Origin of the sequence: Vibrio sp. Vb1026 (assembly GCF_033338745.1) — a bacterium.
Lineage (GTDB): Bacteria > Pseudomonadota > Gammaproteobacteria > Enterobacterales > Vibrionaceae > Vibrio > Vibrio alginolyticus.
In genome coordinates, this window is the sequence record NZ_JAWOTH010000016.1 from 1 (window position 1) to 99,379 (window position 99,379).

Genomic DNA, 99,379 nt, shown 5'->3' on the forward strand with positions numbered 1-99,379 from the left:
TCCGAAGAAACTATTTGGATTATCATCAACGAGTGCCCACACAGATTGATAGGTCTATATTGTTAAAGAGCTTGCTTTGCGAGAAGTTTTTATCTCAAAGCGGAGGTGCATTCTAGCGATTTAGTCGTTAGTGTCAAACACTTTTTTAAACTAATTTTTTGTAGAAGCTTTTTACCTCTTCGACCCTGCTAAAGCCTTGTGGCGTCTGCCGTGTCGATGGATGCGCATTATAGGGAGAAGATTTTCTTTGGCAATACTAAAAGTGCATTTTTTCTAAAAAAACATGCCAAATGGATACTTTCCATCCAACCCTAAAATTACCCAGAAATAACACTCAGGATTTATACAATTTACCCACAAAAAGCTGTGGATAACTACTCATCACTATCAAAGAAATAAGAAATACGCGAACGCGGATTTAGATACTCTTTTACTTTATCCGGTAATTTTGACGGATGAATCGCGTTAACTATCTTTATATCTTTTGAGGCAAGATCAATGATTGGCGCTTGCGTCCTTGGTACTGATGGATCGTAAACCAAGACATTCGGGAATAATAGATGCGATGCATTCACTGAGATAACCAGGCCGACCATATTATTAGAAAGCTGAACTACGGTACCCGGAGGAAACACGCCCATAAACTTAATTAGGATGTTCAGGTTCTCTTCTTTATATAGGTGTTTACAGTTCTTATATAAATGAGAGAGTGCGGTATAAGGAATCTTTTGATCTGAGACTATCGGTGTATGACACAAGTTATCAAACGCATTGGCTACAGCAATAATTTGAGCAAACTCGTTGATCTCATCTCCTTTCAGGCCTTTAGGATAACCAGACCCATCTCTTAGCTCATGGTGCTGCGCAATCACAATTCTCGCGACTTCGGGAAAAGCCTCGATTTGACTCGCAAGATCGACGCCATATTTAGTGTGCAACTTTAAGTAGTTGGTTTCTGGCTCTGTTAGAGGTAGTTGCTTTCTTAATATTGCAGTCGGGATTTTTATTTTCCCGATATCATGGAATAGTGCGGAGAAGGAAAGCTCTTTCAACTGTGCTGCTGAGTACCCTTTAGCACGGCCAATCATCATCGAGATAACAGCCACGTTCAATGAGTGGAAATAAATATCTTCAAACTCATTTTTTCCGTTCATCAGGTGTAACGTAACATTATCATCGCACATTAACTTCTCGACGATATCTTCAATAAGAAGCTTTGCTTCATCAACTGCTGCTGTCGGACGGTTACGGATTTTAGTCATGACTGAACGCATACGTGCCAGAGAGCGCTCAAACTCTTTTTCACACTGAATCACGCGTCGACGGTATGCACTTAACTTTTCTATGCGGTTCTGTTTTTCTTGCCACATTTTTTGAGTTTCATGATCTAACGACGCTTCATTTGTTACTCTGTCAGCTTGTCTTTGATCAACAGGGAGTGGAACGGCATCGCTTTGCTCTGGATTAAAGTAAACGAACTTTACGCCGAGGTGGCGGATCATCTCGACTTGCTCTTGGTCTTTAATCTTAAAGCTATTGAGTAGAAAGGGGTGATCGTTCCACTTTAGCGGAAGACGGATATGTAATCCGGGTTGAATACGATCGACCGTTAGTTTAATGGCTGCCACTTATTCACTACTGATTTATATTTCTTAAGAGAGTTAGAATACTAGTAAATTTTGTGAATAAATTCATCAGTAACTATCAAAACATCAAACCGTTATTTCTAAGCGACTCACTTAATTAGATAGAAGTAAGCTACTTTAAGGAGCGATCTGCTTTGCGTATTTTAAGCTTGGCCTCGAACACTGGCTTGTCTATTACTTCTTGATCTTTGACTAGCCCCATTAACGTTTGTACCGCTACACGGGCCATGTCACTGATAGGAAAGTGCACTGCTGATACTGTAGGGTAAAGACTTTCACAAAGATCAACACTGTCAAAGCTAGTTAATGAGATTTGCTCTGGTACAGAAATACTGTGCTCGTGTAAGTACTGCATTGCGCCAACCGTCATTTCTTCACTGCACGAAAAGACAGCCGTCACATCAGGGTGTCGTTGTAAAATTGCAGCCATTGCATCATAACCACTTTGCCGACCATAATTCCCTTCTTCACACCAGCTTTCATCAATATCTATACCAGCATCCTTCATTGCATCAATATACCCAAGCTTTCTCAATACACTGTTATGACGTTGGGATGGACCGGCAATACAAGCAATCTTTCGATGACCACCAGCTAAAAGGTGCTCAACGGCAATACGGCTTGCATGATGATGGTTAAAGGTAACACAACGCTCTTCTATTCCTTCCACGTAGCGATCCAGGAGAACGAAAGGTGTAGGCTGTTTAGCTAGTTCACGTAAGTCATCATCTGACAAATAACGACTATGAAGTACATAGCCGTCACAACGTAAATCATTAAAACGCTGAATTGCCTCTTTTTCACCTTGTGCAGAATGATGGCCTTGAGCTGTAATCAAAAACTTCTTATGAATATCCAGCTCGGTCTGAACCTGCTCCATCATCTCGCCAAAGAAGCCCCCCGTATAGTAAGTCACCAATAACCCAACCATATTACTGGATGAGGTTGCGAGTGAACGAGCAATTGCACTGGGACGATAATTCAATTGCGCCATAGCTTGCTCTACTTTTTTTCGAGTTTCCTCGCGAAATTTCCCCTCTCCATTAATAATTCGAGAAACGGTAGAGCGATTTACACCGGCGAGTTCGGCTACATCTTTAATCCTTGCCATAATGCTATTGGGTCCAACTGCAATTGTTATTAAATATTCGTTTGTGTAGAACGGCTGCCAGCAATTCGTAAGGTGCTATAGGGGGCGAAGCTGGCAGCCTTTAATCATACACCGACCATTTGATTGGTAGAAACAAGCTCAGAGTAATCCGTGACAGTTATACCATGATGAGCTAACTGTTCTTTTAAAATGGGAGAGGTAAGAACTTGTAACTCTAGCTCTCGCTGAAGCGCATAACCACTCTTTAAGATAAGCGCCTGATCGGCCTCTGCCGGGTGGCACATCACCTCAACCAAGTCATAGTCAGCTTTTAAGCTCAATAGATGTGCCATTAAGCCATCCAAGCTCACTTTTTGATCATAAAACTCATCAGTAAAGATATACCTGATTGTCATCGATTCTTGACACAAGCCAGTGCCCCGCAGTGGCACTCGGTATTCATTCGCTACTTCTTTAATAACGGGCAAAATTTGAGGGTGAGTATGCGCGTGATGATGGCTATCTAAGTGGCTTAGCTCTAACCCAAGCGATAAAAAATGTTCCACCTGAGCTTTTGCTTCATCATAAACGACCTGAGTTTCGAAGTCCTGCTTACTCCAAAGTTCGTCATAGTTGATAAAGTGCGCTCGGCCGTTGGTCAAGTTAGGATGCTTCGTTATAGGCACACCTGCTGTAAACCTGAGATGAACGCCAATTTTCAAGTCTGGATTATGGCGAGCTAGTTCTAAGGCATGTTGCTCAGCATCCATACCCACCATCATGGTGGTTGAATGAACCACACCTTGCTGATGAGCTTTAACGATGCCGTTATTTACACCTCTCGTTAAACCAAAATCATCAGCATTAAAAATGACTTTCATTGGCGTCCTTCCTTAGTACTACAACGTCGTTAGTTTAAATTGAGGTAAATACGGAGCGTTCACCGCTAGGATATCATCCAGGATTGACTTGGCGCGGCCAATGTCAGGCACCAATGGGTTATTGGTTAATGCCATAAGCGCCTTGTCATAATTACCTTCGACAGCAGCTTCTATTGTTAGCTGCTCATACGCTTTAACTTGATGGAGTAATCCTTTGATATTGTTTGACAACTCGCCAACCGCAAGAGGTTTCGCCCCCCAGCTACCAATCACGGCACTACATTCAATCACAGCATCGTCAGGTAGGCCGTTGATCGCTCCATTATTTAAAACGTTAACAACATGAATACTATTACGATTGTTATAAATTGAATCAACTAGGTTCAGTGATGCATCAGAATAATAAGCACCACCCCGCTCCTCTAACTCTTTCGGCTGATGATCGAGGGTAGGATCTTGATAGAGCTTAAATAGCGCATTTTCTGTTTCCATTACCTGCTCAGCACGAGTGCCTTTTTCATCGGCACTTTGTTTCTCTTCAGCAAGCATGGCATCAGTTTGGTAGAAGTAACGATGATAAGGACATGGTATCGCCCCCAGTGCTTTTAGAAATGCCGGATCCCACGGCTCTTCCCAGATATTCTTCATACTGAAGTTGGCACCATCACCAACTTTCTCTAATACCGTTTGAGTAATATCTTCCCCATTGAGCCATGCTTTGTGTACCCACACGAGATGGTTTAACCCAGCAAACTCAAGTTGTAGCTCTTTTGGCTCGCACTCCATCATTTCTGCAATCATCATTTCCATTGAAACGGGCACATTGCATAAACCAATACTTTTTACTTTGGTGTACTTACTGACCGCTTCGGAAACTAAACCCGCTGGGTTGGTGAAATTGAGCATCCATGCGTTTGGAGCCAACTCTTCAATGTCTTTACAGATATCAAGAATGACCGGAATGGTTCGCAGTGCTTTAGCAAAACCACCAGGGCCCGTTGTTTCTTGGCCGATGACGTCGTACTTGATTGGGATTCGCTCATCATTAGCGCGAGCAGCAAGGCCACCAACACGAAACTGCGTCATCACAAAATCCGCATCTTTTATCGCAGCACGGCGATCGAAACCGGCTTTTATCTCAATTTTTGCTCCGGCTTTATCGACCATTCGCTGAGCCAATCCTTTGATGATCTCAAGCTTCTCAGCTCCTGACTCAATGTCCACAAAATGGATTTTCTTAACGGGTAAATATTCTAAGCGCTTAATAACCCCTTCAACCAATTCCGGGGTATAGCTACTACCACCGCCAATAATGGCAAGTTTGATCGCCTCTCTAGACATTTTCATCCCCCTTTACTTGTTCGAGATTTTTTTGTTCAGTGCGACGATTTCTACAGCCATCTCTTGAGCCAAAATCGTAGTCATCAGGTGATCTTGAGCATGCACCATCACTAACGTCATCGGGACTTTCCCTTCTCCCTGATCTTCTTCAATAAGCTGAGTCTGTATTAAGTGGGCTTTATTAATGCACTCTCTTGCTTGAGAGAGCTTCTCGTCAGCCGCTTCAAAATCTTGCTCTCGAGATAAACGTAATGCCTCGTAGCTTAAACTTCTGGCTTCACCAGCATTGCAAATGATCTCCATTACAACCAATTCTTGTTCCATCATTTTCTCTCCGAAAATCGGGCCGCGGTAATTGCGGCCCATTAAGCACAGTTAAGCAGTAACGCCTTCGCCTGACGGGTGCGTGTCACCTTTAGTTTCCTTCGTCGTTGGTAGTTCTTGCTCCAACATTTGCTTCTCAAACATTTTGAAGAATGGGAAGTAGATGATTAGATCAAGAATTAATAAGCCAATGACGAGCAATACTGGCGCAAAGGTCCAACCGCTACCCCACGAAGCACCTATCAGTGCCGGTGTTGTCCAAGGTGTTGTAGCGACACCCATACCCACAAAGCCGACATGCACAGCAAAATACGCAATCGTAGCGTTGATGACTGGAGCGAAGACGAACGGGATAAACAAGGTCGGGTTCATCACAACTGGGCTACCGAAGATCACAGGTTCGTTGATTTGGAAAAAGCCAGGCACCGCACTCATTCGACCAATGCTCTTAAGGTGAACAGAACGGCTAAACGACATCAGCATAACAAGAGCAAGTGTTGCACCAGAGCCGCCAATAAAGATGTAAAAATCCCAGAACGGTTGAGTAAATACGTTTGGAATCGGTTCACCTGCAACAAAGGCTTCAATGTTGGCACCAATGTTGGTCAAAAAGATTGGAGAAAGCAGTCCAACAACAATTGCAGCACCATGAATACCCGCAAACCAAAGTAGCTGGCAAAGCAATAAAGCGCCAATAATGGCAGGCAATGAGTTAGACGCACTAATTAGCGGTTTAAAGATAGCCATAACAGCATCTGGAATCAGCATGTCGTACTGGGTTTGTACGAAAAGGCTAAGTGGATATAAGGTAATGAATATCGCTAAGACTGGTAGCAATACTTCAAATGATCGCGCAATCGCCGGTGGCACCTGCTCTGGCATGCGAATCGTAATATTGTGCTTTTTCATAAAACGGTAGAGCTCCACCGAGAAAAATGCACACATCACTGCGGTGAAGATCCCGGTTCCGCCCATGTGAGACATAGACAACGCGCCATCTTTAGCTGGGGCCGCAATGAGTAAAAAAGACATTAGTGACAATACAGCACTCGTGATCCCATCCATCTTGTAAGCCTTCGCTAAACTATAAGCAACGCCCAGCGAAACAAAAATGGTCATGATCCCCATCGACATGTTGTAGGGCATCATTATGGTATCAAAATGTGTAGTGGCGAAATCGAGCCAAATTCGACCAAAAGTAAAGGTTGTATCTTCGGCAAATGGGGGGAATGCAAAAATCAAAATGAAACTACCGACAATAATAAACGGCATTGCGACAATAAAACCGTCTCTCATTGCGCGAACATGGGGCTGATTCCCCACTTTAGCTGCTATAGGGGCTATATGCTTTTCGACTGCGCCTATAATTGCGTCATAAAGCTTCATAGAGTCCATCCTTATTTTAGGCAAAAGAATCCCGCATCAAATATTTATATTTGATGTACAGTTATCTTTTTAATTTAAAACTATAGTTTAGTTAATTAATTCTAATGCTTGCTCTAGTACTTCTTCTCCCTTCATCATTCCATAATGCTGAGGAGAAATAGCATCAATGTTTTTACCATGCTCTTGCGCCGTTTTTCTTAGCTCTTCTAGCTGAAAACGTACTTGAGGCCCGAGAAGACAAACATCGTACTCTTTAATTGCATCTTCAAACGCATTCACTGACATTGCATCAATTTTGCACTCAATTCCTTTATTTTCAGCAGCTTGCTCCATTTTCTTAACAAGCATACTGGTGGACATCCCTGCGCTACAGCATAAAAGGATCTTTTTCATAGCCTTACTCCCGTTGTGTAAATTTCAACCTGTAAAAACTGTAGCAAAAATAACCAAGACAAAAAAGCGCAACCGGTTGCATTATTCGTGAACACAATCCCAATTTAGAAAATACCACCTATTTTTTTGTAATTATTTAGGTCTAGGATAAAAGTCATAAAATAATTTAAGACATCACATTAAGTTTCAAATTATCAATATTTTACTACTGACAACGTCGTTATTAATTTCTTAAAAGGAATAGAGAATGAAATTTAATAAATTGGCTATTGCAACGCTTGTAAGTGCCGCACTATCACAACACTCATTTGCTCAAACCGACTCTAAAGGCACCATTTATCTAACGTTTGATGATGGACCAATCAATGCATCTATTGACGTTATTCAAGTACTTAACCAGGAAGATATCAAAGCGACGTTTTACTTTAATGCTTGGCATTTAGATGGAATTGGTGATGAGAATGAAGACCGTTCCCTAGAAGCCTTAAAGCTCGCATTAGACACTGGTCATATTGTTGCGAACCACAGTTACGATCACATGGTGCACAACTGCGTGGATGAATTTGGACCGAACAGTGCTGCGGAGTGTAATGCGACCGGGGACCACCAGCTTAACTCGTATCAAGACCCTGTTTACGATGCCTCAATGTTTACGGAAAACTTATCTGTGTTAGCAAAGTATTTGCCGAACATTACAAGCTACCCGAACTACAAGGCAACAGAGTTTGCTAGACTGCCCTACACCAACGGTTGGCGCGTGACGAAAGACTTCAAAGCAGATGGGTTATGTGCCACGTCTGATGACCTGAAACCTTGGGAACCAGGATATGTATGCGATACATCCAACCCATCCAACAGTGTAAAAGCAGCTATCGAGGTTCAAAATATCCTAGCGAATAACGGCTATCAAACTCACGGTTGGGATGTGGACTGGGCACCTGAAAATTGGGGCATTGAAATGCCAGCAAACAGCCTTACAGAAGCAGAAGCATTTCTTGGATATGTGGATTCCGCGTTAAACACTTGTGCACCAACAACGATTAACCCGATCAACTCCAAAGCTCAAGAGTTCCCATGTGGTACACCTTTACACGCCGATAAAGTTATCGTTTTAACTCACGAGTTCCTATTTGAAGATGGTAAGCGTGGCATGGGGGCAACGCAAAACTTACCTAAGCTCGCTAAGTTTATACAGTTAGCAAAACAAGCGGGTTATGACTTCGACACAATGGATAACTACACACCGAACTGGCAAGTTGGTCATAACTACGACGCTGGCGATTACGTCTTACACCTAGGTACTGTATACCAGGCTGTAACAAACCATACTGCACAACAAGATTGGGCACCGTCTCCAACCTCTAGCCTCTGGACAAATGCAGACCCAGCCACTAACTGGACTCAGAATGTTTCCTATAAACAAGGTGATGTGGTGACTTATCAAGGTTTGCGTTATCTAGTTGATGTACCGCACGTGTCCCAAGCAGACTGGACTCCGAACACTCAAAATACCTTGTTCACAGCTCTATAGGCTGTTCCTACTATCACCATGTAGTAGTTTGCGCGAGGCATACCCCTCGCGCTTTTTTGTTTTGAAGATCCAGATACAACAAAGCCCCGACTTTCATCGAGGCTCTGTCTTAAAATATGGTACCGGTGGACGGAGTTGATTGGACTGGCATTCCTGCCGTCACCGCGAAGGCAACGCTAACTTCCTTTTGATATTTACGAGCACCTAAAACGACGAAAGGCCGCTATAAAAGCGACCTTTCTGATATGGTACCGGTGGGCGGACTTGAACCGCCACGCCCGAAGGCAACGGATTTTGAATCCGTCGTGTATACCAATTTCACCACACCGGCATCTTTGGGCTATTGCCCTTTGATGGTTGGCATTATACGTAAGCTTTTGACCTGCGCAAGCAGAAATACCTTAAATAACTATCGTTTGCTGATAATTTCGCCACAAAGTGTGACAAAGCTGTACTCATAAGAAACGTACGCTCCATTTTCTACTACTCTTCCAGATGAAAATGAGTATACGAAACTCTTTTTAAGTTCTATTCACTGTAATATCAGAAACATAACCATTCCCAATGCTCGACAACGCATTATGTAGCATCTCTGCGGCATCTTCTGCTTGCATGAAGTGACTCGTGTCTATCGTGTTGCCGCTTGTTTTCCAGAATTCCGTATCCATTCCACCAGGATAAACCGCGATAATTTTCATAGGTTTTCCTTTTAGCTCCAAACGAACCGACTCAATTAATCCTTTGACGGCCCATTTCACTGCACAATACGTAGACTCTTGCGCTTTAGGTTGTTGCGCGGCTGTGGACATGATCATGACCACTTTTATTGGATGATCTTTGTAACGCTTTACTAACTCTCTTAACACATGAATCGCAGAATTCAGGTTGTTATCAATCAACTTTTGAATCTCTTCCGGCTCCTGCTCTTCCAGTAAGCCAAAATAACCACTTCCCGCACTATGAATGACCATTTCAGGGGACTGTTTCACCCCATCAAAGAGCTGTTTGACATTTTGGTGCAATGATAGGTTGCAAGCTTGATAACCAACGTTATGAGAGAGTTGTTTTGCTAGTGCGGATAGTTTTTCTGTATTTCTTCCTATTACATACGTCTCTTTGCCTTCCGCATCATAACGCTTTGCTAGTTCCGCCCCTAAACCGCTACTTGCACCTGTAATTACAATCATGCGCTACCTCTTTTCAACCACATACTTTTAATTCATCTATCAATTAAGGTAACAGAATCGTGGTAATTCACACCTCAAGAACACCATTCTTTGAAGCAAGCGGCTTTCTTACTTTCGTGATGCATGAAATATCAAGCAGAACGACGGGCATTTAACCTATGCTTAAGCAAGAATAACTTTCTGAATTTTCTATCGACTTTCTAGTGAGAACTGAATAGGAGCAAAGAATGACTGGGTCAAAATGGCAGTGGTTACTGAAACAGATGACGCGAAAACTGTGGGTCCGGACGTCACTCTACGCATTACTTGCTGTTGCTACCGCCTTAATGTCGATTGTTTTAAACCAGTTCATTACTCTGCCCCCTGCCATCAACGTCAGCAAGGATTTGTTGAACAACATATTAAATATCCTCGCAACCTCCATGCTTGCAGTGACTACATTCTCTCTCAATATTATGGTCTCAGCGTACAGTGCCGCTAGTGCAGGGGTAACGCCGCGAGCGACAAAACTGTTGATGGAAGACAGCACAACACAAAATGCCTTAGCAACCTTTCTTGGCTCTTTTCTATTTAGTTTGGTAGGAATTATCGCGCTAGGTATTGGGGCCTATCATCAACAAGCACAAATTTATCTGTTCATCGTGACTATCGCCGTAATCGTGATGATCATACTCACTCTGCTACGTTGGATTCAGCACCTTTCCGTACTAGGAAGGGTCAGTGAAACCACTTCATACGTGGAGCAAGCCTTGTTAGATGCTATTAGAAAACGGGGCAAAGAGCGTTGGCTAGGTGCTCACCCGTGGAGCCACCCAGAACATAAACCCAGAGGAAGTAAACCTATTTTGAGCCAAGAAATTGGCTACTTACAGCATGTTGATATGCATCATCTCGATAGTATTGCTGAAGCAAACCAATGCACCATCTATCTTGAGCGACAACCGGGAAGTTTTGTGTACGTAGGTCAACCATTGGCTTGGGTTTGTGGAGAGTTGCCAGACGAAAGCGAAGTAACGGCAGCCTTCACGATTCGAACGGAGCGTTCATATGATCAGGACCCTCGCTTTGGTTTAGTCGTTATGGCGGAAATCGCCTCACGAGCACTATCTCCGGCTGTAAATGATAATGGCACCGCGATTGACGTTCTTGGGCGTTCTGTACGAGCACTTTCATTATGGGGAGACCTACTCAGTGAGCCGCCTACCAAAACTCGATATCCTAGACTATTTGTGCCCGCATTGAGCTGCCAGGATTTGTTTGATGATGTTTTTTTGCCGATAGCACACGATGGTGCAGCGCAACTCCAAATACAGATTCGCCTACAAAAGGCCTTGCTAGCTCTCTCTAGTATGCACCCTAAGTTATTTTTGTCACCAGCAATCAAGCTGTCAGAAAAAGCTTTAGAGCTTTCGTTAAGCCAACATTATACCGAAGATGAGAAACACCAACTCTCTCAGCTATCTAATCTGGTCACAGACCAAAGAGCCAATGGTTAAGAGAGTCGAATTCAGTTGAAACATATTGCTGCACGGCCTCGTGTATCATGACATGTGCTGATAACGTAGGGCAGAAAAGTCACTTAGTTTATACACAATTAAAGACTCTGTGCGTTAGGTCTCTTTTCTCTTGGTGAGGGAATCTATATTCTGACGCACAATTTTTAAGGTAAGTGATGGAATAATGGCAACGTCTACAACTCTTCCACCTGCTGGTCTCTTTCGTCGACTTGCAGCGTTGATTTACGACACATTGATTATTATCGCAATTGAAATGATGGCCGCTGGTATTGTTATGGCCGTTGTGTTTGCACTAAATGCAGCAGGATTGTTGAGCTATGGCGAGTACGCAGATGCCGCAGATATGCTCGGAAAGCACCCTGTATTGAGCCCTCTATTTACACTTTATCTTGCGGGTGTGTGGATATATTTCTTTGTGTTCTTCTGGACGCGAGCAGGACAAACTCTAGGGATGCGCGCTTGGAAGCTTCGAGTTCGCAATGCCAAAGACGGTGCACCAATTACGGTAACTCAAGCTCTGATTCGTATTTCGACATCTGGCTTTGGCTTGGCAAATCTGACTGTACCGATTGATCCGAAGAAACGTGGTTTCCACGACATTTGGGCCAAAACAGAGGTAGTTGTATTACCCAAGGCAAACTAACTTGTCTAGGAACACAAAAAAGGAAGGCGTAATGCCTTCCTTTTACATTTGGTTCGGTAAAACTTGGTTTATTCGATGATGCTTCAGTTATAGCTTTCTTCGTAGCAGTGCAATCGCAATAGCTAAGAACACCAAACTCGGGGCCAAAGCACCAAACACTGGGGATATGCCATACACCAAGCTTAATGGGCCAAAGAACTCACTGGATATGTAAAAAGTAAACCCGGCAACCACGCCCGACAATACCCTTGCCCCCATGGTCACGCTTCTGAGTGGACCGAAAACAAAAGATAGCGCCATTAACATCATCACAGCAATTGAAAGCGGCTGAGTCAACTTACGCCAAAACGCCAACTCATAGCGAGATGCATCTTGTTCCGATGCTTTTAGGTAAGTCACATAATCATACAAACCGCTCAGTGACAGTTCTTCTGGCTTCACGGTCACCACAGCTAGCTTATCTGGTGCCAAAGAGGTGTGCCACTCCATCTGTTCGATGTCTTGCTTTGAAATTACGTTTTCATTTTCCATGTCCGTAATTTGTACGTAGCGCATCAGCCAGTTGTTATCTTGTTGGTAGTCGACTTCTTCGGCGAAAATAACTTTTTGTAGATTCTTATCATCATCAAAACGCCACATATTTAAAGCATAAAGCTTGTCGTCTTCGACTTTACCTATAAAGATAAAGTCGTTTGCGTCACGAGCCCACACACCTGAGCGCACAGACACAATGCTACCACCTGATATCGCAAACGCACGTAAGTCACGGGCCATCTTCTGGGCCTCAGGAGCGCCCCATTGACCTAACGCCATAACGACAATCATGAGCGGGACGGCCGTTTTTAGTACCGATAACCCGATATCCAGCTTAGAGAAACCAGCAGCTTGCATCACCACCAGCTCAGAGCTTGAAGCCAACATACCTAAGCCGATCAGGGCACCGAGTAATGCCGCCATTGGAAAGAACATTTCGATATCACGCGGCACACTGAGTAACACAAAGTACAACGCATGAGTGAGGTCGTACACACCTCGCCCTACTTTACGTAGCTGTTCTACATATTTGATGATGCCCGATAAGCCAACAAACGTCGCTAAAACCAAGGCAGTGGTAGAGATGATGGTTCTACCGATGTAAAGGTCTAAGATTTTGAACACAGCTTACGCGAGCCTCTTCTTGCGGAATTTGTCTTTTATTCGTCTAGCAGCAACGCTGTCCATCATATTCGCCATGATAGCAACAATCAGCAACATCGCATTGATTGGCCACATACCAATAGCAGCCGGGATGTCACCATCTTCTAATGCAGATTTGGTTGCACTGATCGCCAAGAAATACGCTAGATAGATCAGAATCGCAGGCCCCATTTTGGCAAACCGTCCCTGACGCGGATTCACCGCAGACAAAGGAATAACGAGCATTGTTAAGAGTGGAATACACACAAATAACGAAATTCGCCATTGTAGCTCCGCTTGCGCCTCTGGATCTGGGTGACCTATCAAGTCAACCGTTGGGTATGCTTCCCAGTCTCGCCCTTTCTTTTTGACCTCACGTTGGCCGATAACACCTTCGTATTCATCGAATTTCGTGATCATATATTCAACGCGAGTAGGCACACCTTCATAACGCGTACCTTCTTTCATGGTGATGACCTGACGGCCGTCCGAAAGCTCTTTTACTTCACCAGAAGATGAGAACATCACACTCGGTAACACTGAATCTCGAGGGCGCATCTGCGCAACAAAAACGTTGCTCAAGGTATTGTCTTTAATGTCATCGATGAACACAACCGATGAACCGTCTGGTGTACCTTGGAACTGACCTTTTTTAAGTAGGTCAACGCTGTTTTCTGACGCTACCTGCTCATAAAGCTGCTCAACGCGGTCTTGAGACCACGGCGATAGCCACAACGCATTGAAAGCCGCCACCGCTGAAGTAATCAACGCTAGGTATAAGGCCGCTTGAACCAAGAATTTATTACCAATACCTGTCGCGTTCATTACGACAATTTCGCTCTCTGCATACAGACGACCAAATGTGATCAATATGCCGATATACAGACTTAAAGGCAGCATTAACAGACCCATTGCTGGCATGTTCAAACCAACAATAGAGAAAATCAATCCAGCAGGAATATCCCCATCAGAAGCATCAGCAAGAACACTTATGAATTTCTGGCTTACAAACACCAAAAAAAGCACGAAAAAAATCGCAAATTGGCTCTTGAGTGTTTCGCGGATCAAATATCTAACAATAATCACGCTGAAATTACCTATACAAAACTTGTTTTTTTGGTCGAATCACTATAGTTTCCCGTTGAACCATTTATTTTTTTAAAAATTATAAACTAGATGTTAGTCGCTTAATCAGCTCTGCATGTAAGCTTGGAGCTAAAATTCAACAAGTAAGCGATCATTATCTAACATTTAGAGCAATTTGTCTTCAGGATGTAGGAGTACGCATGGAGTTCAGTGTAAAAAGTGGCAGTCCAGAGAAACAACGTAGCGCATGTATCGTTGTTGGTGTGTTTGAACCACGTCGCCTTTCTCCAGTAGCCGAACAACTTGATAAAATCAGTGACGGTTACATCAGTTCACTACTTCGCCGTGGTGATCTAGAGGGTAAACCTGGTCAGATGCTGCTACTGCATCAAGTACCAGGTGTTTTGTCAGAGCGCGTTTTACTTGTCGGTTGCGGCAAAGAGCGTGAACTTGGCGAGCGCCAGTACAAGGAAATCATTCAAAAGACGATCAGCACACTTAACGAGACAGGCTCAATGGAAGCAGTATGTTTCCTAACTGAACTGCATGTTAAGGGTCGTGATACATACTGGAAAGTGCGCCAGGCTGTAGAAGCGACTAAAGATGGTCTATACACATTTAATCAATTCAAGAGCGTGAAACCTGAGACTCGCCGCCCACTGCGCAAGCTTGTTTTCAACGTACCAACGCGTCGTGAATTGAACTTGGGTGAAAAAGCAATCACTCATGGTCTTGCTATCGCATCAGGTGTCAAAGCCTCAAAAGACCTTGGCAACATGCCGCCAAACGTAGCTAATCCAGCTTACCTTGCTTCTCAAGCTCGTCGTCTAGCGGACGATTACGAAACCGTAACCACCAAAATCATTGGTGAGCAAGAGATGGAAAAACTGGGTATGACCTCTTACCTAGCAGTAGGCCGTGGTTCTAAAAACGAATCTATGATGTCTATCATCGAGTACAAAGGTAACCCTGACTCGGATGCAAAACCGATTGTGCTCGTAGGTAAAGGTCTAACCTTCGACTCAGGCGGTATCTCTCTAAAGCCGGGCGAAGGTATGGATGAGATGAAGTACGACATGTGTGGTGCGGCATCGGTATTCGGTACAATGAAAGCGCTAGCGAAGCTAAACCTACCAATCAACGTTATTGGTGTTCTAGCGGGCTGTGAAAACATGCCTGGCAGCAACGCTTACCGTCCAGGTGACATCCTAACGACCATGTCTGGTCAAACTGTAGAAGTTCTGAACACGGATGCTGAAGGCCGTCTTGTTCTTTGTGACGCACTGACTTACGTAGAGCGTTTCGAACCAGACTGCGTGGTTGACGTTGCAACGCTAACTGGTGCTTGTGTTATCGCACTAGGCCACCATATCAGCGGCGTAATCTCTAACCACAACCCTCTTTCTCATGAGCTAGTAAACGCTTCTGAGCAAGCGAGTGACCGTGCATGGCGTCTACCAATGGCAGACGAGTACCACGAACAGTTGAAGAGCCCGTTTGCGGATATGGCAAACATTGGTGGTCGCCCTGGTGGCACAATTACTGCGGGTTGCTTCTTATCTAAGTTCGCGAAGAAGTACAACTGGGCACACGTCGATATCGCAGGTACCGCGTGGAAATCAGGCGCAGCGAAAGGCTCAACGGGCCGTCCTGTCTCAATGCTTGTCCAATTCCTTTTGAACCGCAGCGGCCAAGAGACAGAAGAGTAATTTCTGAACAGAATCTAAAAGGGCCGCAAGGCCCTTTTTTATTATCCTAATTTTCTAAAATGAAAGTGGGACTTAAGATGGTCTTAGGAAGAGACCCAAGGCAAGTGAGAGAATGATGCAAACTGCAACCTTCTACATCATTAACGAAGAGAGCCCGCAAGCAACGGTGGCTGGCTTTGAAGAATACATCGTGTTTTTGGCTCAGCACTTTGCTCGCCAAGGCGCTAAAGTGTATTTAAACTGCCAAGACAAACCACACGCCGAGCAGCTCGCTGAAGCCTTTTGGCAAGTTGATGCAGACAAGTTCATGGCACATAACCTCGTAGGCGAGGGACCGAAATACGCCACCAATATTGAAATCGGCCATGAAGGTGTAAAACCTAATTGGAACCGTCAGCTGGTAATTAATTTGGCGGAAAATGAGACAACCTTTGCGAACAAGTTTGCTCAAGTGGTAGACTTCGTGCCCTGCGAAGAAAAAGCTAAACAACTCGCAAGAGAAAGATATAAAATTTACCGTCAAGCAGGTTACCAGCTGCAAACGATCGAAATTCAATATCCTTAACGGTCAATCCTTATAGTTAAGGCGATCTTGTTAAGATCCCTCACTTATAAAGATTGACTAAGATTCAACCATCAACGTATCCATTAAAAGAGCGCTATGGAAAAGACATACAACCCAACTTCAATCGAACAAGCTCTGTATCAGACTTGGGAAGAGAAAGGCTACTTTAAGCCACACGGTGACACTACTAAAGAATCATACAGCATCATGATCCCGCCACCGAACGTCACTGGTAGCCTACACATGGGCCACGCGTTCCAAGATACGATCATGGATACGCTTATCCGTTGTGAACGTATGAAGGGTAAAAACACCCTTTGGCAAGTAGGTACTGACCACGCTGGTATCGCAACTCAGATGGTTGTTGAGCGTAAGATCGCTGCAGAAGAAGGCAAAACAAAACACGATTACGGTCGTGAAGCTTTCATCGACAAAATCTGGGAATGGAAAGGCGAATCTGGCGGCACTATCACTAAGCAGCTTCGTCGTCTTGGCGCATCTGTAGACTGGGATCGTGAACGCTTTACGATGGACGATGGTCTATCTAACGCCGTTCAAGAAGTCTTCGTACGTCTATACGAAGACGATCTAATCTACCGCGGTAAGCGTCTGGTTAACTGGGATCCAAAGCTACACACAGCGATTTCAGATCTAGAAGTAGAGAACAAAGACACTAAAGGCCACATGTGGCACTTCCGCTACCCACTAGCAGATGGCGCTAGAACAGCCGATGGCAAAGACTACATCGTTGTTGCAACGACTCGTCCAGAGACCGTGCTAGGCGATACGGGTGTTGCAGTTAACCCAGAAGATCCACGTTACAAAGATCTTATCGGTAAAGAAATCATCCTTCCTATCGTTGATCGTCGCATCCCAATCGTGGGCGATGAGCACGCAGATATGGAAAAAGGTACTGGCTGTGTGAAAATCACACCTGCGCACGACTTCAACGACTACGAAGTAGGTAAGCGCCACCAGCTACCAATGATCAACATTCTGACTTTCGACGCAAACATCCGTGATGCTTCTGAAGTATTCAACACCAACGGCGAAGCAAGCGACGCTTACAGCACTGAGCTACCAGCTAAATACCACGGTATGGAGCGTTTTGCCGCTCGTAAAGCTATCGTTGCTGAATTCGACGAGCTAGGCCTACTTGAAGAAGTGAAAGATCACGATCTACAAGTTCCTTACGGCGACCGTGGTGGCGTGGTTATCGAACCAATGCTAACTGACCAATGGTACGTACGTACTGCGCCTCTAGCGAAAACTGCAGTTGAAGCAGTAGAAAACGGCGACATCCAATTTGTTCCTAAGCAGTACGAAAACATGTACTTCTCTTGGATGCGTGACGTTCAAGACTGGTGTATCTCTCGTCAGCTATGGTGGGGTCACCGCATCCCAGCTTGGTACGACAACCAAGGTAATGTTTACGTAGGTCGCACTGAAGAAGAAGTTCGTAAGAACAACAACCTAGAGTCAGTCATTGAACTGCACCAAGACGAAGACGTACTGGATACGTGGTTCTCTTCTGCACTATGGACATTCGGTACTCAAGGTTGGCCAGAGCAAACTGACGACCTGAAAGTATTCCACCCTTCAGACGTTCTAGTAACTGGTTTCGACATCATCTTCTTCTGGGTTGCGCGCATGATCATGATGACCATGCACTTCGTGAAAGACGAAAACGGCAAACCACAAGTACCATTTAAGACGGTTTACGTTACTGGTCTAATCCGTGATGAAAACGGCGACAAGATGTCTAAGTCGAAAGGTAACGTACTTGACCCAATCGACATGATCGATGGTATCGACCTAGAGTCTCTAGTAGAGAAGCGTTGTGGCAACATGATGCAACCTCAGCTAGCGAAGAAGATCGAGAAGAACACTCGTAAGACGTTTGAAAACGGTATCGAAGCATACGGTACAGACGCACTACGTTTCACTCTTGCAGCAATGGCATCAACAGGTCGTGATATCAACTGGGATATGAAGCGTCTTGAGGGTTACCGTAACTTCTGTAACAAACTATGGAACGCAAGCCGTTACGTAATGATGAACACAGAAGAGCAAGATTGTGGCTTCAACGGTGGTGAGATTGAATACTCACTAGCAGACAAATGGATCGAGTCTCAGTTTGAACTTGCAGCGAAAGCGTTCAACAACCATATCGACAACTTCCGTCTAGATATGGCTGCGAACACGCTTTACGAATTCATCTGGAACCAATTCTGTGACTGGTACCTAGAGCTAACTAAACCCGTTCTATGGAAAGGTACTGAAGCGCAACAGCGTGGTACTCGCCGTACACTAATCACGGTACTTGAGAAGACTCTACGTCTGGCTCATCCTGTGATTCCTTACATCACTGAAACTATCTGGCAAAGCATCAAGCCACTAGTTGAAGGTGTAGAAGGTGAGACAATCATGCTTCAAGCACTGCCTCAATTCGACGAAGCAAACTTCAACCAAGAAGCGCTAGATGATATCGAATGGGTGAAGGCGTTCATTACCAGCATCCGTAACCTACGTGCTGAATACGACATCAACCCTGGTAAGCCGCTTGACGTTATGCTGAAAGCAGCAAATGCAGAAGATGCCTCTCGTCTAGAAGCAAGCAAGCAAGTACTGATGTCACTAGCGAAGCTAGAAGCAGTACGCGTGCTTGAAGCTGGCGAACAAACTCCTGCATGTGCGACAGCACTGGTTGGTAAGTCTGAGCTGATGATCCCAATGGCAGGTCTGATCGACAAAGATGCTGAGCTTGCTCGTCTAGATGGCGAAATCAAGAAGACTCACGGCGAAATCAAGCGTATCGAAGGCAAACTAGGTAACGAAGGCTTCGTAGCGAAAGCACCTGAAGCAGTTGTTGCTAAAGAGCGTGAGAAGCTTGAAGGCTACAAAGAAACGCTAGCTAAGCTAGAAGAGCAGAAGACAACGATCGCTGCGCTTTAAGCCTCAGTGAAAGAGAAGAATTAGCACTTCTCACTTTTTGGTTCAAAAGGTTGGTCATCATGGCCAACCTTTTTTGTATACATTTCACCAAAACCATCATCAATAGCTTCCCCCTATCACAACAATACTCATTACCCATTAGCATTAATGAGAATTATTATCGATAATAAGCTCATCGAAACAAACACGATTGAGTAATTATCATGAAAAAGACACTAACTTTCGCAGCACTGCATTTTACTATCGCATTTAGTGTCGCTTACGTACTCACAGGCGACATTCTAATTGGTAGTTTAATTGCCATGATTGAGCCTTCAGTGAACACCGTAGCCTTCTACTTTCATGAAAAGGCATGGGCAAAAGTCCCAGCACTTAAAGCTCGTCAGTGGATGACCAAATTAAAAACCGCAAGCTTTGCGATCGTGCACTTCAGCGTCGCTTTTACCGTGGTTTACTTACTAACAGGTGATGCATTTGTCGGCGGCGTAATGGCGATGTTAGAGCCAAGTTTGAACACGGTGGCTTACTACTTCCACGAGAAAGTATGGATGCGTAAATCATCAGAAAAAACTCCAGCACCGCAGTTTTGTTTACATCACCACGCTTAAACATTGAGGCTCACTACGTCTCCTAACGAGCAAAATGACATTTACCATTGACAAGGTTGCGCACCGCAATTAATTTAATTGCGGTACGCAACTTTATTTTTAGAGGTAAGTGATAATGAACGCTCGTCAACTTCGACACTACTCCCGTCAAGCCGTCCGATTGCTTGGTATGCTTGATAAACAATGCGGCGATGTCGCTCTCACTCCAGTGCAAGCGCACGCATTGGGTGAAATCCAATTGCAGCCATTGACCATCAATCAGCTGGCACAGCAGCTTAATGTCGACAAGTCCAACGCGAGCCGAACCGTTACTGGTTTGATTAAATTAGGTTTGGTCGAGAGCATCGAAAACCCAAAAGACAAACGTAGTCAACTCGTCGCGATTACAGAGCAAGGCCAACTGGCGTTATCGCAACTGGACCAACAGCAAAACTACTTCTTTGAACAACTGCTTACCCAACTCGATGACAGCGAGCAAGAGCAACTCAAACTTGGTCTAGAGACTTACCTAAAAGGGCTAACAAAAGTGTGTCAGTCTGAGGAATACGTTCTTCGACCTCTTACTAAAGCAGACAACCCGCAAGTCGCAGATGTGATTCGTAAAGTCTCTGCTGAATACGGCTTAACCGCAGACAAAGGTTATGGTGTGGCCGATCCAACGCTTGATGATATGTATTCGGTGTACAATCAAAACAGGGCCGCCTATTGGGTCATTGAACATCGCGGAGAGATCGTTGGTGGCGGTGGCTTTGCCCCTTTAGCTGGCGAGCCAAATGTGTGTGAACTACAAAAGATGTACTTCTTACCTCAAACACGAGGACACGGTTTAGCCAAACGCATCGTCGCATTGAGCTTACAATTGGCGAAACAATTTGGGTATCAGCAGTGCTATTTAGAGACAACTGAATGTCTGAGAGAAGCGGTAAGCTTGTATGAAAAGCTAGGCTTTGAGCATCTCGATGCCCCGCTTGGACAAACAGGGCATGATGCATGTGAAGTCGTAATGCTTAAGATGCTGTAATAGATAATATTATTAGACGTTAAAGCACAACATGGGTAACACAAAGCTCCTGGCTCAAGGCAACAGTGAAGTTTTGGTGCTGCCCATCCAACTCAACAGACAACTGGTAGAGATCACTTGGATCAGGACCAGTAAGATCGGCATACTTTGGCGCTTCGATCTGGAATAAAGCGCTCGCATGCTCCGCTCGGACATCAATAGGAATATGGTAAGTCATACCATTAAACTTAACCGATGCAGAGACCAGACCCGGCGCAAAAGTTTGATAGTACAAGTCTACTTTAAACTCGCAACCACCACCGTGGTGCCAAATCTGCTCGGTTGCCACGCGGTCTAAACGTACATTGCGAATGAACTGCAGATACGGCTCTTGCCATACCCCTAAGCGCTCGTCACTCTTTTGGTATTCATGATCTGCAAGTGAACACAACTCCGGTTTATCCTCATCCAACAGAAGATCTTCTTCTTCCTCAAGGAATAGGATCTCAAAACGGTTGCGCCCCATCTGCATGAACGGGCGAATGTCTTTCTTGTAGACATTTTGAGAACCGTCACAGTCAAACAATGCTACTCCGTTCAAACGCACTTCTGCATGGTAATCCACACCACCCAACACCATTTCTACCGCTGGGAATGCCATCATGGATTCGTCCACTTCAATGTCATGCATCAGGTGCCACTCTTGCTGACGAATTGCTTCTTCTGTCAGTTCAGCTGGCAATACCTGACTCAAAGGAGCAGGGAAAGTAATGTCATCCTGTGGGATAGAAAGGTCCGTCAGTGGAGAGACTTGCCATAAACCGGCGAGTGAGAGTTGCATATACACCTTGAGCTAGATCAATTTTCACGCATTATAGGGAGAAACCCCCTATAAACTCAATGTGAATTATTTATCGCCTCCACATTCGTCAGTTTTTCAAGGTATAAAAAAACCAGCGTTAAACGCTGGTTTTTCCAAAAGTAGTGAGCTTTGATTACTCGTCGTCTTCATCTTCTTCAGGGTAAAGCGCATCTTCGCCTTCGTAGTACGTACCCCAACCGTCATAGATTATGTCGTATTTTTCTGCCAAGTGAATCAATTTTTCAACTTGCGCATCAATCGCTTCTGCGTCTAGTGCGGACTCCATAGTCGCATCACAGCAAAGCAACTTGTTACCATCTTCATCTTCAGTTTCTTCTGCTTCAAGAACTTCAAAGCCCATCTTGAATGCTTCAACTACCGCTTTTTCTAGCGTGTCAAAATCTTCGGCAAACAGGTGGTGCTCAATTTCGTATAGCGAATCTGGATCGCTGCCATCTTCTAGCAATGCTGCAATGATATCGCGAGTCTCTTCCTTTTGAATCTCAATTAATTCTTCTACTGATAGATATTCATCTTCGTGAGACATGTTTTGGCTCCAGATTAGTTACTTGATGGAAACACAATACCCGATACTGAGTATGCTGATCCGGTGAAATATGGCATGGATTGCGATGAAAAGCCACAAACAAACATCATACCACTGCGATTCTTATCGGTTATTTGAATCTAAATATTAAACCGACCACACAAAGAAACAAAAAATTAACAAAGAATGGCATTTTTTAATATTCAGAACATCCTAATTGACACTTAATGTGGTTATTTTCTCTTTCTATGCGTGTTTATGATGCTTTCTTGAATACACTCACGTGTAAAACGAAGAAGCATAACGAATAAATTCACTTTAATAATGCATAATTTAGAATAAAAATGCACGTTTTATGCACTGTGCGTGTATTCTTTCTCAACGGGAAAATTAGAATAAAAACGCACGCACTCTAATTTTAGCAAAATAGCATTTATATCTAATAATAAATTTAATAAGAATCAAAATAAAAATAAAAAACTCACAAAACCAGAAACACCAGAATATAAACAAAGCTTGATAACTTGCATCTTTCTAGGAAGCTTGTCATAACTAATGGCTGGAAAATTTGTAAGGATACAAAATGAGCAAGCTGTACGTTGGATCAGAAGTTGGTCAACTTCGACGAGTTCTATTAAATCGCCCTGAACGCGCCCTAACCCACTTAACTCCGTCAAACTGTCATGAGTTGCTATTTGATGACGTTCTTGCTGTAGAAGCGGCAGGTGAAGAGCACGATGCATTCGCACGTACGCTGCGCGAGCAAGACGTTGAAGTGCTTCTCCTCCACGATTTACTGGTCGAAACCCTCGCCGTTCCAGAAGCAAAACAATGGCTGCTGAACACTCAGATTTCTGACTTTCGTTACGGGCCAACCTTTGCGCGAGACCTACGCCAATACTTTTCAGAAATGGATGATGAACACCTTGCCTGCATCTTTTTAGGTGGCTTAGCTTACTCAGAGCTACCGATCTCCTCATCTTCTATGCTGCCAAAAATGAAGCGTCCTCTCGACTTTGTTATTGAGCCACTGCCTAATCACCTCTTTACTCGTGATACCTCATGCTGGGTTTATGGTGGTGTATCGCTCAACCCAATGATGATGCCTGCACGCCAACGTGAAACAAACCACTTACGTGCGATTTATCGTTGGCACCCAATTTTTGCTGGCCAAGATTTTATCAAATACTTCGGTGACGATGATCTGCATTATGATAATGCGAATGTCGAAGGCGGTGATGTGTTGGTTATTGGTAAAGGTGCAGTTCTTATCGGTATGTCTGAGCGTACGACTGCTCAAGGTGTAGAGAACCTTGCAGCGAGCCTATTTAAAGCAGGCCAAGCTACCGAAGTTATTGCAATTGATCTGCCTAAACACCGTTCATGTATGCATTTAGACACTGTGATGACCCATATGGATGTAGATACTTTCTCTGTCTACCCAGAGATCATGCGCAAAGATCTCGACACATGGCGCTTAACACCAAAAGGCAACGGTGAAATGCATGTTGAAGCCTCACATAACTATCTGCACGCGATTGAGTCCGCTCTTGGCTTAGATCAGCTGAAAATCATCACCACGGGTGGTGACAGCTATGAAGCGGAACGCGAACAATGGAATGATGCCAATAACGTTCTAACTGTAAAACCGGGCGTAGTAATTGGTTACGAACGCAATGTATACACCAACGAAAAATACGATAAAGCTGGCATCAAAGTACTGACAGTACCTGGTAACGAGCTTGGTCGTGGTCGCGGTGGCGCTCGCTGTATGAGCTGTCCAATAGAACGAGACGATATATAACTTACTCGTCCCTTTACATTAGGTGAATCAAAACTAAGGTTGATGTGAATACATCAACCTTTTTTAGCTTTAATTAAAAATAATTATTCACAATAAAAGCATTTATATGTTTTAATGAATTCTATTAATCTAATCACATGTACTAAGGGACGAGCTATGGCTTTCAATTTACGTAACCGCAACTTTTTGAAGCTATTGGACTTCTCAACCAAAGAAATCCAGTTTTTGCTCGAACTGTCTGCAGAGCTAAAAAAAGCTAAATATGCAGGAACAGAGCAGAAGAAACTTCAAGGTAAAAACATCGCACTAATCTTTGAGAAATCTTCGACTCGTACCCGATGTGCGTTTGAAGTCGCTGCCTTTGACCAAGGTGCTCAAGTCTCTTACATCGGCCCTTCTGGCTCGCAAATCGGTCATAAGGAATCGATGAAAGACACCGCTCGCGTCCTTGGTCGTATGTATGACGGGATTGAATACCGAGGCTTTGGCCAATCCATTGTTGAAGAGCTTGGTACTTATGCTGGTGTTCCAGTGTGGAATGGTTTAACGGATGAGTTCCACCCAACCCAGATCCTTGCTGACTTCCTGACCATGCAAGAGCACGGCCGTGGTAAACAGCTACATGAAGTAACCTTCGCTTACCTAGGTGATGCGCGCAACAACATGGGTAACTCACTTATGGTGGGCGCAGCGAAAATGGGCATGGATATTCGCCTTGTCGCGCCAAAAGCGTTCTGGCCTGAAGAAGATCTCGTGGCAACTTGTCAAACTATCGCGCAACAAACCGGTGCAAAAATCACGTTAACAGAAAGCGTTGAGGAAGGTGTGAAAGGTTGTGACTTCCTATACACCGACGTTTGGGTGTCTATGGGTGAGTCTGCCGAGGCATGGGATGAACGTGTAGCGTTAATGACACCTTATCAAATCAATATGGACGTGATTAAGCAAACGGGTAATCCACATGTGAAATTCATGCACTGCCTTCCAGCTTTCCACAATGATGAAACCACCGTCGGCAAAGAAGTCGCTGAAAAATACGGTATGAAAGGCCTTGAAGTAACAGAAGAGGTATTTGAATCGGAATACTCCATCGTATTCGACGAAGCTGAAAACCGTATGCATACCATCAAAGCCGTGATGGTTGCGACGCTAGGAAGCTAAACCAGCGCGCAAAAACAGCCGATAAAAACCATGATGTAATCGCTTGCGCTCACGAAAGTTAAGCGTATAATGCTCGGCAATTTGTCTGAGGATTAAGAAATGACCACGCTGATTGCTGACGTAAAAACGCGATTTGCTCTCGCTAAGCGACTACGCTTACGTGGTGTTATTTTCGTTAATTCTATTGAATTTTAAAACCTCCCCATTGGGGAGGTTTTTTTATGTCCAAAATTCCTTTCGGTTATTTGGATGTAGTCATCAATGTTATAGGGAAGAAGATCATGGCGAACTCGCTTTACCAGAAGCACATCATCTCTATTCCAGAGCTTTCACGCGAAGAACTGGAACTTATCGTAGAAACAGCAGGTAGCCTTAAAAAAGCACCTCGACCAGAACTGATTAAAAACAAAGTCGTTGCAAGTTGTTTCTTTGAACCATCAACACGTACACGTTTATCGTTTGAAACAGCGATTCAGCGCATTGGTGGTGACGTGATTGGCTTTGATAATGATGGTAATACCTCTCTGGCGAAGAAAGGCGAAACACTCGCAGATTCAGTACAAGTCATCTCTTCTTACGTCGATGCCTTTGTGATGCGTCATCCACAAGAAGGCGCCGCTCGCTTGGCATCTGAATTTTCAAATGGCGTGCCAGTGATCAACGCGGGCGACGGTGCAAACCAACACCCAACTCAAACGCTACTCGACCTATACACCATCGCGGAAACACAAGGGCGTCTAGACAACCTGAACGTCGCATTCGTAGGTGACCTAAAATATGGCCGCACAGTGCACTCACTGACTCAAGCCTTAGCAAAGTTTAACAACATCCGCTTCTTCTTTGTTGCACCAGATGCGCTGGCAATGCCAGATTACATCTGCGAAGAACTAGACGAAGCTGGCATTCAATATAGCCTACACACAGACATGGAAAGTGTGATTCCTGAACTGGATATTCTGTACATGACACGCGTACAGAAAGAACGCTTTGACGAATCGGAATACGCACATATTAAGTCGGCTTACATCCTAACGGCGGCACTACTAGAAGGCGCGCGTGAGAACTTGAAAGTACTGCACCCACTACCACGTGTGGATGAAATCACAACTGATGTTGATAAAACGCCTCATGCTTACTTCTTCCAGCAAGCTCAAAATGGCGTGTATGCTCGCCAAGCACTGCTGGCGCTTGTTCTAAACGAAACACTGTAATCGAGGGGAAAAATCATGGCTAAAGAAACTCAATTGCAGGTAGAAGCAATCAAAAATGGTACGGTCATCGACCACATCCCTGCGCAAATCGGTATCAAAGTATTAAGACTGTTCGATATGCACAATTCATCACAACGCGTAACGATTGGACTGAACTTGCCATCATCAGCACTCGGTCATAAAGATCTACTCAAAATCGAAAATGTGTTTATCAATGAAGAGCAAGCGAGCAAGCTAGCGTTGTATGCTCCTCACGCGACCGTGAATCAAATCGAGAATTATGAAGTGGTGAAAAAGCTAGCGTTAGAGCTTCCTGAGCGCATCAATGATGTATTTGAATGCCCGAATTCAAACTGTATTTCTCATAATGAACCAGTAGAAAGCAGCTTTAGCGTGTTCGAGAAGAAACAAGAAATCCGCCTAAAGTGTAAATACTGCGAGAAAGTGTTCTCACGCGAGATCGTAACCGAGCGATAAACACGCCGCACGACTAGGCTTTGATACGTTTAAAATACCCTGCAATGTCGGGGTATTTTGCTCTTTACCTACCGAGGGTTTAGAGGCAAACTGAGAATCTTTATTCCCTACAACTGATGGAAAAAATCAAATGACGAAAGTACTTCACACTGAGTCTGCACCAGCAGCAATCGGTCCTTACGTTCAAGGCGTAGATCTAGGTAACATGGTTCTTACTTCAGGCCAAATCCCAGTAAACCCAGCGACAGGTGAAGTGTCTGCTGATATCGCAGAACAAGCTCGTCAGTCTCTAGAAAACGTAAAGGCTGTAGTTGAATCTTCAGGTCTTAAAGTATCTGATATTGTAAAGCTAACGGTTTTTGTTAAAGACCTAAATGACTTTGGCACAGTGAACGAAGTTTACGGCAAGTTCTTTGATGAGCACGGCGTAGCAAACTACCCTGCACGCTCTTGTGTAGAAGTGGCTCGCCTACCAAAAGATGTTGGCATCGAGATTGAAGCAATCGCTGTTCGCAAATAATTGCACTTGCTGACAAACATAAAAAAACGGGTAGCTCAGGCTACCCGTTTTTTATTGTTTTCTCGTGATGATATCGCAGTAAAACTTAAGCAGCGTTGCGCTGTTTGACTTCTTCATCTAACGATTCAAGCTTCTCTTTCATCTGTTCACGACAGATATTCGCTAACTCGCGAATGCCCTCTTTACCATAGCCTTCAGTGCTGATTGGAGGTAGCATTTCAACAATCACATGACCATTGTTCCAACGGTTCAGCTTAATTTTATTCGTCGAGCTACATACGATAGGAATGATTGGCACACCTGCACCAATTGCCGCATGAAAAGCACCTGTTTTGAATGGCAGCAAACCACGCCCACGAGAACGCGTGCCTTCTGGGAACATCCACACCGAAACATCACTTTCTTTCATGCTGCTCACGACCTGATCGATAGTACCTTTTGCTTTAGAGCGATTCGCTCGGTCAATCAGAATGTTACCCGTAAGCCAGTAAAGCTGACCAAACAGTGGCATCCAAGCCAAGCTCTTTTTACCTACTGTCACAACTTTCGGAGTCACAGCCGCAGAAACAGTAAACATGTCCCAGTTGTTCTGGTGGTTAGCAATGTAAACATGTTGGCCGCGTGAATACGCATCTTCAGGGATACGCAACTCTAACTTAATCCCAAACACACGAGACATCTTGGCAAACAAACGGCCAAAAGTGAAAACGTGCTTAGGGTTTCTAGGGCTTAATAGGCAGTAACCACAACCACCAATAAACATAACAATCGCAAAGATAGCGACAGCAAATACACGTAACAGTGCAATCATTCTTGTTCTCCAGGAACCGGCTTTTGCCAGATACAGCTATTAATATCTCTCTTTCCATAAAGGGAAAATATGGTCATGAGAGTGATATAAAAAAGCCGAAACTCAGGTTTCGGCTCTCTTGATATCCAAGTTACCTGCGGTGCAGTTTAACTTGCCTAGCTCACTCGCTCAATATTTGCGCCAAGTGCAGCCAGTTTATTTTCGATTTTGTCGTAACCACGGTCGATATGGTAAATACGATCAACGACGGTTTCGCCTTTAGCAATGCAACCTGCAATAACCAAACTAGCCGAAGCTCGTAGATCGGTTGCCATCACTTGCGCACCGCTGAGTGACTCAACATCACCACAGATAACCGTATTGCCTTCGATCTCAGCTTTAGCGCCCATACGCATGAGTTCTGGTACGTGCATAAAGCGGTTTTCAAAGATAGTCTCTGTGATCACGCCGCCACCTTTCGCCATCATATTCAGAAGCGTAAATTGAGCTTGCATATCCGTCGGAAAACCAGGATGTGGCGCAGTACGTACACTTACCGCTTTTAGCTCGCGGTCGGTCATATCAACGGAGATCCAATCTTCACCCGTTTCGACAAGCGCGCCAGCTTCTTCCAGCTTGGCGAGAACCGCTTCAAGCAAATGAGCATTAGTGTTGCGACATACCACTTTACCGCCAGATACTGCTGCTGCGACAAGGAATGTTCCCGTCTCAATACGGTCAGCAACCACGTTGTGTTTACAACCGCCTAGGCGCTCAACACCTTCAATCGTAATGGTATCTGTGCCAGCGCCAGAGATTTTTGCGCCAAGCTTATTTAGGAAATCAGCGGTATCGACGATTTCAGGCTCACGCGCAGCGTTATCTAGTGTTGTTGTGCCTTCCGCCAGCGCTGCGGCACACATGATGGTAATCGTCGCGCCTACGCTGACTTTATCCATCACGATGTGCGCGCCTTTTAGACGACCATCCACTTCTGCTTTCACATAACCATCTTCTAATGTAATGGTTGCGCCAAGCTGCTCTAAACCAGAAATATGTAGATCCACAGGACGAGCGCCAATAGCACAACCGCCTGGTAAAGAAACCTGACCTTGACCAAAGCGCGCCACCAAAGGACCCAAAGCCCAAATAGAAGCACGCATGGTTTTCACCAAGTCATAAGGCGCACAGTATTCTGTAATACTGCTTGGATCAACATGAACAGAGCCATTGCGGCTTACTTTCGCGCCTAAACGCTTAAGCAATTCCATGGTTGTATCGATATCACGAAGGTGTGGTACGTTTGCCACTTCTACTGGCTCTTCCGCCAAGATAGACGCAAATAAAATCGGCAGTGCTGCGTTTTTTGCACCTGAAATGGTCACTTCACCAACTAGTGGTTTATCTGACCCAATAACTCGAAACTTTTCCATCAATAAACCTTAAAGCGACATCAATTTCTTATCACGAGCCCACTCTTCTGGTGTGAACGCTTTGATTGATAATGCGTGAATGTCGTTACGCTGGATGTATTCCATCAGAGGAGCATAAATTAGCTGCTGCTTCTTAACGCGGCTCATTCCATCGAAACAAGCATCAACAGCAACCACTTCATAGTGGCTACCTTCACCTTTCACATGCACTTCTTGAAGGTTTAGTGCTTCTTCTAATAACTGTTGTACTTTTGCGCTATCCACAATTTACCCCTGATAATTCTGTATGTGTTTGGCCACTAAAGATTCAACATTGCTCAGTTGAAACAAAGTGCGCAGTTGCGCCGGCACGAAACTGAGCATTATATGACAGTTTTGCTTTTTTGCATGCTCTAATAAGTGGATTAACATCACCATTCCTGCAGAGTCGACGCGCTCTATCTCTTTTAGCGAGCATTCCAGCTCCGATTGAGCAGGTTGCCATTGCTGTGCATACGCCCACAATGAAGGCACTGTATCTCTATCAAGTGCCCCTGTTAGCTTAAGAATGTTTTGATCCAATTGCCACTGAGCGGGAGTCTGGGCCATTATTTCTTAGCCTCGAAGCGGATCGGTTCTGCGGCCAATTTTTCTAGGTCTTTAGCAACAGATAGAATACCTTCTTGACGAATTTTACTGTTCCATTCGGATTGTTTACTAGAAAGCAAACTAATGCCCTCTGCAATCATATCGAATGCTTCCCACTCACCAGACTGGTTGTCTTTACGCAGTTTAAACTCAAGTTTGATGTTTGGACGCGGAGTATCGATGATATCAACTTTAATGCTTGTAATACGCTTAGAGTCATCAATGCTAGGCTCAGGACCAAACTCAATTTTTTGGTCAGAGTATTGCGTCAACACTTGTGCATAAGACGCAATCAGGTACGCACGAAATGCATCGATAAACTCAAGTACATCTTCACGCTTAGCACCTTTTAAGTTTGGACCAAGAAGTTTTAACCCTGCATAGCGGTAGTTGACGTAAGGCATTAGCTCTTCTTCAACGATCACTTTAAGTAAATTTGGATCTTGTTTGATTTTCGGCTGTTCGGCTTTCAATCTTTCGAACGTGACTTCAGCTACCTGCTTCATCATCTTATAAGGTTCAGTTTTATCCACCTCTGCTGCTGTTGCTCCAAAGACGCTAAACACAGCACAAACTGAAAGTAGTAATCTCGCTAACATAGTTATTCCTTACTTGAGTCGTCTGAACCACCTACGCTGTATAGTACTTGACCAATTAAGTCTTCAAGCACAAGCGCCGATTTGGTGTCTTCGATGGTATCACCATCCACCAGCATGACTTCATCATCAAAAACGAAGCCAGGTACTAAACCAATGTATTGCTCACCAATCAGGCCAGATGTCAAAATTTGTACGCTCGACGTTTCTGGGAACTGATTGTATTTGCTATTGATAGATAGTGTTACAACTGGCAATAAGTTGTCTGGGTTAAGCGAAATACTACTTACTCGACCAATCACAACGCCCCCCACTTTTACGGGCGAACGAACTTTTAAACTGCCAATATTATCGAACTCGGCTTTGAGGGTATAAGTATCACCAGAGCCAATGCTTTTTACGTCAGCAACTTGAAAAATCATCACAAGAATCGCGCAAATTCCCGCTAATACAAAGCTGCCAACCCATAATTCAGTTTTACGTGTTTGTTGCATGATTAATTCCCAAACATCAATGCGGTCAGTACAAAGTCTAATCCTAGTACTGCTAAAGAAGAATGCACAACAGTGCGCGTAGTTGCTCGGCTGATCCCTTCCGATGTTGGAATAGCATCATAACCGTTAAATAGAGCGACCCAAGTAACCGTAATTGCAAACGCAAAACATTTGATCATACTGTTACCAATGTCTTGTCCTAGCTCAACAGAGGACTGCATCGCTGACCAAAAACTGCCGTGATCAACGCCTTTCCAGTCAACACCAACAAGCTGAGCGCCCCAAATTCCCACAGCCATGAAAATCATAGCCAGTAAAGGCATTGAGATAACCCCAGCCCAAAACCGTGGTGCAATCACTCGTTTCAATGGGTCTACCGCCATCATTTCAAGGCTAGACAGTTGTTCCGTTGCTTTCATTAGACCTATCTCTGCGGTTAACGCAGAACCGGCACGACCAGCAAACAAAAGTGCAGTAACAACAGGTCCTAATTCACGGAGTAAAGAAAGCGCCACCATTTGCCCCAAACTGCCTTCTGCGCCGTAATCCACCAACACAACATAGCCTTGTAGACTCAAAACCATTCCAATGAACAGACCAGATACGACGATGATCGCCAGCGACTGAACACCAACAGAATAAAGTTGCTTAACAAGCAGAGGAAAGCTTCTGATCGGTTGTGGCTTAGAAAATAGCGCCCCAATCAACATGAAAGTCGCACGACCAAATGCTCCGCAAATAGAAAGCGTGCGTCGACCCAGCGAGGCGACAAAGTGAATGAAGTTATCGACCATCAAATAAGTCCTTTTCGATACTTTGAGAAGGGAAACGAAACGGTACAGGACCGTCGGCATCACCTTGTAAGAACTGCTGGACACGAGGATCAGAGTTTTGAGTCAGCTCTTCTGGCGTACCATAGGCGATGATTTTTCCATCGGCCATCAGGTATACCCAGTCAGCAATACTCATGACTTCAGGTACGTCGTGAGAAACCACAATAGAGGTCAAACCTAACGCTTGGTTTAGATTGCTAATTAGCTCAACCAAAACGCCCATAGTAATTGGGTCTTGCCCCACAAACGGCTCATCGTACATGATCAAGTCAGGGTCAAGTGCGATTGCACGAGCCAAAGCAGCGCGTCTTGCCATACCACCTGAAAGCTCACTCGGCATTAATTGCGCCGCGCCGCGCAGACCGACAGCTTCGAGCTTGAGTAACACCATGGTGCGAATCAAATCTTCCGATAAATCGGTATGCTCTCTCAATGGAAAGGCGACATTATCAAAAACATTCAAATCAGTGAATAAAGCCCCTGACTGGAACAACATGCTCATTTTCTTTCGAGCATGGTAGAGTTTTTTACGCGAGAGAGAGGGAATATTGTCGCCATCAAACCAGATCTCTCCTTGCTCGGGATACAACTGACCACCAATCAAACGCAGCAGTGTTGTTTTACCAATTCCCGATGGTCCCATAATGGCCGTCACTTTGCCTTCAGGAACATGCAGATCAATATCATCAAAGATCATGCGTTCTCCCCGTGAAAAAGTGAGGTTGTTCACGGTGACTAAATCGTTGTTCGACATATCATCTCTTCTACTGTAGGAGCGTTGCAACTCACGGAATCATCAAGCAGATACTCATCGGAGTTGAATTCTACGTTTAATAAAGTAACGTCGGTACATTTATTAGGCTGCAATCATAAGCACATTGGCGTTGAATTTAAAGCACTGTTCAATTAAATAAAGTCGAGTATATCCCTGCAATTTCTCATGGTTTATGACCTAATTAGCACGAAGTGTTTAAATCCTAGACCAGAATTGCTCATTTAAATGAGTGAGATTTACATACATTTTCGTTACTAACCTTTAATTTATTCTTCGTTTATCTTCCATTTTAGGCCGCAAAAGGTCAAAATTAGCGGTTATTCATTTTACTTATTTAATACTTAGGAATTCTCATGCTCGAAGCCGTTGCGTTGCTTATAGTCGGTCTTGTTTTGCTTGTTTGGAGTGCAGATAAACTTGTTTTTGGCTCTGCAGCGATAGCCCGCAACGTCGGCATTTCCCCGCTTGTCATCGGCATGACAATCCTTGCGATGGGCTCATCCGCCCCTGAGATGATGGTATCTGCAACCGCTGCTTGGGATGGCAAAACAGATACAGCGGTGGGTAACGTATTAGGCTCAAACATAGCGAACATTGCGTTAATCCTAGGTATTACAGCGCTGATCAAGCCTTTGTCGATTAGCTCCGCCGTCATCCGCCGAGAACTTCCACTCATGATAGCCGTAACCGTACTCGCTGGTATTCTGCTTTGGAATAGCCATCTCGGTTTTTATGAGGGTGTCTTATTGTTTGTACTCTTTGGGGCATTTTTATTTGCTATGTTGCAAATCAGCCGCAAAGAGCAAAAATCAGGTGATGTTTTTCTTGATGACCAAGAGTCAGAGATCCCTGAAGGCGTCAGTAACCCTAAAGCAATCATGTGGGTGGTTATTGGCTTGATACTGCTTCCTTTGGCAGCCAGCATGCTGGTTGATAACGCGGTAATTATTGCTAAACACTTTGGTATGAGCGACCTTGTTATCGGTCTAACTATTATCGCCATTGGCACTAGCCTGCCTGAACTGGCCGCATCACTTGCGGGAGTTTTAAAGGGTGAAGACGACATGGCTGTCGGTAACATTATCGGTTCGAATGTGTTTAACATTCTGGCGGTAATGGGGATTCCTGGCATCATTAATCCATCGGTGCTCAGTGAGTACGCGATGGGACGTGACTTCTGGGTCATGTTAGGCGTTTCATTGTTACTTGTCGCGATGTGTTTGGGTAAATCACGCAGTATTAACCGTATTGAAGGTGCCATCTTGTTTGTGTGCTTCTTAGGTTACCAAGTGTACTTATTCGCAAACATGACCGCTTAATTACCACGATCAATAAGTAGAGATCTGATATGTCCAATCAATTTGATTTTCGCGCTGCTGCTAAACAAGTTCTTGATATCGAAGTTGCTGCTCTGCAAGAGCTAGATACCTACTTTGATGATCAATTTGAAAAAGCGTGTGAACTTATCCTTTCCAACAACGGCAAAGTTGTCGTTATGGGTATTGGCAAGTCAGGCCATATTGGTAACAAGATTGCCGCCACTCTGGCAAGCACTGGGACTTCGGCGTTTTTCGTTCATCCAGGCGAAGCCGCACATGGTGACTTGGGTATGATTAGCCCTGGTGACATTGTGCTGGCAATTTCTAACTCTGGTGAATCAAACGAAATTCTGTCTCTATTTCCAGTATTAAAGCGCCTGAATATTAAGATCATCAGCATGACAGGTAAGCCAGAATCAAATATGGCCAAGCTGTCTGACTTACACCTGCAAATTACGGTACCTCAAGAAGCTTGTCCGTTAGGCCTGGCGCCAACTAGCAGTACGACTGCCACATTAGTGATGGGAGATGCATTAGCCGTAGCTCTGCTTCAAGCTCGTGGTTTTTCTGCCGAAGATTTTGCCCTATCTCACCCAGGTGGTGCACTGGGGAGAAAACTGCTACTTAAGTTGTCTGATATTATGCACTTTGGAGAAGCGTTACCTAAAGTTTCTCCTGACGCATTAATTCGCGATGCCCTGCTTGAAATTTCAGAAAAGGGGTTAGGCATGACAGCCATCGTCGATGAGCACGATGCTATGCTTGGTATATTCACCGATGGTGATTTACGTCGTACCTTAGACAAGCGTATCGATATTCATACGACGGCAATTGGCGAGGTCATGACGACAAACCCAACCACAGCACACCCTGATATGCTGGCGGTTGAAGGTTTGAACTTGATGCAGAATAAAAACATTAACGCTCTGATTTTATGTAAAGACGAAAAAATTGTGGGTGCACTGAACATGCACGATTTACTAAAAGCTGGCGTGATGTAATATCAGCACAAACATTTAAATCATTTATTAGACGAATAAAGGCAATGGTCAGGGAAGTACTGAGCTAAACGATAGGCCTTCATTATATGAGTTTTACTCGCCTTATTTATTTGCTCTTGATCTTCGTTGTAGCGTGGTGCGGTTATTACCTACTAACCCCTAAAGGCAACGACGCAATTCAAGTAGCACCAGATTCTGAACTGCCCATGTTCAGTGGTTCTGGATTAGAAAACATCACCTACGGTGAAGATGGTGTCCGCAGTTACATCATTCGCTCCACTAACTTAGACCATTATGCTAAGAGTGGAGATACTATTTTTAATAACCCGACTTTGATGGTTTACCGTGAAGGTAGCGTCATTGAATGGAAGGTGACTGCCACAAGAGCAGTGTTAGATGAAGACCAAGTTTTGACTTTATATGACAAAGTCTTAATGCAAAATCTTCTGCCTGGTGCGAGTTTTGATACCATGGCAACAGACAAATTGGTCATTAATCTAACCAATCGTGATTTTAAAGCTGACCAACAAGTGATGTTGGTTGGACCACAATTTGAAACTACTGGAGGCGCAATGCAAGGCAACTTAAAACAGCATACTGCGACTCTGACAGATGAAGTTCAAGGTCGATATGAAACCGTTACACCTTAGCCTACTGGCACTGGTATTGGCGGCGCCTCAAGCGCTGGCACTCAAGTCGGATACTCAACAGCCGGTTTACATAAACTCTGACACCCAACAGGTGGATATGAAGAGTAACCAGGTTGTTTTTGAAGGCGATGTATCTCTTAAGCAAGGGAGCATCAATATCGATGCTGATAGAATCGTGGTAACTCGCGATCCTAAAACCGAAGCAATTAAACAGATTCAAGCATTTGGTAAACCTGCGAAGTTTTCTCAGCTGATGGACGATGGTAAAACACTTAGTGGTCAAGCTACGGAGTTGGATTACCGTATTTCTACAGACGAACTGACCATGAAAGGTCAAGCGCAGCTGGCGCAAGACAACAACACCATCAAAGGTTCTTCGATTCGTTACCAAATTGGTAAACAAAAGCTAGTCGCAGATAGCTCTAAGGAAGAGCGCGTTACGACCATTTTGCAACCCAATCAGATAGAGAACTAATATGGCAGTACTGAGTGCGAAAAACTTGGCGAAAAGCTACAAAAAACGCAAAGTCGTCACTGATGTTAGCTTAGAAGTTGAATCTGGTCAGATTGTTGGGCTGCTCGGTCCAAACGGTGCGGGTAAAACCACCTCGTTTTACATGATTGTCGGCTTAGTACCTCGCGATGAAGGCACCATTACCATTGACGACAATGACATCAGTATTTTGCCGATGCATAGCCGTTCACGACTTGGCATTGGCTATCTTCCGCAAGAAGCGTCGATTTTCCGTAAGCTTTCAGTAGAAGATAACATCATGGCCGTACTTGAAACTCGTCAAGAAATGACGAGGGAAGAGCGCCAAGATAAACTGGAAGATTTGTTGGAAGAATTCCACATCCAGCACATCAGAACCAGTGCTGGTATGGCACTATCAGGGGGTGAGCGACGCAGGGTGGAAATCGCTCGAGCTTTAGCGGCCAACCCTCAGTTCATTTTATTGGATGAACCTTTCGCTGGTGTTGACCCAATTTCGGTTAATGACATCAAGAAAATCATTGAGCATCTGCGCGATCGTGGTCTCGGAGTGTTAATCACTGACCATAATGTACGTGAAACACTGGACGTATGTGAAAAAGCCTATATCGTGAGCCAAGGGCACCTAATTGCATCGGGAACTCCGGCAGAAGTTCTCAATAATGAACAGGTGAAACAAGTTTATCTCGGCGAACAATTCCGTCTATGATTATATTAGGAACGGTAAGATTCTGAGCATTACAAGGTAAGTAACACTGAATGAAACCTTCATTACAACTCAAGCTAGGTCAGCAGTTAGCCATGACGCCACAGTTGCAGCAAGCGATTCGCTTATTGCAATTGTCGACACTCGATCTTCAACAAGAAATCCAAGAAGCGTTGGACTCAAACCCATTATTGGAAGTTGAAGAAGGCCAAGACGAGCCTCTAGCAAACGGTGAAGATAAGTCAGCGGTCGAGGCTGCTGATAGCAACAGTGCTAGCGAACCAACAGAAATTGACGTTCCAGATAGCTCCGATGTGATAGAGAAATCAGAAATTAGCTCTGAACTTGAAATCGACACGACTTGGGATGACGTCTACAGCGCGAATACTGGTAGCACTGGCTTAGCTCTTGATGATGATATGCCCGTCTACCAAGGCGAAACCACTGAATCATTACATGATTACCTCATGTGGCAGCTTGACCTAACACCATTCAGTGAAACCGACCGCACGATTGCATTAGCGATTATTGACGCTGTTGACGACTACGGCTATTTAACTTTGTCGCCTGAAGAGATTCATGAGAGCTTCGATAATGAAGAGATAGAGTTAGACGAAGTAGAAGCCGTTCGTAAACGCATTCAACAATTCGATCCTCTTGGCGTTGCATCGCGTAACTTACAAGAATGTTTGTTACTGCAACTGACGACCTTCCCAGAAGACACGCCATGGCTTGCTGAAGCCAAAATGATACTTGCGGATCATATTGATCACCTAGGCAACCGTGACTACAAGCTCGTCATCAAAGAGACTAAGCTGAAAGAAGCCGATCTGCGTGAAGTCTTAAAGCTTATCCAACAGTTAGATCCTCGTCCAGGTAGTCGCATCACTCCTGATGATACCGAGTACGTAATTCCAGACGTATCCGTTTTTAAAGACAATGGCAAATGGACCGTTTCTATAAACCCGGATAGCGTGCCAAAATTAAAAGTAAATCAACAATATGCTCAATTAGGCAAAGGTAATAGCGCGGATAGCCAGTACATCCGCAGCAATTTGCAAGAGGCAAAATGGTTAATTAAGAGCTTAGAGAGTAGAAACGAGACGCTACTCAAAGTTGCAAGATGTATTGTTGAACATCAACAAGATTTCTTCGAGTATGGTGAGGAAGCCATGAAGCCAATGGTACTCAATGATGTCGCTTTGGCTGTGGACATGCATGAATCCACGATTTCTCGTGTAACAACGCAAAAATTTATGCATACACCACGTGGTATTTTTGAATTGAAGTACTTCTTCTCTAGCCATGTTAGTACTGACAACGGCGGAGAATGTTCGTCAACAGCAATTCGTGCACTCATTAAAAAACTGGTCGCAGCAGAGAATACTGCCAAACCACTGAGTGATAGCAAGATTGCTGCTCTTCTGGCTGACCAAGGGATTCAGGTCGCAAGACGTACGATAGCCAAATATCGCGAATCCTTGGGAATTGCCCCTTCAAGTCAGCGTAAACGCCTATTATAAGGCACTAACTGAAAAGGAAAGTCTATGCAAATCAATATTCAAGGCCATCACGTTGATCTTACCGATTCAATGCAAGACTATGTAAATTCTAAGTTTCAGAAGCTCGAAAGGTTCTTCGACCATATCAATCAAGTGCATGTTGTACTAAAAGTTGAAAAAATTACTCAAATCGCGGAAGCTACGCTTCACATAAATCAAGGCGAAATCCACGCATCAGCCGATGACGAAAATATGTATGCCGCGATCGATTCGCTGGTAGATAAATTGGTTCGCCAACTTAATAAGCACAAAGAAAAACTAAACAGTCATTAATCATGCAACTGAGCGAAATACTGTCATTGGACTGCACCAAAAGTGCGGTCCACTGCACGAGTAAAAAACGCGCCCTTGAAATGATCAGCCGTATCGTGGCTGATCAAACGGGCCAAGATTCTACCGAGCTGTTCGAATGCATGCTCAATAGAGAAAAAATGGGCAGTACCGGTATCGGAAACGGTATTGCGATCCCTCACGCGAGAATGCAATCAAGCGACAAGGCCATTGCTGTCTTACTGCAATGTGATGAAGCAATCGAATTTGATGCGATTGACAATCGACCTGTCGATCTTCTTTTTGCGCTCCTTGTACCAGAAGAACAGTGCAAAGAGCACCTCAAGACTCTATCCTCTATGGCAGAACGTCTGAGCGATAAGCAAGTATTAAAACTACTGCGTAATGCTCAGAGTGATGAAGAACTTTACGACATCATGATTCACCAATAAGCAGGACTAACTCCATGCGACTAATCGTTGTTAGCGGGCACTCAGGTGCCGGTAAAAGTATTGCGCTTCGTGTACTGGAAGACTTAGGTTACTACTGTGTTGATAACCTGCCAGTTAACTTGCTGGACGCATTTGTTCATTCTGTTGCTGACAGCAAACAGAATGTTGCAGTCAGCATTGATATTCGTAATATTCCTAAAAAGCTAAAAGAACTGACGAGTACACTAGAACAGTTAAAAACTGAGCTTGATGTGACCATGCTTTTCTTGGACGCCAATAAAGAAACGCTACTCAAACGCTACAGCGAAACACGCCGAATTCACCCGTTATCTTTAGGTGGCACCTCCCTCTCGCTCGATCAAGCCATCGAGCGTGAGAAACAAATTTTGACGCCACTCAAAGCGCATGCAGATCTGGTCCTAAATAGTAGTGGGCAGTCTTTGCATGAATTGAGTGAAACCGTGCGTATGCGCGTTGAAGGCAGAGATCGCAAAGGGCTCGTTATGGTATTTGAGTCTTTTGGTTTTAAATACGGCCTGCCTTCCGATGCCGATTACGTATTTGACGTTCGCTTCTTACCTAACCCACATTGGGAACCAGCACTACGCCCGCTTACAGGTCTGGATGCTCCTATCGCCGCATTTTTAGAGCAACACCAATCGGTGTTAAGTTTGAAATATCAAATTGAAAGCTTTATAGAGAATTGGTTACCTCTGCTTGAGAAAAACAACCGCAGCTACCTGACCGTTGCAATCGGTTGTACTGGTGGTAAGCACCGCTCGGTGTACTTAACTCAGCAAATCGGTGAATACTTCGCCAACAAAGGACACCAAGTACAAATTCGCCATACCTCACTAGAGAAAAACGCTAAGGAGTAGCCGTGGAGTTAAGTCGTAAAGTATTGATTCAAAACCGCCTTGGCTTACATGCTCGTGCAGCAGTCAAACTGGTCGAACTGGCACAGAGCTTTGAAGCGGTCATCACCATCGACAATGAAGAAGACAAAACCGCCACAGCAGACAGCGTAATGGGCCTGTTAATGCTAGAGTCCGCTCAAGGACAATACGTCACGATCCACGCAACGGGTGGGCAAGCGGAAGAAGCACTGGATGCCGTTTGCCATTTGATCGAAGATAAATTTGATGAAGGCGAGTAGTTTACTCGCTTTTTTCTTACCTCCCATTATCTTTCTCTTCCCTGACCTAATAAATAAATTTGCTTAGTATCATAAGTTGTTATTAAAAGGCGCCTAGAATTAAGTTATTATTCAACGCATTGTAAATATCAGGAATTGGGAGGAATGAATGGCAGAGCAAATTGAATTCGACCAAGCTCACCAAGCCCTCCAAGAAGTCACAGAAGCGCTAGAAAATGGCCGCTTCGTCCATGTTCGTCGTCAATTACAGGACATGGAACCTGAGGATATCGCTCACCTTTTAGAAGCCTCCCCACGTAAGAGCCGTGAAGTTCTTTGGCAACTCACCGACCCTGAAGATTATGGTGAAATCCTTGACGAGCTGAACGAAGACGTCAAAGACAGCCTCGTATCCAAAATGGCACCAGAAGCGCTTGCAGAAGCGACAGAAGGCATGGATACCGATGACGTGGCTTACGTACTGCGTAGCTTGCCTGACAACCTGTCACGCGAAGTCCTGTCGCAAATGGACTCATCTGACCGCCTACGGGTCGAAACCGCCCTATCCTACCCAGAAGACACCGCGGGTGGACTGATGAACACCGACGTCATCACAATTCGTGGTGACGTAGATGTGGACGTAGTTTTGCGTTATCTACGTATGAAAGGCGAGCTTCCAGAAGCTACGGATGCCCTGTATGTGATCGATGAAGAGAGTAAGCTCATCGGTGAACTGCCGATCACGACGCTTATTACCACTCAGCCAGACGTAAAAATCATTGATGTAATGGAAGACGCGGACGAGGCCATCACCGTCGATACTAGCGACTCAGATGTTGCGAGTCTGTTCGAACGCCGTAATTGGGTATCTGCACCTGTTGTTGATGAAAACTTGCATTTGGTCGGTCGTATCACCATCGATGACGTGGTTGACGTTATTCGTGAAGACGCGGAACACTCGATGATGAGTATGGCGGGTATGGACGATGACGAAGATACTTTCGCGCCTGTTGTAAAATCAGCTCGCAAACGCAGTATCTGGCTTGGCGCTAACGTATTAGCCGCCCTTGCTGCTGCTTCCGTTTCTAACATGTTTGAGGCCACATTAGACCAAATGGCCGCCATTGCGGTATTGATGACGATTGTTCCGTCCATGGGTGGTGTCGCTGGTAACCAAACCGTCGCACTAGTGATTCGTGGTCTTGCTCTTGGTCATATCGGAGACTCAAACAAACGCGAACTGTTAATGAAAGAAGCCTCGATCGGCTTACTTAACGGCATCATGTGGGCGCTAATTATTGGTGGTATTGTTGTTGCTTGGAAAGGTAACTGGATGCTCGGAGGAATCATTTCCGCCGCCATGCTGACCAACTTATTGGTCGCAGGTATTGCCGGAGTAACGATTCCAATCCTATTGAAAAAAATGAACATCGATCCCGCTTTAGCTGGTGGTATGGCATTAACAACAGTGACGGATGTGATTGGTTTATCTGTCTTCTTAGGGCTTGCCACAATACTGATTACCTAACAGCAAAAACGAAAAAGCCTGATGAACACATCAGGCTTTTTTGATTCTGAATTGCTAGAAAAGCTTATTCACCCGCCACTTTCATGGTATCCAGTAGGATAGAGCCCGTTTGGATTTGTGAGCGCGTTTCAATATCACTACCAACCGCTACAATCTTGGTGAACATGTCTTTTAGATTACCTGCGATGGTAATTTCTGATACTGGGTATTGGATCTCGCCGTTCTCAACCCAGAAGCCTGCGGCACCGCGAGAGTAATCACCCGTTACCACGTTCACACCTTGTCCCATGACTTCTGTCACTAGAAGACCAGTACCGAGCTCTTTAAGCATTTGTTCGAAGTTTTGGCCTGTCGACTTCACGTACCAGTTATGAATCCCACCAGCGTGACCTGTCGGCGTCATCTTCATTTTACGTGCGGCATAACTGGTTAACAGATAAGTTGCTAGCACACCGTCGGTAATGATCTCACGGTCTTGAGTGTACACACCTTCACTATCGAATGGACTTGATGCCAAACCACGCAATACATGCGGACGTTCTGAGATATTGAACCATTCCGGAAGCACTTGTTTGCCTAGATGGTCAAGTAAGAAAGAAGATTTTCGGTACAGGTTACCACCGCTGATCGCCATAACGAGATGGCCAATCAAGCCTGTCGCAACATCAGCCGCAAACATGATTGGGTATTGACCTGTTTTTAGACGCTGCGCATCTAAGCGGTTAACCGTATTCTCTGCCGCCTTACGACCCACCGTTTCTGGGGTCCATAAGTCATCACGATGACGTGCCACGGTGTAGCTGTAATCACGTTCCATCTCGCCGTTTTGACCAACGCCAATTACACAACAGCTAGTACTATGGCGGCTAGACGCATAACTAGCTAATAAGCCATGGCTATTGCCATACACTTTCACGCCGTAATGACTATCATAACTCGCGCCATCACTTTGCTTGATTGCTCTGTCATAACTTAGCGCTTCTTTCTCAGCGGCAATCGCCACATCGGCAGCATAGTCTGGATCGGGTGCGTCAGGGTGGAAAAGATCAAGCTCCGGGATCTCTTGCACCATGTATTCTTTTGCTGCAGGGCCTGCAAATGGGTCTTCAGATGTGTAATGTGCAATATCTAGCGCCGCTATAACGGTTTGCTCGATTGCCGCTTCACTTAAATCAGACGTGGAAGCACTGCCTTTGCGTTGACCTCGGTAAACGGTAATGCCCAGCGCACCATCGCTGTTGAACTCGACATTTTCTACTTCACCCATACGAGTTGAAACACTTAAACCAGTGCTTTTAGTAATTGCGACTTCGGCGGCGTCAGATTTTGCCGATGCAAGCTTTAAGGCTCTTGCGACGGCTTGCTCTAGCTCGGTACGTTGCTCAGCAACCTGCTGTTTAATATCCATTGTCTTTCACATCTTGTCTTTGATGAACAATAGGATAACAAGAATTTCGCTTTCTCCCCATGATTCTTGTTAAAATAGTCATAATATTAATCAAAACACAGGCAACTGAAATGGCACGTAAGAATCAAAAAGCGCCATGGGAACCAGAAGAAGAGATCATCTGGGTAAGTAAATCCGAGATGAAGCGAGACATGGAAGAACTGCAAAAGCTAGGTGAGGAGCTTGTCGGCCTCAAACCTTCAGTTCTAGAAAAGTTTCCATTGAGCGAAGATTTGCGAGAAGCAATTGCTGACGCGCAACGCTTTAAAAATGAAGCGCGTCGTCGCCAATTACAACGTATCGGTAAATTGATGCGTTACGAAGATCCAGAGCCAATCCAAGCCGCACTGGATAAAATTCGTAATAAGCACTCTCAATTAACGGCGGTATTCCACAAACTTGAAGCGTTGCGTGATCGCGTAGTGGAAGAAGGTGACAAAGCCATTGATGACGTAATGGAAATGTACCCAGAAGCGGATCGTCAGCGTCTACGCCAACTTGCTCGCCAAGCAGCGAAAGAGAAAAAAGCTGGGAAACCAGCAAAAGCGTACCGCGAAATCTTTCAGATCCTTAAAGGTCTAAACGAAGAAGAGTTTTAATTCGAGGGCTCACGCAATGAGCATTCGATTTAAACGCAAAAAGCAGACGTCAATGTCTGCTTTTTTTATCTTTGGTTTTACAGTCAGCGTTACACTAAGCGATTAACGCGGTCTCCGCGCTCGAAAGCGTTAATGTTCTCAATCAAGATTTCCGCTAAACGTTGGATAGATGAGTCGCTGCCCCATGCAACATGCGGTGTCAGTAACAAATTAGGTAAACTCATATTGGCAATCAGCGGATTGCTCTCATCAGCCGGTTCTTGTGTAAAAACATCAAAACCAGCCGCTGCAATTTCTTGCTGTTTTAAGGCATCCACCAGTGCGCTCTCATCCACCAAACCTCCACGCCCTGTATTAATCAAAATGGCGTTGGACTTCATTTGTTTCAACTCTGCTTGACCAATTAAATTCTGAGTATGATCGTTGAGCGGGCAATGCAAAGTCAGCGCATCGGAGCGTTTTAATACTTCCTCAAACGACACATAACCTGGTCTACATTCTGCCGCCCCTTTACGCTCAGAAAACAACACGGTCATTCCTAACGCTTGAGCCAGATTCGCCGTCGCTTGCCCTAGTGCCCCACTACCAACAACACCTAACGTGCTACCACCAATATCCCCGATTGGGTGAGTAAAAAAACAAAACTGCTGGTTACGCTGCCACTCACCTGCGGCAATATCTTGGTGGTACCCAAATAAATTCCGTCTTAAAGCGAATAACATTGCCATCACGTGCTCGGGCACCGAACGCGTCGCGTAACCACGTACATTAGCAACCGCAATATCATGATTAGCACAGTAGTTCACATCGACGTTGTTAAAACCAGTTGCGGCAACCGCGATCATCCGTAATTTTGGTAGTTGCTCTAATACATGTTGGTCAAGCAGGACTTTATTGCTAATCACGATATCGGCATCTGCTAACCTTTCTATTACCTGCTCAGGCGCAGTTAGGTCGTACTCACGCCAGTGGTGCGGAAAGCCAGGTCGTGGGACCTCAATATGTTCTGGGATGGTCGCTCGGTCTAAAAATACGATGCTTGGCAAAGACATAACAACTCCTTGTTCACGGCTGAAAGACAGGATACATCAACCACAGTAACGAAATAGCCAAAAATAGCGAACTAGAAAGAACCGCTGTTGAGTGCAATTGGCATTAAGGGTGTGGCAACGTTTTATAATCAGGCAATGTACGCTCTGGCGAAAAATAGTTAAAGATCATCGCCTCGGCTTCAGAATAAAAGTCACAGGGTACAAAAATACTGCTCAGCTGATCCGTAGCTGGATGATAAAAACTTAGCTCCGCAGCGTGCAACTCTAAACGTTCTGAAAACTGATACGCCTCTTCGCTTGCATAAAACTCATCACCCACAATCGCATGACCAATCTCCATCAAATGCACGCGTAACTGATGCGATCGACCAGTAATGGGCAGTAGTCGCACAACGGTTGTATGGGTGCCATCAGGGTGCACTTCACGCTTCACTACTTGGAATAAAGTTTGAGATGGTTTGCCGTCGTCAAAACATACTTTTTGTCGTGGACGATTTGGCCAATCACAATTTAATGGAAGATCAATATTCCCTTCTTGCGACTCAACATGCCCCCAAACACGTGCGTAATACACCTTGTGAGTGAGGCGATATTGGAACTGCTTTTTTAATGCTCGCTCCGCGGGTTTGTTTTTCGCCAGCAACATCAACCCTGATGTCGACATATCCAAGCGATGCACAACTTGAATTTCTGGATGCAACTCTTTGAGGCGGCTCCACATGCTGTCGTAATGCTCTGCAAGGCGACCAGGGACAGACAGCAGCCCTGATGGCTTATTCACTGCCAGAATGTCGTCATCCTCAAAAACGATATCAACCCAAGGGTCGGTGGGAGGGGTATATTCAAGCATTGCCATGGGAGATCTCTACAAAATAAAAACGCCGCGATTATATACCCAAATAGCACCCAGATGCAGGATTCTGAAGAAAAGTTCAACCCAATAAAACAAAGTCAATCCTTTAGCATAAAAACTAAAAATAGCACGTTGTAAATTTAGTTTGACAACAAGACGCATAACTGAATAGAGTGCTAGATGCACACAGCATGATATTCGCAAAGAATACTTAAAATAAATACATCAAAACACAGCATTTAAAAGACATTACCGTTGCGCAGTATAGGGCGATCGCTCAGCTTGTCATGTACTGCGGTATGTATCTCTTTAGAAAGATACATAAGATAAAAAGGACAATAAGCAATGGACTCCGCCGTTATAGATAAACCCCAATCCAAACTTTCCTTATTTTTTCGTTCGCTAGGCCCCGGCATATTAATGGCATCTGCTGCGGTCGGTGGCTCTCACCTCGTGGCATCAACCAAGGCTGGTGCGATTTATGGTTGGCAATTGGCTGCACTGATTCTGCTCGTAAACCTGTTTAAATACCCTTTTTTCCGAGCGGGCGTACAGTACACCATGGGGACAGGGCTCACCTTGGTTGAGGGCTACGCGAAATTAGGTCGGCCTTATCTATGGCTATTTCTATTTCTGAGCGTGGTATCGGCCGTCATCAATACCGCCGCTTTGTTGATGTTTAGCGCTAGCTTGCTGGGCTACTTCATTCCGTTTTCACTATCAATGGCATCACTCAGCATCATTGTGATTGTCACCTGCCTGATTATATTATTTGCTGGCCATTACAAAGCGCTCGATACGCTATCTAAGGTGATCATGTCGGTGTTAACCATCGCGACTTTACTCGCTGTTTCTATCGCCGTTGGAAACCCTGTTGAGCAAGTAGCCAACTTCGAGCCGCCATCACCTTGGTCTATTGCGGCTATTGGTTTTATCGTCGTGACAATGGGGTGGATGCCTGCACCGATTGAGATCTCCTGTTTAACCTCAGCGTGGCTAAAACGCCAATCAAGCCAGCAAGAAGTAACATACCGCTCTGCTCTATTTGACTTTAATGTCGGTTATATTGGCACGGCGTTTCTTGCCATTATCTTTGTATCGCTAGGCTCTTTGATGCTTTATGGATCTGGCGTTGCGCTTGAAAGCTCTGGTGTTGGCTTCTCCCACCAATTGGTTGGCTTATATGCGGCAACGATTGGCGAATGGTCTCGTTACTTGATCGCGGTAATTGCGTTTTTCTGTATCTTTGGCAGCACGATTACCGTTATTGATGGCTATTCGCGCGTTATTTCGGATTCTCAACGCCTACTGCGCTCGCAACCAGACACTAACCCTAAAACCACTTCAGCGATCATGCTGGTAGTCTCCTTACTTGCATTGGGTATTGTGGTTTTCTGGGCTTCTGCGTTATTGCCTATGCTGAACTTTGCGATGATCCTCGCCTTTATGACCACGCCATTCTTTGCTCTGCTAAATTACACATTAGTGAGCAAAACTGAGTTACCTGAGCCTTTGGCTGTTGGACCTAAACTAAAGTGGTTGTCGATTGCAGGCCTGATTTACTTGTTTGGCTTCTTGGCTGTATTTATCTGGTGGAAGTGGTTGATGTAAATGAGATAGCTATCAGTGATTAATGCATTCCGCTTAAAGAAACTAAACCGTAAATAAAGAAAAAGGTCTTCAACTGAAGACCTTTTTTAATGAGCAATAAATACTTACTTAGTTATGGCTCACCACAATCAAACGCAGCGAGTCGAGCTGAACCTGAGCTTGGTTGATGTAACCAGTGAGCTCTTTAATTTGTGCGTCGATAGCTTCAATTTCTTCGTCACGAATATTTGGGTTCACCGCTTTCAGTGCTTGCAAACGCTCAAGCTCTGCATTCAAACTGTGCTGCATATCTTGATGAGCTTGTTTGCGTACTTCTTCGACCTTCTCTTCAATAAGAACATCACCAGCTTCAATTAAGCGGTGTACGTCTTTCTGTACCGACGTAACCAACTTGCTACCTAAGTGACGGTTTACAGGGCTGAGCTGGCGGTTAAAGCTTTCAAACTCCACTTGAGCAGACAAATCATTACCACGCGAGTCCATCATTAAACGGATTGGCGTTTTCGGTAAGAAGCGCGCGATACCACTGCGTTTTGGCGCTTGCGCATCTACCGCGTAAATCAACTCAAGAAGAATAGTCCCGACTGGTAACGCTTTGTTTTTCAATAGAGATACCGCAGACGTCCCCACCCCTTCACTCATAAGAAGATCGATACCACCCTGGATCATTGGGTGTTCCCAACTGATAAAGTGCATATCTTCACGAGATAACGCTGTATCACGATCAAACGTGATCGTCGCTCCTTCGTATGGCAGACCTGGGTAGCTTGGCACCATCATGTGCTCAGATGGGGTCACAATCAGGGCGTTTTCACCTTTATCGTCTTGATTCAAGCCAATCGTGTCAAAAAGATAAAGTGCGAAGGTGACCAGATTGGTATCGCCGTCAGTTGATTCAATTTTCTCAACGATTTGTTGTGCTTTTTCTCCGCCATTCGAATGCATTTCTAATAGGCGATCACGGCCTTGCTCCAATTGGGATTTCAGCTCTTTATTCATTTTTGCTGACGCTTCAATGATCTCATCTAGCGTGCTGGTATCACCAGAGGCAAGAATTTCAATCAGATCATCGGAGTACTTATCGTAAACAGCACGGCCTGTTGGGCAGGTTTCCGAAAAAGCGTTCAGGCCTTCATCGAACCAACGTGCTAGGATCGCTTGCGATGTGCCTTTCAGGTAAGGAACATGAATGTCGATATCGCGATTTTGACCGATACGGTCCAAACGACCAATACGTTGCTCAAGCAAGTCTGGGTTAAATGGCAAGTCGAACATGACAAGTTGGTTGGCAAACTGGAAGTTACGACCTTCAGAGCCGATTTCGCTACAGATAAGAACTTGTGCTCCACCTTCTTCTTGCGCAAAGTAAGCCGCCGCTTTATCACGTTCAAGAATCGACATACCTTCGTGGAAAACAGTGGCGCGGATACCTTCACGCTCACGCAGTGCTTGCTCCAATTGCAGCGCGGTACTCGCACGAGAAGCAATCACGAGGATTTTCTCGCTGCGCTTCTCTTTTACTTTTTCAAGCAACCAATTCACACGCGAGTCAAACTGCCACCAGCTCGCGTCATCGCCTTCAAATTCTTGGAAAATTTCTTCCGGGTAAAGGTTCTTCATCGCACGTGCTTCAGAACTCATCTTACCGCCAATCATCCCAGCAACACGCATTGATGTAGTGTATTGCGGTGGAATATCCATTGGCATCAGATGCACGTTACGCGTAGGGAAGCCTTTGATGGCCGCGCGCGTGTTACGGAACAGAACACGCCCTGTACCATGGCGATCCATCAAGTTATCGATCAGCTCTTGGCGTGCCGACGCTTTAGCTTCTTCGTCCGCTTCACTTTCGATAATGCGGAAAAGTGGTTCTACGTCTTGTTCAGACAATAACTCAGTGATCTGGTTTTTTGCTTCATTAGGTAGCTTTTCACCGGAAAAGAGTGAAGTAATCGCATCAGCTACGGGCGCGTATTGCTCTTCTTCCTCAACGAATGCTTCGTAATCATAGAAGCGGTCTGGATCCAACAAACGCAGACGAGCAAAGTGACTCTCACGACCAAGCTGCTCTGGCGTTGCAGTCAGTAGCAACACACCTGGAGTACGTTCAGCCAAGCCTTCTACCACTTGGTATTCACGGCTCGGTTTATCTTGGCTCCATTCAAGGTGATGCGCTTCATCAACAACCAGTAGGTCCCATTCACCTTCCAGTGCTTGTTCAAAACGCTTGCGGCTCTTGCGTAGGAAATCCAAAGAACACAGCACATATTGCTGAGTATCAAATGGGTTTTCTGCATCCGCAAACGCTTCGATACAGCGCTCTTCGTCAAAGATAGAGAAATGCAGATTGAAACGACGCATCATCTCAACCAGCCATTGATGCTGCAGTGTTTCAGGCACCACAATCAAAATGCGTTCGGCACGACCAGACAGAACTTGTTGGTGGATGATCATGCCCGCTTCGATGGTTTTACCCAAACCTACCTCATCCGCCAACAAGACGCGTGGCGCGTGACGACGGCCAACTTCGTGCGCGATGTAAAGCTGATGAGGGATCAAACCTGCACGCATACCACATAGGCCACGCATTGGGCTCTTATGCTGCTCAAACTGGTTGGTTAGCGCACGGTAACGCAGAACAAAGTTGTCCATACGGTCGATTTGACCGGCGTACAACTTATCTTGAGGTTTGTTAAAACGAATTTGGTTGCTAAGGAAAATCTCACGCAGAACAACAGCGGTTTCTTGCGTGTCTTCACGAGTACCGAAATAGGTGTAAAGACCTTCATCTTCCAGTACTTCTTCTACTTTTAGAGACCAACCTTCTTGGCAATCGATGACATCCCCAACATTAAAGGTGACTCGGGTAACAGGTGCATCGTTACGTGCGTAAACTCGGTTTTCCTCTGACGCTGCAAACATCAATGTCACAGTACGAGCATCCATTGCTACAACGGTACCTAAACCTAAATCGCTTTCCGTATCGCTAATCCAGCGCTGCCCCAAAGCAAATGTCATGAATTGACTACCTCGTTATTAGTTCTTGATTCGTGTTTCTTGTTGGTCTACTCATGCCCGTGGGCATGGATAATAGTTTAGATCTGATTCTGGCTTCTGCTATGCCGATAGCATTCGTCATTTCAGTATGAACTGAGTATTTTTTAAGCCAGCTCAACATGATAAATCGGACGTAGCCTATACGCAGAAAAAGGTCGCTAATCTTACTTGAAGCTGTGATTTAGGTCACGCCGAAACCGCACCAAGCAGAAACTTTTTTTCCCAAACTCTAAATGCAATCAAATTGTAAAATACTCATGCCAATTATTAAGTTGTAGAACGTAAATATTACGTATACTTCTAATGAGGGGCGTTTAAAACCATTGCATATGATTTAAGCGCGTTAGTACACGATTAGGATCAACACGGGTTTGCAGTAAGTTGTCTTGCTACTCGGTTGCACACTAGCCGACATCAGCCCGACAACCTCTATTGCAAGCAATCAGAGTTAGGTCACTTCACACCTATTTGGAAACGACCTAACAACTCGCATGCAGAGCCGTACTACGGCAAGGAGACGCTATGGGCGATACCGATCGGAAACTGTTTGTACTCGATACCAACATTCTTCTTCATGAACCCTTTGCCATCTTCTCTTTCCAAGAACACGATGTCGTTATCCCCATGACCGTGTTGGAAGAACTCGACCGAATCAAAGACAGCAAGCGCGACGTTGCAAGAGATGCGCGCGTGGCTATTCGCACCTTGGAAGATTTGTTTAAAGAAGCAACGCCAGATGAAATCTCTGAAGGCATTCCTGTTTCTAAAGACAACCCCGACCAAGGTACTATTTCCATTTTGGCGGATTTTGAACTGCAGGAAACCGTCAAAGCCTTCGCCGACAAAGCCGGTGACAACCGTATTCTCAACGCGGTGCTTTATCTGCAAAATAAACGTGCACCACGTGAAGTGGTACTGATCACGAAAGACATCAACATGCGTCTGCGAGCCAAAGGGGCTGGTGTACGCTTTGTTGAGGACTATAGAACCGACCAACTGATTGACGACATTCAATACCTAACCAAAGGCTTTCAATTGCGTGAAGGTGATTTCTGGAGCGGTATTGAGGAAGTAGAAAGCTATGCACTGGGCGGAAAAACTTACCACAAACTCAGTCGCGAACCCTTCGACCCAACCTTTATCAACCAATACGTTATTGATGAAGACAGTGACTTTGCTGGTCGCGTAGAAACCATCAATGAAGACAAGCTAACGCTTCTCGACCTGAGCCGCGAACGTCTAATGCATCGTAAGGCTTGGGACATCACACCTAAAAATATCTACCAGGGAATGGCGTTAGATGCCTTACTCGATCCAGAAATTGACTTGGTGATTCTAACGGGTGCGGCGGGTAGTGGTAAGACATTACTGGCAATGGCAGCAGCATTGGAGCAAACCATTGAAAAAAGCATGTTCGATAAAATTATCGTAACACGTAACACGCCAGATATCGGTGAATCCATCGGCTTCTTACCCGGCTCCGAAGAGGAGAAAATGATGCCGTGGTTAGCGGCGGTGACCGATACCTTGGAAGCGCTACATAAACACGATCACTGCACTGAAGGCTCATTGAAGTACATCTGCGATAAAGCCAACATTCAATTTAAATCGATCAACTTTATGCGTGGCCGTTCAATTCAAAATGCGTTTGTACTGCTTGATGAGTGTCAAAACCTCACTGCATCACAAATCAAAACCATCATTACCCGCTGTGGTGAAGGAACCAAAATCGTCTGCTCCGGTAACTTGGCGCAGATTGACTCCCATTACCTCACCCCAGTGACCTCTGGTTTGACCTACATGGTTGAACGCTTCAAGAACTTTGAAGGCAGCGCGAATATTCACCTCAACGGCGTGGTTCGTAGCCGCTTGGCGGAATTTGCTGAAGAAAACCTGTAATTGACACCGACTCACAAAGCAAAAGAGCGCTCTAATGAGCGCTCTTTTTATAACGATTCAACTGAGTTACTCAGTGCCACCTACTGTCAGTGAGTCCAGTTTCAAGGTCGGCTGACCAACCCCAACTGGCACACTTTGACCTGCTTTACCACATACGCCAACGCCCTTGTCGATACTTAGGTCGTTACCGACCATAGAGACTTGCTGCATTGCTTCGATACCTGATCCAATCAACGTCGCACCTTTAACAGGGCGCGTAATTTTACCGTTTTCAATCAAGTATGCTTCGGATGCAGAGAACACAAACTTACCCGAAGTAATGTCCACCTGACCGCCACCAAAGTTTGGCGCATACAACCCTTTCTCGACCGTCGAGATTATTTCTTCTGGCGTATGTTCACCTGGTAGCATGTAGGTGTTGGTCATACGCGGCATTGGTAAATGTGCATAAGACTCACGACGACCGTTACCTGTTGGGTTCACACCCATTAACCGCGCGTTTAGCTTGTCTTGCATGTAACCTTTCAGCACACCATTTTCGATAAGCGTGTTGTACTGGCCGTTTACCCCTTCATCATCCACATTCAGTGAACCACGAAGGTCTTTTAACGTGCCATCATCGACGATGGTACACAGCGAAGACGTCACTTGTTGACCCATTTTGCCAGAGAAAACCGAAGATTCCTTCCGGTTAAAATCACCTTCTAGGCCATGACCTACCGCTTCGTGTAGCAACACGCCAGGCCAGCCAGAACCCAATACCACTGGCATCATGCCAGCTGGTGCTGCTTCTGCTTCAAGGTTGATTAACGCCATGCGAATCGCTTCGTCTGCGTAATGAAAAGCTTGTTTCACACCATTGCTTTCCGTTAAAAAGAAATCGTAACCGAAACGGCCGCCGCCACCAGCGCTACCGCGTTCACGTCGTTCACCTTTTTGTGCGAGCACGCTAATAGACAAACGCACCAAAGGACGAATATCGCCTGCATAAGTACCGTCTGTTGCCGCAACAAGCATCTGCTCATGCACACCGCTGATGCTGATCGAGACCTCTTTAATCAATGGTTCTTTAGTGCGAATGTAAGCATCTAGAGATTTGAGCAATTCTGTTTTTTGCTGCTTTTCCCATTCAGCTAGTGGATTCACAGCGGCGTAGTACGCTTGGTTTTCGGTGCGTTTAAACGCTTGGACTTTACCATTCTGCCCTTGCTGAGCAATACCGCGCGCCGCCATTGCACTCTGCTTCAGGCCTTCAGGCTGGATTTGATCAGAGTAGGCAAAGCCGGTTTTCTCGCCAGTTACTGCACGGACACCAACACCACAATCAATGTTAAAAGAGCCATCTTTGATGATGCTGTCTTCTAGAACCAGAGACTCATGCCAGCTGGACTGAAAGTAAATGTCCGCATAATCGATCTGGCGCGTCGCAATGCTGGCAAGCGTGTCAGCAATGTCTTGTTCTGTCAGACCATTTGGGGCAAGGAGTGCCTGTTCTATTTGGTTTGTGCTCATAGTTAGCTCTTTTATTTCCGTCTCAATTCATTTTGAAAGCGACTGTGTTGAGTCAGCGGCATATTCTGCCTTACTTGTTGGCTTTGTGACAAATCTATCTCAGTCACCAATAAACCTACTTCATCCTGAAGCTGTTTATGGATACGTCCCCAAGGGTCAACGACCATTGAGTGTCCCCATGTTTTTCGTCCACATGGATGCGTTCCAGTTTGTCCGCTTGCCAAAATCCAACATTGTGTCTCAATCGCTCTAGCTCGCAATAATACTTCCCAGTGAGCTTGCCCCGTCACAGCGGTAAACGCAGCGGGCACCACAATGATATCCGCCCCTTCTTGACGCAATACTTTATAAAGTTCTGGGAAACGTAAATCATAACAAATACTCAATCCAACACTGCCGATATCAGTTTCCGCAACGACTATTTGATTACCCGCCATAAACGTATCCGACTCACGATAACTACCATAACCATCGGCTACGTCGACATCAAACATATGCAGTTTGTCATAGTGAGCAATGCATTTACCGTGCGGCGGCAATACAAGTGTTGTGGTGGTGACACCTTTTGCGGTTTGAATGGGCATGCTTCCGACAATTAGCGTTAACTGGTTCTTTCTAGCGATTTCACAGAGCCGCTGTTGAATCATGCCACTGCCAAGTGGCTCTGCATGTTGATGATAAGCTTCGCGACTGGAAAATAGCACTGTATTTTCAGGAGTAAGAACAAGTTTGGCACCTTGCTTGCTCGCTAAAGCACACTGTTTTTCAATGAAGTCCAAATTCGCGTTAATATCCGGACCCGAAGTCATTTGAATAATGCCAACACGCTCCATGTGTTTCCTCCCTATTCCATTATATTCGGTGAGTTATTTGGCCTGTTCACGCAGTTTTTCTGGCAGCTTGTATTCACCTTTACTTCGCGAAATTTCTTTCACCGTTGGTGAGTCTAGTGGGCCTTTCACTTCATAATTGACTTGAGTGAAGACCTCAACCACCGGAGATATCACCGTAGAGATGGCCAAGACATACAAAGCAGTTTGAGGCGCAACGGCAAACGCGGTCAGCATTGGTAGGCCTGATGTGATGTCTGGTGTGAATTTCACTTCCGCATCAACCATTCTGCTGTTCATATTAGCGATGCCGCGGATTTGCATTTCCCCTGCTAACGCATCCATTACGATATCATTGGTGATAAACACACCGTCTTGGATTTTGCCCGTTCCCGTGATCGAGTTGAATGCCATGCCTTTATCGAATACGTCGGTAAAGTCGAGCTGCATCTTACGGATGATAGAATCCAAGCTAAACAAGCCTAACAAGCGTGCCGCACCACTAACTTCACTGATCACGCCTTTACCAAATTCCGTTGAGACGTTTCCTTGCAAGGTTTGTGTCTTCATTGACCAAGGTGCGCCGTCCCATTCCATATTGGCATTGATCTCAAATGGTGCTTGTTGAATGCCTGATGTAATACCAAAGCGCTCCATAAGATCGGTGTTGTTATCACCTTTCATTTTCATGGTTAAGTTGGAATGACTACTCTCTTTCGTCAGGTCCCACCAACCACTCATATCAATGCGGTTTTTGCCGCTACTAAAGGTGATATTTTTCCACTCCAAGCGGTTCTGGCGACGCTGCAAATCAACATTCACTTTGCCCACTTTGTAGCCTTGCAGCCAAAAATCATCAATTTTCAAAGTTAAGTTTGGCATCTCAGCGTGAAACTTGCGGTCAAAATTGGTAATCAAAGGTGCGTTTTGATCTTCACTCGCAAAGATTGAGCTGCGCTCTTTGGTCATCTCTTCAAACCCTGGGATGTACAGATGCAAGTGCTCTAAAGAGACCGATAGATCATAGGGTTTCAGATAGTTAGCTTTCCCTTTAACCTCTTGACTGTCCACATCGAGTTGCCAACTCAAATTTTTCTTGCTTGCAGAAAAATCCACATCATGAAACTCAATCCCACCGAACTGTAAGTTTGGCGTTTCAACTTCAATGCGTGTCGGCAATGGAATGGTTGGCGTTTTCATGCTTGCCAAAACAGACGATGACGGCTTGCTCTCAGAGACCTGCGCAAGCTCAGCCCATTGGTCTAAATTCAGTTCTTCGACACGCACCGAAGCATCGTGCCCGACAATAGGACTAATCCGGAAGCCACCTTTGCCAACCATTAAATGAGTCGCAGTCAGAACCGGGACATCGCCAGCGATATCTATCTCAGTTTGATACTTCACATTTGGGATCTGTAGTCTTGCTGAAATACTCTCTTGGTTGCCGGATGCTTGCAGTTTCGCTTGCCCAGACTCGCCAATTTTTTTCGCTAAAGGATAAGGATATTGACTAGCCAGACGATTTAGCTGCGCCAGCACTTCAAGCTGATAAGTGAAATCAACATCATTGAGTTGCAAGTCAATGTCCATTTGCCACGGCGCATGGCCAGAAACAAGGTTTAACCAACGCTCACCGACATAGGGTTTGAGAGGCTCGACATCCCAATCTCCTAATGTATTAATTGTCACGTTGTAGCCTTGCTCCGCACTCTCTCCATGGAAATCAAGAGAGATAGGCTGTTGTAATAATTCGGCCGACAAACCCGATGTGGTAACCACATCATTGTCGAAGGTGATACGCCCTGTGGCGTTTTCAAGCGTCATTGGCGGCGCTTCAATATCAACACGATTTTCTGTTAAATCGGCATAACCCCAAGCGCGAGACTCTTTCTCAAAATCAAACGGTATATTGAGTTGAAACTCAGAGTAAACGGGACCACTCACTTGCAGCGCTGTCAATGCGGCACCGACTGAATCCACTAATGGCGTCGCCATCATGTAGTCACGGACTTCATTACCCGGCGCGCTTGCTTTCGCTTCAATCTCGATGTGTCCACCTTCTGCCAACTCAGGGATTCGCCCAGTGATACGCTTAGCATGAACGCCATTTAGTGTGGCTGATTTTGAATCCAAATACATGGCATCATTTTCAAACAGCAAGTCTAGCTGCAAATCCGTGATGGTTGGCCATGCCGTATCAAAGCTAAATTTCGCGTCTTTTAATCCAACCCAAGCTTGGAACATGCCATTATGTTCTTTGTAAGGAAAATCCCCTAACTCGCCATACCACAACAATTTTGCTGTGTTCACTTTACCACCCTGAATCGCGGTCGAAAGATAGTCGGTCAAGTCTTGTCCAAGTGCCAGAGTCGGTAGATAGCGCCATGTTTCACCCGCGTTGTAGAGATCCGCTTCAGCATAGAACGATAAAAATGGGCTTTGTTCTTTTGGAAAATCAAGACGGAATGCCCCCAGGACTTGAAGATCAGGCGTTGCTGCCGTCACTTTATCCGCCCACAAACGCCAACCCGCATCATCTTGCTGCCAGATAATATCGACTTCACCTTGTTTGATATTCAGCGGAGCTTGGAATACATCGCCGTACGGAAAGACATCATCAATGACGGTGACTTTTGCTTTAGCTTGATTCACATCCCCCGATACGCTGCCCTGTACGTGATGAAACCCGGGTAGGAGCTCCCATTGTGTCATCGCGAGTTCATCCAGTTCAGCCGAGTAGCGTAAGGTGTCTAAACCACCATTCATTGACAATCGGACATCTTCGACCCGACCTTTCGGTGCTAGTTTGTTAATAAGGTCACTGGTCGACTCTGACTCTGGAGCCAACTTGATGAGCGGAATGAGTGCTTCGATGTCGAGTTGAGAGAGATTAAGCATCCAGCCGTTTGGTTGCCAATCAAACGCGACGTCTAACTCTGGCCAAGGGGTGTTATCGGTTCTGATCTGAAGTGAGTGGCCATTTACTTTCCAGCCTTGTTTATCTGGTCGAAGATTGAAAATTCCAGACTCAATAAACAGCTCATGATGTCCATCTTCATTCCACACCAACTCGGAAGGCAGCAATTCAACATAAGCATCATGCGGTTGGCTGTGTTTGAGCGTCAGCCAAGTATTTAAGCTGACTTTACCCGACTCTGCTCCTGACTCTTCTTGCATGTAAGTGGTCAGCCAAGGTGTGACCGAGACATCTTGAGCACTCACATAAAACTCACCAGATACATCGAGCAACGAGCCATGATCTTTAAAGTTAGCGCTTACTAACAATGAGTTCAGGCGAACATCAGCAATGCTAACCGTGCCTTCGGCTACGTGACGCTTCCCTTGATTACTCCAACGAAGCTGCTCAATATCTAAACGGCGAGTTTCACCTGACACAGACTTATACCAAATCCGTGAATCGCTAATAGTGAAGTCTTCGAACTGACGTAAAAGAAGTGAGTCGAGTTGGTCAATGAGTTTCACTTCGCTCTTATCCACTTCAGGCTTCGGTTCTTGACGATGAGAAGTCGGCAGAATGTCTACCGTGTGAATGTCTAAAGCGAGGTTATGAATGGTAAGGTCTGCAACTACAGGTTTAAGTTGAAAAAGAGATTGAATAAGGTCGAACTCAATTTGGACTTCTTCAACAGCGAAGCGTGCATCTTGCACGTTTGGTAGATTTGCCTCTAAACCCAGTAACGCAATTGAGGGATGATTATTGCGCCACGTCCCTGCGACATTAGCAATAGAAACGTCAAAACCTGTGCCTTGTTTGACCCAGGTTTTGATCTCATCTTGGAAATGGTTAAGTTGCGGCAATGTGACGCGCAGCGTGGTCACTAATATGGCTAATAACACCAATACAGTAACTAAACTCCACGCACAAAAACGCCCAAAACGGTTAACACCAGAATTCACAAATGTTCCAAATTACATCATTACGACGTCAAACTGTTCCTGAATGTACAGGGGTTCAGCCTGAACTCGCACTTGCTTGCCAATAAATACTTCGAGCTCAGCCAGCGCATGAGACTCATCGCCCAATAGTGCTTCAGCAACAAACGGCGATGCGTACACGACAAAATTATCGGCGTCGTAAGCACGGTTCACACGAGTAATCTCGCGTAATATCTCAAAGCATACGGTTTCGACTGTTTTCACGCTGCCACGGCCTTCACAAGTAGGACAACCAGAACACAAGATATGTTCAATACTTTCTCGCGTACGCTTACGCGTCATTTCAACTAAGCCAAGCTGGGTAAAGCCGTTGATGTTGGTTTTTACTCGGTCTTTCGCCAGCGCCGTTTCCAGTGAGGTAAGTACTCGCTGACGATGCTCTTCGGATGCCATATCGATAAAATCAATAATGATGATACCGCCGAGGTTACGTAAACGTAGCTGACGCGCAATAGCTTGCGTTGCCTCTATATTGGTATTGAAGATAGTCTCTTCGAGATTACGACGACCAACAAATGCACCCGTGTTGATGTCGATGGTGGTCATGGCTTCGGTTTGATCGATGATCAAATAGCCGCCCGATTTTAGCTCGACCTTGCGCTCTAAAGAACGCTGAATTTCGTTTTCGGTGTCGTACATGTCAAAGATTGGCTTGTCACCTTCGTAAAGCTCAAGCTTATCTGTTAACTCCGGTACATACTCAGAAGTGAATTCTTTCAGGTTTTCATATTCAAGGCGGGAGTCGACCATGATCTTATCGAGCTCTGTGCCAACAAAGTCACGCAGAATGCGTTGAGCTAAGCCGAGTTCACCGTAAAGTGTTGAACGCGTTTTGTATTTTGAGCGACGCTCCATGACTTTTAGCCACAAACGCTTTAGAAATGCCGCATCTTGAGAGAGCTCTTTTTCATCAGCGCCTTCTGCCGCGGTACGAATGATAAAACCACCGTGCTCATCGCAGTAATGGTTCACCACCTTTTTCAAACGCTCACGTTCTTTCTCACTTTCAATACGCTGCGAAACACCGACATGGCTGGCCCCCGGCATAAAAACAAGATAACGCGAAGGTAAGGTGATATCCGTCGTTAAACGCGCACCTTTCGTGCCGAGCGGATCTTTGACCACTTGCACAACAATGTCTTGTCCCTGGCGTACTAGCTCAGATATATCACGGACTTGAAACTGCTGTTTTTCGTTTTCTGCCACACATTCGGTATGAGGAACAATATCTGACGCATGTAAAAACGCCGCTTTATCTAAACCAATGTCGACGAAAGCCGCCTGCATACCTGGTAACACTCGGCTTACTTTGCCTTTGTATATATTGCCCACAATACCGCGACGCGATTCGCGCTCGATATGTATTTCTTGTAGTACTCCACCTTCAATCATGGCCACACGAGTTTCACTCGGGGTCACGTTAAGCAGCAATTCTGCACTCATGTGCACACCTCAAAACAATTATAAAAATTCTTGAATTAGCTGATCGGTTTCGAACAAAGGTAAGCCTACTACAGCGTGATAACTGCCTTCGATTCGGGTGACAAATCGCCCTCCGAGTCCCTGAATACCATAACTTCCAGCTTTATCGCATGGCTCTCCTGACTGCCAATATTGTTCGATTTCTTCGTGAGTCAGTGGTTTGAACCACACGTCAGTGGTAACGGCCACTGAATGTTGTTGTTCCGATGATACAACGCTCACCGCAGTCATCACTTGATGACGACGACCCGATAAGTCAGTAAGCATACGCTTTGAATCTTCAAAACTTTTTGGTTTTTCTAGCACACGGTCATCGCATACTACGACCGTATCAGAGCCCAATACAACGGAATCAGGCTTAGCCAACGCTAAGCCTGCCTGAGCTTTTTCCAAAGAAAGACGCAACACGTAATCTCGTGCTTGCTCATGAGCCTGTTTGGCTTCCTCAATATCAGGCAATACGATCTCAAAATCATAACCCAGTTGAGCAAGCAGCTCTTTTCTTCTCGGAGAACCCGATGCGAGAACGAGAGATAAGCTTTTCTTCACCGCTTTACCTTACGTGCCATGCACGACGAACTCGTCGCATTAATAAAAACATCCATGGCCAAAGTATACAGTTTATTGCCGCCGTCCACAGAGATAATGGATTAAATACTACGTCCTGGTTCAAATATTCCCCACAGAATATCAAAACTTCCAACAACGCAGTAAAAAAGGCAATTAAAATCGACTGTTGCCACAATGCCATGTTGCGAATCAATAGGAAATTCAGCGCCACAAGGTAGATAACGATCGACATCATCATGCCACGAATTCCAAGCGTTGAGCCGATCAAGATATCCCACAATAAGCCCAACACTAGCGCAGTTCCGACGTTCACTCGGTGCGGTAGTGCCAACACCCAATAACACGTAACAAGGAACAACCATGACGGACGTAACACATCTAACACACCTGGCCATGGAATGGTTTGCAGTACCAGCGCAACGAAGAAACTGACGCCAATCACCATTCGGCTGCTCAATACATTATTGGCCATCGGTTACCTCTTGTTCTTGCTCTAACCCTTCATCTACATTGGACCGCAGTACTTTGTGTTGACGGTCTTCATTCGGCCAAATCAGCAGTAGGTAGCGTAAGCGATCAAACTCCACAACCGGCCCAGCCTTGATTGAAGCGAACTCTTGACGCGTATCGTGATCCACATTGGTAACCGTCGCGACTGGGTATCCCTCAGGGTAAATACCACCTAAACCGGATGTCACCAATAAATCACCAACCTGAATATCTGTGCTGGTTGGAATGTGCTCCAGTTGGATTTCATCCATTTCACCATTGCCCGATGCGATCACTCGGATATCATTGCGGATCACCTGGACAGGAATTGCATTTTTCGCGTCCGTTAGCAGCAGAACACGTGCGTTGTGCGCTGCGACAAACGTAACCTGACCAACGATGCCTTTCTCGTTGATAACAGGCTGACCAACGTAAACACCATCAATACGGCCTTTATCGATCACCACTTGATGACGATAAGGTGAAGTATCAACCGCCATTACTTCTGTCACGACTTTCTTTTCATCACGGACAAATGAAGATCCCAACAACTTACGTAGGCGTTGGTTTTCTTCTTTATATTGGTCGAGCAAGATAAGCTCGCTTTTCAGGCGTAACACTTCTCGCTTTAAGCTGCGATTGCCTTCAACTAATGCCTGATGAGAATTAAAACGTTCAAATACGCCATCGAACATACTACGAGGCAAATTCGCTGCGTACTGAATCGGTGCAACCATACTGTTTAGTAGGTATCGAACGTTGGAAAACGTATCTAGACGACTATCGGCCAGCATTAAGCTCGCCGACACGATGACAGCAAAAAACAGACGTAATTGCAGAGACGGACCTCTGCCGAAAATCGGTTTCATCTTGTTTTTGACCTGATTGCTTCCATGATTATTGAGCCTTACTTGGCACCTAAAAATACTTAACTAAATACTTTTAGGTATGGAGCATGTTTGAATTACAGAGAGAGCAGAAATGAAGGTGAAGCCCGACATGAGCTTCACCTAAACCTTTATTCTTCAGAGAACAGATCGCCACCGTGCATGTCGATCATTTCTAGTGCTTTACCGCCACCACGCGCAACACACGTTAGTGGATCTTCCGCGATAACCACAGGAATACCAGTTTCTTCCATTAGTAGACGATCGAGATCTTTCAGTAGTGCACCACCACCGGTTAGTACCATACCGTTTTCAGAAATGTCTGAAGCAAGCTCTGGAGGACACTGTTCTAGTGCAACCATGACTGCTGATACGATGCCAGATAGCGGCTCTTGAAGCGCTTCTAGGATCTCGTTTGAGTTCAAGCTAAAGCTGCGTGGTACACCCTCTGCAAGGTTACGACCGCGAACTTCAATCTCTTGAACTTCATCACCAGGGTAAGCAGAACCGATTTCGTGTTTGATCTTTTCAGCCGTTGCTTCACCAATCAAGCTGCCGTAGTTACGACGTACGTAGTTGATCACAGCTTCATCAAAGCGGTCACCACCGATACGTACAGACGATGAGTAAACCACACCGTTTAGAGAGATAACGGCAACTTCAGTTGTACCACCACCGATATCGACCACCATTGAACCTGTCGGCTCAGATACACGTAAACCAGCACCAATTGCCGCCGCCATTGGCTCGTCGATTAGGTAAACTTCACGCGCACCAGCACCAAGTGCTGATTCACGAATTGCGCGACGCTCAACTTGGGTAGAACCACAAGGAACACAAACAAGAACACGTGGGCTTGGCTTTAGGATGCTGTTATCATGCACTTGCTTGATAAAGTGCTGAAGCATTTTTTCGGTTACGTAGAAGTCAGCAATTACGCCGTCTTTCATTGGGCGAATAGCGGAAATGTTGCCAGGTGTACGACCAAGCATCTGTTTTGCTGCGTGACCGACTGCAGCAACGCTTTTTGCAGAACCTACACGATCTTGACGAATAGCAACTACAGAAGGTTCATCAAGGACAATTCCTTGCCCTTTTACGTAAATTAGAGTGTTGGCTGTACCTAAATCGATAGATAGATCGTTAGAAAACATGCCACGAAGTTTCTTAAACATACTCTTCGCTCATCCTGCAAAAATATAGAAGACAAAAATTGCTCTAAATGTACCAATGCCTCGCTGTCACAGCAAGGTATTGGTACACAAACATGAGCAGAAAGCCTCAATTTCTTGCAGTTTCCTAACTTAAGGGCAAAAACCTAAGTTGTTACTGTCCGGTTAACCCTGGCTCACCACGGTAAATCACGCGATCGTTACCACGGTGAATACCAAAGGTGACGACTGAGGATGGGTTTTCTTCTGCATCGTCATCATCCCAATCAAAACTCAGCCATGGTTGAACATCAAGCCAAACTTGAGACTGCTGACGACCAATAGACTTACATGGTGATTTCACCTGATTCGCAGCTACGTTTGCTTCACCATGCTTCACATTCCCTGCTCCGCTAACCGCTATATCACAATTGCTATCATCACGATGCCAAATAACAGTTTGACTTGCGATTGCATTTTTAACAGGCGTTGCACTATCAAGGTTATTCACACTAAAACTCGAACCATTCCAATATTCAATAGCATACGGAACGGATAACGTCGCCTCTTGTTGCCCCGAGATATCAGCCAGAGTCACTCGCCCAAATATTATTTTCGGCTGAGTAAGTATATTGCTATTTGGCGCACCATTTTTACCGCTAATGAACTCAACAGGATCGGTGTTACCGGTGTAAACCAAGCCAATGTTTGACAAGCTTCCAGAAAGCACATTAAATGGGCCGTCAGGGTATTTGGTACCGGCTCCTTTTAGCCAACAAGTATTCACAACCTCATTACTTGCATTTCGGCAAGAAGTCGTACTGGAGTCATCAATAGTAAACGAACCAATGCTTTTTCCTTCGATTACGCTCCAAGTGCCGCTATTAGCCACAGGAGAAACAAACCTATTTAGATTATCGGTAAGTTGAGAAATATTGAACTGAGCATGCTTACTGAATGCTACGTAGTTGCTAACAGCATCCTTACTTGCATTTAATGCTTCCACATCATAACGAACTTGCTCAAATGGCTGATTCATATAAATGAAAGTTTGGCTAGAAGGATAACCCCACTGAGTCGTAAAGACTTTAAAGAACTTAGGGTAAAAACGCCCAATGATACTAGAATCTTCCTCTAACGCTTCTCCTAAATAGTCCGCACTTGTGGTTAGATTTAAGGAGCCTGCTTCATGCCATTGATACTCTACTTCCTTACCACTCTTAGCTTCTAATTTAGAGAAGGTAGACTTTCCATCGAAACCGTTTTCTTCCGATAAATTAGCTAGCTTACCGCCCTTAGGGTACTCCACGTCAAAATCAACATTTAGTGGAGCACTATTACCTGTCGAAGAATAGTAGTTAGTAGTCGTTGAATTGTTACACTTATCCGCCTCTCCACGTGCCGCCTTATCGCTATATACAATAGGCTTGTATGTTACCGTGAAGTTTTCTGCTGCAGGAATGAAATACTCTTTACCATCCGTAGTCGCAGGGTTAGAAACACCCCCCTCTTTTGACTGAATATCACAAGCAGCAATGGTCCATGGTCGAGCATTTACGGCAAACGAGCCATTCAATACAACTGGCGTTGTTTTACCATCGCCTTCATCAATCGGACATTTTTCAGCAAAGTTAGGATCACAAACAAAGTTACTGTCTGTTAGCTTGACGATAAACTTACCAGATTCACGTAAAGTAAACGCGGACGCTTTCACACCAGCGTCACTACTACTGAACGATGGTGAATACGTCAAAATGCTGTCTTTATCTTTATTGCCATCACTTGGCGCTTCAAGATCTAAGGTAACCTCTGGAGTACCAGTGTAAGTCGATACCGTCGTTTGAGTACTTTCTTTACATGCCAATACCTTGGTGGTTACTTGGTATTCTTTACCCGCAATTACTGACAGGTCTGGAGTATCAAACATATAAGGGACATACTTAAATTTAACCGTTTTAGTTTTGGTTGTATCATCATCAACAAAAATGGTGAGTTCATACTCTTTATTAAGCACAACCTTTGACGCATCAAGCAACTCAATGACAAGTTCCAGTTTACCAAGCGTTTCTTGTGATGCACTGGTAGTAAAATGCGGATAAAGACCAGAGCCTACTCTATTCGCAACCCGTACATTAAAATTACTCGCCCCTTCAGAGACTGACGCTGTGACAGGTACGCTTTGAGGCGCCCCGTCATTCGTTGTAGTCACAACAAAGTTTGGTTGCTGAACTCCACAGGTAAGCGCATATTGCGAAATTGGTGTGATATCAATTTCAAAGTTATCCGCTGGGGTAAAGCAGTGGTTATCAGTCGCAATGATCTTCGCGCCATTGCTCATCAAGATCTGCTTCGCAGTGATTGCACCATTAACCGTACTTGAGTTACTCAGATAAACATTGGTTTCACTATATAAAAGCCCCGTAAACATCGTATTTTGACTAAGTTGCACAATACCATCGGCTGAGTCATGCACTAAGACTATCAGCTCAGCATCGTCAACCTCTCCAATAGAGCTACCGCCACTACTTACGTAGACTTTTTTCGCATGAATCGTAACTTTTTCACCAGCCGGAATAACTATTTTGCCCTGATTATTAACGTCAATCGTTCCAATCCAGTAGGTTCCTGATTTGAAAGTTGCGGTTCCATGCCCCACGGAGAGTGTGCCGATAACTTCATTGTTGGTAAACTCACGATCTTCATGCCATAGATCGACAGTCTTGAGATCATCATGATCCGGAGCTCTAAAACTCTCTAGCTCTTGTTTCTTTACTCTGAGGCCAGAGTCTCCAAGACAAGCAAGACCATCACAGCTTGCTTTATTATGCATGGTTATCTCACTTTGTCTAAAGCCAACATAGCGCTTGCCATTGCTTAACTTTGCACCTGAGATAAGTGCTTTGTTACTCATCTCCAATTTAGCATTGCTATTTGTATCCCACGTTTGAGCGGGAGAAGGGAACAGAGCACATACATCATCAACAGGAGGTTTATCAAACAAGAAGTAAGAGAATGGCTCCACGACATGCCCACGTTCAGCATCTCTATCCATATCTTCTTCATTGATCAAAGCAACGCTGGTTTTAGTCACAGAACAACGCCTTAGCCAACCACCGTTATTACCATTTCGAGTACGCTTAGACGCCAATAAAACCGGAGCAGATTTGAAGCCAGTAACCGGGAAGTAGCTAAGCTGCTTACAGCCCTCAGTAACTGGTTTAATGACATTATCATTCAGAGCGCTAAGCGTATTACGGGTTGAACCATTACCTAGCCAAAATTTTCGCCCTTGAGTAAAACCTTCACCATAGCCTGCCACAAACGCCACTTCTTCAGGTTGATCAAGTACCGCATTTTTTGTCACTTCAGAGCGGTCAATGATTAATGAAAAGCCTGTACGAGTAGGATCTAGAGCGATCGTATTTAGCCAAAGTGGTTGGCTACCAACCATATTGTTTCGAGTTTGAATTTGAACCAAAACACCTGGTGGCTTTGAAAAAGCAGTGTTCAAACCAAAGTTAATAAAATTAACCTGCTTGCTGATGTTATTTGTCCCATCAGGCTTATTAGAAAATGTATGTTTAGAGCTCACTTTGCCTGCAACAAGCATGGCACCACTATCAAACTTAATAACGCCTGGTTCCATTACCAAGTAGTCAATATCATTCATAGGTGCATCAACATAAGTTATTCTCTCGCCAGTGTTTTTACATTGCCATTTATCGTTTTTACGATTGTATTTTAGATAGCGGCAAGCGGCTCTGTGAGGAGGTAATAACTGCTTTATTGTTGCTTTGGATGAACTGATAGACCAGATTTTCAAATCTGAAGGGTATTCTGTGGTCTTGCTATCAAAGTTAGAGCGACTCGCATCGATCGTCGGCATAACAAAAACCAGAGGAGGTTGTGAGTAAGAATTCTGAAACTCGATGTCACAAGTCACACTTGGCCCTGCTACAGTACATTTATCTGCTGGCACAGTGCCAAATTCAAACTGAGGGTTGTTATTTACTGCAGCAAAACTGATTGACGAAAAAAGGAAAAGAGCTACCGCAAGTAACGATATTATTATTTTTTTCATTATCTTACTCCCTCACCCAAACTTCTTGCTGTCGTTGAACTTGTGATAAACCTGAGCCACAAATGGCCACGCTTTTGATTACATAAAGGCCAACACTCTTACCATTATCGGTTAATACCCCAGTATTTTGGCAATCCAACTGAGTAATTTGGCATCCCTTGTCGAATAAACCGCTGTCCGGTGCTCGCGAGCCATCTTTAATACCGTTACACACACTCACTACGGCAGCCGATCGATTAACAGGGAAAAACTGCGTTAACAGCCAGTCATTACTCGACTGAGCGGTAAACCATGCTTTAGTCCCCAAAAATTCCCGCGTTACTCCGCTTTGGTTCGACCAACTCACCTTCATCAAAGATGCCGCTAAATAGCCCATCACAAGAATGACAAACAGAGTCACGATTAGTACATTGCCTTGTTGACGATTACGGAACATTTAACACCTGCACATCTTGTTGGTACACACTACTTTCACCGGACTGTTCAAACACGAACCTCAGATGCACGAGCCCGCCTCGATGAAGCGATGTATCGTCATATTTGAAATAACTCTGAGATTGATCATCAACATAAACAAGATTGTCGGCAATTATTTCGCCGTTACGCTGTATCTGTGGGCCTACAAAGCAATATTTCACTGACTTAGATGGATCATAGAGATAGTGTCGATTAGAAACGGAGCGACTGGTTACTAAACTAGCGCCATCAATAATCTTATATGCTTTATCCGAATCTGGAGAAAGCGCTCCAACATCAACACTATGAGTGGATGAGGTTAAATCACTTAGCCGTGTTGGGTTAATCACCATTTTCAAGCCACTATCAAATTCGGGAGCATTAGTACCAAAAAAACCAACCACAAACTGTATATCATTTCCAGAAATTGCATAAAAACCAGAATGCTCTATCGGCATAAACATCAGACAGTTTTTCTCTTTCTCATTGATAAAAAAACTATTCGGCACCGCATGACGAATTTCTCGAGACATTTTCTCAATAACGAACTGAGCCTGAGTTTGTAGTTTCTGCCTATCGATAGTGTCGGCATAGCCCTTTGCTCCTAACTGCAAATAGCCAGCAATTCCGAGCATGATAAAACTACCAACCACAATAGTGATGACCATTTCTATTAAAGTGAAACCACGATTTTTCATTAGTAGTTTCCCCTTATCGCAGACAGTGTTAAAGGCTGTGTTTGTCCGGCGTAAATAGTCATAGTGACTCGTTTATACGCCGTGATATCTTCCAGTGAAGGATTATTTACACCCGTACCGTCTGATTCAACGTATTGCACTTTCACTTCTACTCGAAAGTTCTTGTAATCATTTTCCATAGACGTACCAAGAACGTTACTCAGCTCATATAAGGGCGAAGAGTTACATTTAGCCTTTGTGCTTTTCGTATACCAGCAACCGATATAGTCATCGACATCATTAAAACTAGTTGGATTGGATTCACCACTATCCGCCCCGAGGCTTGTGGAACAATCCGTACCACCAAGGACAGTCTCACCACAGCGTACCAAACCACCATCAAAGTCGCTGTTTTCATCGAAGCCTCGCGCCAATATCTGAGACATGAAACCTTGGCCTAATGCGGCAGCGCGGGTTTGATAATGAGGGATGGCGGAATCTCGAATCTGAGGGACAAGAAAAGAAGTAAACGCCACCATCGCAATGCCCATCAAAACAATCGCGATGATCATTTCTATTAAAGTCATGCCACTAGATTTCTTCATGAGCATGTACCTTTAGAAACATAACCTTGAGAATTAATTTCAACTTGGCAGCTGCTTCGACCATGCTTATCTTCAATTAAGATGTTTACAGCACCACTTACAGGATTGCCGAGAAGGTTAAAATTAATTGTATTTGCGGCACCGCTGATAACGGAAAACCTTGCGGACTTATCGATAACCACGTCACTACGAGCATCTCGTGCACTGCCTGTTAGTGCACAGGCAGCAACCGAACCAACACATGAGCTAGAAACTTGTAAACGAAAGTTGTTATCAGGACTTGTAGCATTCGACTGCATACGATTCACCTGCACTTGGCGAATCACAGAAATCACGCGTTCTTGTAATGCATATGCAGAGAAACTGCCAGAGCCCATAAAACGGCTGGCTGCAAAAAGTGAAAGGATAGAGAGGAGAACAATCGCGAGGATTAACTCCATTAACGTAAACCCTAATGCAGAGCTGCGAATTTTCATAACCCAACCTTAGGCTTAGGACAAGCGAGATAAGTATACGATGAAATTATGAGATTAATGATAGATTTATAATTTTTCGATTCGAAGTGTGAACAGACGAACAAATAACCAATAGCTAGTTATTTTGCCCTTTTGAACGACTAATCTCTTCTTCAATTCGATCGTAAGTTTCTTTGTTGCTTAGCGTCTCAGAAACGTGCTCAGCGGTCTGCTTGGTTTGCTCCCACTTCGCTTCGTAAGTTTCTGGTTCAAAGCTGATAAATCTTGGTAATACCACATAACCGATCACACCTAAGATAATCAGCACAACGACAAACTCTATTGCACTAAGGCCCGATGATTTACGCATATGAACTATTCCGAGATTAATCAAAATAAAGAGATAAAGGCCAGACTAGCTAGCCTTTACTATATAAAATTACTTAGTACAGTTGGCACTTGTAACTTCAATTAATGGAGCTGAGTTTTCGTCAGCTGCTCGTGTGTATTTAACACAGTTTTTCGTATAGTTTGGAATACCGAAAGTGACCCAATTACCAGTAGCAGAGCCGTTGCCATCATTAGTAATAAATTGGAAATCATCGTCACTACCGATACCATCAACGATAGCAGCAATTGCACCACTAGTAGCAACAGGGTAGCCAAACACTGTATCAATTGAACCAGCACCAGCACTCACCGCACCGCTTGTTGATTCAAGACCAGCAATCGCTGCCTTGCCATAAACGATACCGGAAGCACCCGTAATAGCTCCTTTTAACCCTTCAAGCGTAGAGTTGCGAGCATCATCTTGCAGGTTAAGGAAACGTGGTGCTGCAGTTACCGCTAGAATACCTAGGATTACAATTACCACTACCAATTCGATAAGGGTGAAACCACCTTGTCTTTTCATTGTTTACTCTCTCTATGTAAGCATGCAGTACAACTGCAAAGTTTCGTTTAGGTCACGCGACCATTTTGGATATTGTCAAAACGGTTTGGGGCAGCAACGTTCACTAAAACTGACCGTGAAGTGGATACTGTATCTACCGCTTGAGCAGAATGACGATTCGCCATTATTCAGTTCATGCTGCAATGAGAAAAACACATTATTGTTTACCCTCTATTACAGCTTCTTACTTATGGTAATGATTGCATTATACCGACTTTCAATACCAATTATAGTGATTAGGTGTCAAAAATTTCACTCCGCCGACATTTCGACGTCTATTTTCAGTTGATTATCTGTTGAAATAACTACAATCGACTGACCATTTTCATAAGTGTATTGACAGACATAACGATCAGTTTTGATGGCTCCACTGATATCTATTAACTTGTTGGTCATTATTTTACGTTGGGGGTAATGCACCGCTAGCCAATAACCACAATCTAATACACCTTGCTGAGTAAAGGGAGACACCAACCCGCCCTCAGTCATAGTAAGGTTAAAACCATCCATCAGCATATGTTCTGGCTCGCCTTGTACTAGCCAAGCTTGACGATAACGCTGAACACTATCTTGCATCCAAACTCTCGCCAACTTAGCCCCAGTCACTTGTGCTTGCTCGGTCACAGGACGTAATTTGACCGCCAAACCCACCGCCATAATCGTAGCAATAACCCCAAACACAATAAGCGTTGCTCGGCTTTGATTTTCAACCACCTATTAGCCGCCTTTGATGATATCGAGCATTCCCCACATTGGTAAGAAGATACCCAATGCCAGCACCATGACCATGCCTGCGACAATCACCAAAAGTAATGGTTCTATTCTTGCGGTCAGTGTTTTTAGATCGTAATCGACTTCTCGATCGTAAAAGTCCGACACTTCCAGCAGCAACTCATCAATACGACCAGTTTCTTCACCTACTGCAATCATCTGAATCACCAATGGGGTGAATATTTTGCTGTTGATGGCCGTCACTGAAATGGTGCTACCCGCTTCAATCGCGGACTTCATCTCAAGAATTCGGTTTTCTAAAAAACGGTTCCCTAAGGCTTCCCCGGCCAAAGCCAAAGACTGGTTAAGTGGCACCCCTGATTTCAGCATCAACGAGAAGGTTCTGGCAAAACGAGAAAGCTGCGCACGATTAACGATATCGCCTACAATTGGCAGCCGAAGCCGAAACTTATCGAACTTCTCCCGACCATCAGCCGTCGCCACCCACGCTCTGAATACAGTAAACGCGCCAATCATTGCCACAACCAGCAACACCCAATAATTAACAAAGAAATTAGAAGTCGCGATCAAAATACGCGTCGGCAATGGTAGCTCAACCCCAAAGCGCGTGAACATCGATGCAAACTCAGGGATCACCAAGATATTCAATACAAACATGGCGATGGTGATAAAGATAATGACAAACGTCGGATAACGCATCGCCGCTTTGATGCGTTTGCGAGTCTCAAGTTCCTGTTCGTAGTAATTCGCCAGTTGCAATAGCGCTTGGTCAAGCCGACCCGTATTCTCACCGACGTTGATCATAGAAACGAACAGTGGGCTGAATACTTTACTGTGTTGCTGCATCGCAGAAGACAAACCTCGGCCATTACTCAGTTCAGAAACGACATCTTCTAGCGCCTCTTTGAGCTGTTTGTTTTCGCAATTTTGCAACAAGCCACGCATAGAGCGCAGCAAAGGTACGCCAGCTTTAGTCAAACTAAACAACTGGCGAGAGAAAAGAATAATTACTTCCAACGGAATAGCAGGCACAAACAGCTTAGACAAGCTCACTTGGCTTTTTGCCGACTCTTTCTCTAACCGTACATTGAGCGGGATGACCCCTTTATTCATCAATGCTTCCGCCGCAGCTTCTGAGTTCACTGCTTCGATTTTGCCGTTAGTGGATGAGCCGTCTAGCGTGCGGCCTTGATAACGAAAAGTTGGCATTCACTTACCTATATGAAAATGGGATCAGTCTTACCAGAAGCATCACCCTCACCTAGGGTCATCACTTCATCCAAACTGACTGTGCCTTGTAGCGCCAGTTCCATTGCAGAAGCAAGCAGTGGCTTATAGTTTTCTGAGCGGCGCGCGGCTTGCGCAAAGCCAACCGCATCATTGGCGCGCAATTTATCCATCATCTCTTGCTCAAGTTCGAGCATTTCAAACACACCGATCCGGCCTCGATAACCAGTCAAGTTACAGTTTTGGCAACCTGCGCCTTTATAAAAAATGGTGCTAACTTGATTTGGGAAACGCCCAGCTAACCACTGCTGGCGAGACTCATCTAAGTGGTCTTCTGTTTTACAATCAGGGCAAACTCGACGCACAAGACGCTGCGCCACCACGGCTCTGACTGCACTAGCAACCAAGTACCCCGGCGCACCCATATCGATCATACGTAACGCACTGTCGACAGCATCGTTGGTGTGGAGAGTACTCAATACTAAGTGACCCGTTAGTGCAGCTCGCAGACCAATTTCTACCGTCTCTTGATCACGCATCTCACCAACAAGAATGATGTCTGGGTCTTGACGTAAAAAGGTTCTAAGAACACGCGAGAAAGTTAGATCGATCTTACTGTTAACCTGTACCTGAGTGATGCGAGGCAGACGATATTCAACCGGATCCTCTGCTGTAATGATCTTTTTCCCAGGTTCGTTGAGCTCACTCAATGCACCGTAAAGCGTGGTGGTTTTACCGGAACCTGTCGGCCCGGTAACCAAAATCATGCCGTGCGGACGCGCCAACTGTCGACGTAAGCGAGCAAGCAAGTCTGGCGGCAAGCCCGACTCTTCTAACGGACGCAAACCAGCGGACTGGTTAAGCAGACGCATTACCACAGATTCTCCGTACTGCGTTGGTAACGTCGACATACGAATATCAATTGATTGCCCACGAACTTTGATATTGAATCGGCCATCTTGTGGCAAGCGCTTTTCAGAAATATCTAGGTGTGCCATCAACTTCAGTCGAAGAACCAAAGCCGATGCAATATTCACTTCATTTAAGAGCGTTTCATGCAATACGCCATCAATACGCTGGCGCAAACGCAATACTTGATCGTCTGGCTCAATATGAATATCCGAAGCTCCAACCTGTACCGCATCTTCAAACATGGAATTAACCAGCTTTACAACGGTAACCTCTTCACTATCGGCTTCATCAATACCGTAGTCAAAGCTTTGTACATCTTTATGCTCTTCATGCAGCTGCTCAGCAAAGGAGGCGATTTCTTTAGTACGGCGGTAATAGCGGTCAAAGCTTGAAATGAGCTGACGCTCTGAAGCCACAATGAACTCAAGGTTGTATTGACCTAACAAGTTCATCAATGATTCTTGGATGAATAAGTCCGCAGGGTCGCTCATAGCAACGCGCAGTGTGTCCCCATTTCGAGCAACGACCATCGCACGTAAGCGACGTGCGTGTACCTCAGGTAGAATCTGCACGGCTTCGGCATCCACAGGCGCACGGCCAAGATCGATCAGTGGCAAACCAAGCTGCTGAGACAAGAAGTCCAACATTTGCTTTTCGGTAATAAAGCCAAGGTCAATTAACGCATCCCCTAGCTTCTGCCCGGTACTGCGTTGTGCGTTTAGTGCTTGCTGGATTTGTTCTTCAGAGACGATACCTTCCTCAACCAGAAGATCGCCCAAGCGTTTTCTCAACTGAATTTTCATTGTGCGCTCTCCAACTCTTTCAAGATGCTCAAACGGTCACGGATAAATGCTTGCGATTGATTCGAAATGCCAACTTTACCCAGAGCTTGGTTGTAAGAGTTAATCGCGGCAGTAAAAGCCAGGGCGCGCTCTTGTTGAATAGCCAAACCTAACCACCAGCGCGCGTTTTCCGGTTCACGCTGAGTGAGGAGTTGATAGCTCTCAAGCGCAATGTCATTTTGCTTGTGTTTTTGTGCCAATGCCGCACGCATCGCCAAGTAATCTCGACTTGGTACTGGAGGCAAATGAACAAGCGGGCTCAGCGCCGCTTCAGGTTGATTAGCTTTCACTAACAACTTAGACAAGGCAAAGCGGAGTACTTGGTTGTTCGTATCTAGGTTGATGCCTTCTTGAATAATCTCATATGCTTTACGCGTGTCACCTTTACCAAAGTACAACGCTGATAACTTTTGACGCGTGTCTGCATTCATTGGCTCATAACGCAACGCCTCGGCATAAGCCGATAACGCCGTTTGCATATCGTTAGCATCGAGTGCCTTTTCCGCTCGACTAACTGCCTTAAGAGAAAGCTGACGATGTGTAAGCTCAACCTGCTCAATACGCATTGAGCTGTTTTCTGATGTCGTGTGGGTTACGGGATCGTATTGCTCCTCGCTCGGCATCGTTGCTAACTGCGCGAGTAAAACTGCATCATCAGAGGCGATATTTATCTCAGATCTTGGCGTGAACCTATCAGTCTCTTGCATGTGAGGCTGTTGCGCTACCGGCTGTGTGGCTGGTTTGGTGTAAACCACTTGAGTTGTATCGGGCGTCATTTTACTCGTTGGCGAGTGAGTGCGCTCCGATGAAACAATTGGTGAGACATTCACAGACGACAATGGCATAGCGTCGGTTTGAAATTGTGATAGCTCGCCTGAAGGAACAGGACCGCGAGAGACCGCCCAGCTACCAACCGCAAGGCTTAACGAAAAACCGGCGACAAGCCAAAGCCAAGGTTTACTGCGTGAGACACTTGGAATCTCCGCACGAGTAAGCTCTGACGGCGATGTTTTTTCAGCAAGTTCTGATAATGCTTTATTGATGGCACTCAAGGTTGACTCCATCCCCAAAATACGGGTGTTTTAAACTTAGGTTTACGGGCATCAAACGTATCGTGCATAGCGGCGTAAACGTGATGATTTTTCAATAGTGTGCAACGCTCATTAAATGCAGCAAGCAACGACTTGTGGCTAATTTGGTTTATCAAGCGCGGAATCCCCATGGATGAACGCCAAATCGCTTTTTTCTGTTCAATAGAAAAAATGTGCGCCCCATTGCCTGCTTTATCTAAACGATTATTGATGTAAGCCACGCCTTCATCGATAGAGAGAGGACGTAACTGGCAACTAAACGTAATGCGTTGACGAAATTGCCTTAGCTCATGGTTAGCCAATCTTTCATCCAACTCAGGTTGTCCGAATAACACCAATTGAATGAGCTTATCTTGTTCCGTTTCTAGGTTGCCAAATAGACGCAATGTTTCTAAAGCTTGTGGGGAAAGAGCTTGCGCTTCATCAACGATCAAGACGGTTTTCTTTCCCAAGGCATGTACTTGAATCAAGTGCTCTTGAATGAGGGAAACGATGCGCAGCGGATCATCGTTCTCAATACCCAACTCTCTGGCGACAGCAAACTGCAACTGTTCCCCATTCAACACTGGATTGGGTAAGTAAATAAGCTCAACTTCAGATTCAATCTGCTCGATCAGCTTACGGCATACCATGGTTTTTCCAGTGCCGACTTCTCCCGTCACCTTAATCACCCCTTCTCCCATTTGCACGGCAGCTAGGATGGTTTGGATCGCCTCATAGTGAGGGACTAACCCCAAGAACATTTCGGTATTTGGGGTTAACGAAAAAGGCTGAACTCGGAACCCAAAGTGTGACAAGTACATACTCGAATCACAAACCTATTGAAAAACAGAACCTTTCCCAGCGCTTATTGCGCATCTGGGAACCACTCTTGCAGCAGATCACGAGAGCGCTCTAGCTCTTTCTGCCAAGAGTTCACGCCAACTACGGTCGGTTTTAGCAAGATGACCAATTCTGTTTTCTCAGTTACGTTATTCACGTTGCGGAACAAGTGCCCCAGTGCTGGTACATCGCCCAAAAATGGGACTTTAGAAACAAGCTCACGATTTTGCTGTTTCATCAACCCGCCGATAACCACAACATCGCCATCTTTAGCACGAATAACCGAGTCTGATTCACGAATAGAGCTTTTCGCTAATGGCAGTTGGATGTTTTGGAAATCTCCGCCCAAGTTCAATTGCTTCACTTCTTCCGTGACTTCAATAACTGCGGGGTGAACATGCAGGAACACATTGCCTTTGTTATCAATTTGCGGAGTCACATCGAGGGAAATACCCGAGAAGAATGGCGTCAGTTCCACTTCAGGAACTGCATTTGAGTTTTCACCGTTGCCTGCATTGCTCGATAGCTCTGTAACAAAGTACTCATCGGTACCGACCTTGATGACAGATTTTTGGTTGTTGGCAGCGGTAATACGAGGGCTCGAAAGGACGTTCAAGTCACCTTGCGTAGACATGAAGCTCAATACAGCATTGAAGTTACCATCAGAGATAGTCACGTTGGTTTGACCGCCCAATAGCGTGCCAATCGCATCCAATGGTGGTAATGCCGATGCAGGGCGGTTGACTACGATACTACCCGAGTTACCAATTGACGCCGATAAGTTTGACCAGTTGATGCCTTGTTGGTAGCCATCATTCAACGTCACTTCTAGGATTTTAGCTTCAAGAATGACCTGGCGCTGCATGCGCTCCTGCGATACACCTAAGAACTCGCGTACTTCGCGAATATCATCTGGAAATGCTCGAACCGTAATAACTCCCGCTTGTGGCGTTACAACCACACTTTGCCCTTTGCCTGAACCAATTAGATTCGCAACAGCTTGCTGCAGCATCGGCCAGAAGTCACTTTCAGTGATGGTTTCAATGCGTGTACCACCCGTAGATGTGGTCGAGCTATCGTTGTTGTTTCCATTGTTAGAGTCTGACGAGTCAGAACTGTCTGAGCTACCACCAGAATTAGACGTACCAGCCGAGGTTACAGAGCCCGTAACAATACTGGTTAATGAGCGACCAGAACGCTTGAACTGTAGATAATCGACTGGAATGGTCACAGTACGCATACCTGCTGGGTAGATTTGAATAACTTTGCCAGACTTCACCACGTCATAGCCATACATATTCTGTACGACATTCAGAACTTCATCCAATGTCACATCTGACAAGTTGACAGTGATATTACCTTGTACCGATGGGTGAATCGCCACGCTGTACTCTGTGCCTTTCACCAACGAGGCGAAAAAGCTTCTTGCATCGACCGCATTCGCTTGAATACGAAAACGCTTCGAGGTGCCTTGCTCTGATGCAACGTTCGAGTCTAAATTTGGCATCAAGTCTGCCTCAACAGAAGAAGGGATTTCTTCCAATGTGCGGCTGTTCGCTTGATTGATCGATTCATTGAGCGCTTCTTTAACTTCCACTGGATTCCGATGACCCATTGAACATCCCATTAAAGAAGCAATCGTTATTCCTACAACTAATTTGCGCATATCTGATCGGGCTCTGGTTATTATTGTTTTACGTTTAAATCAAAAAGCTCTAGGTCCCACTGACGGTTACCACGCTTTAAAGTTACAAATTCACTATTAATGCTCGCGACACGATAACCCTTAAATAGCTCGCCTTTTTCGACAAGTTTGTTATCCATAATCGCGATACAATCAGTACTTGGCTTACACACAATACTGTTGAGCTTAGGCAGTCGGTACCGTTTAACTTTTGGTTTCGCTGACGTTTCAACCGCTGGTTTTTCCCAACCAAGTGGGGCCGTTGGGTCTTGGTTTGCCCAAGCGGTTCCTGCCGCTGCCATAACAAGCAATGAGATGATGAGTTTGTTAACCACCAATAAACTCCTCTCTAGATCCTAGTGTGTAGACTTCTAACACAAGCTTCGCTTTCGGGTACTCTTCGACTTTATAACTAAAGCTGCGCCAGTAATAACTCGCAGGAAGGCTCTCCAATTTATTCAGATAATTAGCAATAGAAAAATAGTCACCAGTCAGTTCCATACGAACAGGATGCACGTAGTAACCAGAGTATTGCGATGCTTCTTTATCTTCCGTTATTGGCTCAGATGGCAAGGTTTGCAGAGACAAAAGGTGAATGCCACTTTGCTGCTCCAACACATTTTCAAGCAGCTCAGCCATTTGCGAAGGTGTAATAAGATGCTCGATGATCTCCGCTAATTGCATCGAAAGATGCTGACTCTCAGCTAACAGATTAGATATCGCGCGATCAATCTCAGCATTTGGATCTTTCTTAAGTTGCGCCTGAATACGTAGCGTATCGATTTCAATCTTTTGATTGGCTTGCTTTAAATTACTTAGTTGCCTCTCATTACTGATGATCTCGTTAAGCTTTGGCTCCAATACCAGCGTAAAGAGCAACATGATCACGACAACTAAACCACACAATGCAGTGAGCACTTTTTCACGCGTACTCATTTCGCCAAAGCGCCCTTCTAATGAGAGCCAGAATTCGTTCATTTCTCTTTATCCTCGCGCGTTTTTAGTTCAAACGTCACAATATCCTTATCATTTCGACCTATTTTGACGTCGTCAAACGTTCGACCAACCAAGCTAATTTCGTTTTTAAATTGGCTAACCCAATTTGGCACTGAGCTCGGTTTTTTCGCTAGCCCCTTCAGGTCTAAGGTATGGGTATTGATTCGAATTTCGGACAAAGAAATTTCTTGGTTTCCTAGCTTCGCTAATGATTGCATCACGCCAGAGTAACCCGTGCGCTGCGAGTCATCGTATTTCCCGACAGCTTTAAGCGAGTCTCGCTTCGCCTTGACTTCACGCTCTAAGCGGGCTTTAGCTGCCAGCTTATTATTGTCAGGTTGATGTTTACGTAGCTTGACTTGATAACGTTCAAGCTCTGACTTCATGATATCGCCTTTACTTTTTACAATAGCAATCTCATCTTCCAAACCGCTGCTCTGCCAAGTGACATAACCGTAAGAAAATAGAATTGCAGCCGCCGCAACGCCCCAAGATAACGCGATATTTTTTAGCGTCAGGAGCTCTTTTTTCGGTTTTAAGTAATCGGGATATAAGTTGACGCGTCGAGTATTTGAAGTAGCCGCAGTGTCAGCCAAAACATGCCCTGATAGCTCATGTTCTGGTGGTAATAACGGTGAAACCTTAGTACTTAAACGGTAGTTCAGAGCCTGAACAAGCTCGCTCTCATCCTCTTCATCACAGCACACTTTCAATTGATGTAATTGCACATGGCGTAACTGAGATGAAAGATAGTCAATCGAACGTTGCAGTTCTAACGACAGACTGTCCATCTGTAAATCGCTAGACGGAACCCCCGTTAACGGTGGCGTCACACTGCGAATAGAGCGGTGGAACGCAATAGTATTTTCGACAAAAGCGCTTATACGGAAATGACCACGCACACTGCGTTGTAATAATAGGAAGTTTCCTAGTTCACCAGCAGTCTCTCCCCAAATATCGTCTTCTGGAAGAATGGCTTCTAATGGTAATTGGGCTCGACTGGCCAGTAACACAATCTTATCCAATATTTTTCGCGATAAGACGTATGCTTGCACTTTGGTTGAATTCGGTAACTCGACCGCATCGGCAATAATGTCGATAGCACGCTCAGAGATCAGTTCTTTCAACAAAAACGGTAATGCGGCTGGCCATTCTTGACGCGGCATGACCGGTTTGTCGATTTGGTACATCTGGTAATAGTTATGAGAAAGAATAACCGTTAATGAATCATACGCACTCGCTGCAACGCTCAATGCTTGCTCAACGGCTTTTTCCCAATTGGACTCAGAAATATCAAATTGGTATGGACGACTACTTTTGATTGAAGATGATAAATAAACGGCGTCTGGCTGAATAACCAAAAAGCAGGAGCGATCACCACTAGATGATCGCTTAAGCTTGTCGAATAGTGCTTTGAAATCCATGATTATTATCTTTATTTTTTCCGCCAGCGATTTCGTCTTCCCAATTTAACTTGGGATTCTGATTGAGAATTCGGCAACGCTTGGGGACGAGGAAGAAACTGCTGCTCCGCAGAAAAGTAACGCCCTTGCCCACCATAAACCCCGAGCTCAATTAATGTGTTGAGCTCGTTCTGATTCTCAATTCCCACTGCTATAATTTTAGTTTTACTGTTTGCCGCCGCACCTAGCATACTGCGGACAAATAGCTGGTTTTCATGTCGTTGGTCGATTTTTGCTACTAAACTGCGATGAAGTTTAAGATAACGAATGTCCACTTCTTTTAAATAGTGAGTGCTGACGATGGTACGCCCAGCCTGCCCAACCATTAAGTGGCACCCCAAACCGGCCAGCATTTTAGCGACTGGTCGCATAAAGTCTAAGTGTCTTACAAATTGTGCTTCAACAAACTCAAAACTGAGACACTTTCTCTGCTCACGTGACAACTGTAAGAGTTCATCACGAAACCATTTAAAGTACTCTCGGTTAGAAAATGGCGTTACATTCAAATTGAGCGCATACGATCTTGAGTTATCAAAATTATCCTTAAACTCTCTTAAGAATTTATTAATAACTGACTTATCCATTTGCGCTTCATAACCAACCTGTCTGATCGCAGAAATGAACCGAGACGCTTTAACAATCCCATTCTCAGGATCGCGAATCCGACATGTTAACTCTTCATATAATGATTTTTTATGCGTCGCGTCACTTATTGGATGCACAGATTGTGCGTAGAGTATCACACTTTCAGGTGTAAGTGCTGTGTCAAATAACGTTCTCCACCTCACACTTCCGCGAGCTTCTTCATCGTGGTTCCATTTTTTGAAGCGACTCCAATTATTGTTATTTTGTAGTTGCGCACTACGCAAAGCAGTCTCGGCTTCATCAATGATTTGGCTGTGTCGCTCACCTTCTTTATAAGTGGTGATGCCAATATGGCACCAGTTGTCTGGATCAAGTGGCTCTGGCGGCATTAACTTTTCTAACTGGCGAATGCATTGCGAGGCGAGGTTAGCCACATCTTTCGCACTTTGGTGCGGTAGAAAAAGCGCAAAATCAGCATCGTAATAACGGGAAAATACAACATCTGGGTATCGTTGAACTAAATTGGACAATAAACTCCCAACTTCAACAATAAACTCATCCGTAATTTGCTTATCTTGCTCTTCTTCAACCAGTTTCCAGTCTTGAATACGCACTAGCAACACGGCGCCGCGAGCCCCACTTTCTAGTAACGCCGATTCCAACTTGCTATCAAATAACACTCGGTTAGCGGTACCGGTTAGCTTATCAAGGAAGGTTTGAGTTCGAATAAAGGTATCAAATCGGCTTCGCTCTTGACGCGCATCTTGTAACTCTTCGATTAATACATCGAGCGCTTCACTGGCGGTGTAAGGCCATTCTTTTTTGTCACCTTTGGCATACTGCTCTACCCTACCAGCCAGGATCATTCTGCCTCGCTCTTCGAGCATTTCGGAGCCTTCTAATTGTTCCTTAAGCCATGCCACGCCGCGCATTAAGCAGAAGATGATCAATATAACGGCAAGCGTGATCGACCAAAGCGCCTGCATTGAGTAGCTGTAACCTAAGTAAGGGGGAATTGCTTTAAAGTGAATCGTGTAATCTTGATTGTGAGTCAGCTGGTACTCAGCCTCAAACAAGACTGACGCTTCCATTTGATGAGAAGTATCTTTGAAGCGATAAACAACGGCGTTGTTGGTCGACAACGTCATTTCGACAATATTGGAAGCCTGCAGCATTTTCGGCATCCAGCGCTGCATAGAATAAGCGGCGTCAGGATCTTCCATCTCCTTGTCGACCACCTCTACGATCCCTTCTAAATAATGGGTGAGATATTCCTGCCCAAGACGTTTAAAAGAGAGGGTGCCACCGACAAACAAGATAAACATGGCGCAGATAACGATCATGGTGACAAAGGCCACCAGCCGTGTGCTTAACTTAAGAGTTGGGGTATACCTCATGAATACCAAATTCCTTTTTTATTCATCATATACCTTATTGAAATATTTATACTTGATAAGAGTTCATCAAACAATCGGATTAGTCTGATAGTGAGAGGCTGGAGCATAAAGAAAATCACACTCATTGATAAGTTTTATTGTTACGCCTAACCTTGCCAAGATAAGCCTGTGAGATCATTAGATTGCGACAATAAAAAAGGCCGCGATATTCGCGGCCTTTTCGATTCAAGCATAAGCAGAATTTAGAACGGGATATCGTCGTCAAAATCCATTGGTGGCTCATTGTACTGCTGCTGTGGTTGCTGCGGAGCCTGTTGTTGTGGTTGCTGTTGCTGAGGCGCATTGTACTGCTGCTGAGCTGGCTGTTGAGGCTGACCCCATCCACCTTGTTGCTGCTGTTGACCGCCCATTGGTGCGCCGCCACCTTGAGCACGACCGCCAAGCATTTGCATAACACCATTGAAGCCTTGAACAACTACCTCAGTTGAGTAGCGATCTTGGCCACTTTGATCTTGCCATTTGCGAGTTTGCAGTTGCCCTTCAATGTAAACTTGAGAGCCTTTACGCAAGTACTCACCTGCTACTTCCGCAAGTTTGCCGAACAACACAACACGGTGCCATTCCGTTTTTTCGCGCTGTTCGCCAGTCGCTTTATCACGCCATGAATCAGAAGTCGCAATAGTAATGTTTGCTACTGCACCGCCATTCGGCATGTAACGAATTTCAGGGTCGTTACCTAGATTCCCCACCAAAATAACTTTGTTAATTCCACGGCTGGCCATGATGTGCTCCGTTTCACTCTGGATATATAAAATTTTAGCGCATTAGAATAGCACGCTTTAATGTTTTGATTAAAGTCTAATACCATTGTGATCTATTGAGTCATCCTCTAGAACCCAAATCGTATTTCAACTTACGTGTGTAGCATTTTTGATTCGCGTTGCAGACATCGTTTCGTGAAGCTTTGAATTCGAACGCATTTATTCAGTAAAGCGATGGTTATGGCCTCTCTTTAATGCCAGTTTATGGCTTCTATTGAACCCAGGGAGATTGGAACACGTGAGAAAGTCGGCTTACGCAAGAAAGCTATTTCTGATCAGTATGGAAGATAATGCGCAAAAAAAAGTGGCGGCACTCGAAAAGTACGTTGATATGAGCATCCCGGTGATTTCAACCGCAGCACTCATGGAAGCCAAGCCACAACACCGTAATAAAATTCTACTGATCGACTTCAGTGAACATAAATCACTTGTTCAATCGATCAAAAATTTGCCTCTTGTATGGAAAAACTTTGAAACCGTTGTCTTCAACGTGCCTAAAAGACTAACCACAGATGAACTTCTTTCATTTGGTCAATTAAAAGGTGTGTTTTATTCTGAAGATACGCTAGAGCAAATTGGAGAAGGGTTAAAAGGCATTGTTAACGGTCAAAACTGGCTGCCGCGTAATGTAACCAGTCAACTTTTACACTATTACCGCAATGTCATTAATACTCATACTGCACCAGCTACGGTAGACCTAACCATTCGTGAGCTACAAGTACTGCGTTGCCTACAAGCTGGCGCCTCGAACAGTCAGATGGCCGAAGAGTTATTCGTCAGTGAATTCACCATCAAATCGCACTTGTATCAGATATTCAAAAAGCTATCCGTAAAGAACCGAGTACAGGCAATCGCCTGGGCAGACCAAAACTTAATGTCGTGATGCAATGTTAGCGGCTCTGATAACTGAAATGACGAGTCGCTCATCTTTTTTCCGCACCGAGTCTCACATTTTTTCCTACTTTATTCATGATTCATTGATACCTCTCGTGTTAAAGTTATGCGCAGATTCTTGATAAAAACGAGATAGGATATTCCCCCAATGATAAAAAAATGTCTGTTCCCTGCTGCAGGCTATGGCACACGCTTCCTACCGGCAACGAAATCTATGCCAAAAGAGATGATGCCAGTCGTTAACAAACCGCTTATTGAATACGGTGTCGAAGAAGCAATCCAAGCTGGTATGAACGGCATGTGTATTGTGACAGGTCGTGGCAAGCACTCGATCATGGACCACTTTGATAAGAACTACGAACTGGAACATCAGATTAGCGGTACCAACAAAGAAGAGCTGTTGGTAGATATCCGTGAAATCATTGAATCTGCAAACTTCACTTATATACGTCAACGCGAAATGAAAGGCTTGGGCCACGCGATTCTAACTGGACGAGAATTGGTAGGCGATGAGCCATTTGCTGTTGTTCTTGCTGATGACCTTTGTGTGAACGAGCAAGAGGGCGTACTGGCTCAGATGGTGGCACTATTTAAGCAGTTCCGCTGTTCTATCGTTGCAGTACAAGAAGTACCAGCCGAAGAAACGCACAAATACGGCGTTATCTCTGGTGAAATGATCAAAGACGACATCTATCGCGTAGACGACATGGTAGAAAAACCAGAGAAAGGCACGGCGCCTAGCAACCTTGCTATCATTGGCCGCTACATCCTGACTCCCGATATTTTTGAACTGATTGAAAACACCGAACCTGGTAAAGGTGGTGAAATTCAAATCACTGACGCGCTGCTGAAGCAAGCAAAAGCGGGCTGTGTGTTGGCTTACAAATTCAAGGGCAAACGCTTTGACTGTGGTAGCGTTGAAGGTTACATCGAAGCAACTAACTATTGTTTTGAAAACCTGTATCTAAAAGATGAAAAAACCTCTGAGCTAGGTAAGCACGCAACACAAAAAGCAGTATAAAGCATCGTCTTAGTACGAAATTACTGTATCGAAAGCCCAGCACAACGCTGGGCTTTTTACTTTACTGTTTTTTTATCCAGTAATTTTCTTTGCACATTTCTCACACTATGTAATACTTGCCCCACTTGGTTATACATAGAGCAAAAACGATGGATAAAATAGAAGTTCGCGGTGCCCGAACCCATAACCTTAAAGACATTAATCTTACAATCCCTCGCGATAAACTGATTGTCATTACTGGACTAAGTGGCTCCGGTAAATCCTCTCTCGCTTTCGATACATTGTATGCAGAAGGCCAACGACGCTACGTAGAGTCTCTCTCTGCCTACGCTCGTCAGTTTTTGTCTCTGATGGAAAAACCCGATGTCGACCACATTGAAGGGTTATCACCTGCGATTTCTATTGAACAGAAATCTACTTCTCATAACCCGCGTTCAACCGTCGGTACAATTACCGAAGTCTACGACTACTTACGTCTATTGTATGCTCGTGTGGGCGAACCCCGCTGTCCAACGCACCATGCCCCTCTTGCTGCGCAAACCATCAGCCAAATGGTGGACAAAGTCCTAGAGATGCCGGAAGGCAGCAAAATGATGCTATTGGCGCCTATTGTCAAAGAACGTAAAGGTGAGCATGTTAAAACGCTTGAGAACTTAGCGGCTCAAGGCTTTATTCGTGCGCGTATTGATGGAGAAACTTGCGATCTTTCCGATCCTCCAACCCTTGAACTACATAAAAAGCACACCATTGAAGTTGTGGTAGACCGCTTTAAAGTTCGTCCAGACTTACAACAGCGCTTGGCCGAATCTTTCGAGACAACACTCGAATTATCAGGCGGAATTGCAGTTGTCGCGCCAATGGATGGCGACGGTGAAGAGATTATTTTCTCCGCCAACTTCGCTTGTCCACAATGTGGTTACAGCATGCAAGAGTTAGAGCCGCGACTTTTCTCATTCAACAACCCTGCTGGTGCATGTGGCACTTGTGATGGTTTGGGTGTGCAGCAATACTTCGATCCAAGCCGAGTCATTCAAGATGATTCATTAAGCTTGGCACAAGGTGCGATTCGCGGTTGGGATCAAAAGAACTACTACTACTTCCAAATGCTCACCTCATTGGCCGATCATTATGGTTTTGACCTCCATGCCCCTTTTAATTCTCTGCCAAAGAAAACGCAAGATGTCATTCTAAAGGGCTCAGGTCGTACTGAGATTGAGTTTAAATACATCAACGATCGTGGCGATATTCGCGTTAAACGCCATCCATTCGAAGGTATTCTGAATACCCTAGAACGTCGCTATCGTGATACAGAATCCAACTCTGTCCGTGAAGAGCTTGCAAAATACATCTCCACTAAATCTTGTTCAAGCTGTGGCGGTACTCGTCTACGCCTTGAAGCACGTAACGTGTTTATTGCTGATACGACACTACCTGAGATTGTTGAACTCAGCATTGCTGATGCATTGGAATTCTTCCATTCCTTGAAACTGGAAGGTCAACGCGCCCAAATCGCTGAAAAAGTGATGAAGGAAATCAACGACCGCCTGCAATTCTTAGTTAACGTCGGTTTGAACTACCTAAACTTATCACGCAGTGCAGAAACCTTATCAGGCGGTGAAGCTCAACGTATTCGTTTAGCAAGCCAAATTGGTGCAGGTCTTGTTGGTGTCATGTACGTCTTAGATGAACCGTCGATTGGCCTCCACCAGCGTGATAACGAACGACTCCTAAAAACACTGACTCATTTGCGCGATTTAGGTAATACCGTACTTGTGGTAGAACACGATGAAGATGCGATTCGCTGTGCAGATCATGTCATAGATATTGGTCCTGGTGCTGGCGTACATGGTGGTAATGTTGTTGCGGAAGGCACCATGGAAGAGATAGTCGCGAATCCGAATTCTCTGACAGGTCAGTACTTAAGTGGTGTTAAAGAAATCGCAGTACCGAAAGATCGCACGCCGCGAGATCCGAAAAAAACGGTTGAGCTATTAGGCGCTACAGGTAATAACCTTAAAAACGTTAATCTTTCAATTCCTGTTGGGTTATTCAGCTGTATTACAGGAGTATCTGGCTCAGGTAAATCAACGCTGATTAATGATACTTTCTTTAAAATTGCGCATACCCAACTTAACGGAGCGACAACGGCTCAGCCTTCACCTTATAAATCGATTAAAGGTCTAGAGCACTTCGATAAAGTCATCGATATCGATCAAAGCCCAATTGGCCGTACACCTCGCTCTAACCCTGCAACCTATACGGGGATCTTTACACCAATCCGTGAACTGTTTGCAGGCACACAGGAGTCGCGTTCTCGCGGTTACAAACCGGGCCGTTTTAGTTTTAACGTACGCGGTGGTCGTTGTGAGGCCTGTCAGGGTGACGGTGTTATCAAAGTAGAAATGCATTTCCTACCAGATGTTTATGTGCCATGTGATGTGTGTAAAGGTAAACGCTACAACCGTGAAACGCTCGAAGTACGTTACAAAGGTAAAACTATTGATGAAGTGCTAGAAATGACGGTCGAAGATGCACGCACCTTCTTCGATCCAGTTCCTGCCATCGCTCGCAAACTACAAACACTGATGGATGTCGGTTTGTCGTACATACGATTGGGTCAAGCGGCAACAACACTCTCCGGTGGTGAAGCACAGCGTGTGAAACTGGCGCGAGAGCTATCCAAACGTGATACAGGAAAAACCTTGTACATTTTGGATGAACCAACAACCGGCCTTCACTTCCATGATATCCAGCAGTTGCTCACTGTACTGCACAGACTTCGCGACCACGGAAATACTGTCGTGGTGATCGAGCATAACCTGGACGTCATTAAGACTGCGGACTGGATTATCGATCTTGGTCCTGAAGGGGGTCAGGGTGGCGGCGAGATAATCGCTCAAGGCACTCCGGAAGATGTGTCGCAAATCGAGGGTTCGCACACAGCTCACTTCCTCAAGCCTATGTTGAAGTAGAAAAAACAGGTAAAGTATCGAGACCAGCAAGTGCTGGTCTTTTTTCATTCAAAACAACGCAATAACTATGGCTACTATACATGTAAGTGGAACAAAGCTTTCTCCCGAAAAAGTACAGGTTCCCCTCAATCGCAAGTTTCTCATTGCCTTGGCAACACTATTTGTGTTGGCAATGCACTTTTTCATGCCCAACCCCGGCGGTTCGGGGCTTTCGCTTTCGTTCAATGCGACAACTTGGATTGCTTTTAGCTTTGCATTAGGCATTGGGTGTTACCAACTTGCGAATAATCGAGTACTACGTTACTCAAAACTAACCATCGGCTTGTTCATTAGTGCTCTTATCATGACGGTGCCCATTCTGTACCCAAATGCGAATAGCAGTTTGGCAGCCAATAAGCTCATTGGCCTGTGGTGTGGTGTCCTGTTCTTTATTGTTTTACAACAATTTCATTTCAGTAATAAACATCGCCAACGCCTATTATGGTTCATTGTCCTTGCGGTTGTTATCGAAGCCATTTTTGGTTTGACACAATATCTGTATCTCAAACCAGGCAATCCGTTTGGTTACGACACGGTGGCCAATCGTCCTTATGGTATTTTCCAACAGCCCAATGTAATGGCCAGCTTTCTTGCGACAGGGTTGGTGATTGCCAGCTATTTACTTGCACGTCAGCCCTACAAATACGATCGTAAGTTAAGCGATGTTTACCTTCTCTATGCCGTGCCAGTTTTAACATTACCACTAATTGTGGCGTTGGCTTCACGCACTGGTTGGTTAGCCTCAGTCATCGCCGTGTTGTTGGTCATTCCATACATGTACCGTTTTGCAACCAAAGGGCGCTTTATCCGCTGGGTTGTGTCACTTGTAAGTGGGCTCTTACTCTCAGTCGTTGTCATGCATCTTGCCTTTCCTGATGGAGGTGGGTTAGCCGCAGAAAAAGTAAATATGGAGTCTCCTCGAGCGTATACTTTTCCACAAACATTAGACATGGTGATTGAAAAGCCTTTTACTGGTTATGGATATGGCAAGTTTGAATCTGAGTACATGCTGTATACGGCTCGTCAACATGCCCTAAATGAGAATTACCCAGCTGGTTTGCCAGCCATGGATCATCCGCATAATGAGCTACTTTACTGGGGAGTAGAAGGTGGCTTGCTGCCAATACTCGGCATCTTCTTAGCGATGGCACTAGTACTGTATCGAATCTATCAAGCCAAACGCGGAACTCGTCTTGCGTTGCTGGCCTTGTTTATACCTATCGTATTGCACTCACAACTGGAATACCCTTTCTACCACTCTCTCGTGCATTGGTTGATCTTCGTTATCCTACTGTACTGGGTCGATCAGCGCGTCTCTCGTTATCGACAAGTCGGCTTTAGTAATGTGACCAAAAGCTTGCTGCGTGTTTTTAGTTTGGTACTTCCCGTTGCGTTTACGTTTTACATGGTAAGCGCATTACATACGAATTATGTATTGACGAAGTTTGAGACCACTAGACCAACTAACCCTGATATTCTGAATCAAGTCAGTAACCCTGTAGTTTGGAAAGACAGGTTTGATTGGGATGTCTATAGCACGTTTTTAAACCTTGGGCTGTACCAACAAGACGCAACCTTGATCAAGCCTTATATCGATTGGTCGCTAAAAATCATCAAAGATAAGCCTCGCCCTGCATTTTATAATAATTTGATTTTGGCCTACCAAGGCTTAGATGACTCAAGTAAAGCGGAGCAAATTAGAGCTGAAGCGCAGTTTTTGTTCCCGAAGATTGATTTCAGTGACGTCAATTACCAACCACCTTCTCAAGCAATCTCTGCCTCACCAGCCCCCACTTCAGGAGCTGAGTAATAAATACCAAAAAGCGAAGGGATGACCTTCGCTTTTCTTTATCTCATTGCTGTATGATTTTATTCAGTGAGTGACTCTTCTAACGCTTTTAAGCACAGCGCAACGTTTTCAGATCGAGCGCCGTAACCCATTAAGCCAATACGCCACGCTTTACCAGCTAATGCCCCAAGGCCTGCACCAATTTCTAGGTTATAGGTTTCTAGCAAGTGAGCACGAACTTTTGCTTCATCAATTCCTTCAGGCACGTAAATCGCATTTAATTGTGGCAACCGATGGGCTTCGTCCACAACAAATTTAAAGCCTAACTTTTGTAAGCCATTTTTGAGTTTTTCATGCATCAGTTGGTGACGAGCCCAAGCGTTTTCTAATCCTTCATTTTTCAGTATCAATAAAGCTTCGTGAAGCGCATACAAGCTATTAACTGGCGCCGTATGATGGTAACTACGCTTGCCTTCTCCACTCCAATACCCCAAAACTAAACTCTGATCGAGGAACCAACTCTGTACTGGTGTTGTTCTTGCTTGAATCTTTTCAATCGCGGCAGGAGAAAACGTCACTGGTGAGAGCCCTGGTACACATGACAAACATTTTTGACTGCCAGAGTAAACCGCATCCAGTTGCCATTCATCCACTTTTAACGGCACACCACCAAGCGATGTCACCGCATCAACAATAGATAATGCATTATGCTGTTTCGCCAGCTTACCCAATGCTTGAGCATCACTGACTGCACCAGTTGAGGTTTCCGCATGTACAAAAGCAAGAATTTTTGAATCTGGGTGCTGTTCGAGTGCTTGCTCGACTTTATCAATGGAAACAGGCGTCCCCCATTCATCATCGACGATAACAACTTCACCACCAGCACGGACGACATTTTCGCGCATGCGTTCACCAAATACACCGTTACGGCAGACGATCACTTTGTCGCCTTTCTCGATCAAGTTTACAAAGCAGGTTTCCATCCCTGCACTACCTGGCGCTGAAACCGCAATAGTGAACTCATTGTCAGTTTGAAAGGCATACTTCAATAGCTGCTTGAGCTCATCCATCATACCGATAAACAGAGGATCAAGGTGACCTACCGTAGGACGGCTTAGTGCTTGTAACACTTGAGGATAAATATCAGAAGGACCAGGTCCCATTAAAATACGGTGAGGTGGAATAAAGCTTTGGATCGACATGTCAGCTCCTTGATTATCTTTTATCCTGAGCATTCTAAAAGTTCTACTCAATAACATGGCTCAGGTGTAGGGTTCTTCACCCTAATAGATTTTTCCTCTATCAGCAATTAGCCGTAAGTATAGAGGTCAAACCAGTGTCACAAAATCGTTAATAAAAAACACCATAAAGGTTGAAATATTGATTGACATTAAGGCCTCAAAACCGTTCAATGTTTGAGCTTTATGTAGAAGAGGAGCGCTACCCAGGTAGATGATTTGTGGAACCGCAATTCCAACACCAATCATTGAGGGGGAGTAGTGCCGAGGTAAGTCAAAGTTGCAGGATTTGACTTGTCGGTTGAATTGGGCTGAATCCCATCAACTGTCATCAGCGCAGTCTGATGAAGGGCTTCTGAGGGTAAATTTTTCAAATAGCATTCTAAATACCTCTCTTTTTGCTCTGTTCCTTTTCTCACTAAACATTGGATGTACAATTTTTTAGGAAGTCGTGGGAGAACGCAGTGAGCGCATTTAACGTAGCTAAATTCGGTGGAACCAGTGTTGCCAACTTTGAGGCAATGAGTCGTTGCGCCACCATTATCGAAAACAATCCAAATACTCGCCTGGTCGTGAGCAGCGCTTGCTCTGGCGTCACCAACCTGTTGGTAGAACTCGCCAACGGTGTTCAGGATCAAACGCACCGTACTGAGCTGCTGCAAAATCTGGCCAACATTCATGACGCCATTTTAACTCAGCTCGAAGACAGCACGAAAACTGCTGCCGAGGTGTATGGCATATTAGATACCGTAACCAGCCTGGCCGAGGCTGCATCTATCCAAGCTAGTGCAAAGTTAACCGATCATTTAGTCGCATGTGGCGAACTCATGTCGACGCATATTCTAACTCAGTTAATGTGTGAGCGAGGCATTCAAGCTGTGCGCTTTGATATCCGCGATGTGCTGCGTACTGATGACAACTTTGGTCGCGCGGAGCCAAACATTGAAGCAATTTCGACGCTTGCGCAAGATAAACTCGTACCACTTTGCCAACAATCCGTTGTTGTTACTCAAGGCTTCATAGGATCTGACGAAGCCGGTAATACAACAACATTAGGTCGAGGGGGCAGCGATTACAGCGCCGCCTTAATTGCTGAGAGCGTTAAAGCGGCAGGGCTAGAAATCTGGACTGATGTTCCGGGCATCTACACAACAGACCCGCGAATTGCGCCAAAAGCCTCACCAATTCCTGAGATCAGCTTTAGTGAAGCTTCAGAAATGGCTAACTTTGGCGCTAAAATCCTTCATCCTTCTACGCTAGTACCCGCATTACGCCACGACATTCCGGTATTTGTAGGGTCATCGAAAGAGCCAGAAAAAGGGGGAACTTGGATTCGCCACCAAGTCGAAAGCTCACCGTTATTCCGTGCGCTAGCTTTGCGTTGTAACCAAACCATGGTAACGCTACGCAGCGCCAATATGTTCCACGCATACGGCTTCTTAGCAAAGGTCTTTGAGATCCTTGCAAAGCATAAGATCTCTGTCGATTTGATCACAACATCTGAAATCAGTGTATCGTTAACACTTGATCAAACCGATACATCCGGCGGCGCGCCGCAGCTGCCGCAAGCTGTACGAGAAGAGTTAGAAGAGCTATGTAAGGTAGAAGTTGAACATGACCTATGCCTCGTTGCTCTCATTGGTAACAACATGAGTGAGAGTAAAGGCTACGCGAAACAGGTTTTTGGCACGCTAGAAGATTTTAACCTACGCATGATTTGTTATGGCGCTAGCCCTCACAACTTATGCTTCTTGCTCCATGAATCGGTATCGAAACAAGCCATACAAAAACTCCACACTGAGTTGTTTGAGAAGTAAGTTCAACTCAATAAAACAAAGGGCTGCGTATCTGCAGCCCTTTATTGTTTCAATAGTTGTTACATTTGGACGAGGTAAACATCAATTTAACCGTTAATGTTTGGCCCTAACCATTTTTCAGCCTCGATCCTATCCCACCCCTTACGATCGGCGTAACTCTGTAGCTGATCTTCTTGGATCTGTGCGATCGCAAAGTAACGTGAGTCAGGATGAGAGAAATACCAACCAGAGACTGACGCGCCCGGATACATTGCATAGCTGGAGGTTAGAGTCATGCCAATATTCTCTTCCACATTAAGTAGCTCCCAAAGCGGTCCTTTTTCAGTATGCTCAGGGCACGCTGGATAACCTGGTGCAGGGCGAATACCTTGGTATTTTTCACGAATGAGATCATCGTTAGATAAATCTTCATCCGCAGCATAACCCCAAATTTCTTTACGGACACGCTCATGCAAATACTCAGCAAACGCTTCGGCTAGGCGATCCGCCACCGCTTGAATCATAATTGCGTTGTAATCATCTCCCTGTGCTTTGTATTGATCAGCAAGCTCTCGTTCACCAATACCACCAGTGACAGCAAATGCCCCTATCCAATCATGCTTACCCGACTCTTTAGGTGCGATGTAGTCGGATAAACAATAGTTGAATCCTTTTGGTTTCTCGGTCTGTTGTCGCAAGTTACGTAATACTTTCACAACGTCGGTACGAGTTTCATCAGCATAAACTTCAATGTCGTCCCCCACGCTCGCAGCAGGGAATAAGCCACACATTCCACGCGCTTTTAACAGGCCTTCTCGCTCAACTCGATCAAGTAACTCGTTGGCATCTTCGAATAAACGTTTTGCTTCTTCACCAACTTCTTCATGTTGGAAAATTGTTGGATACTTACCCACAAGTGACCAAGTCATAAAGAATGGTGTCCAATCGATGTATTGACGTAATATAGCCACATCAAAATCATCGAAGATATGAATGCCAGGCTTAACAGGCACTGGAGGGGTGTAAGCTTCCCAATCGATAGCAACTTTATTCGCTCGAGCCGCTTCTAATGTCACTGGTTTGGTTCTCGGTTTCTTTCGATTATGTTGATCACGTACTCGTTCGTAATCAGCTTCAAGTTTTTCAACAAATTCAGGGCGACGTTCATCTGACAGAAGAGAAGTACATACGCCCACTGCACGTGAGGCGTTGTTCACGTAAACCACTGGATGCTTGTAATTTTGCTCAATCTTAACTGCTGTATGGGCTTTTGACGTTGTTGCGCCACCGATGAGAAGAGGTAAGTTAAAGTCGAGACGCTCCATCTCTTTTGCAACATGCACCATTTCGTCTAATGAAGGTGTGATCAACCCTGATAAACCAATAATATCGACGTTCTCTTCTTGCGCTACTTTTAAGATCTTTTCGCAAGGAACCATGACACCAAGATCGATAATTTCGTAGTTATTGCACTGCAATACAACGCCAACGATATTTTTCCCGATATCATGTACATCACCTTTGACCGTCGCTAGCAAAATCTTACCGTTTGTTTGTCCCACCTGCTTTTCTGCATTGATGTAGGGCTCCAGATGCGCGACTGCTTGCTTCATCACTCGTGCAGATTTTACGACCTGAGGAAGGAACATTTTACCTTCACCAAACAAGTCTCCGACGACGTTCATCCCATCCATTAATGGGCCTTCAATCACCTCTAATGGCTTTGAAGCGTTGACACGAGCCTCTTCGGTATCATCAACGATGAACTCAGTTATTCCTTTCACTAACGCGTGCTCTAAGCGCTTTTCAACAGGCCAAGTTCTCCACTCAAGTGCAGAGGCATCCTCCTCTTTACCTACCCCTTTGCCTGCATATTCCGCCGCGATATCTAACAATCTCTCAGTGGCGTCATCACGACGGTTAAGAACGACATCTTCCACAGCCTCACGCAATTTTTCAGGCACGTTATCGTAGATTTCTAACTGACCCGCATTCACAATCCCCATATCCATACCATTTTTAAAACAGTGGTAGAGGAACACCGCGTGAATCGCTTCACGTACATAGTTATTGCCACGGAAAGAGAATGAGACGTTAGAAACACCACCCGAGATCATCGCATGTGGTAAATCACGTTTGATATCGCCAACGGCTTCAATGAAATCCACCGCGTAGTTATTATGCTCCTCGATCCCCGTAGCAATGGCAAAAATGTTTGGGTCAAAAATGATGTCTTCTGGTGGAAAGCCCACTTCATCAACAAGAATTCGGTAAGCGTTGGTACAAATTTCTACTTTGCGCTCACGTGTATCTGCTTGCCCAATCTCATCAAACGCCATCACAATCACAGCCGCACCGTAACGGCGGATCAACTTAGCTTGTTCAACGAATTTCTCTTTGCCTTCTTTGAGAGAGATCGAGTTAACAATGCCTTTGCCTTGGATGCACTTAAGACCGGCTTCAATAACCTCCCACTTGGAAGAGTCAACCATGATTGGTACTTTTGAGATTTCAGGTTCTGACGCACAAAGGTTTAAAAAGCGAACCATACAAGCTTGTGCATCCAACATGCCTTCATCCATGTTGATATCGATAATTTGAGCGCCATTTTCAACTTGTTGACGAGCCACATCGAGCGCTTCATCGTACAGCTCTTCTTTAATTAAGCGCTTAAAACGCGCAGAACCGGTTACATTCGTACGCTCACCGACATTGATAAATAAAGAGTCTTTATCAATAGCGAGTGGCTCTAGGCCAGACAAGCGACAAGCAACGGGAAGTTCAGGTAATTGACGAGGGGCGATATTTTCAACCGCGAGTGCCATTTGGCGAATGTGCTCAGGAGTTGTACCACAACACCCACCAATCAAGTTTAAAAAGCCACTTTGAGCCCACTCTTTAACATGCTTAGCCATATCTTCTGGCGACAAATCGTATTCGCCGAATGCATTCGGAAGCCCAGCATTTGGGTGAGCGGAAACAAAAGATTCTGATATACGAGAGAGCTCTTCAACATAAGGACGCAGCTCATCTGGACCAAGTGCACAGTTCAAACCAAACGAAATCGGTTTAACATGACGTAATGAGTTGTAAAACGCTTCTGTGGTTTGACCGGATAATGTCCGACCGGAAGCATCAGTAATAGTCCCCGAGATCATCACAGGTAACTCAATCCCCATCTCTTCAAACACACTTTCAACAGCAAATGAACAAGCCTTAGCGTTAAGCGTATCGAAGATGGTCTCGATAAGAATAAGGTCAGAACCACCTTTAATTAGAGCACGAGTCGATTCAGAGTAAGCCTCAACTAACTCGTCGAAAGAAACATTTCGATATCCGGGGTCATTTACATCAGGAGAAATAGAACAAGTTCGGTTTGTCGGCCCTAAAACCCCTGCGACATAACGCGGTTTATCGGGTGTTTTTGCGGTCCATTCGTCTGCAACTTCACGTGCAAGCTTGGCAGCTGCAAAGTTAATTTCTTCACTTAGGCTTTCCATCTCGTAGTCAGCCATCGCAATGGTTGTTGCGTTAAACGTGTTGGTCTCAAGAATATCTGCACCCGCTTCTAAATATGCAGCGTGAATTTCCTTGATAAGTTGAGGCTGACTTAGAACCAACAGGTCGTTGTTACCTTTTAGATCACAATGCCAATCCGCAAAGCGCGTTCCTCGATAGTCTTGCTCTTCAAGTTTGTACCCTTGAATCATGGTTCCCATACCACCATCAATCAAAAGAATACGTTGCTTCAATTGAGCTTCAATCTGTTGTCTTACGTTACTTCCCACAGTACAGCCTCATTCCTTTAGTTATCTTTCCATCCTATCACACAAACTTCAGGAGTCTAGACGTCTAAACGTAGAATTAATGATTATTTTATATCCTTCTTAACTTGCAAAATAATCACGAAAAAATGTTTGCTATTTAAGCAGCATCAGCCGAGAATTCCATTCATAAAATGTTACAAATAGAGAGCTCTATGTCGGTCTATCATACTTTATGTTTTCTATCCGCAGCTGCGATGCTAATTGCTTTTGTAAACAGCAAGATAGGAAAGATGCAAACCACCATTGCGATTACCGCAGGTTCAATGGTGCTTTCACTTCTAATCTTAATTGCGGGTCAAAACAACTGGTTCCATCTCACCGAAATTGCGACGGAGACGATCACAAGGATTAACTTCGAAGATTTCTTGCTCAAAGGCATTCTTGGCTTCTTACTATTTGCTGGTGGACTAGGCATCAAACTCCCGAACCTTAAAGATCAAAAGTGGGAGATCACTGTTTTAGCCCTTGGAGCTACACTGTTTTCTACGTTCTTTATTGGATTTACGCTGTATGGGTTTTGTCAGTTAATTGGCATCCAATTTGATTTGGTCTACTGCTTACTATTTGGTGCTCTAATATCGCCAACTGACCCAATCGCTGTATTGGCTATTGTGAAAAAACTCGATGCTCCTAAACGTATCTCCACTCAGATTGAAGGAGAATCGCTCTTCAATGATGGCTTCGGTTTGGTTATCTTCGTCACTCTATTTACGATTGCATTTGGCACTGAGGCACCAACTGTAGGTAGTGTCACCTTGCTCTTCATCCAAGAAGCTATCGGTGGTATCACATATGGTTTCGTCCTCGGTTTGCTATTCCACTACTTGATCAGTGCCACCGATGATCACTCAATGGAATTGTTACTTACCATTGGTGTCCCAACAGCAGGTTACGCATTTGCTGAATACATCCATGTATCAGGCCCACTCGCGATGGTTGTATCCGGTATTATGATTGGCAACTGGACACGCTTTATTGGCTTTTCAAAAGAGAGTGAAGATCACCTTGACCATTTTTGGGAGCTTGTTGATGAGTTCTTGAATGGCGTGTTATTCCTACTGATCGGCATGTCGATGCTGCTATTTGAATTCCACAAAGAAGACTGGATTATGATGGCTATTTCAGTCCCTCTTGTACTAGCAGCTCGCTATTTAAGCGTATTTCTCTCGTACATTGGCTTTAAGCGTTACAGAAAATATAACCCGTGGTCAGTACGTATTTTGACGTGGGGCGGCTTACGCGGGGGCCTTGCATTGGCAATGGCACTTTCCATTCCATCTGGTATTTGGGTGATTCAAGATAAGTTAATCGATGTAAAAGAGATTATTCTTGTAATGACCTACTCCGTCGTTGTTTTCTCTATCCTCATTCAAGGCTCAACAATCACCCCAATGATTGAAAAAGCAAAAGCAGAAGAGAAGAAGATGGAAGAGAACAACCAAGCAATAACCACTCCGGAACATACGGAGCCAGTGGACTCTTAAAGACACGTAACTTAATAAATAAAAAGCAGCTACCTAGCTGCTTTTTTCATAACTAATTTTCAGACTCCCCTTCAAGGACGAGTGCTCCTTATTCTTTGATATACCTTCAAATATACTAAGAATCGCTACGCTGCATTTTCATAGATACTAACTATTTCCGATAGATAGTATTCATAGACGAGCCTTTTAATTTACCCATTTTCATCTGTATCACTTCTCTTCCCTTGGCAATATAGGCTCCTCGCAAACATCAAAGCTAAACTTCCACAATACTTAGCAATGAGCGAGTTTGTATTTTTATGAGAAAGAGGCATTTAGGGTAATTGCGTTCAGAACCCAAACAGGTTAGCAACCTCACCAAGATAAAACTGAGCTAGCATTCAGGTAGATCAAAGCCTTAACAGAAATGTAGCCCCCCTCCCTCTTGATCTCAGTGAGACTAAACTTGTATTCAAAGTCGTCCTGTTTTCAAATTAGAAACAAGCGACACTTCAAACAATTAAACTCTGTCACATAACTAGATTTTCTAATATCGAATAAAAGGAGCTTTGGTGAATGAAGAGGCTCAAAACTAGCGCTCGATACTAGGACCCGGTTCAGTAGAAACCACACAAAACTGCGTTCCACTTCACTCATACAGGGCTTAGAAAGCATAACCAGAGGGAAGCCTGCCTCTCGATGCAAGGTTTCAATATGAAAGTGGGTTTAAGCTAAGTCGGGGAACCAAAACGAAAAAAGCCTCAGTCTTTCGACTGAGGCTTAATATAAGTGGCGGAGTGGACGGGACTCGAACCCGCGACCCCCGGCGTGACAGGCCGGTATTCTAACCAACTGAACTACC

At 44.8% G+C, this 99,379-nt stretch carries 86 protein-coding genes, 1 tRNA gene and 1 riboswitch; of the genes, 34 read left to right on the plus strand and 53 right to left on the minus strand.

Features of this window, described 5'->3' with window-relative positions:
• Positions 1-374: 374 nt before the first annotated feature.
• The 7 genes from R7E47_RS19190 to R7E47_RS19220 form a co-directional block, all read right to left on the minus strand.
• Positions 375-1,628, minus strand: a complete 1,254-nt coding sequence (locus tag R7E47_RS19190; RefSeq protein ID WP_005381029.1) for an HD-GYP domain-containing protein — start codon at positions 1,626-1,628, stop codon at positions 375-377.
• Positions 1,629-1,758: 130 nt separating this feature from the next.
• Entirely contained in the window at positions 1,759-2,757 is a 999-nt protein-coding gene (locus R7E47_RS19195) for a LacI family DNA-binding transcriptional regulator (RefSeq protein WP_005381031.1), read from the minus strand.
• Positions 2,758-2,861: 104 nt separating this feature from the next.
• Positions 2,862-3,617, minus strand: a complete 756-nt coding sequence (chbG, locus tag R7E47_RS19200; protein WP_054575316.1) for a chitin disaccharide deacetylase — start codon at positions 3,615-3,617, stop codon at positions 2,862-2,864.
• 18 nt (positions 3,618-3,635) lie between these two features.
• Positions 3,636-4,958, minus strand: a complete 1,323-nt coding sequence (locus tag R7E47_RS19205; RefSeq protein WP_318084978.1) for a 6-phospho-beta-glucosidase — start codon at positions 4,956-4,958, stop codon at positions 3,636-3,638.
• A 12-nt stretch (positions 4,959-4,970) separates the two neighbouring features.
• Positions 4,971-5,282, minus strand: coding sequence for a PTS lactose/cellobiose transporter subunit IIA (locus tag R7E47_RS19210; RefSeq protein ID WP_031777269.1), 312 nt, complete (start codon positions 5,280-5,282; stop codon positions 4,971-4,973).
• A gap of 51 nt (positions 5,283-5,333) precedes the next feature.
• On the minus strand, positions 5,334-6,668 hold the full coding sequence (locus R7E47_RS19215) for a PTS sugar transporter subunit IIC (protein WP_213872891.1): 1,335 nt from the start codon (positions 6,666-6,668) through the stop codon (positions 5,334-5,336).
• Positions 6,669-6,755: 87 nt separating this feature from the next.
• On the minus strand, positions 6,756-7,061 hold the full coding sequence (locus R7E47_RS19220; RefSeq protein ID WP_025767645.1) for a PTS sugar transporter subunit IIB: 306 nt from the start codon (positions 7,059-7,061) through the stop codon (positions 6,756-6,758).
• A 247-nt stretch (positions 7,062-7,308) separates the two neighbouring features.
• Here R7E47_RS19220 and R7E47_RS19225 point away from each other — a divergent pair, with 247 nt between their 5' ends.
• On the plus strand, positions 7,309-8,592 hold the full coding sequence (locus R7E47_RS19225) for a carbohydrate-binding protein (protein WP_005381066.1): 1,284 nt from the start codon (positions 7,309-7,311) through the stop codon (positions 8,590-8,592).
• A gap of 246 nt (positions 8,593-8,838) precedes the next feature.
• On the opposite strand, the gene R7E47_RS19230 is transcribed toward R7E47_RS19225, so the two are convergent.
• Together R7E47_RS19230 and R7E47_RS19235 are read right to left on the minus strand one after the other, a co-directional pair.
• Positions 8,839-8,923, minus strand: a tRNA-Leu gene (locus R7E47_RS19230).
• Between the two features lie 190 nt (positions 8,924-9,113).
• Positions 9,114-9,779: an SDR family NAD(P)-dependent oxidoreductase gene (locus tag R7E47_RS19235; RefSeq protein WP_053306817.1), complete on the minus strand. Its 666-nt coding sequence runs from the start codon at positions 9,777-9,779 to the stop codon at positions 9,114-9,116.
• A gap of 227 nt (positions 9,780-10,006) precedes the next feature.
• Between R7E47_RS19235 and R7E47_RS19240 the strand changes: the two genes are divergently transcribed.
• Entirely contained in the window at positions 10,007-11,275 is a 1,269-nt protein-coding gene (locus R7E47_RS19240) for a DUF2254 domain-containing protein (RefSeq protein ID WP_017636178.1), read from the plus strand.
• Between the two features lie 184 nt (positions 11,276-11,459).
• Positions 11,460-11,939 carry an RDD family protein gene (locus R7E47_RS19245; RefSeq protein ID WP_033906212.1) on the plus strand — a complete coding sequence of 160 codons (480 nt, stop codon included), beginning with the start codon at positions 11,460-11,462 and terminating at the stop codon, positions 11,937-11,939.
• Positions 11,940-12,026: 87 nt separating this feature from the next.
• Here R7E47_RS19245 and lptG read toward each other — a convergent pair whose 3' ends face one another.
• Together lptG and lptF are read right to left on the minus strand one after the other, a co-directional pair.
• Positions 12,027-13,097, minus strand: coding sequence for an LPS export ABC transporter permease LptG (gene lptG, locus R7E47_RS19250; RefSeq protein ID WP_005381071.1), 1,071 nt, complete (start codon positions 13,095-13,097; stop codon positions 12,027-12,029).
• 3 nt (positions 13,098-13,100) lie between these two features.
• Positions 13,101-14,201: an LPS export ABC transporter permease LptF gene (gene lptF / locus R7E47_RS19255; RefSeq protein ID WP_053306816.1), complete on the minus strand. Its 1,101-nt coding sequence runs from the start codon at positions 14,199-14,201 to the stop codon at positions 13,101-13,103.
• A gap of 200 nt (positions 14,202-14,401) precedes the next feature.
• Here lptF and pepA point away from each other — a divergent pair, with 200 nt between their 5' ends.
• The 5 genes from pepA (at position 14,402) to R7E47_RS19280 (ending at position 21,059) form a co-directional block, all read left to right on the plus strand.
• Positions 14,402-15,910: a leucyl aminopeptidase gene (gene pepA / locus R7E47_RS19260; RefSeq protein WP_005381073.1), complete on the plus strand. Its 1,509-nt coding sequence runs from the start codon at positions 14,402-14,404 to the stop codon at positions 15,908-15,910.
• 115 nt (positions 15,911-16,025) lie between these two features.
• Positions 16,026-16,475 carry a DNA polymerase III subunit chi gene (locus R7E47_RS19265; RefSeq protein ID WP_031777270.1) on the plus strand — a complete coding sequence of 150 codons (450 nt, stop codon included), beginning with the start codon at positions 16,026-16,028 and terminating at the stop codon, positions 16,473-16,475.
• A 96-nt stretch (positions 16,476-16,571) separates the two neighbouring features.
• Entirely contained in the window at positions 16,572-19,430 is a 2,859-nt protein-coding gene (locus R7E47_RS19270) for a valine--tRNA ligase (protein WP_047103615.1), read from the plus strand.
• Between the two features lie 203 nt (positions 19,431-19,633).
• Complete coding sequence (locus R7E47_RS19275; RefSeq protein WP_047103617.1) at positions 19,634-20,038, plus strand: DUF2061 domain-containing protein; 405 nt, start codon at positions 19,634-19,636, stop codon at positions 20,036-20,038.
• 115 nt (positions 20,039-20,153) lie between these two features.
• Entirely contained in the window at positions 20,154-21,059 is a 906-nt protein-coding gene (locus tag R7E47_RS19280; RefSeq protein WP_318084983.1) for a bifunctional helix-turn-helix transcriptional regulator/GNAT family N-acetyltransferase, read from the plus strand.
• A gap of 19 nt (positions 21,060-21,078) precedes the next feature.
• Here the strand turns inward: R7E47_RS19280 and R7E47_RS19285 are convergent, their stop codons facing one another.
• Together R7E47_RS19285 and rraB are read right to left on the minus strand one after the other, a co-directional pair.
• Entirely contained in the window at positions 21,079-21,879 is an 801-nt protein-coding gene (locus tag R7E47_RS19285) for a glycosyl hydrolase 2 galactose-binding domain-containing protein (RefSeq protein WP_318084985.1), read from the minus strand.
• A gap of 154 nt (positions 21,880-22,033) precedes the next feature.
• Positions 22,034-22,447: a ribonuclease E inhibitor RraB gene (rraB, locus tag R7E47_RS19290; protein ID WP_005381081.1), complete on the minus strand. Its 414-nt coding sequence runs from the start codon at positions 22,445-22,447 to the stop codon at positions 22,034-22,036.
• A gap of 583 nt (positions 22,448-23,030) precedes the next feature.
• Between rraB and arcA the strand changes: the two genes are divergently transcribed.
• The 6 genes from arcA (at position 23,031) to R7E47_RS19320 (ending at position 27,620) form a co-directional block, all read left to right on the plus strand.
• Positions 23,031-24,251 carry an arginine deiminase gene (gene arcA / locus R7E47_RS19295; protein WP_005381082.1) on the plus strand — a complete coding sequence of 407 codons (1,221 nt, stop codon included), beginning with the start codon at positions 23,031-23,033 and terminating at the stop codon, positions 24,249-24,251.
• Between the two features lie 156 nt (positions 24,252-24,407).
• A complete protein-coding gene (locus tag R7E47_RS19300) occupies positions 24,408-25,412 on the plus strand; it encodes an ornithine carbamoyltransferase (protein ID WP_042523477.1) in 1,005 nt (334 codons plus the stop codon).
• Between the two features lie 99 nt (positions 25,413-25,511).
• Positions 25,512-25,607, plus strand: a complete 96-nt coding sequence (locus R7E47_RS19305) for a hypothetical protein (protein ID WP_005381084.1) — start codon at positions 25,512-25,514, stop codon at positions 25,605-25,607.
• Between the two features lie 86 nt (positions 25,608-25,693).
• Positions 25,694-26,623, plus strand: a complete 930-nt coding sequence (gene pyrB, locus R7E47_RS19310; protein WP_005381085.1) for an aspartate carbamoyltransferase — start codon at positions 25,694-25,696, stop codon at positions 26,621-26,623.
• 15 nt (positions 26,624-26,638) lie between these two features.
• The gene (pyrI, locus tag R7E47_RS19315; RefSeq protein ID WP_005381086.1) at positions 26,639-27,100 is read left to right on the plus strand and encodes an aspartate carbamoyltransferase regulatory subunit; all 462 of its coding nucleotides are present in this window, start codon (positions 26,639-26,641) and stop codon (positions 27,098-27,100) included.
• A 130-nt stretch (positions 27,101-27,230) separates the two neighbouring features.
• Positions 27,231-27,620: a RidA family protein gene (locus R7E47_RS19320; RefSeq protein ID WP_005381087.1), complete on the plus strand. Its 390-nt coding sequence runs from the start codon at positions 27,231-27,233 to the stop codon at positions 27,618-27,620.
• Positions 27,621-27,705: 85 nt separating this feature from the next.
• Here R7E47_RS19320 and R7E47_RS19325 read toward each other — a convergent pair whose 3' ends face one another.
• The 8 genes from R7E47_RS19325 to mlaF form a co-directional block, all read right to left on the minus strand.
• On the minus strand, positions 27,706-28,431 hold the full coding sequence (locus tag R7E47_RS19325) for a 1-acylglycerol-3-phosphate O-acyltransferase (protein ID WP_005381088.1): 726 nt from the start codon (positions 28,429-28,431) through the stop codon (positions 27,706-27,708).
• Between the two features lie 155 nt (positions 28,432-28,586).
• Positions 28,587-29,843, minus strand: coding sequence for a UDP-N-acetylglucosamine 1-carboxyvinyltransferase (murA, locus tag R7E47_RS19330; protein WP_005388419.1), 1,257 nt, complete (start codon positions 29,841-29,843; stop codon positions 28,587-28,589).
• A gap of 9 nt (positions 29,844-29,852) precedes the next feature.
• On the minus strand, positions 29,853-30,107 hold the full coding sequence (gene ibaG, locus R7E47_RS19335) for a BolA family iron metabolism protein IbaG (protein WP_005381092.1): 255 nt from the start codon (positions 30,105-30,107) through the stop codon (positions 29,853-29,855).
• A gap of 3 nt (positions 30,108-30,110) precedes the next feature.
• Entirely contained in the window at positions 30,111-30,431 is a 321-nt protein-coding gene (locus R7E47_RS19340) for a lipid asymmetry maintenance protein MlaB (protein ID WP_005381093.1), read from the minus strand.
• Positions 30,431-31,069 carry a phospholipid-binding protein MlaC gene (gene mlaC, locus R7E47_RS19345; protein WP_005381098.1) on the minus strand — a complete coding sequence of 213 codons (639 nt, stop codon included), beginning with the start codon at positions 31,067-31,069 and terminating at the stop codon, positions 30,431-30,433. Before mlaC ends, R7E47_RS19340 begins: the two co-directional genes overlap by 1 nt.
• A gap of 2 nt (positions 31,070-31,071) precedes the next feature.
• The gene (gene mlaD / locus R7E47_RS19350) at positions 31,072-31,560 is read right to left on the minus strand and encodes an outer membrane lipid asymmetry maintenance protein MlaD (protein ID WP_005381099.1); all 489 of its coding nucleotides are present in this window, start codon (positions 31,558-31,560) and stop codon (positions 31,072-31,074) included.
• Between the two features lie 2 nt (positions 31,561-31,562).
• Positions 31,563-32,354, minus strand: coding sequence for a lipid asymmetry maintenance ABC transporter permease subunit MlaE (mlaE, locus tag R7E47_RS19355; RefSeq protein WP_005381100.1), 792 nt, complete (start codon positions 32,352-32,354; stop codon positions 31,563-31,565).
• Positions 32,344-33,147 carry a phospholipid ABC transporter ATP-binding protein MlaF gene (gene mlaF / locus R7E47_RS19360; RefSeq protein WP_005388422.1) on the minus strand — a complete coding sequence of 268 codons (804 nt, stop codon included), beginning with the start codon at positions 33,145-33,147 and terminating at the stop codon, positions 32,344-32,346. Before mlaF ends, mlaE begins: the two co-directional genes overlap by 11 nt.
• A 374-nt stretch (positions 33,148-33,521) precedes the next feature.
• Between mlaF and R7E47_RS19365 the strand changes: the two genes are divergently transcribed.
• The 11 genes from R7E47_RS19365 (at position 33,522) to mgtE (ending at position 42,284) form a co-directional block, all read left to right on the plus strand.
• Positions 33,522-34,487 carry a calcium/sodium antiporter gene (locus tag R7E47_RS19365; protein WP_005381102.1) on the plus strand — a complete coding sequence of 322 codons (966 nt, stop codon included), beginning with the start codon at positions 33,522-33,524 and terminating at the stop codon, positions 34,485-34,487.
• Between the two features lie 29 nt (positions 34,488-34,516).
• The gene (kdsD, locus tag R7E47_RS19370; RefSeq protein WP_005381104.1) at positions 34,517-35,488 is read left to right on the plus strand and encodes an arabinose-5-phosphate isomerase KdsD; all 972 of its coding nucleotides are present in this window, start codon (positions 34,517-34,519) and stop codon (positions 35,486-35,488) included.
• A gap of 86 nt (positions 35,489-35,574) precedes the next feature.
• The gene (gene lptC, locus R7E47_RS19375; RefSeq protein WP_005381106.1) at positions 35,575-36,138 is read left to right on the plus strand and encodes an LPS export ABC transporter periplasmic protein LptC; all 564 of its coding nucleotides are present in this window, start codon (positions 35,575-35,577) and stop codon (positions 36,136-36,138) included.
• The gene (lptA, locus tag R7E47_RS19380) at positions 36,119-36,613 is read left to right on the plus strand and encodes a lipopolysaccharide transport periplasmic protein LptA (RefSeq protein WP_005381109.1); all 495 of its coding nucleotides are present in this window, start codon (positions 36,119-36,121) and stop codon (positions 36,611-36,613) included. Before lptC ends, lptA begins: the two co-directional genes overlap by 20 nt.
• A 1-nt stretch (position 36,614) precedes the next feature.
• Positions 36,615-37,340 (plus strand): LPS export ABC transporter ATP-binding protein, encoded by a 726-nt coding sequence (lptB, locus tag R7E47_RS19385; protein WP_005381111.1) that lies wholly within the window; start codon positions 36,615-36,617, stop codon positions 37,338-37,340.
• A gap of 50 nt (positions 37,341-37,390) precedes the next feature.
• Positions 37,391-38,860, plus strand: coding sequence for an RNA polymerase factor sigma-54 (locus R7E47_RS19390; protein WP_005381112.1), 1,470 nt, complete (start codon positions 37,391-37,393; stop codon positions 38,858-38,860).
• A gap of 24 nt (positions 38,861-38,884) precedes the next feature.
• Positions 38,885-39,172, plus strand: coding sequence for a ribosome hibernation promoting factor (hpf, locus tag R7E47_RS19395; protein WP_005381114.1), 288 nt, complete (start codon positions 38,885-38,887; stop codon positions 39,170-39,172).
• A 2-nt stretch (positions 39,173-39,174) separates the two neighbouring features.
• Positions 39,175-39,621: a PTS IIA-like nitrogen regulatory protein PtsN gene (ptsN, locus tag R7E47_RS19400; RefSeq protein WP_005381116.1), complete on the plus strand. Its 447-nt coding sequence runs from the start codon at positions 39,175-39,177 to the stop codon at positions 39,619-39,621.
• 14 nt (positions 39,622-39,635) lie between these two features.
• Complete coding sequence (gene rapZ, locus R7E47_RS19405) at positions 39,636-40,499, plus strand: RNase adapter RapZ (RefSeq protein WP_005388424.1); 864 nt, start codon at positions 39,636-39,638, stop codon at positions 40,497-40,499.
• Between the two features lie 2 nt (positions 40,500-40,501).
• The gene (locus R7E47_RS19410; RefSeq protein ID WP_005381120.1) at positions 40,502-40,777 is read left to right on the plus strand and encodes an HPr family phosphocarrier protein; all 276 of its coding nucleotides are present in this window, start codon (positions 40,502-40,504) and stop codon (positions 40,775-40,777) included.
• A 148-nt stretch (positions 40,778-40,925) separates the two neighbouring features.
• Positions 40,926-42,284, plus strand: a complete 1,359-nt coding sequence (gene mgtE, locus R7E47_RS19415; protein ID WP_005381121.1) for a magnesium transporter — start codon at positions 40,926-40,928, stop codon at positions 42,282-42,284.
• Positions 42,285-42,348: 64 nt separating this feature from the next.
• On the opposite strand, the gene pmbA is transcribed toward mgtE, so the two are convergent.
• Positions 42,349-43,692 (minus strand): metalloprotease PmbA, encoded by a 1,344-nt coding sequence (gene pmbA / locus R7E47_RS19420; RefSeq protein ID WP_042523482.1) that lies wholly within the window; start codon positions 43,690-43,692, stop codon positions 42,349-42,351.
• 110 nt (positions 43,693-43,802) lie between these two features.
• Here pmbA and yjgA point away from each other — a divergent pair, with 110 nt between their 5' ends.
• Positions 43,803-44,330, plus strand: a complete 528-nt coding sequence (gene yjgA, locus R7E47_RS19425; RefSeq protein ID WP_005381124.1) for a ribosome biogenesis factor YjgA — start codon at positions 43,803-43,805, stop codon at positions 44,328-44,330.
• An 89-nt stretch (positions 44,331-44,419) separates the two neighbouring features.
• Here the strand turns inward: yjgA and R7E47_RS19430 are convergent, their stop codons facing one another.
• Both R7E47_RS19430 and R7E47_RS19435 read right to left on the minus strand, forming a co-directional pair.
• Positions 44,420-45,382, minus strand: coding sequence for a D-2-hydroxyacid dehydrogenase (locus R7E47_RS19430; RefSeq protein WP_054577140.1), 963 nt, complete (start codon positions 45,380-45,382; stop codon positions 44,420-44,422).
• 103 nt (positions 45,383-45,485) lie between these two features.
• Positions 45,486-46,238: a pseudouridine synthase gene (locus tag R7E47_RS19435; RefSeq protein WP_258483184.1), complete on the minus strand. Its 753-nt coding sequence runs from the start codon at positions 46,236-46,238 to the stop codon at positions 45,486-45,488.
• Positions 46,239-46,580: 342 nt separating this feature from the next.
• Between R7E47_RS19435 and R7E47_RS19440 the strand changes: the two genes are divergently transcribed.
• Positions 46,581-47,846: an NRAMP family divalent metal transporter gene (locus tag R7E47_RS19440; protein ID WP_054575321.1), complete on the plus strand. Its 1,266-nt coding sequence runs from the start codon at positions 46,581-46,583 to the stop codon at positions 47,844-47,846.
• Between the two features lie 108 nt (positions 47,847-47,954).
• Here the strand turns inward: R7E47_RS19440 and rapA are convergent, their stop codons facing one another.
• Positions 47,955-50,864: an RNA polymerase-associated protein RapA gene (gene rapA / locus R7E47_RS19445; protein ID WP_318084990.1), complete on the minus strand. Its 2,910-nt coding sequence runs from the start codon at positions 50,862-50,864 to the stop codon at positions 47,955-47,957.
• Positions 50,865-51,425: 561 nt separating this feature from the next.
• Between rapA and R7E47_RS19450 the strand changes: the two genes are divergently transcribed.
• The gene (locus R7E47_RS19450) at positions 51,426-52,802 is read left to right on the plus strand and encodes a PhoH family protein (RefSeq protein ID WP_005381133.1); all 1,377 of its coding nucleotides are present in this window, start codon (positions 51,426-51,428) and stop codon (positions 52,800-52,802) included.
• Between the two features lie 66 nt (positions 52,803-52,868).
• Here R7E47_RS19450 and tldD read toward each other — a convergent pair whose 3' ends face one another.
• The 26 genes from tldD to R7E47_RS19580 all read right to left on the minus strand — a co-directional run bounded on the left by tldD (position 52,869) and on the right by R7E47_RS19580 (position 83,439).
• Positions 52,869-54,314 carry a metalloprotease TldD gene (gene tldD, locus R7E47_RS19455; RefSeq protein ID WP_005381134.1) on the minus strand — a complete coding sequence of 482 codons (1,446 nt, stop codon included), beginning with the start codon at positions 54,312-54,314 and terminating at the stop codon, positions 52,869-52,871.
• An 11-nt stretch (positions 54,315-54,325) separates the two neighbouring features.
• Complete coding sequence (locus tag R7E47_RS19460; protein WP_005388437.1) at positions 54,326-55,147, minus strand: carbon-nitrogen hydrolase family protein; 822 nt, start codon at positions 55,145-55,147, stop codon at positions 54,326-54,328.
• 33 nt (positions 55,148-55,180) lie between these two features.
• A complete protein-coding gene (locus tag R7E47_RS19465; protein ID WP_318084992.1) occupies positions 55,181-59,062 on the minus strand; it encodes a YhdP family protein in 3,882 nt (1,293 codons plus the stop codon).
• Between the two features lie 12 nt (positions 59,063-59,074).
• The gene (gene rng / locus R7E47_RS19470) at positions 59,075-60,544 is read right to left on the minus strand and encodes a ribonuclease G (RefSeq protein ID WP_005381138.1); all 1,470 of its coding nucleotides are present in this window, start codon (positions 60,542-60,544) and stop codon (positions 59,075-59,077) included.
• Positions 60,545-60,562: 18 nt separating this feature from the next.
• Positions 60,563-61,132: a Maf family protein gene (locus R7E47_RS19475; RefSeq protein WP_318084995.1), complete on the minus strand. Its 570-nt coding sequence runs from the start codon at positions 61,130-61,132 to the stop codon at positions 60,563-60,565.
• Positions 61,133-61,136: 4 nt separating this feature from the next.
• Complete coding sequence (mreD, locus tag R7E47_RS19480; protein WP_005381141.1) at positions 61,137-61,625, minus strand: rod shape-determining protein MreD; 489 nt, start codon at positions 61,623-61,625, stop codon at positions 61,137-61,139.
• Entirely contained in the window at positions 61,615-62,511 is an 897-nt protein-coding gene (gene mreC / locus R7E47_RS19485; RefSeq protein ID WP_064354324.1) for a rod shape-determining protein MreC, read from the minus strand. Before mreC ends, mreD begins: the two co-directional genes overlap by 11 nt.
• Positions 62,512-62,660: 149 nt before the next feature.
• On the minus strand, positions 62,661-63,704 hold the full coding sequence (locus R7E47_RS19490) for a rod shape-determining protein (protein WP_005381144.1): 1,044 nt from the start codon (positions 63,702-63,704) through the stop codon (positions 62,661-62,663).
• Between the two features lie 151 nt (positions 63,705-63,855).
• Positions 63,856-67,761 (minus strand): polymer-forming cytoskeletal protein, encoded by a 3,906-nt coding sequence (locus R7E47_RS19495; protein WP_318084997.1) that lies wholly within the window; start codon positions 67,759-67,761, stop codon positions 63,856-63,858.
• Between the two features lie 4 nt (positions 67,762-67,765).
• A complete protein-coding gene (locus R7E47_RS19500; RefSeq protein WP_047706161.1) occupies positions 67,766-68,197 on the minus strand; it encodes an MSHA biogenesis protein MshP in 432 nt (143 codons plus the stop codon).
• Positions 68,187-68,915 carry a PilW family protein gene (locus R7E47_RS19505; RefSeq protein ID WP_053303456.1) on the minus strand — a complete coding sequence of 243 codons (729 nt, stop codon included), beginning with the start codon at positions 68,913-68,915 and terminating at the stop codon, positions 68,187-68,189. The genes R7E47_RS19500 and R7E47_RS19505 overlap by 11 nt, the downstream gene beginning before the upstream one ends.
• On the minus strand, positions 68,915-69,499 hold the full coding sequence (locus R7E47_RS19510; protein ID WP_053303457.1) for a prepilin-type N-terminal cleavage/methylation domain-containing protein: 585 nt from the start codon (positions 69,497-69,499) through the stop codon (positions 68,915-68,917). Before R7E47_RS19510 ends, R7E47_RS19505 begins: the two co-directional genes overlap by 1 nt.
• Positions 69,496-69,975, minus strand: a complete 480-nt coding sequence (locus R7E47_RS19515) for a type II secretion system protein (protein WP_318084999.1) — start codon at positions 69,973-69,975, stop codon at positions 69,496-69,498. Before R7E47_RS19515 ends, R7E47_RS19510 begins: the two co-directional genes overlap by 4 nt.
• Before the next feature lie 115 nt (positions 69,976-70,090).
• On the minus strand, positions 70,091-70,324 hold the full coding sequence (locus R7E47_RS19520) for a type II secretion system protein (protein WP_053303459.1): 234 nt from the start codon (positions 70,322-70,324) through the stop codon (positions 70,091-70,093).
• A gap of 69 nt (positions 70,325-70,393) precedes the next feature.
• Positions 70,394-70,867 (minus strand): prepilin-type N-terminal cleavage/methylation domain-containing protein, encoded by a 474-nt coding sequence (locus tag R7E47_RS19525; protein ID WP_017449445.1) that lies wholly within the window; start codon positions 70,865-70,867, stop codon positions 70,394-70,396.
• A gap of 291 nt (positions 70,868-71,158) precedes the next feature.
• Positions 71,159-71,620, minus strand: a complete 462-nt coding sequence (locus R7E47_RS19530) for an MSHA biogenesis protein MshF (protein WP_318085002.1) — start codon at positions 71,618-71,620, stop codon at positions 71,159-71,161.
• A gap of 3 nt (positions 71,621-71,623) precedes the next feature.
• The gene (locus R7E47_RS19535) at positions 71,624-72,847 is read right to left on the minus strand and encodes a type II secretion system F family protein (protein WP_005381186.1); all 1,224 of its coding nucleotides are present in this window, start codon (positions 72,845-72,847) and stop codon (positions 71,624-71,626) included.
• Between the two features lie 8 nt (positions 72,848-72,855).
• The gene (locus R7E47_RS19540) at positions 72,856-74,580 is read right to left on the minus strand and encodes a GspE/PulE family protein (RefSeq protein WP_005381188.1); all 1,725 of its coding nucleotides are present in this window, start codon (positions 74,578-74,580) and stop codon (positions 72,856-72,858) included.
• Positions 74,577-75,671, minus strand: a complete 1,095-nt coding sequence (locus R7E47_RS19545; protein ID WP_318085004.1) for a tetratricopeptide repeat protein — start codon at positions 75,669-75,671, stop codon at positions 74,577-74,579. The genes R7E47_RS19540 and R7E47_RS19545 overlap by 4 nt, the downstream gene beginning before the upstream one ends.
• On the minus strand, positions 75,668-76,513 hold the full coding sequence (locus R7E47_RS19550; RefSeq protein ID WP_033907419.1) for an ExeA family protein: 846 nt from the start codon (positions 76,511-76,513) through the stop codon (positions 75,668-75,670). Before R7E47_RS19550 ends, R7E47_RS19545 begins: the two co-directional genes overlap by 4 nt.
• Positions 76,514-76,557: 44 nt before the next feature.
• Complete coding sequence (gene mshL / locus R7E47_RS19555) at positions 76,558-78,198, minus strand: pilus (MSHA type) biogenesis protein MshL (protein ID WP_033907420.1); 1,641 nt, start codon at positions 78,196-78,198, stop codon at positions 76,558-76,560.
• Between the two features lie 20 nt (positions 78,199-78,218).
• A complete protein-coding gene (locus tag R7E47_RS19560) occupies positions 78,219-78,551 on the minus strand; it encodes a hypothetical protein (RefSeq protein WP_005381196.1) in 333 nt (110 codons plus the stop codon).
• Positions 78,544-79,194 carry a type II secretion system protein GspM gene (gspM, locus tag R7E47_RS19565; RefSeq protein ID WP_005381197.1) on the minus strand — a complete coding sequence of 217 codons (651 nt, stop codon included), beginning with the start codon at positions 79,192-79,194 and terminating at the stop codon, positions 78,544-78,546. The genes R7E47_RS19560 and gspM overlap by 8 nt, the downstream gene beginning before the upstream one ends.
• On the minus strand, positions 79,191-80,636 hold the full coding sequence (locus R7E47_RS19570) for a hypothetical protein (protein WP_005387799.1): 1,446 nt from the start codon (positions 80,634-80,636) through the stop codon (positions 79,191-79,193). The genes gspM and R7E47_RS19570 overlap by 4 nt, the downstream gene beginning before the upstream one ends.
• Positions 80,637-80,647: 11 nt before the next feature.
• Positions 80,648-82,657: an RNase E specificity factor CsrD gene (csrD, locus tag R7E47_RS19575; protein ID WP_005381201.1), complete on the minus strand. Its 2,010-nt coding sequence runs from the start codon at positions 82,655-82,657 to the stop codon at positions 80,648-80,650.
• 242 nt (positions 82,658-82,899) lie between these two features.
• On the minus strand, positions 82,900-83,439 hold the full coding sequence (locus R7E47_RS19580; protein WP_005387798.1) for a single-stranded DNA-binding protein: 540 nt from the start codon (positions 83,437-83,439) through the stop codon (positions 82,900-82,902).
• 277 nt (positions 83,440-83,716) lie between these two features.
• Here R7E47_RS19580 and R7E47_RS19585 point away from each other — a divergent pair, with 277 nt between their 5' ends.
• The 4 genes from R7E47_RS19585 to R7E47_RS19600 all read left to right on the plus strand — a co-directional run bounded on the left by R7E47_RS19585 (position 83,717) and on the right by R7E47_RS19600 (position 90,214).
• Positions 83,717-84,361: a LuxR C-terminal-related transcriptional regulator gene (locus tag R7E47_RS19585; protein WP_005381237.1), complete on the plus strand. Its 645-nt coding sequence runs from the start codon at positions 83,717-83,719 to the stop codon at positions 84,359-84,361.
• 159 nt (positions 84,362-84,520) lie between these two features.
• Positions 84,521-85,393, plus strand: a complete 873-nt coding sequence (galU, locus tag R7E47_RS19590) for a UTP--glucose-1-phosphate uridylyltransferase GalU (RefSeq protein WP_005381239.1) — start codon at positions 84,521-84,523, stop codon at positions 85,391-85,393.
• 149 nt (positions 85,394-85,542) lie between these two features.
• On the plus strand, positions 85,543-88,365 hold the full coding sequence (gene uvrA, locus R7E47_RS19595; protein ID WP_005381241.1) for an excinuclease ABC subunit UvrA: 2,823 nt from the start codon (positions 85,543-85,545) through the stop codon (positions 88,363-88,365).
• Between the two features lie 67 nt (positions 88,366-88,432).
• Positions 88,433-90,214 carry a PglL family O-oligosaccharyltransferase gene (locus R7E47_RS19600; RefSeq protein ID WP_237306864.1) on the plus strand — a complete coding sequence of 594 codons (1,782 nt, stop codon included), beginning with the start codon at positions 88,433-88,435 and terminating at the stop codon, positions 90,212-90,214.
• 59 nt (positions 90,215-90,273) lie between these two features.
• On the opposite strand, the gene R7E47_RS19605 is transcribed toward R7E47_RS19600, so the two are convergent.
• Positions 90,274-91,395: an alanine--glyoxylate aminotransferase family protein gene (locus R7E47_RS19605; RefSeq protein ID WP_318085006.1), complete on the minus strand. Its 1,122-nt coding sequence runs from the start codon at positions 91,393-91,395 to the stop codon at positions 90,274-90,276.
• A gap of 220 nt (positions 91,396-91,615) precedes the next feature.
• Positions 91,616-91,794: riboswitch (Lysine riboswitch) on the plus strand.
• A 101-nt stretch (positions 91,795-91,895) separates the two neighbouring features.
• On the opposite strand from R7E47_RS19605, the gene lysC reads away from it, so the two are divergent.
• Entirely contained in the window at positions 91,896-93,248 is a 1,353-nt protein-coding gene (gene lysC / locus R7E47_RS19610) for a lysine-sensitive aspartokinase 3 (protein ID WP_042523508.1), read from the plus strand.
• A gap of 86 nt (positions 93,249-93,334) precedes the next feature.
• Here lysC and metH read toward each other — a convergent pair whose 3' ends face one another.
• Positions 93,335-97,015 carry a methionine synthase gene (gene metH, locus R7E47_RS19615; protein ID WP_318085008.1) on the minus strand — a complete coding sequence of 1,227 codons (3,681 nt, stop codon included), beginning with the start codon at positions 97,013-97,015 and terminating at the stop codon, positions 93,335-93,337.
• A gap of 191 nt (positions 97,016-97,206) precedes the next feature.
• Here metH and R7E47_RS19620 point away from each other — a divergent pair, with 191 nt between their 5' ends.
• Positions 97,207-98,538 carry a sodium:proton antiporter gene (locus R7E47_RS19620; protein ID WP_318085010.1) on the plus strand — a complete coding sequence of 444 codons (1,332 nt, stop codon included), beginning with the start codon at positions 97,207-97,209 and terminating at the stop codon, positions 98,536-98,538.
• The last annotated feature ends 841 nt before the right edge of the window (positions 98,539-99,379 follow it).

Excerpts from the sequence above, each read along its gene's own strand:
- lptC (WP_005381106.1), top strand. The coding sequence starts at position 35,575 with ATGAGTTTTACTCGCCTTATTTATTTGCTCTTGATCTTCGTTGTAGCG.
- R7E47_RS19265 (WP_031777270.1), top strand. The coding sequence starts at position 16,026 with ATGCAAACTGCAACCTTCTACATCATTAACGAAGAGAGCCCGCAAGCA.
- yjgA (WP_005381124.1), top strand. The coding sequence starts at position 43,803 with ATGGCACGTAAGAATCAAAAAGCGCCATGGGAACCAGAAGAAGAGATC.
- R7E47_RS19215 (WP_213872891.1), bottom strand. The coding sequence starts at position 6,668 with ATGAAGCTTTATGACGCAATTATAGGCGCAGTCGAAAAGCATATAGCC.
- R7E47_RS19210 (WP_031777269.1), bottom strand. The coding sequence starts at position 5,282 with ATGGAACAAGAATTGGTTGTAATGGAGATCATTTGCAATGCTGGTGAA.
- R7E47_RS19305 (WP_005381084.1), top strand. The coding sequence starts at position 25,512 with ATGACCACGCTGATTGCTGACGTAAAAACGCGATTTGCTCTCGCTAAG.
- R7E47_RS19205 (WP_318084978.1), bottom strand. The coding sequence starts at position 4,958 with ATGTCTAGAGAGGCGATCAAACTTGCCATTATTGGCGGTGGTAGTAGC.
- arcA (WP_005381082.1), top strand. The coding sequence starts at position 23,031 with ATGAGCAAGCTGTACGTTGGATCAGAAGTTGGTCAACTTCGACGAGTT.
- R7E47_RS19510 (WP_053303457.1), bottom strand. The coding sequence starts at position 69,499 with ATGAAGAAATCTAGTGGCATGACTTTAATAGAAATGATCATCGCGATT.
- R7E47_RS19440 (WP_054575321.1), top strand. The coding sequence starts at position 46,581 with ATGGACTCCGCCGTTATAGATAAACCCCAATCCAAACTTTCCTTATTT.
- R7E47_RS19515 (WP_318084999.1), bottom strand. The coding sequence starts at position 69,975 with ATGAAAATTCGCAGCTCTGCATTAGGGTTTACGTTAATGGAGTTAATC.
- R7E47_RS19435 (WP_258483184.1), bottom strand. The coding sequence starts at position 46,238 with ATGGCAATGCTTGAATATACCCCTCCCACCGACCCTTGGGTTGATATC.
- R7E47_RS19620 (WP_318085010.1), top strand. The coding sequence starts at position 97,207 with ATGTCGGTCTATCATACTTTATGTTTTCTATCCGCAGCTGCGATGCTA.
- pepA (WP_005381073.1), top strand. The coding sequence starts at position 14,402 with ATGGAGTTCAGTGTAAAAAGTGGCAGTCCAGAGAAACAACGTAGCGCA.
- R7E47_RS19450 (WP_005381133.1), top strand. The coding sequence starts at position 51,426 with ATGGGCGATACCGATCGGAAACTGTTTGTACTCGATACCAACATTCTT.
- rng (WP_005381138.1), bottom strand. The coding sequence starts at position 60,544 with ATGAGTGCAGAATTGCTGCTTAACGTGACCCCGAGTGAAACTCGTGTG.
- R7E47_RS19540 (WP_005381188.1), bottom strand. The coding sequence starts at position 74,580 with ATGAAAATTCAGTTGAGAAAACGCTTGGGCGATCTTCTGGTTGAGGAA.
- mreD (WP_005381141.1), bottom strand. The coding sequence starts at position 61,625 with ATGGCCAATAATGTATTGAGCAGCCGAATGGTGATTGGCGTCAGTTTC.
- rapA (WP_318084990.1), bottom strand. The coding sequence starts at position 50,864 with ATGACATTTGCTTTGGGGCAGCGCTGGATTAGCGATACGGAAAGCGAT.
- R7E47_RS19245 (WP_033906212.1), top strand. The coding sequence starts at position 11,460 with ATGGCAACGTCTACAACTCTTCCACCTGCTGGTCTCTTTCGTCGACTT.
- R7E47_RS19520 (WP_053303459.1), bottom strand. The coding sequence starts at position 70,324 with ATGCGTAAATCATCGGGCCTTAGTGCAATAGAGTTTGTCGTTGTGCTG.
- mlaC (WP_005381098.1), bottom strand. The coding sequence starts at position 31,069 with ATGTTAGCGAGATTACTACTTTCAGTTTGTGCTGTGTTTAGCGTCTTT.
- lptA (WP_005381109.1), top strand. The coding sequence starts at position 36,119 with ATGAAACCGTTACACCTTAGCCTACTGGCACTGGTATTGGCGGCGCCT.
- R7E47_RS19430 (WP_054577140.1), bottom strand. The coding sequence starts at position 45,382 with ATGTCTTTGCCAAGCATCGTATTTTTAGACCGAGCGACCATCCCAGAA.
- R7E47_RS19460 (WP_005388437.1), bottom strand. The coding sequence starts at position 55,147 with ATGGAGCGTGTTGGCATTATTCAAATGACTTCGGGTCCGGATATTAAC.
- galU (WP_005381239.1), top strand. The coding sequence starts at position 84,521 with ATGATAAAAAAATGTCTGTTCCCTGCTGCAGGCTATGGCACACGCTTC.
- R7E47_RS19600 (WP_237306864.1), top strand. The coding sequence starts at position 88,433 with ATGGCTACTATACATGTAAGTGGAACAAAGCTTTCTCCCGAAAAAGTA.
- R7E47_RS19490 (WP_005381144.1), bottom strand. The coding sequence starts at position 63,704 with ATGTTTAAGAAACTTCGTGGCATGTTTTCTAACGATCTATCTATCGAT.
- R7E47_RS19605 (WP_318085006.1), bottom strand. The coding sequence starts at position 91,395 with ATGTCGATCCAAAGCTTTATTCCACCTCACCGTATTTTAATGGGACCT.
- R7E47_RS19390 (WP_005381112.1), top strand. The coding sequence starts at position 37,391 with ATGAAACCTTCATTACAACTCAAGCTAGGTCAGCAGTTAGCCATGACG.
- R7E47_RS19285 (WP_318084985.1), bottom strand. The coding sequence starts at position 21,879 with ATGCAACTCTCACTCGCCGGTTTATGGCAAGTCTCTCCACTGACGGAC.
- mgtE (WP_005381121.1), top strand. The coding sequence starts at position 40,926 with ATGGCAGAGCAAATTGAATTCGACCAAGCTCACCAAGCCCTCCAAGAA.
- rraB (WP_005381081.1), bottom strand. The coding sequence starts at position 22,447 with ATGTCTCACGAAGATGAATATCTATCAGTAGAAGAATTAATTGAGATT.
- mlaE (WP_005381100.1), bottom strand. The coding sequence starts at position 32,354 with ATGGTCGATAACTTCATTCACTTTGTCGCCTCGCTGGGTCGACGCACG.
- R7E47_RS19535 (WP_005381186.1), bottom strand. The coding sequence starts at position 72,847 with ATGCCAACTTTTCGTTATCAAGGCCGCACGCTAGACGGCTCATCCACT.
- R7E47_RS19340 (WP_005381093.1), bottom strand. The coding sequence starts at position 30,431 with ATGGCCCAGACTCCCGCTCAGTGGCAATTGGATCAAAACATTCTTAAG.
- R7E47_RS19195 (WP_005381031.1), bottom strand. The coding sequence starts at position 2,757 with ATGGCAAGGATTAAAGATGTAGCCGAACTCGCCGGTGTAAATCGCTCT.
- lptB (WP_005381111.1), top strand. The coding sequence starts at position 36,615 with ATGGCAGTACTGAGTGCGAAAAACTTGGCGAAAAGCTACAAAAAACGC.
- uvrA (WP_005381241.1), top strand. The coding sequence starts at position 85,543 with ATGGATAAAATAGAAGTTCGCGGTGCCCGAACCCATAACCTTAAAGAC.
- R7E47_RS19525 (WP_017449445.1), bottom strand. The coding sequence starts at position 70,867 with ATGAAAAGACAAGGTGGTTTCACCCTTATCGAATTGGTAGTGGTAATT.
- R7E47_RS19570 (WP_005387799.1), bottom strand. The coding sequence starts at position 80,636 with ATGGATTTCAAAGCACTATTCGACAAGCTTAAGCGATCATCTAGTGGT.
- R7E47_RS19495 (WP_318084997.1), bottom strand. The coding sequence starts at position 67,761 with ATGAAAAAAATAATAATATCGTTACTTGCGGTAGCTCTTTTCCTTTTT.
- chbG (WP_054575316.1), bottom strand. The coding sequence starts at position 3,617 with ATGAAAGTCATTTTTAATGCTGATGATTTTGGTTTAACGAGAGGTGTA.
- R7E47_RS19220 (WP_025767645.1), bottom strand. The coding sequence starts at position 7,061 with ATGAAAAAGATCCTTTTATGCTGTAGCGCAGGGATGTCCACCAGTATG.
- R7E47_RS19235 (WP_053306817.1), bottom strand. The coding sequence starts at position 9,779 with ATGATTGTAATTACAGGTGCAAGTAGCGGTTTAGGGGCGGAACTAGCA.
- mlaD (WP_005381099.1), bottom strand. The coding sequence starts at position 31,560 with ATGCAACAAACACGTAAAACTGAATTATGGGTTGGCAGCTTTGTATTA.
- mshL (WP_033907420.1), bottom strand. The coding sequence starts at position 78,198 with ATGCGCAAATTAGTTGTAGGAATAACGATTGCTTCTTTAATGGGATGT.
- pyrI (WP_005381086.1), top strand. The coding sequence starts at position 26,639 with ATGGCTAAAGAAACTCAATTGCAGGTAGAAGCAATCAAAAATGGTACG.
- R7E47_RS19240 (WP_017636178.1), top strand. The coding sequence starts at position 10,007 with ATGACTGGGTCAAAATGGCAGTGGTTACTGAAACAGATGACGCGAAAA.
- R7E47_RS19500 (WP_047706161.1), bottom strand. The coding sequence starts at position 68,197 with ATGTTCCGTAATCGTCAACAAGGCAATGTACTAATCGTGACTCTGTTT.
- R7E47_RS19270 (WP_047103615.1), top strand. The coding sequence starts at position 16,572 with ATGGAAAAGACATACAACCCAACTTCAATCGAACAAGCTCTGTATCAG.
- R7E47_RS19325 (WP_005381088.1), bottom strand. The coding sequence starts at position 28,431 with ATGATTGCACTGTTACGTGTATTTGCTGTCGCTATCTTTGCGATTGTT.
- R7E47_RS19300 (WP_042523477.1), top strand. The coding sequence starts at position 24,408 with ATGGCTTTCAATTTACGTAACCGCAACTTTTTGAAGCTATTGGACTTC.
- R7E47_RS19280 (WP_318084983.1), top strand. The coding sequence starts at position 20,154 with ATGAACGCTCGTCAACTTCGACACTACTCCCGTCAAGCCGTCCGATTG.
- rapZ (WP_005388424.1), top strand. The coding sequence starts at position 39,636 with ATGCGACTAATCGTTGTTAGCGGGCACTCAGGTGCCGGTAAAAGTATT.
- R7E47_RS19580 (WP_005387798.1), bottom strand. The coding sequence starts at position 83,439 with ATGGCCAGCCGTGGAATTAACAAAGTTATTTTGGTGGGGAATCTAGGT.
- murA (WP_005388419.1), bottom strand. The coding sequence starts at position 29,843 with ATGGAAAAGTTTCGAGTTATTGGGTCAGATAAACCACTAGTTGGTGAA.
- pyrB (WP_005381085.1), top strand. The coding sequence starts at position 25,694 with ATGGCGAACTCGCTTTACCAGAAGCACATCATCTCTATTCCAGAGCTT.
- mlaF (WP_005388422.1), bottom strand. The coding sequence starts at position 33,147 with ATGTCGAACAACGATTTAGTCACCGTGAACAACCTCACTTTTTCACGG.
- ptsN (WP_005381116.1), top strand. The coding sequence starts at position 39,175 with ATGCAACTGAGCGAAATACTGTCATTGGACTGCACCAAAAGTGCGGTC.
- R7E47_RS19550 (WP_033907419.1), bottom strand. The coding sequence starts at position 76,513 with ATGTACTTGTCACACTTTGGGTTCCGAGTTCAGCCTTTTTCGTTAACC.
- pmbA (WP_042523482.1), bottom strand. The coding sequence starts at position 43,692 with ATGGATATTAAACAGCAGGTTGCTGAGCAACGTACCGAGCTAGAGCAA.
- R7E47_RS19365 (WP_005381102.1), top strand. The coding sequence starts at position 33,522 with ATGCTCGAAGCCGTTGCGTTGCTTATAGTCGGTCTTGTTTTGCTTGTT.
- hpf (WP_005381114.1), top strand. The coding sequence starts at position 38,885 with ATGCAAATCAATATTCAAGGCCATCACGTTGATCTTACCGATTCAATG.
- mreC (WP_064354324.1), bottom strand. The coding sequence starts at position 62,511 with ATGAAACCGATTTTCGGCAGAGGTCCGTCTCTGCAATTACGTCTGTTT.
- R7E47_RS19320 (WP_005381087.1), top strand. The coding sequence starts at position 27,231 with ATGACGAAAGTACTTCACACTGAGTCTGCACCAGCAGCAATCGGTCCT.
- kdsD (WP_005381104.1), top strand. The coding sequence starts at position 34,517 with ATGTCCAATCAATTTGATTTTCGCGCTGCTGCTAAACAAGTTCTTGAT.
- tldD (WP_005381134.1), bottom strand. The coding sequence starts at position 54,314 with ATGAGCACAAACCAAATAGAACAGGCACTCCTTGCCCCAAATGGTCTG.
- gspM (WP_005381197.1), bottom strand. The coding sequence starts at position 79,194 with ATGAACGAATTCTGGCTCTCATTAGAAGGGCGCTTTGGCGAAATGAGT.
- csrD (WP_005381201.1), bottom strand. The coding sequence starts at position 82,657 with ATGAGGTATACCCCAACTCTTAAGTTAAGCACACGGCTGGTGGCCTTT.
- R7E47_RS19275 (WP_047103617.1), top strand. The coding sequence starts at position 19,634 with ATGAAAAAGACACTAACTTTCGCAGCACTGCATTTTACTATCGCATTT.
- R7E47_RS19505 (WP_053303456.1), bottom strand. The coding sequence starts at position 68,915 with ATGAAAAATCGTGGTTTCACTTTAATAGAAATGGTCATCACTATTGTG.
- R7E47_RS19225 (WP_005381066.1), top strand. The coding sequence starts at position 7,309 with ATGAAATTTAATAAATTGGCTATTGCAACGCTTGTAAGTGCCGCACTA.